The 115,343-nt window shown below is 57.8% G+C and carries 103 protein-coding genes and 6 pseudogenes (1 of these 109 only partly in view); 50 read left to right on the forward strand and 59 right to left on the reverse strand.

The features are described 5' to 3' along the window. Positions 1 to 153: 153 nt before the first annotated feature. The 4 genes from MUO32_RS23775 to MUO32_RS23790 all read right to left on the reverse strand — a co-directional run bounded on the left by MUO32_RS23775 (position 154) and on the right by MUO32_RS23790 (position 1,624). A complete protein-coding gene (locus MUO32_RS23775; RefSeq protein WP_257950856.1) occupies positions 154 to 357 on the reverse strand; it encodes a hypothetical protein in 204 nt (67 codons plus the stop codon). 259 nt (positions 358 to 616) lie between these two features. After that, positions 617 to 970, reverse strand: a complete 354-nt coding sequence (locus MUO32_RS23780; protein ID WP_257950857.1) for a hypothetical protein — start codon at positions 968 to 970, stop codon at positions 617 to 619. A 35-nt stretch (positions 971 to 1,005) separates the two neighbouring features. Beyond that, a complete protein-coding gene (locus tag MUO32_RS23785; protein WP_257950858.1) occupies positions 1,006 to 1,275 on the reverse strand; it encodes a hypothetical protein in 270 nt (89 codons plus the stop codon). A 190-nt stretch (positions 1,276 to 1,465) separates the two neighbouring features. Next, positions 1,466 to 1,624, reverse strand: a complete 159-nt coding sequence (locus MUO32_RS23790; RefSeq protein WP_257950859.1) for a hypothetical protein — start codon at positions 1,622 to 1,624, stop codon at positions 1,466 to 1,468. A gap of 1,434 nt (positions 1,625 to 3,058) precedes the next feature. On the opposite strand from MUO32_RS23790, the gene MUO32_RS23795 reads away from it, so the two are divergent. Continuing rightward, entirely contained in the window at positions 3,059 to 3,304 is a 246-nt protein-coding gene (locus MUO32_RS23795) for a hypothetical protein (protein WP_257950860.1), read from the forward strand. Here the strand turns inward: MUO32_RS23795 and MUO32_RS23800 are convergent. After that, positions 3,301 to 3,675 carry a putative metallopeptidase gene (locus MUO32_RS23800; protein WP_257950861.1) on the reverse strand — a complete coding sequence of 125 codons (375 nt, stop codon included), beginning with the start codon at positions 3,673 to 3,675 and terminating at the stop codon, positions 3,301 to 3,303. The two genes, MUO32_RS23795 and MUO32_RS23800, sit on opposite strands and share 4 nt — an antisense overlap. Positions 3,676 to 4,423: 748 nt before the next feature. On the opposite strand from MUO32_RS23800, the gene MUO32_RS23805 reads away from it, so the two are divergent. Continuing rightward, entirely contained in the window at positions 4,424 to 4,666 is a 243-nt protein-coding gene (locus MUO32_RS23805; protein WP_257950862.1) for a hypothetical protein, read from the forward strand. A 548-nt stretch (positions 4,667 to 5,214) separates the two neighbouring features. Here the strand turns inward: MUO32_RS23805 and MUO32_RS23810 are convergent. Beyond that, complete coding sequence (locus tag MUO32_RS23810) at positions 5,215 to 5,427, reverse strand: hypothetical protein (RefSeq protein WP_257950863.1); 213 nt, start codon at positions 5,425 to 5,427, stop codon at positions 5,215 to 5,217. A 298-nt stretch (positions 5,428 to 5,725) separates the two neighbouring features. On the opposite strand from MUO32_RS23810, the pseudogene MUO32_RS23815 reads away from it, so the two are divergent. Continuing rightward, positions 5,726 to 6,093, forward strand: a pseudogene (locus MUO32_RS23815) (transposase); the annotation flags it as partial. 269 nt (positions 6,094 to 6,362) lie between these two features. Here MUO32_RS23815 and MUO32_RS23820 read toward each other — a convergent pair. After that, positions 6,363 to 6,584 carry a hypothetical protein gene (locus tag MUO32_RS23820; protein WP_257950864.1) on the reverse strand — a complete coding sequence of 74 codons (222 nt, stop codon included), beginning with the start codon at positions 6,582 to 6,584 and terminating at the stop codon, positions 6,363 to 6,365. A 170-nt stretch (positions 6,585 to 6,754) separates the two neighbouring features. On the opposite strand from MUO32_RS23820, the gene MUO32_RS23825 reads away from it, so the two are divergent. From MUO32_RS23825 to MUO32_RS23835, 3 genes are all read left to right on the forward strand, one after another. Next, complete coding sequence (locus MUO32_RS23825) at positions 6,755 to 7,498, forward strand: helix-turn-helix transcriptional regulator (RefSeq protein ID WP_257950865.1); 744 nt, start codon at positions 6,755 to 6,757, stop codon at positions 7,496 to 7,498. 83 nt (positions 7,499 to 7,581) lie between these two features. Then, on the forward strand, positions 7,582 to 8,226 hold the full coding sequence (locus MUO32_RS23830; protein WP_257950866.1) for an acyl-homoserine-lactone synthase: 645 nt from the start codon (positions 7,582 to 7,584) through the stop codon (positions 8,224 to 8,226). Then, positions 8,219 to 8,389: a hypothetical protein gene (locus MUO32_RS23835; protein ID WP_257950867.1), complete on the forward strand. Its 171-nt coding sequence runs from the start codon at positions 8,219 to 8,221 to the stop codon at positions 8,387 to 8,389. Before MUO32_RS23830 ends, MUO32_RS23835 begins: the two co-directional genes overlap by 8 nt. A 571-nt stretch (positions 8,390 to 8,960) precedes the next feature. Here the strand turns inward: MUO32_RS23835 and MUO32_RS23840 are convergent. The 4 genes from MUO32_RS23840 to MUO32_RS23855 all read right to left on the reverse strand — a co-directional run bounded on the left by MUO32_RS23840 (position 8,961) and on the right by MUO32_RS23855 (position 15,408). After that, positions 8,961 to 9,173, reverse strand: coding sequence for a hypothetical protein (locus MUO32_RS23840; RefSeq protein WP_257950868.1), 213 nt, complete (start codon positions 9,171 to 9,173; stop codon positions 8,961 to 8,963). A 787-nt stretch (positions 9,174 to 9,960) separates the two neighbouring features. After that, the gene (locus tag MUO32_RS23845; protein WP_257950869.1) at positions 9,961 to 13,221 is read right to left on the reverse strand and encodes an error-prone DNA polymerase; all 3,261 of its coding nucleotides are present in this window, start codon (positions 13,219 to 13,221) and stop codon (positions 9,961 to 9,963) included. Next, positions 13,218 to 14,732 carry a DNA polymerase Y family protein gene (locus MUO32_RS23850; protein WP_257950870.1) on the reverse strand — a complete coding sequence of 505 codons (1,515 nt, stop codon included), beginning with the start codon at positions 14,730 to 14,732 and terminating at the stop codon, positions 13,218 to 13,220. Before MUO32_RS23850 ends, MUO32_RS23845 begins: the two co-directional genes overlap by 4 nt. Further along, on the reverse strand, positions 14,650 to 15,408 hold the full coding sequence (locus MUO32_RS23855; protein ID WP_257950871.1) for an ImuA family protein: 759 nt from the start codon (positions 15,406 to 15,408) through the stop codon (positions 14,650 to 14,652). Before MUO32_RS23855 ends, MUO32_RS23850 begins: the two co-directional genes overlap by 83 nt. A gap of 217 nt (positions 15,409 to 15,625) precedes the next feature. On the opposite strand from MUO32_RS23855, the gene MUO32_RS23860 reads away from it, so the two are divergent. From MUO32_RS23860 to MUO32_RS23875, 4 genes are all read left to right on the forward strand, one after another. Further along, positions 15,626 to 17,695: an ATP-dependent helicase gene (locus MUO32_RS23860; RefSeq protein ID WP_257950872.1), complete on the forward strand. Its 2,070-nt coding sequence runs from the start codon at positions 15,626 to 15,628 to the stop codon at positions 17,693 to 17,695. Between the two features lies 1 nt (position 17,696). Continuing rightward, positions 17,697 to 18,785, forward strand: a complete 1,089-nt coding sequence (gene dinB, locus MUO32_RS23865; RefSeq protein ID WP_257950873.1) for a DNA polymerase IV — start codon at positions 17,697 to 17,699, stop codon at positions 18,783 to 18,785. 107 nt (positions 18,786 to 18,892) lie between these two features. Then, positions 18,893 to 19,564 (forward strand): transcriptional regulator, encoded by a 672-nt coding sequence (locus tag MUO32_RS23870; protein WP_257950874.1) that lies wholly within the window; start codon positions 18,893 to 18,895, stop codon positions 19,562 to 19,564. 129 nt (positions 19,565 to 19,693) lie between these two features. Continuing rightward, positions 19,694 to 20,227, forward strand: coding sequence for a hypothetical protein (locus MUO32_RS23875; protein WP_257950875.1), 534 nt, complete (start codon positions 19,694 to 19,696; stop codon positions 20,225 to 20,227). A 421-nt stretch (positions 20,228 to 20,648) separates the two neighbouring features. Here MUO32_RS23875 and MUO32_RS23880 read toward each other — a convergent pair whose 3' ends face one another. Together MUO32_RS23880 and MUO32_RS23885 are read right to left on the reverse strand one after the other, a co-directional pair. Then, positions 20,649 to 22,001: a HAMP domain-containing sensor histidine kinase gene (locus tag MUO32_RS23880; protein WP_257950876.1), complete on the reverse strand. Its 1,353-nt coding sequence runs from the start codon at positions 21,999 to 22,001 to the stop codon at positions 20,649 to 20,651. Between the two features lie 14 nt (positions 22,002 to 22,015). Next, positions 22,016 to 22,678: a response regulator transcription factor gene (locus MUO32_RS23885; protein WP_257950877.1), complete on the reverse strand. Its 663-nt coding sequence runs from the start codon at positions 22,676 to 22,678 to the stop codon at positions 22,016 to 22,018. 134 nt (positions 22,679 to 22,812) lie between these two features. Between MUO32_RS23885 and MUO32_RS23890 the strand changes: the two genes are divergently transcribed. From MUO32_RS23890 to MUO32_RS23900, 3 genes are all read left to right on the forward strand, one after another. Next, positions 22,813 to 23,307: a hypothetical protein gene (locus MUO32_RS23890; RefSeq protein ID WP_257950878.1), complete on the forward strand. Its 495-nt coding sequence runs from the start codon at positions 22,813 to 22,815 to the stop codon at positions 23,305 to 23,307. A 132-nt stretch (positions 23,308 to 23,439) separates the two neighbouring features. After that, entirely contained in the window at positions 23,440 to 24,696 is a 1,257-nt protein-coding gene (locus MUO32_RS23895) for an MFS transporter (protein WP_257950879.1), read from the forward strand. Positions 24,697 to 24,725: 29 nt separating this feature from the next. Then, positions 24,726 to 25,961, forward strand: coding sequence for an arsenic transporter (locus tag MUO32_RS23900; RefSeq protein WP_257950880.1), 1,236 nt, complete (start codon positions 24,726 to 24,728; stop codon positions 25,959 to 25,961). A gap of 208 nt (positions 25,962 to 26,169) precedes the next feature. Here the strand turns inward: MUO32_RS23900 and MUO32_RS23905 are convergent, their stop codons facing one another. Beyond that, positions 26,170 to 26,793 (reverse strand): hypothetical protein, encoded by a 624-nt coding sequence (locus tag MUO32_RS23905; protein ID WP_257950881.1) that lies wholly within the window; start codon positions 26,791 to 26,793, stop codon positions 26,170 to 26,172. A gap of 275 nt (positions 26,794 to 27,068) precedes the next feature. On the opposite strand from MUO32_RS23905, the gene MUO32_RS23910 reads away from it, so the two are divergent. The 3 genes from MUO32_RS23910 (at position 27,069) to MUO32_RS23920 (ending at position 30,025) form a co-directional block, all read left to right on the forward strand. Next, entirely contained in the window at positions 27,069 to 28,079 is a 1,011-nt protein-coding gene (locus MUO32_RS23910) for an IS30 family transposase (RefSeq protein ID WP_257950882.1), read from the forward strand. Positions 28,080 to 28,414: 335 nt separating this feature from the next. Next, on the forward strand, positions 28,415 to 28,726 hold the full coding sequence (locus tag MUO32_RS23915; RefSeq protein ID WP_257950883.1) for a DUF736 domain-containing protein: 312 nt from the start codon (positions 28,415 to 28,417) through the stop codon (positions 28,724 to 28,726). 549 nt (positions 28,727 to 29,275) lie between these two features. Continuing rightward, positions 29,276 to 30,025 (forward strand): SDR family oxidoreductase, encoded by a 750-nt coding sequence (locus MUO32_RS23920; protein WP_257950884.1) that lies wholly within the window; start codon positions 29,276 to 29,278, stop codon positions 30,023 to 30,025. 273 nt (positions 30,026 to 30,298) lie between these two features. On the opposite strand, the gene MUO32_RS23925 is transcribed toward MUO32_RS23920, so the two are convergent. From MUO32_RS23925 to traC, 4 genes are all read right to left on the reverse strand, one after another. Next, positions 30,299 to 30,556, reverse strand: coding sequence for a WGR domain-containing protein (locus tag MUO32_RS23925; protein ID WP_257950885.1), 258 nt, complete (start codon positions 30,554 to 30,556; stop codon positions 30,299 to 30,301). Positions 30,557 to 30,817: 261 nt separating this feature from the next. Further along, entirely contained in the window at positions 30,818 to 32,725 is a 1,908-nt protein-coding gene (gene traG, locus MUO32_RS23930; protein ID WP_257950886.1) for a Ti-type conjugative transfer system protein TraG, read from the reverse strand. Next, positions 32,712 to 32,927 carry a type IV conjugative transfer system coupling protein TraD gene (gene traD / locus MUO32_RS23935; RefSeq protein WP_257950887.1) on the reverse strand — a complete coding sequence of 72 codons (216 nt, stop codon included), beginning with the start codon at positions 32,925 to 32,927 and terminating at the stop codon, positions 32,712 to 32,714. Before traD ends, traG begins: the two co-directional genes overlap by 14 nt. 4 nt (positions 32,928 to 32,931) lie before the next feature. Continuing rightward, positions 32,932 to 33,219 (reverse strand): conjugal transfer protein TraC, encoded by a 288-nt coding sequence (traC, locus tag MUO32_RS23940; RefSeq protein WP_257950888.1) that lies wholly within the window; start codon positions 33,217 to 33,219, stop codon positions 32,932 to 32,934. Positions 33,220 to 33,472: 253 nt separating this feature from the next. Here traC and traA point away from each other — a divergent pair, with 253 nt between their 5' ends. From traA to MUO32_RS23960, 4 genes are read left to right on the forward strand one after another with little or no spacing between them, the layout of a single operon-like run. Then, positions 33,473 to 36,781 carry a Ti-type conjugative transfer relaxase TraA gene (gene traA, locus MUO32_RS23945; protein WP_257950889.1) on the forward strand — a complete coding sequence of 1,103 codons (3,309 nt, stop codon included), beginning with the start codon at positions 33,473 to 33,475 and terminating at the stop codon, positions 36,779 to 36,781. Further along, positions 36,778 to 37,341 carry a conjugative transfer signal peptidase TraF gene (gene traF, locus MUO32_RS23950; protein ID WP_257950890.1) on the forward strand — a complete coding sequence of 188 codons (564 nt, stop codon included), beginning with the start codon at positions 36,778 to 36,780 and terminating at the stop codon, positions 37,339 to 37,341. The genes traA and traF overlap by 4 nt, the downstream gene beginning before the upstream one ends. Further along, positions 37,331 to 38,491, forward strand: coding sequence for a conjugal transfer protein TraB (locus tag MUO32_RS23955; RefSeq protein ID WP_257950891.1), 1,161 nt, complete (start codon positions 37,331 to 37,333; stop codon positions 38,489 to 38,491). Before traF ends, MUO32_RS23955 begins: the two co-directional genes overlap by 11 nt. Positions 38,492 to 38,504: 13 nt before the next feature. Next, a complete protein-coding gene (locus MUO32_RS23960) occupies positions 38,505 to 39,134 on the forward strand; it encodes a TraH family protein (RefSeq protein ID WP_257950892.1) in 630 nt (209 codons plus the stop codon). Between the two features lie 8 nt (positions 39,135 to 39,142). Here MUO32_RS23960 and MUO32_RS23965 read toward each other — a convergent pair whose 3' ends face one another. The 3 genes from MUO32_RS23965 to MUO32_RS23975 form a co-directional block, all read right to left on the reverse strand. After that, complete coding sequence (locus tag MUO32_RS23965; RefSeq protein WP_257950893.1) at positions 39,143 to 39,400, reverse strand: hypothetical protein; 258 nt, start codon at positions 39,398 to 39,400, stop codon at positions 39,143 to 39,145. 115 nt (positions 39,401 to 39,515) lie between these two features. After that, positions 39,516 to 40,148, reverse strand: coding sequence for a DUF433 domain-containing protein (locus tag MUO32_RS23970; RefSeq protein ID WP_257950894.1), 633 nt, complete (start codon positions 40,146 to 40,148; stop codon positions 39,516 to 39,518). Positions 40,149 to 40,244: 96 nt separating this feature from the next. Beyond that, positions 40,245 to 40,463, reverse strand: coding sequence for a helix-turn-helix domain-containing protein (locus MUO32_RS23975; RefSeq protein ID WP_257950895.1), 219 nt, complete (start codon positions 40,461 to 40,463; stop codon positions 40,245 to 40,247). Positions 40,464 to 40,559: 96 nt separating this feature from the next. Between MUO32_RS23975 and MUO32_RS23980 the strand changes: the two genes are divergently transcribed. After that, positions 40,560 to 40,841 (forward strand): transcriptional repressor TraM, encoded by a 282-nt coding sequence (locus tag MUO32_RS23980; protein ID WP_257950896.1) that lies wholly within the window; start codon positions 40,560 to 40,562, stop codon positions 40,839 to 40,841. Positions 40,842 to 40,844: 3 nt separating this feature from the next. Here the strand turns inward: MUO32_RS23980 and MUO32_RS23985 are convergent, their stop codons facing one another. From MUO32_RS23985 to MUO32_RS24025, 9 genes and pseudogenes are all read right to left on the reverse strand, one after another. After that, the gene (locus MUO32_RS23985) at positions 40,845 to 41,549 is read right to left on the reverse strand and encodes an autoinducer binding domain-containing protein (protein WP_308311333.1); all 705 of its coding nucleotides are present in this window, start codon (positions 41,547 to 41,549) and stop codon (positions 40,845 to 40,847) included. Between the two features lie 67 nt (positions 41,550 to 41,616). Next, positions 41,617 to 42,687, reverse strand: a complete 1,071-nt coding sequence (locus MUO32_RS23990; RefSeq protein ID WP_257950897.1) for a dipeptidase — start codon at positions 42,685 to 42,687, stop codon at positions 41,617 to 41,619. A 131-nt stretch (positions 42,688 to 42,818) separates the two neighbouring features. After that, positions 42,819 to 43,994 carry a serine hydrolase gene (locus MUO32_RS23995; protein WP_257950898.1) on the reverse strand — a complete coding sequence of 392 codons (1,176 nt, stop codon included), beginning with the start codon at positions 43,992 to 43,994 and terminating at the stop codon, positions 42,819 to 42,821. Positions 43,995 to 44,093: 99 nt separating this feature from the next. Next, positions 44,094 to 45,095: a porin gene (locus tag MUO32_RS24000; protein ID WP_257950899.1), complete on the reverse strand. Its 1,002-nt coding sequence runs from the start codon at positions 45,093 to 45,095 to the stop codon at positions 44,094 to 44,096. 62 nt (positions 45,096 to 45,157) lie between these two features. After that, positions 45,158 to 45,916, reverse strand: a complete 759-nt coding sequence (locus MUO32_RS24005; RefSeq protein WP_257950900.1) for an ABC transporter ATP-binding protein — start codon at positions 45,914 to 45,916, stop codon at positions 45,158 to 45,160. Beyond that, a complete protein-coding gene (locus MUO32_RS24010) occupies positions 45,913 to 46,782 on the reverse strand; it encodes an ABC transporter ATP-binding protein (protein ID WP_257950901.1) in 870 nt (289 codons plus the stop codon). The genes MUO32_RS24005 and MUO32_RS24010 overlap by 4 nt, the downstream gene beginning before the upstream one ends. A 16-nt stretch (positions 46,783 to 46,798) precedes the next feature. Further along, positions 46,799 to 47,725, reverse strand: a pseudogene (gene nikC, locus MUO32_RS24015) (nickel transporter permease). Positions 47,726 to 47,810: 85 nt separating this feature from the next. Beyond that, positions 47,811 to 48,851 (reverse strand): ABC transporter permease, encoded by a 1,041-nt coding sequence (locus MUO32_RS24020; protein WP_374708716.1) that lies wholly within the window; start codon positions 48,849 to 48,851, stop codon positions 47,811 to 47,813. 46 nt (positions 48,852 to 48,897) lie between these two features. Beyond that, positions 48,898 to 50,517: an ABC transporter substrate-binding protein gene (locus MUO32_RS24025; RefSeq protein WP_257950994.1), complete on the reverse strand. Its 1,620-nt coding sequence runs from the start codon at positions 50,515 to 50,517 to the stop codon at positions 48,898 to 48,900. A 307-nt stretch (positions 50,518 to 50,824) separates the two neighbouring features. Between MUO32_RS24025 and hisC the strand changes: the two genes are divergently transcribed. Together hisC and MUO32_RS24035 are read left to right on the forward strand one after the other, a co-directional pair. Continuing rightward, positions 50,825 to 51,955 (forward strand): histidinol-phosphate transaminase, encoded by a 1,131-nt coding sequence (hisC, locus tag MUO32_RS24030; RefSeq protein ID WP_257950902.1) that lies wholly within the window; start codon positions 50,825 to 50,827, stop codon positions 51,953 to 51,955. An 18-nt stretch (positions 51,956 to 51,973) separates the two neighbouring features. Next, positions 51,974 to 52,711, forward strand: a complete 738-nt coding sequence (locus MUO32_RS24035) for a TetR family transcriptional regulator (RefSeq protein ID WP_257950903.1) — start codon at positions 51,974 to 51,976, stop codon at positions 52,709 to 52,711. Between the two features lie 218 nt (positions 52,712 to 52,929). On the opposite strand, the gene MUO32_RS24040 is transcribed toward MUO32_RS24035, so the two are convergent. Beyond that, entirely contained in the window at positions 52,930 to 53,538 is a 609-nt protein-coding gene (locus MUO32_RS24040; RefSeq protein WP_257950904.1) for a J domain-containing protein, read from the reverse strand. Positions 53,539 to 53,750: 212 nt separating this feature from the next. On the opposite strand from MUO32_RS24040, the gene MUO32_RS24045 reads away from it, so the two are divergent. Continuing rightward, positions 53,751 to 55,241, forward strand: a complete 1,491-nt coding sequence (locus tag MUO32_RS24045; protein WP_257950905.1) for a phospholipase D-like domain-containing protein — start codon at positions 53,751 to 53,753, stop codon at positions 55,239 to 55,241. Between the two features lie 350 nt (positions 55,242 to 55,591). Here MUO32_RS24045 and trbI read toward each other — a convergent pair whose 3' ends face one another. From trbI to traI, 12 genes are read right to left on the reverse strand one after another with little or no spacing between them, the layout of a single operon-like run. Next, positions 55,592 to 56,884 carry an IncP-type conjugal transfer protein TrbI gene (gene trbI, locus MUO32_RS24050; RefSeq protein WP_257950906.1) on the reverse strand — a complete coding sequence of 431 codons (1,293 nt, stop codon included), beginning with the start codon at positions 56,882 to 56,884 and terminating at the stop codon, positions 55,592 to 55,594. 13 nt (positions 56,885 to 56,897) lie between these two features. After that, a complete protein-coding gene (gene trbH, locus MUO32_RS24055; protein WP_257950907.1) occupies positions 56,898 to 57,335 on the reverse strand; it encodes a conjugal transfer protein TrbH in 438 nt (145 codons plus the stop codon). A 3-nt stretch (positions 57,336 to 57,338) separates the two neighbouring features. Further along, positions 57,339 to 58,151: a P-type conjugative transfer protein TrbG gene (gene trbG / locus MUO32_RS24060; RefSeq protein ID WP_257950908.1), complete on the reverse strand. Its 813-nt coding sequence runs from the start codon at positions 58,149 to 58,151 to the stop codon at positions 57,339 to 57,341. A gap of 16 nt (positions 58,152 to 58,167) precedes the next feature. Further along, positions 58,168 to 58,830, reverse strand: coding sequence for a conjugal transfer protein TrbF (locus MUO32_RS24065; RefSeq protein ID WP_257950909.1), 663 nt, complete (start codon positions 58,828 to 58,830; stop codon positions 58,168 to 58,170). Positions 58,831 to 58,848: 18 nt separating this feature from the next. Continuing rightward, a complete protein-coding gene (gene trbL / locus MUO32_RS24070; protein WP_257950910.1) occupies positions 58,849 to 60,030 on the reverse strand; it encodes a P-type conjugative transfer protein TrbL in 1,182 nt (393 codons plus the stop codon). Then, the gene (trbK, locus tag MUO32_RS24075; RefSeq protein ID WP_257950911.1) at positions 60,024 to 60,224 is read right to left on the reverse strand and encodes an entry exclusion protein TrbK; all 201 of its coding nucleotides are present in this window, start codon (positions 60,222 to 60,224) and stop codon (positions 60,024 to 60,026) included. The genes trbL and trbK overlap by 7 nt, the downstream gene beginning before the upstream one ends. Next, positions 60,221 to 60,979 (reverse strand): P-type conjugative transfer protein TrbJ, encoded by a 759-nt coding sequence (gene trbJ, locus MUO32_RS24080; RefSeq protein WP_374708717.1) that lies wholly within the window; start codon positions 60,977 to 60,979, stop codon positions 60,221 to 60,223. Before trbJ ends, trbK begins: the two co-directional genes overlap by 4 nt. A 16-nt stretch (positions 60,980 to 60,995) precedes the next feature. Then, positions 60,996 to 63,452, reverse strand: coding sequence for a conjugal transfer protein TrbE (locus MUO32_RS24085; protein ID WP_257950913.1), 2,457 nt, complete (start codon positions 63,450 to 63,452; stop codon positions 60,996 to 60,998). A 10-nt stretch (positions 63,453 to 63,462) separates the two neighbouring features. Next, complete coding sequence (locus tag MUO32_RS24090; protein ID WP_257950914.1) at positions 63,463 to 63,762, reverse strand: conjugal transfer protein TrbD; 300 nt, start codon at positions 63,760 to 63,762, stop codon at positions 63,463 to 63,465. After that, positions 63,755 to 64,138, reverse strand: a complete 384-nt coding sequence (locus MUO32_RS24095; RefSeq protein ID WP_257950915.1) for a TrbC/VirB2 family protein — start codon at positions 64,136 to 64,138, stop codon at positions 63,755 to 63,757. Before MUO32_RS24095 ends, MUO32_RS24090 begins: the two co-directional genes overlap by 8 nt. After that, positions 64,128 to 65,105, reverse strand: a complete 978-nt coding sequence (trbB, locus tag MUO32_RS24100; protein WP_257950916.1) for a P-type conjugative transfer ATPase TrbB — start codon at positions 65,103 to 65,105, stop codon at positions 64,128 to 64,130. The genes MUO32_RS24095 and trbB overlap by 11 nt, the downstream gene beginning before the upstream one ends. 9 nt (positions 65,106 to 65,114) lie before the next feature. Further along, positions 65,115 to 65,738, reverse strand: a complete 624-nt coding sequence (traI, locus tag MUO32_RS24105) for an acyl-homoserine-lactone synthase TraI (RefSeq protein ID WP_257950917.1) — start codon at positions 65,736 to 65,738, stop codon at positions 65,115 to 65,117. Positions 65,739 to 66,124: 386 nt separating this feature from the next. Here traI and repA point away from each other — a divergent pair, with 386 nt between their 5' ends. The 3 genes from repA to repC all read left to right on the forward strand — a co-directional run bounded on the left by repA (position 66,125) and on the right by repC (position 69,727). Then, positions 66,125 to 67,339 carry a plasmid partitioning protein RepA gene (gene repA / locus MUO32_RS24110; RefSeq protein ID WP_257950918.1) on the forward strand — a complete coding sequence of 405 codons (1,215 nt, stop codon included), beginning with the start codon at positions 66,125 to 66,127 and terminating at the stop codon, positions 67,337 to 67,339. Beyond that, the gene (gene repB, locus MUO32_RS24115) at positions 67,336 to 68,361 is read left to right on the forward strand and encodes a plasmid partitioning protein RepB (protein ID WP_257950919.1); all 1,026 of its coding nucleotides are present in this window, start codon (positions 67,336 to 67,338) and stop codon (positions 68,359 to 68,361) included. Before repA ends, repB begins: the two co-directional genes overlap by 4 nt. A 154-nt stretch (positions 68,362 to 68,515) precedes the next feature. Next, positions 68,516 to 69,727 carry a plasmid replication protein RepC gene (gene repC, locus MUO32_RS24120; RefSeq protein ID WP_257950920.1) on the forward strand — a complete coding sequence of 404 codons (1,212 nt, stop codon included), beginning with the start codon at positions 68,516 to 68,518 and terminating at the stop codon, positions 69,725 to 69,727. 332 nt (positions 69,728 to 70,059) lie between these two features. Here repC and MUO32_RS24125 read toward each other — a convergent pair whose 3' ends face one another. After that, a complete protein-coding gene (locus tag MUO32_RS24125) occupies positions 70,060 to 70,266 on the reverse strand; it encodes a hypothetical protein (RefSeq protein WP_257950921.1) in 207 nt (68 codons plus the stop codon). 228 nt (positions 70,267 to 70,494) lie between these two features. Between MUO32_RS24125 and MUO32_RS24130 the strand changes: the two genes are divergently transcribed. Next, on the forward strand, positions 70,495 to 70,710 hold the full coding sequence (locus MUO32_RS24130) for a hypothetical protein (RefSeq protein ID WP_257950922.1): 216 nt from the start codon (positions 70,495 to 70,497) through the stop codon (positions 70,708 to 70,710). Positions 70,711 to 70,731: 21 nt separating this feature from the next. Here MUO32_RS24130 and MUO32_RS24135 read toward each other — a convergent pair whose 3' ends face one another. Then, positions 70,732 to 70,947: a hypothetical protein gene (locus MUO32_RS24135; RefSeq protein ID WP_257950923.1), complete on the reverse strand. Its 216-nt coding sequence runs from the start codon at positions 70,945 to 70,947 to the stop codon at positions 70,732 to 70,734. 1,217 nt (positions 70,948 to 72,164) lie between these two features. On the opposite strand from MUO32_RS24135, the gene MUO32_RS24140 reads away from it, so the two are divergent. Beyond that, positions 72,165 to 73,625 (forward strand): sensor histidine kinase, encoded by a 1,461-nt coding sequence (locus MUO32_RS24140; protein WP_257950924.1) that lies wholly within the window; start codon positions 72,165 to 72,167, stop codon positions 73,623 to 73,625. After that, entirely contained in the window at positions 73,626 to 73,994 is a 369-nt protein-coding gene (locus MUO32_RS24145; RefSeq protein ID WP_257950925.1) for a response regulator, read from the forward strand. A gap of 118 nt (positions 73,995 to 74,112) precedes the next feature. On the opposite strand, the gene MUO32_RS24150 is transcribed toward MUO32_RS24145, so the two are convergent. Continuing rightward, positions 74,113 to 75,258 carry a site-specific integrase gene (locus MUO32_RS24150; protein WP_257950926.1) on the reverse strand — a complete coding sequence of 382 codons (1,146 nt, stop codon included), beginning with the start codon at positions 75,256 to 75,258 and terminating at the stop codon, positions 74,113 to 74,115. A gap of 190 nt (positions 75,259 to 75,448) precedes the next feature. Between MUO32_RS24150 and MUO32_RS24155 the strand changes: the two genes are divergently transcribed. Next, entirely contained in the window at positions 75,449 to 76,603 is a 1,155-nt protein-coding gene (locus MUO32_RS24155; protein WP_257950927.1) for an RHE_PE00001 family protein, read from the forward strand. Between the two features lie 105 nt (positions 76,604 to 76,708). Here the strand turns inward: MUO32_RS24155 and MUO32_RS24160 are convergent, their stop codons facing one another. The 3 genes from MUO32_RS24160 to MUO32_RS24170 form a co-directional block, all read right to left on the reverse strand. Continuing rightward, the gene (locus MUO32_RS24160) at positions 76,709 to 78,631 is read right to left on the reverse strand and encodes a UvrD-helicase domain-containing protein (protein WP_257950928.1); all 1,923 of its coding nucleotides are present in this window, start codon (positions 78,629 to 78,631) and stop codon (positions 76,709 to 76,711) included. A gap of 93 nt (positions 78,632 to 78,724) precedes the next feature. Further along, on the reverse strand, positions 78,725 to 80,380 hold the full coding sequence (locus MUO32_RS24165) for an SH3 domain-containing protein (protein WP_257950929.1): 1,656 nt from the start codon (positions 80,378 to 80,380) through the stop codon (positions 78,725 to 78,727). A 291-nt stretch (positions 80,381 to 80,671) separates the two neighbouring features. Beyond that, positions 80,672 to 82,006: a response regulator gene (locus MUO32_RS24170; protein ID WP_257951001.1), complete on the reverse strand. Its 1,335-nt coding sequence runs from the start codon at positions 82,004 to 82,006 to the stop codon at positions 80,672 to 80,674. Here MUO32_RS24170 and MUO32_RS24175 point away from each other — a divergent pair. Next, complete coding sequence (locus MUO32_RS24175) at positions 81,959 to 82,093, forward strand: DUF1403 family protein (RefSeq protein ID WP_257950995.1); 135 nt, start codon at positions 81,959 to 81,961, stop codon at positions 82,091 to 82,093. The genes MUO32_RS24170 and MUO32_RS24175 overlap by 48 nt on opposite strands. Before the next feature lie 51 nt (positions 82,094 to 82,144). Here MUO32_RS24175 and MUO32_RS29420 read toward each other — a convergent pair whose 3' ends face one another. Further along, positions 82,145 to 82,294 (reverse strand): hypothetical protein, encoded by a 150-nt coding sequence (locus tag MUO32_RS29420; RefSeq protein ID WP_374708714.1) that lies wholly within the window; start codon positions 82,292 to 82,294, stop codon positions 82,145 to 82,147. Between MUO32_RS29420 and MUO32_RS24180 the strand changes: the two genes are divergently transcribed. After that, on the forward strand, positions 82,247 to 82,504 hold the full coding sequence (locus MUO32_RS24180) for a hypothetical protein (protein ID WP_374708718.1): 258 nt from the start codon (positions 82,247 to 82,249) through the stop codon (positions 82,502 to 82,504). The two genes, MUO32_RS29420 and MUO32_RS24180, sit on opposite strands and share 48 nt — an antisense overlap. 28 nt (positions 82,505 to 82,532) lie before the next feature. Here MUO32_RS24180 and MUO32_RS24185 read toward each other — a convergent pair whose 3' ends face one another. Further along, entirely contained in the window at positions 82,533 to 86,132 is a 3,600-nt protein-coding gene (locus MUO32_RS24185) for an ATP-binding protein (protein WP_257950930.1), read from the reverse strand. A gap of 274 nt (positions 86,133 to 86,406) precedes the next feature. On the opposite strand from MUO32_RS24185, the gene MUO32_RS24190 reads away from it, so the two are divergent. Further along, positions 86,407 to 89,250: a TrlF family AAA-like ATPase gene (locus MUO32_RS24190; protein ID WP_257950931.1), complete on the forward strand. Its 2,844-nt coding sequence runs from the start codon at positions 86,407 to 86,409 to the stop codon at positions 89,248 to 89,250. Positions 89,251 to 89,902: 652 nt separating this feature from the next. Here the strand turns inward: MUO32_RS24190 and MUO32_RS24195 are convergent. The 5 genes from MUO32_RS24195 to MUO32_RS24215 form a co-directional block, all read right to left on the reverse strand. Next, a complete protein-coding gene (locus MUO32_RS24195) occupies positions 89,903 to 90,976 on the reverse strand; it encodes a GSU2403 family nucleotidyltransferase fold protein (protein WP_257950932.1) in 1,074 nt (357 codons plus the stop codon). A gap of 213 nt (positions 90,977 to 91,189) precedes the next feature. Next, a complete protein-coding gene (gene rsgA / locus MUO32_RS24200; RefSeq protein WP_257950933.1) occupies positions 91,190 to 92,212 on the reverse strand; it encodes a ribosome small subunit-dependent GTPase A in 1,023 nt (340 codons plus the stop codon). Between the two features lie 646 nt (positions 92,213 to 92,858). Next, positions 92,859 to 93,707: a DUF3800 domain-containing protein gene (locus MUO32_RS24205; RefSeq protein ID WP_257950934.1), complete on the reverse strand. Its 849-nt coding sequence runs from the start codon at positions 93,705 to 93,707 to the stop codon at positions 92,859 to 92,861. A gap of 258 nt (positions 93,708 to 93,965) precedes the next feature. Beyond that, entirely contained in the window at positions 93,966 to 95,243 is a 1,278-nt protein-coding gene (fabF, locus tag MUO32_RS24210; protein WP_257950935.1) for a beta-ketoacyl-ACP synthase II, read from the reverse strand. Between the two features lie 45 nt (positions 95,244 to 95,288). Continuing rightward, on the reverse strand, positions 95,289 to 95,873 hold the full coding sequence (locus MUO32_RS24215; protein WP_257950936.1) for a TetR/AcrR family transcriptional regulator: 585 nt from the start codon (positions 95,871 to 95,873) through the stop codon (positions 95,289 to 95,291). Between the two features lie 97 nt (positions 95,874 to 95,970). Between MUO32_RS24215 and MUO32_RS24220 the strand changes: the two genes are divergently transcribed. The 4 genes and pseudogenes from MUO32_RS24220 to MUO32_RS24235 all read left to right on the forward strand — a co-directional run bounded on the left by MUO32_RS24220 (position 95,971) and on the right by MUO32_RS24235 (position 101,579). Then, on the forward strand, positions 95,971 to 97,077 hold the full coding sequence (locus MUO32_RS24220; protein ID WP_257950937.1) for an efflux RND transporter periplasmic adaptor subunit: 1,107 nt from the start codon (positions 95,971 to 95,973) through the stop codon (positions 97,075 to 97,077). Then, positions 97,077 to 100,190: an efflux RND transporter permease subunit gene (locus MUO32_RS24225; RefSeq protein ID WP_257950938.1), complete on the forward strand. Its 3,114-nt coding sequence runs from the start codon at positions 97,077 to 97,079 to the stop codon at positions 100,188 to 100,190. The genes MUO32_RS24220 and MUO32_RS24225 overlap by 1 nt, the downstream gene beginning before the upstream one ends. Positions 100,191 to 100,195: 5 nt before the next feature. Further along, positions 100,196 to 100,693 (forward strand): TetR/AcrR family transcriptional regulator, encoded by a 498-nt coding sequence (locus MUO32_RS24230; protein WP_257950939.1) that lies wholly within the window; start codon positions 100,196 to 100,198, stop codon positions 100,691 to 100,693. Then, positions 100,615 to 101,579, forward strand: a pseudogene (locus MUO32_RS24235) (IS481 family transposase). The gene MUO32_RS24230 and the pseudogene MUO32_RS24235 overlap by 79 nt, the downstream one beginning before the upstream one ends. 228 nt (positions 101,580 to 101,807) lie before the next feature. Here MUO32_RS24235 and MUO32_RS24240 read toward each other — a convergent pair. Then, positions 101,808 to 103,040: a benzoate/H(+) symporter BenE family transporter gene (locus MUO32_RS24240; protein ID WP_257950940.1), complete on the reverse strand. Its 1,233-nt coding sequence runs from the start codon at positions 103,038 to 103,040 to the stop codon at positions 101,808 to 101,810. A gap of 111 nt (positions 103,041 to 103,151) precedes the next feature. Between MUO32_RS24240 and MUO32_RS24245 the strand changes: the two genes are divergently transcribed. The 11 genes and pseudogenes from MUO32_RS24245 to MUO32_RS24295 all read left to right on the forward strand — a co-directional run bounded on the left by MUO32_RS24245 (position 103,152) and on the right by MUO32_RS24295 (position 110,668). Next, positions 103,152 to 104,642, forward strand: coding sequence for a PLP-dependent aminotransferase family protein (locus MUO32_RS24245; protein ID WP_257950941.1), 1,491 nt, complete (start codon positions 103,152 to 103,154; stop codon positions 104,640 to 104,642). A 155-nt stretch (positions 104,643 to 104,797) separates the two neighbouring features. After that, positions 104,798 to 104,971 (forward strand): annotated as a pseudogene (gene glyA, locus MUO32_RS29345) (serine hydroxymethyltransferase); the annotation flags it as partial. A 428-nt stretch (positions 104,972 to 105,399) separates the two neighbouring features. Further along, the gene (locus MUO32_RS24255) at positions 105,400 to 106,506 is read left to right on the forward strand and encodes a Fic family protein (protein WP_257950943.1); all 1,107 of its coding nucleotides are present in this window, start codon (positions 105,400 to 105,402) and stop codon (positions 106,504 to 106,506) included. 167 nt (positions 106,507 to 106,673) lie between these two features. After that, positions 106,674 to 106,982 carry a type II toxin-antitoxin system RelB/DinJ family antitoxin gene (locus MUO32_RS24260; RefSeq protein ID WP_257950944.1) on the forward strand — a complete coding sequence of 103 codons (309 nt, stop codon included), beginning with the start codon at positions 106,674 to 106,676 and terminating at the stop codon, positions 106,980 to 106,982. Beyond that, positions 106,979 to 107,134 (forward strand): annotated as a pseudogene (locus tag MUO32_RS24265) (type II toxin-antitoxin system RelE/ParE family toxin); the annotation flags it as partial. The gene MUO32_RS24260 and the pseudogene MUO32_RS24265, both read left to right, overlap by 4 nt. A 28-nt stretch (positions 107,135 to 107,162) precedes the next feature. Then, complete coding sequence (locus MUO32_RS24270; RefSeq protein WP_257950945.1) at positions 107,163 to 108,146, forward strand: 3'-5' exonuclease; 984 nt, start codon at positions 107,163 to 107,165, stop codon at positions 108,144 to 108,146. A gap of 166 nt (positions 108,147 to 108,312) precedes the next feature. Beyond that, entirely contained in the window at positions 108,313 to 108,459 is a 147-nt protein-coding gene (locus MUO32_RS24275; protein WP_003551724.1) for a DUF1127 domain-containing protein, read from the forward strand. 42 nt (positions 108,460 to 108,501) lie between these two features. Continuing rightward, complete coding sequence (locus MUO32_RS24280; protein ID WP_257950996.1) at positions 108,502 to 109,509, forward strand: NADP-dependent oxidoreductase; 1,008 nt, start codon at positions 108,502 to 108,504, stop codon at positions 109,507 to 109,509. Positions 109,510 to 109,536: 27 nt separating this feature from the next. After that, positions 109,537 to 109,725 (forward strand): annotated as a pseudogene (locus MUO32_RS24285) (ArsB/NhaD family transporter); the annotation flags it as partial. A gap of 202 nt (positions 109,726 to 109,927) precedes the next feature. Then, a complete protein-coding gene (locus MUO32_RS24290; protein WP_257950946.1) occupies positions 109,928 to 110,374 on the forward strand; it encodes a PRC-barrel domain-containing protein in 447 nt (148 codons plus the stop codon). Between the two features lie 90 nt (positions 110,375 to 110,464). After that, positions 110,465 to 110,668 carry a CsbD family protein gene (locus MUO32_RS24295; RefSeq protein ID WP_257950947.1) on the forward strand — a complete coding sequence of 68 codons (204 nt, stop codon included), beginning with the start codon at positions 110,465 to 110,467 and terminating at the stop codon, positions 110,666 to 110,668. Positions 110,669 to 110,758: 90 nt separating this feature from the next. Here MUO32_RS24295 and MUO32_RS24300 read toward each other — a convergent pair whose 3' ends face one another. Further along, a complete protein-coding gene (locus tag MUO32_RS24300) occupies positions 110,759 to 113,878 on the reverse strand; it encodes a response regulator (RefSeq protein WP_257950997.1) in 3,120 nt (1,039 codons plus the stop codon). Positions 113,879 to 114,042: 164 nt separating this feature from the next. On the opposite strand from MUO32_RS24300, the gene MUO32_RS24305 reads away from it, so the two are divergent. Then, positions 114,043 to 115,044: a sensor histidine kinase gene (locus tag MUO32_RS24305; RefSeq protein ID WP_257950948.1), complete on the forward strand. Its 1,002-nt coding sequence runs from the start codon at positions 114,043 to 114,045 to the stop codon at positions 115,042 to 115,044. A gap of 58 nt (positions 115,045 to 115,102) precedes the next feature. Here the strand turns inward: MUO32_RS24305 and MUO32_RS24310 are convergent, their stop codons facing one another. Continuing rightward, on the reverse strand, positions 115,103 to 115,343 hold the 3' end of the coding sequence (locus MUO32_RS24310) for an HWE histidine kinase domain-containing protein (RefSeq protein ID WP_257950949.1). The gene runs 377 nt beyond the window's last position; 241 of the gene's 618 nt are visible here — the last part of the coding sequence; its start codon lies off the right edge, out of view; it ends in the stop codon at positions 115,103 to 115,105.

Consider the following 115,343-nt stretch of genomic DNA (forward strand, 5'->3'; position numbering starts at 1 on the left):
ATCGCGCGCCTTAGTCCCGGATGCTTTTAGAGGGGCTTCAACGCCAACCAATTAGTTCGCCGGGCGCTGTCGTCAAGCGCGTACCATAAGAAAAACGCGGCTACGCTAAACAACAGCCGCGCCGCTCTTGGCGTCCCCCGTGGACGTGTCAAACTATCCCGCTTCGACCGGCAGATTGGCGTTGTTGTAAGCCGTGAAATCGATAAGCGGGAAGCCGAGCCGGATACGCTGGCCGTTCGCGAAGCTGGCTGCATGCTTGTGAAGGCGGAAGGGATGAAGAGTCTCGTCACCGTCACCGTCACCGATGACCGACCAATGTTGTTTGTCTGCAAAAAGCAAAACAGAGTTAAGTGACATAGCTTCACCTCCAGTACCGGGGCGAAAGCTATTGCACTCTCATGGTCGCGCCCGTTTCGTCGGCGACCGGTATTCAAACACTACGCGAATATTTACGGGTGTCTAATAAATTCGCTTTTGAAAAGGACTCGGCTCATTCCCGAACCAAGCCCTTCGCCGTTGCGAGAGGTGGGCACTCTCGCGTAACTGATTTAGCGCGAGCGAGACATCATTCAAGACGAAAGCCGATTGAAAGGCTGCGGCTTCCATCACGCTTCATCTATTCCGATAGAGTCCCGGCGTCGTCGTCTAAGCTCGCGTTGCTGATATGCTGACCAATCAGCGGAAGATCAAGCCGAATAAGCTGACCGTCCGCGAAGCTCGATCTGAAAAAGGTTTCGGATTTCGTTGTCGTTCTCGATGACGACGACAACCCAATGGTCGTCGGCGCGATATAGACGAAGGCCTTCTCGGCTGCGATGTGACGACCCTTGGCGCGCTCCTTCCAGACCTTGAATTTGGCGTGTTCTGCGACCAATGCAGTCGTGCCGTGCCGGTGGATCGTGATAGGCTTGCCGGTAAATACGGTGCCAGTCAGAACATCAAAGCTATCAAGGCTAAAGAGCCCTGCCATCGACGCGGATAAACCGCCGGGTCGAGAAACGAAGCCTAATCAACAACCACTTCTACGAGAATCTTCGATAGAAGCAGCTTGCGATAGGCGTCATCCGGGTCGTTCAACATCTCCAGCAGCGACACCAGATCGACGCGCACCAAGCATTCATAGATTGCCATTGCGCCAACCTCATGCTGGTTCAAAACCTCACGCATTTCACGGCGCTGCTCGACGGCGGCTTCTCTGCATTTTTCAATGCTTAGGGCGAAGAAAAGGGTGTCGTCGCTGCCCGGATGAACTTGATAGCCGTAAAGTGTTTGCATGCCGCGGCTCCTACTCTGCTACTATACGCGTGAGCCCCGGAAGTGGTTGCAATCTTGCAAAAATTTTTAGGCGGGAACCTTAGACAAACTCGGCGGTTGGAGGTCGTCACGACTAACGCCGTGACAGCAGCGAGGCGAGCGCTCAGCCCCCCAGCCCGGGAGCGCTCGCCTTCGTACGGTTAGTCGATGATCAGTGCTTGCGGTCTTCAAGCCAACCCAATTTCCTGCAATGCTCTTCCGCTGCGCGTACTGCTTCACGCTGACTAGAAAATGGACCACCAAGGTAGTGAGCTACGCCTCGGAACTCCACGAACACTCCCTTTTTGAGCACATCGTAGATGATCTGCATGCCCCTCTCGTACGCCATTCGACAACTCCCGCTCAACTGGAATTGCGTTTTCGCAATTCCACGACGGGTGTCAAACACTATTCCTGAGGGCGCTTATGCTGTGGCTCTCGTTCACTTAAGTAACCAGCGCCAATAAGCCAGCCGTTCACAATGCGCTCAAGCGCCTGATCACGAGTAAGGCCAATCTGCCTTGCATACGCTGACAAAGCCTTTTCAATAGCGTTAGTGAACCGCATCGCCATCCCTAAGTTGCTCTGCAACTATACGAGCTTCGTGCGTGATTGGATCACCTACGCCTTCGCCGTAGCTGGCGGCGGCTGGTTGGAGGAGGCGGGGTATCAGGGACGGCTCGGCAAGTACCGATATATGGCGACTGGCTTTGAGGCGTACGGGCAATGGGCGCATTCTTGATTATTCGGCATGCGGGCACGATGACAATTGAAAAAAAGGAACGCGACTTAGCGGAGCCGCGTTCCTTCTTACAGTCACAACTTGAGACAGGGGCACACGCGACTGCCTCCGAACATTAGCATTTACTGCTGCCCTAACAAGGATGTCGGCATAGTCATATTGGGCGACTTGAATCAAGTAATGATTAGTTTTCGATGACTATGACTGAAAATACGCCCTTGACGCATAGTGCGCAGTATTTGTCGCGTCCAGAAGAACAAACACGATTGAGTATATTCAAGTTCACTAAACTTGAACGAGAAGCACGGAACATTTACAGTCCAATTCATGAACTCATACGCCGGTGTTGTGGAGACATACGCCTTTTGGCTGAATGCAGCGCCATACGTCTTATCAGCTATGCCAATTGCAACCTGATTTGTGTCAACTATCGGATATCGATAGGCCGCAAAAACGAGAAGCGCGGTCGGGCGGCTGGATGCCGAAAAGCCGGGAACTAGGGACGGCGGCGTATAGCCCAAAAACCAAGCGCCATGGCGGCGATCCAAACGCCACCCACCACAACGACAAGCCAAATGAAGTGACTATCCGTTTCCATGTCGCGATTGTAGCGCGGGTGCGATGCAGTCTGAAAGACCCGTTTGGTGGACGGCGACCAATAAACCGCAGAGAATATCTTGTTTCGGCTTCAAAGCTAGAAAGATCCCAACCGAATTGAACGAATGTTCAACAGAAGGAACGCGGTTGCGTCCGGTCCCTACGCGATACGATAGGACGAGAGTTTCATATGCGCAGTTCTTAGCTTTGGCTGCCGCCAGTCGGGCGCGGTTAAACTATTTTATCCCGCCCGGACCGCTGCTTCCACTTGCTAGCGACCTTTAAGCGCGGCACTCGTCTGAATGCCGCAGCGACAATTGATGGGCTATCGAAACATATCAGCGCGTGAACGATAGGTCTTCGCCTCATCCAAGAGTTTCGCTCTCGGAATGGCCGTGTCAAAGTCAAGTCAAATGGAGGAAGCCGATGACCATCACCCCTGTGAAGTTCACCGTGAAAAAAGCCGTAGTGATTGAAGGGCATGAGGTCGGGGACGGAATCTATGTTGGGCAGAAACTCTCCGACACTGAGATCGAGCGATCAAGAGGCCGAAACGCTTCGTACTTCCTGCACTTCGCTCCACCGAGCATGGGCGGTGATCTCGCTATCGCGCAGCGCTACGATCTTGATGTGACCGATTACGTGCAAAAGGGTCAGATCGTCGTCACCTAGGCAACACGCAGATTGCAGGTTCCGCAAGCATGCTCAATGTGAGCTCGTGCAATCTCCGGCGGCCGACTGGCGGCGTCTACAAGCTCGCGCACGCCGGGGACATCTGCCCCGTAGCGACGAACGGCGCCGATGAATTGCTCTACGTTATGCCCACGACTTGTGAAGACCGGGCAGCCGGTCGTGCCGTTGAACTTCGGGGCACCAAATGAATCGACGGCCTGGGAAGCGTGGTAAAGGTCGTGCTCGACCAATGCCATGAACTCTGCATCGCCACAGGCGGCGCAGTATTTGGGATCGAGCGTGATTATGAAGTCCGGCAAGAAGCCGACCATTCCGTGATCTTCTGCTTGATGCGGGCCTTTGTCGGCCAAGTGAGCCTATTCGGGATTCGCAACCGGCGAGGCGCCACCCAGGAACGTGACCTGCAGCTACTCCGACATGTCGGGCGTGGGCGTGAATGGCGATCCGTCTTCCCAAAAAAACTTCCTCTTGATTGTGGGCGCTCAATCATTGTTTGCTTTTGGATTAGCGCTGCGTGAACTTTTCAAGCCGGGCATTTTTCAGGACTGGCATAGGCTACCCTTGGGAATATGGAATGGATACCGGGATGCGAGCAGCCTACCAGGCAGCCCTTAAATCGTTCGCCGAACAGTTTCGCGGTGACCGCCTTTATGATGTCGCTCGCTCTGAAAAACACCTTGCCGAGATCGTCCAACACTTCGGCTTGACGGACGAACCATTCGAGCAGGCCAGCTGCGTGCTTCGAGGTGACGCAATACGAGGTAAGCACCCCAGTGTGTTTGTCTTCGTTGGGAACGGGTTTCTTCCCTCGCCCTAGTCTTTGTGGTCGCCTGAAGAGTGAAACGCGCCGTTCTCTACCCTCCACCGAGGATACAGAGAGAAGCATCGGGTCGACTTAGCCATGCTAACCGGCCATTCTGGATTCGCTTGAACGAGAGGAGTCTTGCGTTATGGCTCGGCAGATAGCGTGGTTTTTTGCAATCGGAGTTTTCGCCTATGCCTGCTTTTGGATGACGTGGCAACTGTTTTGACCGAAGCTTCATCCTGTGCGGAACTAGCCAACCCACAACGACGTTCTGCCTGAAAAGGAGAGACGCCATGACAAAGCCCGACAGCAGCAAAACCGCCATGCCCACGCCGGTCGTTGAAGATCCGCATCCCGGTAGCATCTCGGACGGGACGCATCCCGCAGCGAGGGAACACAAGCAGCCGAAACCCACGAAGGGGAACGGCGAAGGCGATCCGGTTGCAGCTGCAGGTAGCAAACCCAACCTTAAAGACGGGAAAACGGAGGTAGCCGAAGCGCCAAGACTCCCCAATAAGGGCGCATACGGATCTTAATGAGAAGCTGGACCTAAGCCCGGCTTTCGCTTCAAACATGCAGGGTCGTTAGCCCACTTGACCATCGGAAAGACTGAGAGGCCGTGGATGGCGTAGCTACCACTGGTTGATGGGGGTGCTATGGATGTCACGCCCATATCACGCAGCGAGCGCCAGCCTGTCACGACTCCCTAGCGGAACACCTCGCGGGGGAGATTGATTGGAAAGATGGCGATGGTATCGATGGCGTCATTGATGCCGTAGAGCAAGCGGCGGGATCGAATACGTCCTTTCCGCTGGGTGAAGGGCTAGCCGGCGTCAATTCTGTCGGGAGCCATTTCTATGAATTGGATCTCGACAGCCAAAAGCGCGTCAATTACCGCGAGGATCTGGGTGGCGTTGCCCTAAGGGCCGCAGGCGATCGCGAGTTGAACAGGTCGTTAAGAGATGACTTGGTCGTTAAGCGCGTTCGGCATCCCAGGGCCGATCTTCCGCTCGCTAATCGCTCTCACCAGAAATGAGAAACCCCTAGGGTGACGGATCGGGGGGCACGGCTTCTCAGGAGCAGACTAACTTTTGGTCGACGTTGTCTCTTCGAGATTGCTGATAACCTCGGCCTGTTCTTCGTCAGTGAGACCCGCGACGTTTTTCTTCCAGAAGGCCGAGGCTTCAGCGGGCTCATCTTCCCACATGCGGGTTGAGATGATGTTGTCGTCGATCTTGGCTATCCGTTTCCCGCCAAGCCTCTGATATTTCCTCGCGATGTCCGCCGATTTCGTCATAGCAACCTCCTCTGCTTCGAGGGGGAACGAGTGGCCGATGCAGAGGTTCCTCAAGAATACGCTCGTGGAACAAAGGAAGATAATCGAGAACTCTTTCAGCATCGGCCCTTTGTGTAAGGGCGCGGGTGCCCACGTGGCCCTCACCAGGAGAAGCATGACGGACGATTTCTCGATTCAACAGGCCGGCGATATAGAAGCCAAAGTTGTGAGACATCTGCTGATCCGCGTGCCATAAGCAGACCAAGACGGAATTGAGCATTTGCAAATCGCCGACTGAGCGTTCCGTGTGACAGAGGTGTTCACTAGCAACTCGATCCTACAATGGATGGATCTGACCAGTGGAATGGCACTACACGCACCGGGAAAACCGATCATGAACGCCTTCATCGAAAGCTTCAATGGGCGGCTGCGAGACGAGTTCCCGAACGAAACCCTCTTCTCGTCACTGACCCATGCTCGATCAGCGCTTTCAAATTGCCGCATCGATTACAAAGATCATCGACCACACTCTGCACTCGGCAGGATGACACCTAACGAGTTCGCTCAGACAATTAACCTGCGAGGTGATGCGGCGCTGCGCAGCCGGAATGGCTCCGCACCGCAACCCGCCAGGACCGCCCCGAATACCGCAACCCAAACCGCTGGAGCGAACTCAAAACTGGATAAAACTTGGGGGCACGGTCAGACTGCGTAAAGGCGAAGTACGCAGTCTTGCTCGTCTTTCGCCCTGGTTATATCCTCCCGGGGGGAGGAGGATCGATATCGACTAAAAAATCCCAGAAGAATCATCCCGATAAATTCACCACCGACGGTGGGCCCACCCTCGTCGTGAGGCTGACCACGTGATGTTTCGCACAGCGGCATTCTGGGGCTTTCTGGGAATACTGCTCCTAGCTGCGGTGGCTGCAGTCGTAGGTCCTCTGGCGCGACTTCTATTAGGTGTCTGACAGCCCGCCGCTGTTTCTCTCGCTTGGTTCGAGTTCCCGCTGCCCTTTGTTTTGCCGCAGCATTGCCTCAAGGTCGTCAATCCTCAGCAAATCGGGGTTCCGCGCAACAAGGAGCCTAATGATGCTCAAGGTATCCTGCACAGGAGTTCCACGCATCATTTCGCGGCGAACAATGTCACGTAGTTCGTTGTGCCCGATTTCATCTGACATGTGACAGCCTCACGTTGAGGCACCTGTATTAATATTTCCCCCCAAGATTGCCAAGTCTTTGTCGAGGATTCTATCGCAAATTGCCCCAAGCGGAGGGGATCAGGCTTGCCCTACCTTGACAGCCGCCATTTCTGAGTGGAACGATTGCCACCATAACGGGCGCCAGCACCATGAAGCACAACGCGATTTCCGAGGGTCTCGATAAGACGCTGTCCTTCCTGTCCGAAATAAAGCAAATCAACACGCTTCCCGAGCTCACGACCGCAGCGGCCCGCGCTACCGCAGAATATGGTGTCAAACGTATCCTGGCCGGTTACATCCCGCGATCCGGGATGCTTCCCAACGACCAGTTGCGCCACGTCCTCCTGGCAGATTGGCCGGAACAATGGGCTGATATCTATTTTCACAACGGATTTCTTTTCCACGATCCGACAATCCGCCGTGTGCTGAACGCATCTCCGACATTTTCGTGGTCGGAGCTTTCGAAGGCCCCGGATGTTGTTCGCAACGAGAGGCTCGTCATGGATCGAGCTAAAGATTTTCATTTGGGCAATGGTTGCACCGTGCCGTTGGTGGCGCTCGATGGTCGCAAGGTTGGCTTTTCGTTCGCCGGCGCCGAAATTGATGATGCACCAGACGCCAAAGGAGTAATGACCCTTATCGCTACGTTCGCCTTTGGTCGCGCGATTGAACTTCAGACCAATGCTGCTAGGGCCTCAGCGCATCTCACGCCCCGCGAACGCGAAGTGATTGCTTGGATATCTGCTGGAAAAACCGATTGGGAAATCAGCAAAATCCTCGGCGTTTCCGAAGCCGCTATTGCAAAACATATTTTCAATGTCCGCATGAAACTAGGAGCGATGAATCGAGCTCACGCTGTCGCGGAAGCCTTTCGGGCCGGGCTTATCACCTAACCATGTCAAGGTAGTCTTTTCCCCACTGCAATAGCCTTGCCGAGCTATCCAATCTTGCTCCGTTGGCAATCGGGGGATGCACTATGATTGAAATCGTAACGATGAGGCACGCGGCGGAAATGGAAGAGGCTTATAACCTCCGCCATGAGGTTTTTGTCGAAGAGAAGGGTTGGGGCGATTTGGCACGACCCGACAGGCGAGAAATCGATCAGTTCGACAACGCGGACGCCGTCCATATGATTTGCAAGAGAGATGGAAAAGTGGTCGGTTATCAACGTATGCTGCCGACCACGAAGCCTCATCTTCTTTCAACGGTGCTGTCGACACTCTGTGAGGTCGATAGGCCGATCGGCCCTCACATTTGGGAATGGACGCGATACTGCGTATCCAAGTCCCACCGAGAACGTGGCCGCAAGCTCAGCCCTGTAGCAAACGAGTTGCTTTCCGGGATCGTGGAATGGGGGTTGGCTACGGGCGTTGACCGCATCGTTATCGAGATGGAGCCCATCTGGCTCCTGCGTTTAGTGCAGTTGAACTTCATGGTAACGCCCCTCGGAATCCCACGTCAAATTGATGAAGAGGACGTCGTCGCGGTCATCGCTAAGTTCGACCGGCGTACGCTTGAGATGCTGCAACTCATGCGAGGCAACACAGACCAAGTCTTGGTGACACCCGACCGTGTTACCCAAACGGGAAGGGACCATCTCTGGGAGGCGCATCATGCCTGAGGATGACTCTATCGACGCAAATACGCTTGAATTGGTTCGAGCGAGCCTGAAAACCGCGCACGGCCTAGCACAAAAAGGCCGTCTCAAGTTTCTTGTCTATCTCATAGCTATTGCGATGATGGAACTCAGCGATATCGAACGCAGCAACCCGACACAAGCTTAGTCGCAATTAACCGCGCACCAGAGCATCTTGGCATGCAACTCGGCCCGCCATACCTGGCGGGCTCTTTCGTGTTGCCGTCAAGTCGCTATCCACCGACTCAAAGCGGCAGACTTCGGAAGGCTTGCGATGCGTCCAAGGCGTTGACACTAGCTCTGGCAGAGGGGTTTCGCGCAGGTAGCCTATCGGCAAAACACCAGAGCCTCTACGAACTTTCGGCGATGCAGGTTTTATTGATACTCGCTGGGGTTTCCCGCGGGAGCTCGAATTCGAACGGCTTCTGCAACTTGTCGATAAGTTCCCTCCGATTGACTTACTCAAAGAAGTAGAGAACTCTTTACGGAATTCATACGAGGCACCTCTTCGATGGCAAGTCGCACAAAGCATGAGGCCAAGCTTAGGCTATCTATGGGAGTTGCGCGCACGGCAATGCGCGACGGAAAGTCGCCGATCGAGGCGCTTCAAGAGATGCGCGACCACTTTGCTCTGATGCGTAGACTAGATAATTCGGATCATGATTTCGGTGCCGAGAACGATCGAAGCTCGGAACAGTTGTGCGGGGAAGTTACGATTACTACGCGATCGTAGTTTGCCCCATGGCTTTGATAGCCTCTTTTCTGTCCAGGTCACTGGAACAGATGACCGCCATCTCGATGAAGTACGTTAGTTCGATATCTCGGTCGCGCGCCTGTAGGGCGAGTTCTCGCAGCATCTGGGTCAGGTAACCGTCACCGCTCGCTTTTCTTACGACGACTGGATTGGCGCGCAACTCTGTCTTTCTGATCATGTTATTCCCCCCAGGAGAAAATGGGAAAGCCTGCAACTTGAACGATACTACAGACAAAAGTTTGATCAATGCCAATTAATGATTGATGAATTTTTACACCAATATTGCGAAGCCCTCATATCCGGAGCAATCTCAGGTGTAAATTGACATAGTAAATATTGATGTTCGCGGACGAAAATGAAGCAAAAGCTGGGCTGTATGGGCCTGCCGTGGCGGTGCCATAGAAAGAATGGGCAGACGCAATCACTCAATCGAGCCAGAAGGTCCGATCCCAAACCGGTATGCTGCCTGCCACCTGCACTATGATCGCTCGAGCGCGCCGAAAGACCGCCGGCGGGACTCTTCCCTGGATGACTACGGCTTGCGGTTCAAACCGGATATCGATCCGGTGGTGTGAGCAAAGCTCATCATATGCTACCGCGGCCTTGATGGAAGCACGCAACCCGTACTCCTGCGCGCCAAAGCCGCCTCCAAGAGATGCATGAAACATCTCACCCTCCCATGTTTTCGAACATTCTTGAAAACGGAAATGGTAACGTGATGTTCCGATTGCGGAATCAAAAACCAGTGGAATCTTATGGGATTCGGCCCGCAATATTTTAGGGGAGATACCAAAAGGATCCGGCCCGTTTCCAAGCCGAGTTCTTACTCACCCCCGGATGGCACACTCTCACTCTGAAGTGTCTCAGGCGACTCCGCTATTAACTTTGACATAGCGTCGGTCAACCATGCCCGCGACCAACAAGTTTGTAGACGCGTCCACAAAGAAACTGGCGGCAATTGTATTCTAGTGAAAGTTCCTGCTTTTCACCTTCAAACGGTCGATTAACAGATCGGGCACATAGATATCACGCGATGGGGCAGCCGCCTTAGGTCGCTCCCTCGAGTCCGGCGCGCCGTTTCCTCGCGCGAACTCGTCCCCTCGTCCATGCGGTAGCGGAAACTGTTCGTCTCGTTCACCGAGCTTACCGAGGTCGTCGGAGAGGTCGAACATCTGTTGTGCGACCAGATGCACGACGTCTCCTTCCCGTTGGATCTTGCCGTTAATCGCCACCATCGAGGCCGATAACACAAGCCGGCGCTGCCGCTCGAACACCTTTGGCCAGATCACGGCATTGACGATGCCAGTCTCATCTTCCAGCGTCATGAACGTGACGCCCTTGGCCGAACCAGGCCGCTGGCGAACGAGGACCAGACCGCCCGTCATCAGCCAGCGGCCGTCCCGTGACGAGTTGGCCTCAGCGCAGGTTACCATGCGCTTTTGTCGGAGGTCCTCACGAAGAAACGCGACCGGATGCTCACGGAGCGTAAGCCCGACATGGGAGTAGTCCTCAACAACTTCGTGCCCGGTTCGCATCCACGGCAAGGCAACTTCAGGTTCCAGGGCTTCGGCAATCTGCCGTGCCTCACGCTCGGCGGCCGCCGTCCAAAGCGCGAGCGGCTTATCGCGAAGCGCCTTGATCGCCCATAAGGCATCCCGTCGCTGGAGCTGAAGCGAGGCAAGGAACGCGTCTGCCTCCGCAAGCTCGACAAGCGCCGCCAGCGGCGCACCAGAGCGGCGCCATAGATCATCGGCAGAAGCAAACGGCTCATCGGTACGCGCAGCCACAATTCGGGCCGCATCCGCCATCGATAAGCCTTTCACCATGCGCATGCCCAGACGGACTGCCTTCTCGGCGCTTTCGCCGACATCCTCGAGTGTGCAGTCCCACCGCGAGGCGTTCACGCAGACCGGGCGCACCTCGACGCCGTGATCGCGCGCGTCGCGCACGATCTGTGCCGGGGCATAGAAACCCATTGGCTGCGAGTTGAGGAGCGCTGCACAGAAGGCATCGGGATGATGGCATTTCACCCAACTGGAGGCGTAGGCAATAAGGGCGAAGCTGGCGGCATGGCTTTCCGGGAAGCCATAGGATCCGAACCCTTCGAGCTGACTAAAGGTGCGCTCGGCGAACTCTTCCGTGTAGCCGTTCTTCACCATGCCCGCGACCAGCTTGTCCTTGAACCTGGAAACGCCGCCTGAGAATTTGAAAGTCGCCATCGATTTCCTGAGCTGGTCGGCCTCCCCGCCAGTGAACCCGGCACAGACCATCGCCACCTTCATCGCGCTCTCCTGAAACAGCGGAATGCCGAGCGTCTTCGAGAGCACCGCCTCCAACTCCGGCGTCGGGTACTCGACCGGCTCCTTTCCTTCGCGCCGGCGCAGATAGGGATGCACCATGTCTCCCTGGATTGGTCCCGGCCGGACGATTGCGACCTGAATGACGAGATCATAAAACGTGCGTGGCTTCAGCCGCGGTAGCATCGACATCTGCGCTCGGCTTTCGATCTGGAAGGTGCCGAGCGTGTCGGCTTTTCGGATCATCGCGTAGGTGCGCGAATCTTCTGCCGGGATCGAAGCAAGATCCCAGGCCTCGCCCTTGTGCTCGGCCATCAGCGCAAACGCCTTGGCCATACAGGTCAACATGCCCAAGGCCAACACATCGACCTTCATGAATTTCAGCGACTCGATATCGTCCTTGTCCCATTCGATGACCTGGCGGTCATCCATGCGCGCCGGTTCGATCGGCACGAGATCGTCGAGCCGATCCTGTGTTAGAACGAAGCCACCCGGATGCTGCCCGAGATGGCGCGGCGCCCCCATCAGCTGCTGCGCCAGTTCCAATGTCAGTTTGAGGCGATAGTCCGCCGCGTTCAGGTTATTCTCCTTCAACTGGCGCTCCGAAACGCCTTCAGACCAGCCCCAGACGCCCGATGACAGCTGACCGATCATGTCCTCCGGCAGACCGAGTGCCTTGCCGACGTCGCGCAGCGCGCCCTTGGCGCGGTAGCGGGTTACTGTCGCACACAGGGCAGACCTGCTTCTGCCATAGGTCTCGTAGATCCACTGGATCACTTCCTCGCGCCGCTCGTGCTCGAAGTCGACGTCGATATCGGGTGGCTCGTCCCGCTCCTGGCTGATGAAGCGTTCGAATAGCAGGTCGTTGGTCTCTGGATCGATGGAGGTTACGCCGAGGCAATAGCAGACGGCCGAGTTCGCGGCCGAGCCCCGACCCTGGCAGAGAATGCCTTTCGACCGCGCGAAGCGCACGATGGAATACACCGTCAGGAAATATGGCGCGTAGTTCATCGCCCGGATCAGCGCCAACTCATCGTTCAGGGATCTGCGGACCTTGTCCGGCACCCCCTCGGGGTAGCGGTTGGCAGCCCCTTCCCAGGTGAACTTGACCAGCGATTGCTGTGGATCGAGACCGGGAACAATCGCCTCCTCCGGATACTGATACTGTAGCTCAGCAATATCGAACTTGCAGCGCTCGACGATCTCTCGTGTGCGGGCGAGCGCTTCCGGATACTCGCTCAAGAGCCGATGCATTTCATCTGGCGCCTTTAGATAGCGATCGGCATGACGCTCACGGTCGAAGCCTACATCATCGATGGTCGCGCGCGTCCGGATGCAGGTCACGACGTCCTGCAGCTGCCTGCGGCCCGGCTCGTGGAACAGAACGTCATTGGTGACGACGGTCTTCACCTTGTAGTGGACCGCCATTGCTGTGATGCCATGAAGGCGCACCCGGTCATTCGGCCGGCGCCGAAGGCACAGGCTGACGTAGGCGCGGTCACCGAAGAGTTCCGCCATTTTTCGGAGCTGCACGCCACAGGCTTCATCAGCTTCGTCGGGCACCAGGACACCGATCATGCCAGCGGCGTGCGTGGCGACATCGGCAAAATCGATCAGGCAATTTCCTTTGCCTCCGCGGCTCTTGCCGAGGGACAGCAACCGAGTCAGTCGCGAGTAAGCCGACCGGTCCATGGGGTAAACAAGGATCGACATGCCGTCGGTCAGATCGAGCCGGCAGCCGATCACCAACCGAACGCCAGAGGTCTTGGCCGCTTCCCAGGCGCGAACGATGCCGGCGAGGCTGTTGCGGTCGACGATGCCAAGCGCCGCGATGCCGAGCTCGGCCGCAGTTGCAAACAGGTCGTCTGCGCTGGAGGCGCCGCGCAGGAATGAGAAATGCGTGGTGACCTGAAGCTCAGCGTATCTCATCCGAATACCCCATGAAGGAACCAAAGGTGCGAGCCGGTCTCCGGATCGATGCCGTCGCCGGCGCGATAGACCCAGTAGCGTTCGCCAAGCTCATCCTCGACGGTGAAATAGTCGCGCACTGCCTGAAACTCACGTGGTCGTCGCCACCACTCCCCGAAGATCCGTTCTGGTCCGTCAGCACGTACCACCTTGCGCCGCCTGCCACGCCAGGTGAAGACGGCCGGCGGCTGGTCCGGCAGCAAAGCAATGACCTCGATGCGTTCCGGGTTTGCGAGGAGCCGCGTCGGGCGCGGCCATTTGGCAGCCCAGGCCTCGCCGATGTCAGGTGCCGTCGCCGCAATGCGCCTGACCGAACGCTCAGGCACGTCAGAAGCGACGGGCGCGACCCGGAAGAGCCGGTGGCCACGATTGCCGAGAATGTCGACCAACGGGGCGATGTCGGTGACGTCCTCCTCGATGAGCGCGGACGCGACCTGACGCTCCTCGAGCGGCTCGGCAAAAACGGCGACGAGCACCATCTTCTCGATGCCAAAGCCCGGCTCGATAGTCTCGATGCGATCGCACAGCAGTTTCGACAAGCGCGCCGGATCGCGAACCGGTTTGGCAAGTCCCGCGCGAAGATGCTGGCGCGTGTTGTCGACGCGATGGATGACGAGGTCGCAGCGCCGCGCGCCAAGACCATCTTCCGCAAGGCGGGTCGAAAGCTGGCCGACCAGTCGGCGAACATATTTGGTGATGGTCTCTGGAGCACCGATCGGTTCGGCAAAGTTCTTCGCAACCTCGATCAGTTCCGGTGTGCGGATTGGTTCGATCGGCTCGGCGACACGACCAAACATCTGGTCCAGCCGGCGTGCGGGTTCCGGCCCGTACCGCAGGGCCAGCGGAGCACGCGGCATGGCCGAGAGCTGTCCGACGGTATCGATGCCAAGCACGCGCAGGCTCTTTATGATCTCTCCAGGTAACCGCAACGCCATGATCGGCAAGTCGATGACCGCCTTCGAGACATCACCGACCGGCACGATGGTCGTCTCTGCCGCCAGGAGACGGGCGAGCGCGTGAGCGGCCCCCCAGCTATCAGCTATGGCCGCCCGCGCCGTCAGCCCATGCCCGCGCAGGCGGTTGACCAGGCCTGACAGGAGAACGCCTTCGCCGCCCTGAAGGTGATCGGCGCCTTCCGTGTCCATGACCAGGCCATCGGCGCCATCGATCGCAACGACGGGGCTGTATTGCCGTAGCGCCCAGAGCGCCAGGCGTTCAAGTGCGGCTGCATCCTCTCCCGGCGCCGCATCGATCATCAGGAGATCAGCGACCATGGCCTGCGCCTTGCTGGCCGGCATGCCAACGCGAAGGCCAAGCTTCAGGGCGGCTGGATCAGCGGCAGAGACCCAGCGTTTCGAGCCGCTGCGGGAAATCACCACGAGCGGCTTGTCAGCCGGCAAGGCTTCCGAAGCGCGCCGCCTGATCCGGTCGACCGGTAGAAAGGGGAAGTAGACAGATACGACCCTTGGCATCGGGGGCTCCAATTTCAAACTCGGCGCACGCACCCGCCTTTACGCGCATCAGCTCTGCCAGCCAGCGCGCCCTCCCGACGCCCGCCACTGGCAATCTTTCCGACGGCAGGGTGCTGATGCGCCACCGCGTCGTCGAGGCCGTCGGCTGTCCATAGTCCGAGGCCTCGTTCTGTCGTCGCCACCGCCGAAGCACGATGCCCATGGCACCGGTCTTTTCCGCTGCCAGCTGCAGGCGCCGCGAGGCGTTCATCGGCAGGCGAACCAGTTCCCCAACCACAGCGGCAAGGCCGCCGAATGAGAGCCCCTCCTCCATCGCTGAAAGCGCCTCTTCCTCCCTGTCGCTTTCGCACCAGACGACGCGATCAGGATGGAGGCCCGCTTGCGAGATCGCGGGGAAAAAGAGATCGGGGCGCGTCATGCACCAGAGAACCTTGCCGCGCGTACGGGCAGCGATGCCCGCCACGAAGAGCGCGGCCGCTGCTCCATCGACCGTCCCTCCGCCGCCGCCGGCGATCTCGTGCAGCGCGCCAAAGGCAAGCCCTCCGCCCGGCAGCGCCTTGTCCATCTCCGGGACGGCGAACGGCAGGACGGTTTTGGCGCGTGCCGCTCCGCCTTCGAGCCGGCCGATACGCTCACGAAGGTCGGCAAGCACAGGATTGACAGCGGGCTTTGACACGGCGGAAAGGTCGCTCCTTCAGGGGTTTTCAGCAGCGGGGTAAGCTGATATGTTCCTTTTTTGTTCCTGACGCCCAATCGAGTCAATCCACCCGAAACGGCGTTCCCGACCATGACGGTCACCTCAGACCAACCTCGCGCTGCGATTCCGCAAGGCCGATCAAGGAGATGGGAAAGGAAAGCGGACAGGAATTTTTTCTTAGGAAAATTTGGGGCAGATGACGGCAGCCTATTTGGAAAAACTGAACGACCGCCAGCGTGAGGCGGTCGAGCATGGCATTGGTCTGCCGGATGGAGCGATCGGCGGTCCCCTATTGATCATCGCTGGCGCTGGCTCCGGAAAGACCAACACGCTGGCCCACCGCGTCGGCCATCTGATCGTCAATGGCGCGGATCCACGCCGCATCCTGCTGATGACCTTTTCCCGCCGAGCGGCTTCCGAGATGGGACGTCGCGTTCAACGCATCTGCCGCCAGGTGTTCGGGGACAACGCTGCAGTCATGACGGACGCCATGGCCTGGACCGGCACCTTCCATGGCATCGGCGCGCGGCTCCTGCGCATGTATGCCGAGCAGATCGGCCTCAACATCGACTTCACCATCCACGACCGGGAAGACAGCGCCGACCTGATGAACCTCGTTCGCCATGAGCTGGGTTTCTCCAAGATGGAAACCCGGTTCCCGACCAAGGGCACTTGCCTTGCGATCTATTCGCGCGTGGTCAATTCCGAAAGCTCGATCAACGAGATTCTGAAGACGGCCTATCCCTATGTGCTCGGTTGGGAGGAGCAGCTGAAGCAGCTTTTCTCCGGCTATGTAGAGGCAAAGCAGGCGCAGAACGTGCTCGATTACGACGACCTGCTACTCTACTGGTCGCAGGTCATGTCCGACCCGGAGCTTGCCGACGATATCGGCGGCCGGTTCGATCATGTACTTGTCGACGAATACCAGGATACCAACCGCCTGCAGGCCTCAATCCTCATGGGCCTCAAGCCCGGCGGCCGCGGCCTGACCGTCGTTGGCGACGACGCGCAGTCGATATATTCCTTCCGCGCGGCGACGGTGCGCAACATCCTCGATTTCCCAAAAGAATTCTCCCCGAAGCCGGCGGACGTGATCACGCTCGACCGCAATTATCGCTCGACGCAGCCGATCCTCGCCGCCGCGAACGGCGTGATCGATCTAGCCCGTGAGCGCTTTACTAAGAACCTCTGGACGGACCGGGAATCCGAGCAACGGCCAATGCTCGTCACCGTGAAGGACGAGACGGAGCAGGCCAACTACATCGTTGAGCAAGTGCTGGCGAACCGCGAGACCGGGATGACGTTGAAGCAGCAGGCCGTGCTCTTCCGGACGTCGAGCCATAGCGGTGTGCTGGAAGTCGAGTTGACCCGCCGGAATATCCCGTTCGTGAAGTTCGGCGGCCTGAAATTCCTCGACAGCGCACATGTGAAGGATTTGCTGGCGACCCTTCGCTTTGCCCAGAACCCGCGCGACCGCGTCGCCGGCTTCCGCCTTCTTCAGATGCTGCCCGGCATCGGTCCCCAGACAGCCGGCAAGATCCTTGATGCCATCGCTGCGGATCCCGAGCCGCTCCAGTCGCTTGCGGAAATCCCGCCGCCGCCCAAGACCGGCGAAGATTGGCCCGCCTTCATCAACCTGCTTACGGCCCTTCGCAAGGCCGAGGGCGGATGGCCCGGAGAAATCGGCCTCGCGCGTCATTGGTACGAACCGCATCTCGATCGCATCCACGAAGATGCAGATACCCGAAAGGCTGACCTTCTCCAGCTTGAGCAGATCGCCGGCGGCTATCCAAGCCGCGAGCGCTTCCTCACCGAGCTGACGCTTGACCCACCGGACGCCACCAGCGACCAGGCCGGCGTGCCCTTGCTGGACGAGGACTACCTGATCCTCTCGACGATCCATTCCGCCAAGGGCCAGGAATGGCGGGCCGTGTTCATGCTCAATGTCGTAGACGGTTGCATTCCCTCGGATCTCGGCGCCGGCACCACCGCGGAACTCGAAGAGGAGCGCCGCCTGCTCTATGTCGGCATGACACGAGCGCGAGACAACCTGAGCCTCGTCACACCGCAGCGCTTCTTTACGCACGGGCAGAACGCCCAGGGCGATCGCCATGTCTATGCGTCGCGGACTCGTTTCATTCCAGCGACGCTCCTGCAGTTCTTCGAGGCAACGAGCTGGCCAAAGGTATCGGCGGTCGCCAGCGAGCGCAGCGCACGGCAGATCCGCATCGATGTCGGTGCGCGCATGCGGTCGATGTGGAAGTGAGATGAGCGAGGTCGCCGTCCCACAGACGAGGAAGATCATCCATGTCGACATGGATGCCTTTTATGCATCGGTCGAACAGCGCGACAATCCGGAGCTGCGCGGTAAACCTGTCGCCGTCGGCGGTTCGGCCGCGCGTGGCGTTGTCGCTGCGGCAAGCTATGAGGCGCGCGCCTTCGGCGTTCGATCGGCTCTCCCCTCGGTCACGGCGAAACGGCGTTGCCCGGACCTGATCTTTGTTCCGCCTCGCTTCGACGTCTACCAAGCGGTTTCAGGCCAAATCCGGGAGATTTTTGCGGAGTACACCGACCTTATCGAGCCGCTATCACTCGACGAAGCGTATCTCGACGTCACGCACAACAAGCAGGACATTCCCGTTGCAACCGACATCGCCACCCTGATCCGTGCGCGCATCAAGGAGGTCACCAGCCTCAACGCCTCGGCCGGCATCTCCTATTGCAAGTTCCTGGCCAAGATGGCGTCGGACCTCAACAAGCCCAACGGCCAGGCGGTGATCACACCAAAGAATGGACCGGCCTTCGTCGAAGCACTCGCGGTGAAGAAGTTCCACGGCGTAGGGCCGGCGACCGCCGCGAAAATGGAGCGACTTGGCATTGTGACCGGGGCTGATCTCAAGTCGAAATCGCTCGCCTTCTTGCAGGAGCATTTCGGCAAATCCGGTGCTTGGTACTACAACATCTCGCGAGGCGTCGATCACCGGGCCGTCCAGCCGGATCGGCCGAGAAAATCCATCGGCGCCGAGGACACTTTCATGGTCGACATCGTCGATCTTGGCGCTGCCCGAGCCGAGATCACGCCGCTTGCCGCCAAGGTCTGGCGCCACTGTGAGGGAAAGGGTCTCCACGGGCGGACCGTGACGCTGAAGGTCAAATATGCCGACTTCCAGATCATCACCCGCAGCAAAACGACCACTTCGCCTATCAGCACCTTCAATGACCTTGAAGTCATATGCCAATCGCTTCTTGAGCCCTTGTTCCCGCCGACCAAAGGAATCCGTCTCCTCGGCATCACACTCTCATCCTTCGTCGATGACGAGGGTGCCGAAGCAGACCAGCTTACGCTCCGGATCTAGATCCCGCCGGATCGACGGTGCTCTGGACCATCGGCGCCGTTAACGCTATTTGTCTACCGCGATGCTGAACAGGTCGCTGAAGATGATCCAGTATCTAGGGCCTGAGATTGAAAAAAGTCCAACGCGGTTTTTCTATCGAGTACAAGTCCGGCCGACGAAAGCCAGAAGCCAAATCGAATTCGATCTGGGGAAACATGGACCTCAAGTCGATTGCGCGTGATGTTGAGGACGCGACCATGACACGTCCGTGGTCGCTACCGCAGCATGTGAGAACAGATGATGAAATGTCTTCGCCCGAGACAAATGCGCCCGAACCTTTGTTGACACCGTCGTTTGGGCATCCGACAACTTCGCAGGCTACACAGGAGATCATCATGGCCGACGAGATCGATACAAAATCAAATGCTGATGTGGCGACCGCTGTGGAAACGCCTATCGTGCCCAAGAAGCAGCGCAAGCCTCGCGCCAAGAAAGTAGCACTTGAAACCGCCCCGTCTGAGGTCGCGACGGAAGCCGGTGTCGTGTCGAGCCGTATAGCTGGAAAGCAAAAGCCCGGCCGCAAGCCCAGGTCTGTCGAAACCGAGGGCGGTGTGAAACGAGCGCCCATAAAACGTGGTCCGAAGACGGCAAAGACGACGACGGTTGCACCCCCGACGCCGATCGACGAGATGGCCGACCTTCTTGAGCTGGAAGCAGAAAACCAGAAACTCCGTAAGTTGCTAGCTGAAAAGCTTCGTGCAGAAAATGCCGACCTGCGGAAGCGGCTAAATCTCGGTTGAACCGAACATGCGGCCAGTCATACGCCGCAATGTTTTTGCTATCGAAAAAAGCAGAGTTGGTGGTAGTTTTGACTGCCGCCAAAATTCACCTTATAGTTTGCGTGCGGGATAAATCCCGAGGTCGAATCGATGGCGTCTCCATGGAAATTTCTGGCGCGACTGGTGTCTCCTCGACGCGAGCATGACCTGGAAAGCAAACCGACTTCCAATGATAAGCCGGAGGTTTCGGCTATCTCTGATCCGGCGGGCGCGCCAGTAGTCGGGGGTTCGGGCCATGCCGATGAACGGACAGAAGAGCTATCACGTGTTCATCAATCCGATGCGTCTTCTATAAAGCTTCAGCTATCGGAAGAGACCGGAAGCAATATTCTTGGAACGGTAGATCTCGAAAGCTCCGAGCCTGTCAGCACCGTTGATGCAGGCCAATCCAATGCCGACAACATTGCATCCGACGCTCGTACGCGCGTGCGAGGTGTACCAACGAGGCAGAATCACCGCGGCAAAGGGGCTGATAAAGCGGCAGGTGCGCAGATTGCACCAGTCGTGCCCGACGAAGTGGTAGGGTTGGATGTAGAGATCAGAGCCCTTCGAGCGCAACTATCGCACAAACTGCGACTTCAGAATACTCAGCTAAAGAAGATGCTGATGCGGTTTGAAAGTTGACCGAGTGAATACGGTTCTACGTACCGGCCCAGCGGCTCCAAGTAGATCAATTCGATCTCGATCTCTCAGTTTTTTTGCCGAACAATGACCCTGAAACCTTTGTCTTTATACGTGAGGGTCGATCCATCGTCAGGCGTGCCGGTGAAGCGTGCTTCGTATTTCAGTCCTCACTGCGGTCATCGTCGTCTTGGTCGTGAGCCAAAGCGGAGCGACAATGGTTGGTGGTTGCTATGGTGTCGGAAAATCTCATATCAGCCAGTTGCGTCAATGGCTTAAGCAGTTGCCAGAGAGGCGCCAAAACCGTTGTTGAGCGCAGTCGCGTAGCGAGGTTTGCAATCGACGAGCCCAAATCCGCTATCTCAAACTATCGCCAGCCAGGATGCACAGCTGTGCTCTCACCCACGCGGCTGCCGTTTGCGAACTATGTCTGGCCCGGCGAAGCAGTCGGCAATGTAATATCGACTTTCAAGCCTAGCTCCACTGGATTGATGGAAATGCTCCCGCCATAAAGTCCGAGGAGTTCTTTTGATATGCTCAAGCCAAACCCATCGCCGGGGACGGTCTCGTCAAGGCGAAGACCTGGCCTGAATACCTCGTCAATTCTTGAAGACGGCATTCCTGGGCCATCGTCGCGAATGCTGATCGTCGTGACCTGGCCTTTGATCTCCCCATAAATTCCGATCTTGCGAACGGCCCATTTAAAGGCGTTTTCCAGAATGTTGCCAAAAATTTCATCAAAGTCGTCCGCTGCGCAACCGACGACAATTGAAGAACCGACATCGAAGTCGACAGAGAGCTGCTTATCCGCGTAGATCCGCTGCAGCGCCAGGAGCAGGTCGTCAAGGCGCGGCTTTACCTTGGATGCTGAGTGAACGACATCGCCGGCGCTCGCTCTTCGACCATCGGCGAGGTGATGTCGAATACGCCGGTCTATCCGCTTGGTCAGCCGTCTCAAGCTTCCGTCAGGATCGTTCCGATCGTCGAGAGCAAGCATCATGCTGGCAATTGGCGTCTTCAGACCGTGCGCCATGTTTGCGAAATGCACACGCGTGTCGACAAGACGCTGCGCATTTTGGTCGATGAGCCGATTGATTTCCAGCGCCACAGGTTGAAGCTCCGTTACGCCGGGCTCTTGCAGTTTCGACCGATGGCCCGTCAACACCGATGCGATATCCACCGTCAGTCGGCGAAGCGGCTGAAGGCCATATCGAACCTGCAGGATAGTGCCCACGATAAGGCTTCCGCCAAGCAGCGCCATGACCGGGAGAAGCCACATCAGTGATTTCAAAGCCGGGGTTGTCAGAGCAGACTTGGGTGCGGTGGCGGTGATCGTGACGATCCTGTTTCCGACCGTCGCCTCCATCGTCCGCGTATGCAAAGCCTGCCCGCGCACCTCTACCGGCCCACCGGGCCGGACAATCTCCCCGAGCAGTTGGCGCCATTCGAAAGCGTGACCCGGCGTCTCAATCGTTCCGCCCGACAGAGATCGGGACACAAGTTGAACGCTCTCTCCGGAAACCTGCCAGTACCAGCCGGATCCGTGCCGATCGAAAGGCGGCCCATTAAGTTGCACGGAAAGAGTAACCGCGCCATCCGGGCCAGATGTGAGCGCGCTCCGCAGCGCCTGGATCTGCGTATCGAGGCGCTGATCGATCTGCTCACGGACAACCCCTGCGACGATCAGCCAGAGGACGACCGAGGCGAAGGTGACGGCGGCTGCAGCGAATATGGCGGAAAAGGCAATCAATCGCCCGGATATCGTCGAACGCTGCAAGAGTTTTCCTATCCTCATGATGCCGCCGTCACCATGTAACCACGACCCCGCACTGTCTCGATATATTCGGGGCCGATCTTGCGGCGTAGCCGCGCAATGATAACTTCGATCGAGTTTGAATCCACCTCTGCGTCGCCGTCGTAGACCCTCTCCGTCAGTTCACGCCTGTCGACCACGACTTCCTTTCGTAGGATCAGGCAGGACAGGACGCGCCATTCGAGCGCCGTGAGCTTCAGGGGCATACCGTCATACTCAAACGTGCCAAGCTGTGCGTCGAACGTCAGCGGGCCGCAGGTAACCCGCGCGCTTGCATGCCCGTTGGCGCGCCTTACAAGCGCGCGAATGCGCAGGATTAGTTCCTCGACCTTGAATGGCTTTGTCAGGAAATCGTCGGCGCCGGCCTTGAAGCTCGCCACCTTCTCGGGCCAGCCATCGCGTGCCGTAAGGATCAGGACCGGGAAGGATCGATTTGCCTCCCGCCATGACTTCAGGACCGAAACACCATCGATCTTCGGCAGTCCGAGATCAAGGACCGCAGCGTCGAAGATTTCCGTCAGACCGGCATGTTGGGCGTCCTCGCCATTGCGCGCGATATCAACCACAAAGCTTTCCATCCGGAGACTTGCTGCGAGGCGGCTTGAGAGATCGCTATCGTCCTCGACGAGAAGTACGCGCATTTAAAAGTCCGATCTGGCTTGAGATAGGCAACGTTTATGAGTTCGCGGCTTAACTCAAGCTGAACCGAATGGTTCAGGCTGTTGGCGGAGAAGGGGGCGTAAAACCGTACCCTCTGAAACCTAAGGAGACTTCGATGTCCATTTCCGATAACGCCAACACTTTGCATCACACCGACGCGCATCAACCCCCGCTGCCCCCGCGTGGACGCAAGCATGCCGCCGCATTCGGTCTGGCCGCCCTTGGACTCGTCGTTGGTGTGGTGGGTGGTGCCGGTGCAATGAAACTGGCAAGCCCGAGCATCGAGATGGCGCCCATGAGGCCAGTCGTGATTTCTGCGATGGCGGGCAACAGCCTCGTCACGATCAAAGGCAAGGTTGCCGAGATCTTTGGCAACAAGTTCGTGATCCAGGACGACACCGGCCGCGCGCTCGTTGAAACCGGCCCGGAAGGCGAGGGCGGGAAGCTTGTTGCTTCGAACGAAACCGTTACGGTACAAGGCCGATTCGATGATGGCTTCCTGCATGGCAGCTACATCGTTCATGAGGACGGGCGCACCGAGTCGCTCGGTCCCGCGAGCAAACCACCGCATCGTGGGCCGCTCGAAATGCTCAAGCACCTCAAGCTGTAACCAAGCGAATAAAGCTGTGGATATGCGATGAAGTTGACGGCGGGATAAGAGCATCGAACACGCCGCTCCCACCCGCCGTTTACGGCGGCCATAGAAGCATTTCCAGACGTGCTCATTCTTTCGGAGGCCGGCATGCAGCGATCTCAACATACCCATCTTGCCGGCCGTTCGCTTGTTGCACTCGCCGCTTTGAACTTCTTTCTCGCCGACGCCCGCGACGGGCTCGGGCCGTTTCTCGATGGCTTTCTCGCCACTCATGGATGGTCTCCGATGACCTTGGGGATGCTGGCGACGATCGGCGGCGTTCTCGGGATGGTTGCGATGCCCCTGTTCGGTGCCTGGGTCGATTCATCTCGCCACAAGCGTGCCCTGATCGTGATGCCAGTCGTGCTGGTTACGGGAGCAGCACTGTGGACATTGTTTGCGCCCAACAACTGGTCCGTCTTCGGTGGACAATCCGTGACAGCCGTAGTCGGTGCGGTCGTCGGGCCCGCCCTGATGGGCCTGACGCTTGGACTTGTCGGCGAGAAAGCATTCTCCCGCCAAGTCTCTCGAAACGAGTTCTGGAACCATGTTGGCAATGTTGTCTCGTTGGTGGGCATCTATTTCGTCACTCTTGCCTTCGGGATCGACGGTGTCGTTGGTCTGATGATCGTGACTGCGATAGCAGCGATATTTGCTGTCGCAGCGATCGATCCCGACAAGATCGATCACAAGGTCGCGCGGGGGCTGGGACACGATAACGGCGCGCCAGGACCGTCAGGTTTTTCCGTGCTTGCCGGGAGCAGGGGCCTTATCCTCTTGGCCGTCACCCTCATGATATTTCATTTCGGCAACGCTCCGATGAGCCGGCTGATCGCTCAGGACTTTTCGATACAACTCGGCACGCCGTTCAGGACGACGGCTATCATCACCGGCATTTCTCAGGTTGCGATGATCGTCATGGCGCTGGCAGCGCCGTTCCTTATCCGGCGCTTTGGTCTTGCCACGATCTTTGTCATCGCTTTGGTCGCTCTGCCGATCCGCGGTGCGATCGCCGGAGCATTCGATGGCTTTATGTCCATCTATCCTGTTCAGATCCTCGACGGCGTCGGTGCAGGGCTGATTGGCATCGCCACGCCAATTGCAGCTGAGAGGATCCTGTCTGGAACAGGCCGCTTCAACGTGGGGCTTGCTGCGGTCATGACGGTTCAGGGTGTCGGCGCATCGTTCAGCAACGTCGTCGCGGGATGGCTGACCAACTTTGGGGGCTATGGCCTGGCCTACTGGGTGCATGGCGGCTTCGCAGTATTGGCACTTGCAGCGTTCGCCGCCGGACACAAAAGCATTGCTCCGTCGTCAAAGGGTGATGACGCAGCCGCCACCCCCTCGGCGGTCGCGGTGAACTAATGACATCGCAGACCCATGGAGAGGTGAGCATGATCTTGACCTGGGTGATTTCGGCACTGACGGTGCTCGGCGTCGTAGCACGCCCGTTTCGGTGGCCGGAGGCAGTCTGGGCGGTAAGCGGTGCGCTGCTGCTGATTGCCGTCGGTTCGATAGGCTATGCCGATGCATGGTCCGGTGTTGCCAAGGGCTTCGATGTATATCTTTTCCTGATCGGCATGATGATGCTGTCGGAGCTTGCCCGTCAGCAAGGGCTGTTTGATTGGCTCGCGTCCGTCGCGACCTCCCATGCGAACGGGTCGCCGAGGCGCTTGTTCGTCCTGATCTATGCCGTCGGTATTGTGACGACCGTATTCCTGTCCAACGACGCAACGGCCGTCGTGCTGACGCCAGCGGTATACGCCGCTTGCCGGGCCGCAAGGGTCAAAGACCCGCTGCCCTATCTTCTGATTTGCGCCTTCATCGCCAACGCAGCCAGTGTCGTTTTGCCGATATCCAACCCGGCAAATCTCGTTATCTTCAGCAACGGAACAATGCCATCGCTGACACATTGGCTATCGATGTTCGCTCTTCCCTCGGCCACGGCGATTGTCGTGACCTTCATCGCCCTTTACTGGAGTCAGCGCTCGGCACTCGCAGCCGACACGATTGTCGCAGCTGAATCCGCGGCCCTCGGAAGCAGCGCGCGTCTTACCGGGATTGCGTTGGTGGTGACTGCGATCGTCATGGTTGGATCCTCCGTGCTTGGCTGGGATCTTGGACCACCCACCTTCGCCGCAGGTCTTTTGTCGACAACCCTTGTCCTTCTGATTGAACGCAAGGGGCCGCAGATGCTCCTGCGAGATATCTCCTGGAGCGTCTTGCCACTTGTCGCCGGGCTATTCGTCCTCGTCGAGGCACTGGAGACGTCCGGGCTGGTAGAATGGCTGGCATCTCTGTTGACGAGTGTCACTTTGGCGTTTCCGGCATCAGGGCCAGTTGCCGTGGGAGCGCTCGTCGCGCTCGTTACGAACCTCGTCAACAATCTACCTGCCGGGTTGGTTGCCGGCGGCGTGGTCCATAGCGCTCAAGGCAGCGACACGATGGCTGGGGCCGTTCTCATCGGGATCGATCTCGGGCCAAACCTCTCGATCACGGGCTCACTTGCCACAATCCTATGGCTTAACGCACTTCGCCGGGAAGGGATTGAAATGACGGCCTGGGCGTTTATGAAGCTGGGCGCCATCGTCATGACGCCTGCGTTACTCGCTTCGCTGCTTGTCTTATAAGCGCGCCTCAAGTTGGAGAGCCGGACTTTCATAGGTCTGCCGACGGATTTTCGCGTCTTTGTCACAACATCCGCAGTGACGGGGCGGCAGTTGTCCGCCTCCTTTCAAGACCTAACTCTCATACCGTTGCGGGCCGGTCAAAAGGGCAAGTGCCCCTTGGCTCGTACTTGGCATGGTGGCGCCCTGCGCGCCAACAATCACCTGTCAATCAATGAAGCAGTCCGTCAGCGTCGAAATCCTCCCAGTCTGGAAGGCCCGATGCGGGATCGTTTGTGCCACTGTCCGCCTTTTTCGACCGCTTGCTTTTCTTCGACGGCCGCGCCAGCTTCGCCTGATACGTGGCATTCCTCTTCTCCGCCCTCGCTTCGGCATCCTCCACCCGCCACTCATCGACAGCTCCACGATTGAGGAGCTCGTCGACGACTGACGGTTCGAAGACATGGAAGGTGATCTGACGAGCCCGCCCGGCCAGCCTGACTGTCCTCGTCCCGGCGCTAGGTAGGCGCCCGTCCGCAAGCCAGCGATGGCGCTCGCTGGTCTTCATGCCGAGAATGTCTTGAATCTCGCGCGGGATGACAGGTAAGAATTGGGCGTCATCCAGCGTTTGCGTGACCACAGATACCGCGGCGTTAAAAGCGGATCTTTCATCGGTCGGCATCACGAGAACGAGATCAACTCCTTCGAGCGAGATCGTTTTCTTCGAGATAGCGGGCAGACGCGCCTGTATCTCCTGCAGTATGCCCTTCGCGCGAACGGACGATCCCATCGTGGCATCGGGCGTTAGGGTCCACCTTCTCATCAGCATGACGTCGTTCTTTTCGTGTTTTGGCATGTCGCCTAGATGGTGCGCCCGGCATTGATGGTCAATGCACTGCCTTTCGCCCGCTGGTCGATCCCTTTCACATGCCACTGCGGAATACCCGGAACAGGAAGGGCCACCTTCAACTTGTATCGCTCAAAACCGCTGCCGGTTCACGGCAGCGCCGAAAGATCGAACGTGGTTCCATAAGGTATCTTATGTGATTTTTGTATGTAGCCGGGTGGGTTCAAGGATGAAGTGCGACTTGCGAATGATGCCAATGGGTTATCAGTCGCAAGGACGCTGTCATGAAACGCACCTACTCCCATCTTGATTTGAACGAACGCCGCAGGATCGCCCGCTGGCGCCACGCCGGCCTGAGTATCGATATCATCGCGGAGAAACTTGGACGTCATCGCTCGACGATCTTCCGCGAGGTTCGGCGAAACGACTATATCGACAAGGAATGGCCTGATCTCAGCGGCTATCATTGCACGACGGCGCATGACATGGCGTGTGAGCGTCGTGCCAAGTTGAGGAAGCTTGCCCGCTTCTCGCATGTCCGCCAGTCCGTCATTGAGCGGATCGTGCACGGCTGGTCGCCGCAACAGATCGCCGGTCGGATGCGGCTGGAGCGCCATCCGATCTCGGTCAGCCACGAGACGATCTACAAGTTCGCCTATTCGCCGGATGGTCACGCGATCAAGCTCTGGAAACATCTGCCGGAACATCGGGCTCGACGCCGGGCGCGGCATGCGAGGCGCCGGCATGGCCAGCGTTTCAGCCCGGACCTCAACATCCTGCGCCGCCCGGATGTGGTTGCCGATCGCAGGCAGTTCGGACATTGGGAATGCGACCTGATCCAGTTCCGCCAGAAGTTCGGCAAGGCGAACGTGACGTCGTTGGTCGAGCGGGTCAGTCGTTTCGCCGTTCTCTTTCGCAACAACGACCGGCAATCCCGCCCGATCATGGAGCGTCTCATCAGCGTGCTGCAGGCCCTGCCCCATCGCGCGCGCCGGTCGATCACCTTCGATCGTGGCACAGAGTTCACCGACTGGCCCTACCTCCAGGCCGGCATCGGCTCCGCGACGTGGTTCTGCGACCCGCAATCACCCTGGCAGAAGGGCACCGTCGAGAACACGAACGGACGGGCCAGGAAATGGCTTTCGAGGGATATCGATCCGCTCTCGATCAGCGAACAGGACCTGAAGGAAATCTGCGACCGGCTGAACACGACGCCACGCAAGTGCCTCGGCTACAAGACACCGGCCGAGGTCTTCCGCCAGAAGCTGCTCGCGCAGATGCGATCGGGAGGATAGGATCAACGAGCCCGCAAGTCGCGCCTTGGCTTGAGCTCACAGTGCGGATCGCCAGGGTCGTTTCCTTCTGCTCAATCACCGTGGCTCCATGTGCGGGCTCGATGGGGCAGGTCTGACCGGAGACCGGCTTCGCCTCGACCTCTATCCCGCAACGGCGCTGCGAAACTTTCATCCCCTGACGGCTCCGCCGCCATTCCTCGCGAGACAAGAAAGTGTCTTCGCGCCGCCCTCCACGTTGTTCCGGCCCTACGGGTGCGGTCCGGTCGTCACCGGCCTTTGCGACTGCCATCGAGGCCGCAATAGAGCGACCCGAAACAGCAACAAGGAATACGACAATGGCTACCATCGGCACCTTCACCTCCACCGAGAACGGCTTCACCGGCCAGGTCCGCACCCTCGCCCTCAACGTCAAGGCTCGCATCGCCCGCATCGAGAACCCCTCCGACAAGGGCCCGCAGTTCCGCATCTTCGCAGGAGCCGTCGAATTGGGCGCAGCCTGGCAGAAGCGCTCCAACGAGAGCGACCGCGACTACCTCTCGGTCAAGCTCGACGATCCGAGTTTCCCCGCTCCCATCTATGCGACGCTCTCCGAGGTCGAAGGTGAAAATGGCTACCAGCTGATCTGGTCCCGCCCAAACCGCGACTAAGATCGATAGGCTCCCCCCGAAAGGGCGGGGCCTCGCTCTTCTCCAGGATCAAGCTAGAGACAGGCATCCAGCCCGTCTCCGGCTTTTTGGGTGCCGCACGAGAGGGGATGTTAGCTGAGAGAGGCCAAGTTTGCCGTGACGGGCGCACAGCCCCAAGGACTTGGCGGTGCCCCCAAATGATGCGCGTTACGGCTCCTCCGCCGGCCGCTCGCGCGGGAGACACGCGCTCCATGACCCACGCGCTCGCAACGGCTGCGGAGTCAGTGCCAACAACGGGTATCAGTCTGGGACGGTTGACGCCCTGCACTATGTCAGCTACCTCTCGTGTCACAGCGATAAATGCGCTGTCGTAGGCGTTACCGTCATCCAACGCGTCCTTTGTCGAGAGGGTCCCAGCAGGGAAATCTCGGGAATGAAGGCGCGGTGAACTCACTTCCTTCCACGGTATCTTGGCGGCTGGCATCAACCCGGCGTGTGAAGAACTGTATCGGTCGGACAACGATGCCGTGGCCTTTCCTGCAACGTCTAGGAAAGACACCCACAATGCAAATGACTGACAACACCATCCTTATCACCGGCGGCACAAGCGGGATCGGACGGAAGCTCGCGGAAGCATTTCACGACCGGGGAAACCGGGTTATCGTGACAGGGCGGCGACGCGACCTGCTTACCGATATCTGCGAACACCGCCCCGACATCGTAGGACTTCACCTTGATCTTACGGACCCCGGGTCCATCGCCGCTGCCGCCAAGGATATTCGCGATCGATTCCCGGAGCTGAATGTTTTGATTGCAAATGCCGGGATTTCCCGTAGCGAAGACGTAACATCCCCTGACTGGAATGCATCGACAGGCGAAGAAATTGTGCAGACCAACATCTTGGGCGTCATACGAGCGGTCGCTGCCTTCTTGCCGGCCTTGAAGACGCAGAGAGCTGCTGCCATCATAGCGACAAGCTCCGCGCTTGCCTTCGTGCCACGAGCGGAATTCCCTGCTTACTGTGCAAGCAAGGCTTTTCTGCACACATGGCTCATCTCACTACGTCACCAGTTGCGCGGTGTACCTTTGGAGGTTTTGGAACTATCGCCGCCGTACGTCCAGACCGAGCTGACTGGCTTCGCCCAAGCGAAGGACCCTCGTGCGATGCCTTTGGCCTCATATGTGGATGAGGTGATGGCGATGCTGGAGAGGAACCAACATCCGGGCGGAGAGCTTGTCCTCCCGCGCGATCAGCCGCGTCGGTGGGCCGAGCGCGACGGTACCTATGAAAGCTTGTTTGCCATCATGAACCCGGCCTGACAACGACGGCCGCCTGCTGCAGCGGCCGTGGAACGCTTCAGCGTTTCATGGCCGCTTAGGTCGGAAGCGGTACTTGTGTGTTTAATGGTGCCTATTTGCGGACCGCCTTTGAGGTCAACGAGCGTGGAACTGACATGGCAGCAAGGATCGCATTTCTCACGCGGAATTGCTACGCTTCTGCAATATATGGCGAACATCACTTCTAATTTTTAGAGGTTTTAGTGGAACGTTTCTTTGATGAACCTTCCTTTAGTTTTTAAGCAGCGCGCGATGCTAAGGGTTTTTCGATCCGATTGTCCGATATCCGCGTCGGCGTTTCTGTCTGATAAGAGCGAGGAAGAGTTGGACCGCGTCCTGCTCTCGCTCGAAATTATGAACCTTGGCTTGCCCGCTTGTCCCAATGCGTCCCCACCGACGCATCAGGCATGCCTCACCGAACAGGTTCGGTTCGATCGACAGCGCGTAAAAGCGTGCCATGTTTTTTTGGGCATCCGTGCGTTCGACATAGAGGTGATAGGGTTGAGCGATCATGCACCCAGAATCGCGCGAACCGTTTCCGGCGTCCAACGAGACTTTTGAATCGATCGCCGGGGATCGATTCAGTTTTGTGAAGAATTGACCGTGCCCAGGTGTGGCATCAATCTTCGTGGTACGCCTCTAACTACTGACGTAAACGAGGCCTGCAAGTGGTCTTCGCCGAAACCGGTGATGATCCTCCCAGAGGCAAATCAGATTGAGCGCTCGCTAGGTCAGACTGATCCCCTCTCAAACGACTGTCTGATTGAGACGCGGTCAATGAAACTTGTTTCGCCCGACGCAGTTTTTCATATCTTTGCGCCGGAACCAGATTGCGCGTCCGCATCGGAGTGGCGGATTGCCGGCGGTGAAGACGATCTGCTCGTCGGCGCGCATTCGAAGAACCTCATGCGGCTGGATCAGCGGTCTAGCAGCCAGCTGCTTCGAGCGTGTCCGTGACGACCCACGCGCCTGATAGCTACGGCTGACCTGGTCGATCTCGACCGTCGTCATACCGCAGCGGCGGGATATGTAATCCGCCGTCTCCGGATCATTGATCGCTGCAAACGAAATCCAGCTGGCGCTCTCGAACCATTTGCTGGACGCATCTCGCCCGCCATAGTTTTCCCGCAGTTGGCCGATGGACTGATAGATCATTGTCAGCGTAATGCCATACTTCCGGCCGGCATCGCGGGCGGTCTCCAGGATTCGCATGTAGCCAAGCCTTGCCACCTCATCGAGCAGGAAAAGGGCGCGGCCTTCGATGGCGCCATCCCGATTGTAAATAGCGTTCAGGAATGAGCCGATGATGACGCGCGCCAGTCCGGCATGGGTCTCCAAGGTCTTCAGGTCGATATTGATGAAGACGTCGGTCTTCCCGGATGCAATATCGTCCGTGGAGAATGCCGCCCCGGATACAAGTGCGGCATAGTTCTGGTACGATAGCCAGTGCGTTTCCTTGATCGCATTGGCATAGACGCCGCTGAAGGTTTCCGGCGTCATGTTCACGAAGGCCGCGACGTTCTCCTTGACGAATTCAGACTCGGAATTGTCGTAGATGTCCTGCAACCGCTGGCGCAGCTTCGGCTCCGGCTCCGACAGATTTGCCCGGACCTGACGGAGCGTCTGCTGCTCTGCCGGCGTGTGTCCGGAAAGGCAGACATCGGCAACTACGGCGGTTAGAAGCTGAAGGCCGGACGCGCGGAAGAAGTCATCGCGGACACCGCTGGCGCGCCCGCTTTCGCTCATGATCCATGACGCGACAGATGCAATGTCTTCTTCTTTGGTGCCGCCGAACTTGCCGATCCAGTCGAGCGCGTTGAAGCCCGTCTTCGATTGACGCGGATCGAGAATGCAGATCCTGCGCCCCGCTCCTTCTCGATGCTGCGACACCATCGGCGCCACTTCATTCGAAGGGTCGAGGACGATCAACGATCCGCCCCATTTCAGTGCGGTTGGGATCGTCACCGATGTTGTCTTGAAGCCGCCGGAGCCGGCAAAGACGATGCCATGGGACGAACCGAAGGAGCCGTCGAAGCAGAGGAGTGGGGCCTTGCCGCCGTCGCCCCAGCTCTCCTTGTCATCCGTGCGGAACCCGCTCGCGGCTGAGCTATCGCGATCGACGCGGTAGCGCTCCCCGACAACGATGCCGCCAGCCTCGCCGAACAGCCGTTCGGCCTCGCTCAACTTCATCCAGTCGGCCTCTCCGTGAAGAGCCCGTTTGCCGACAATCCGCCTGGGCTCGGGTCGGACGAAAGCCGCATTCCCGATCACCGTAACACGAAGGGCAAAGCAACCGACCATCAGCACACCAGCTGCGCCGATTATCGTGGCTGGATCTAGATAGGTGAAAATCGAGTTGCCCGCAGGCACTTTGTCCGCGAATGCAGCCAGACGCGATGTCTCGCGCGCTCCCGCAACCAGAATGGTGCCAACACATCCAGTGACCACGCTCCAGCCGACAAACTGGATGCTCGCCGATCCTGCCGAGGTGAAAAGCCAGATCAGGCCAACTGCGGCGGCGGCGATGTAGGGTATGGCGATGCCGATCCTGCCGAACATCAGGCGTTGCGCCTCGGTCCTCCCCAGGGGCGCAAGCGATTGGTCGATCCCGGTCAAAACGATAGCGATGGCGATCATCAATGCGACCGGCACGGTGATGAGAAGAACTCTACTCGCTGTCATTGCCGAAGGCCTCCGCACCGATCGCAATCAGTCGCGCTCGCTCGCTGGCATCCGTCTTGAGACGCTCGGCTAGCTCGATCAGCGCACCCAGCAGCATCGCTCGTTTTTCGAACCTCAGACCCGCTTTCACGATCAGGCCCCCGAGCTCAATCTTTTCGCGTGTGTCCTTCTTGCGAGCGTCCGATGTCGTCGTCCTCGCCATGCGCTCAAGCCTCACTAGGGCTGCCCGGAGTCTCGCTAGGCGAGTTCGCCGAGGTTTGCCCGGCGCCAGAACCTCCCCTCTCCTTCCCGCTCGATCCGCTTTTGCCTCCGCGAAACCGCTTCGTCACATCCTCAAACGCCGCCTGAAGGTCGGCGTCGTCAATCTCGATCTCCGCAAGCCCGGCCTTCAAGGCAATGCGTCCGATCCGCTCGGCATCGCGGGTTTCCGCTGCCTTGAGCTGCTCCTGCATCTTGGCGATGTCATTCCTGATCTGCCGCGTTGATTTGCGCATTTCGCGTCTCCTTCGTCTGAAAATCGATGCCGACAGGTAGAGGTTTTCAGACGGGAGTGCGGAACGCACTACTGTGAATCCTACAATCGCCAAGGGCGATGCTTTTGTGAATGATCCCATCCGTTCCGAAGGAGCGGATCCGAAGGGCGCAATTATACGTCGCTGATGCGACGCTCTCCTTTAGCCCCCCGGCGGGGCCATCCGCTCACCGCGAACACATTGAATTCGTTCGATCAAAGGAGCTTTTTCCGCAATGGCCGTCCCGCATTTTTCAGTCAGCATTGTTGCCCGCGGTTCTGGCCGCAGCGCGGTGCTGTCGGCGGCCTACCGGCATTGCGCCAAGATGGAGTATGAGCGGGAAGCGCGGACGATCGACTACACCCGCAAGCAGGGATTGCTGCACGAGGAGTTCGTGATCCCTGCCGACGCGCCGGGATGGCTCCGGTCGATGATCGCCGACCGCTCGGTGTCCGGAGCTTCGGAAGTCTTCTGGAACCGGGTGGAGGAGTTCGAGAAGCGATCGGATGCGCAGCTCGCCAAGGACGTCACAATAGCGCTCCCGATCGAACTCTCGGCCGAGCAAAACATCGACCTGGTCCGGGATTTCGTGGCGCAGCTTATCACGTCACAGGGGATAGTTGCCGACTGGGTTTTCCATGACGCACCGGGCAATCCGCATGTCCATCTGATGACCACGTTGCGACCGCTGACCGAGGATGGGTTCGGCTCGAAGAAGATGGCTGTCACGGAACCCGACGGCAATGTGCTGCGCAACGATAGCGGCAAGATCGTCTATCAGCTTTGGGCAGGCGGGCTCGATGACTTCAATGCGTTTCGGGACGGCTGGTTTGCCTGCCAGAACCGACATCTGTCGCTCGCCGGTCTCGACATCAGGATCGATGGCCGGTCCTTCGAAAAGCAGGGCATCGAACTGACGCCGACCATTCATCTCGGCGTCGGCACGAAGGCGATCGAAAGGAAGTCGGAGGGGGCCGAGGAAAAGGCTGCGCTCGAGCGGCTGGAGCTGCAGCAAGAGGGGCGCGCGGAGAATGCCCACAGGATCCAGCGTAGTCCGGAGGTTGTGCTCGACCTGATCACGCGAGAAAAATGCGTGTTCGACGAACGCGATGTCGCGAAGATCCTGCATCGCTATATCGACGATACGGGTCTCTTTCAAAGCTTGATGGCGCGCATTCTGCAGAGTCCCGAAACCCTGCGGCTTGATCGAGAGCGGTTGGATTTCGTGACCGGGGTACGGGCGCCGGCAAAATACACGTCACGCGAGCTGATGAGGCTCGAAGCCGAGATGGCCAACCGGGCTATCTGGCTCTCCCAGCGCTCGTCGCATCGTGTCCGCAAGCCCGTGCTCGAGGCGACGTTTGCGCGTCATGAGCGGTTGTCAGACGAGCAGCGCGCCGCAATCGAGCATGTCGCTGGCATTGAGCGCATCGCCGCCGTAATCGGCCGCGCCGGCGCGGGCAAGACGACGATGATGAAAGCCGCGCGCGAGGCTTGGGAAGCCGCTGGCTATCGGGTCGTTGGTGGCGCGCTTGCCGGCAAGGCAGCGGAAGGCTTGGAAAAGGAAGCCGGTGTTGTCTCGCGTACGCTGTCGTCTTGGGAACTCCGCTGGAGCCAAGGGCGCGGGGCGCTCGACGACAAGACGGTCTTCGTTCTGGACGAGGCCGGCATGGTGTCATCGCGACAGATGGCCTTGTTCGTCGAAGCCGTCACGAAGGCCGGCGCCAAACTCGTACTTGTCGGTGATCCGGAACAGCTTCAGCCGATCGAGGCCGGCGCCGCGTTCCGGGCAATCGCCGATCGCATCGGCTATGCAGAGCTTGAGACAATCTATCGCCAGCGCGAGCACTGGATGCGCGACGCATCGCTCGATCTGGCGCGCGGCAATGTCGGCAAAGCGGTCGCAGCCTATCAATCTAATGGCAAGATGATCGGCTCCGAGCTCAAGGCCGATGCCGTCACCAACCTCATCGCCCACTGGAGTCGCGACTACGATCCCGCGAAGTCGACGCTGATCCTCGCCCATCTGCGCCGCGACGTCCGAATGCTGAACGAGATGGCACGCGCCAAGCTCGTCGCGCGCGGCGTTATCGATCAGGGTTCCGTTTTCAAGACCGCCGATGGCGTCAGAAGCTTCGCAGCCGGCGATCAGATCGTATTCCTCAAGAACGAGGGCTCAATCGGCGTCAAGAATGGCATGCTGGCCAAGGTTCTCGAGGCCTCTGCAGGCAGGCTCGTCGCCGAGATTGGCGATGGGGAACATCGTCGCCAGGTTTCGGTCGAGCAGCGCTTCTACAACAATGTCGATCACGGCTACGCCACTACGGTGCACAAGAGCCAGGGCGCGACCGTCGACCGCGTCAAGGTGCTCGCCTCCCTCTCTCTCGATCGTAACCTGACCTATGTAGCGATGACCCGTCACCGCGAGGATCTCAGCGTCTATTACGGCAGCCGATCCTTCGCGAAGGCTGGTGGTCTGGTCGAGATGCTGTCGCGCAAGAATTCCAAGGAAACCACGCTCGATTATGCCGGCGGCAGCATCTACCGCCAAGCGCTCCGCTTTGCCGAAGCGCGCGGGCTTCACATCGTCAACGTCGCCAGAACCGTCGCGCGTGACCGTCTTGAATGGACGGTGCGGCAGAAACAGAAGCTCATCGATCTCGCCGGCCGGCTCGCGGCCATCGGCGCCAGGCTCGGCTTCGCAACGTCCACGGCTAGAACAGTTCCCAACGAAGCAAAGGAGGCCAGGCCAATGGTTGCCGGTATTAACACCTTCCCGAAGTCGATCGACCAAGCAGTCGAGGACAAGCTCGCGGCCGATCCCGCACTCAAGAAGCAATGGGAAGAAGTCTCTATGCGCTTCCACCATGTCTACGCGCAGCCTGAAGCAGCATTCAAGGCAGCGAATGTCGATGCGATGCTGAGCGATCGGGCGACCGCGGCGAAGACGATTTCGAGGATCGCTACGGAGCCGGGGGCCTTTGGCGCACTCAAGGGCAAGATCGGTGTCTTTGCGAGCCGTGCCGACAAATCGGACCGCGATCGAGCGCTCAAGAATGTGACGCCGCTTGCCGACAGCATTAGCCATTATCTGCGCCAGCGCTGCGATGCCGAACGGCGAAATCACGCCGAGGAGCTGGCAGTGCGCAGGCAGGTTGTGCTCGAGATCCCTGCTCTCTCGTCCAATGCGAAAAGCGTGCTGGAGCGGGTGCGTGACGCCATCGACCGAAACGACCTGCCCGCGGGTCTTGAGTACGCGCTTGCCGACAGGATGGTGAAGGCTGAACTCGAAGGTTTCGCCAAGGCAGTCACAGAGCGCTTCGGGGAAAGAACCTTCCTGCCCCTCGCCGCGAAGGACACCAAAGGCGAAGCATTCCAACGGGTCACGTCGGACATGAACGCCATGCAAAGGAGCGAAGTGCAGCAGGCCTGGAACACGATGCGGACCGTGCAACAGCTGTCGGCCCATGAGCGTACCATAACGGCACTCAAAGCAGCCGAGGCCAGGCGCCAGACGAAGAGCCAGGGATTGACCCTGAAATGACGGTTTCGATCGAAAGCGTTGCGCCGTATCGCCGCCGCCGCGCAGCGGTGTCGCTGCTGGGCGCCGCAGCAGTCGTGATGTTCACTGGGATCGTCGGTCTTGGCGTCGCGGGCTTCCGGGTCAATCTCACCCCGAGCGAACCCTTGGGTCTTTGGCAGATTCAGCAGCTGGATCGCCCGATACAGGTTAGCGATCTCGTGTTCGTCTGCCCACCGGTCTCGGACATCATGCTCAACGCGCGAGCGCGGGGCTATCTTCGCCATGGACTTTGCGCCGGTGGCCTCGCTCCGCTGATCAAAACAGTGGCTGCGATATCAGGCCAGCGCATCGAAGTGAGCGATCTCGTTCGCATTGATGGACATTCGCTTCCGCACGCGAAGCTCATGCAGAGAGACGGTCAGGGGCGGCGAATGCTGCCGTATGGCGGGGGCATCATTCCACCAGGTGCGGTCTACCTGCATTCCGATTTTCGGGGGTCGTTTGACTCTCGGTACTTCGGACCGCTTTCGACCAAGAACGTGCTCGGATTGGCGCGGGAGGTCTGGACCTATGCGCCCTGATCGTCTTCGCGCGCCGGCGCTCATTGCGGTATCGGCCGCAATCGGTTGGCTTGGATGGAGCGGCAACATCCTGTCCCTTCCGATCACTGCCCTGTTCCCCGTCACCTGGTCGTTGTCAGGAAAGCGCTGGCATGCGGCGGCGGTATCAGCGGCGTATTTCCTGGCTGCTTCGCGTGGTCTGCCGCAAGGTGTGGCGAACTTCTATTCCTATGACATCTGGCCCGGTCTCCTGTTGTGGCTGATCGCCTCGGCCGGCTTCGTCATCGTGCATTCCGCCCTCTGGGCCGAACGGCTCGGCTACCGAAAAGCGCTCCGCTTCCTGATCGCGTGTGTTCTGATGGCAATCCCGCCGTTCGGGATTACCGGATGGGCGCATCCGATCACGGCCGCCGGCGTCTTGTTTCCGGCTTGGGGCTGGTGGGGACTCGCGGCGATGGCAGCCGGCCTGGTTGTGATGACAACACGCCGATGGCCGGCTGCAGCCATTGCCATGACTGGCTTCTGGCTCTGGTCCGCCGCTAAGTGGACGGAACCGACACTACCTGCGTCGTGGAGCGGTGTCGACTTAGAAAGGGGCTCGTCTCTCGGCCGCGACACGAGCCTCGATCGGCACAAGGCGTTGATCGGGATCGTTCGTCGTAAAGTGCCGGGAGATATCGCTGTCCTGCCGGAGAGCGCCCTCGGTTTCTGGACGCCGACCCTTGCGCGGCTGTGGCAAACGGCGCTCGCTGGCACCAAGACCACAGTGATCGCCGGCGCCACGCTTATCGACGCGGACGGTTACGACAATGTGCTCGTTTCAATCAGCGCCGAGGGCAATACCATCCTTTATCGCGAGCGGATGCCGGTTCCGGGTTCGATGTGGCAGCCGTGGAATAGCCTGCTCGGAGAGGGTGGCGGCGCACGGGCACATCTTTTCGCAAATCCTTCGGTCGATGTCGCGGGCTCCAGGATTGCCCCGCTGATTTGTTACGAACATCTCATCGTCTGGCCGGTTCTCCAGTCCATGCTGCATGATCCCGGCGTCATCGTTGCCGTGGGCAACGGCTGGTGGACGACGGGAACCTCAATCATCGACATCCAACAGGCAAGCGCCCGGGCCTGGGGGCGCCTCTTCGGCAAACCTGTCATTTTCTCCTTCAATACCTGACTGGACAGTCCTCATGCTTGACGTAGCGCTTATCGAAAAATGTGCCGATCCATCCCTGACGCCCGCTATCGTCGAGCAGTTCGTGGCGGCGGCCGGCTCGGACGATCCATTGGCTATCACCGTGAAGTCCGGCGGACGGTTGGTTCTCATTCCGAAACCGCAATCGCCGGAAGCGGCGCTCGATATCGTGCGCGAGCATTTCGGGAAGGCGAGCGTTCGGGTCGGTCTCACGCAATATCCTGCAGGTGTCGGTATGACCGATATTGCTCAGCTTGACGCTGCGCTCGTCGAGCCCTGCGAGAACCTCAAGCGCGGCACGGCGCTATTTGCCAAGGTCGCCCGTATCGTGACGAAATGGTACGGCAGCCCGACGAGCAAGGAGGTCACGCCGCAAATGTTCGAGGACGCCGTCTACGCATGGCGCACTGGCGAGTTCGAGGGCACGAAGGTTTTCCAAGCCGAGGATCCTGGCGGTGCGACCTTCCTGCGCGGAAGGCCCTTGCGGAAAGTTCAAAATGACGAGAAATCTGAGGAAGTTGAGACGATGACAGCGGAAGAATACCCTGCGCAGCCGGCTGCCGCGGCAACAGATGCCGACGCGGCCGAGATGCGCATAGACCTGTCGAGGATCGGCGGCCGGTAGGCAGTCGATCACCCTACTGGAAGTGAATATCGGCTTACTACCGCTTCCTCCCCATCGACGCTGATTTTGATCACTTCGTTGAGAAATTCCTCACCTTCCATGAGTTCGCGAAGGACCAGATCGAACAGCTCCCGCTGCAATGCAGGGGTAACGAACGGTACAATGATTACCAACCCCGCGTGTAGCTGTTCCCTGCCGCAAAGTTTTCGGAAGTCGCGGGCATTGTATGTGACGAACGTATAGTCCTGCGCAATAATGCGCGGCATGAGGTCCCAGTCGGCTGGCCGCTCCATCCGAGCCAGTTTACATGAAATCCATCGTGGCCATTTTCGCGAGCGACGGCCACGAGAAATGTGTGAAGGCATTCATCGATAAGAAATTTCACGAAAATGAGCGGGCGCGCTTTGCTTCTGGTCTTGTTCCGAGGGTAAGCCGCTTGGTGGACGTGGCCGTGATCCCGAAATCGGAGAGCTTGCGGGGCCGACCCCTTGCCGGATGGGCCGCGGCCCAGATTTCTGCCAGCTCAACCATGCGGGGGGTAAGCGCCGGATACCCATCGACGATCTCCTGTATGCTCGCCCCCTGGCTCCGCATCGCTGCAATAGCTCTTACAGGGATTCGCGTTGACTTGAAGACAGGTTCTCCACTCATAACGCCCTTGGTGCTTTCGACAATGGCCTTTGCCTCGTGCAATGCTTCAGCCCGGGCCGCCAGTTGTTCCCTCGCCCGTGCGACATCGACAATCAAGTAGTCATCCGCACGGACCGTATCAGCGTGCGGGTTTTCGTCGATCGTGTCGAACAGGCGTTTGCGTCGTTCAGCTGAGAGAATCGAGCCGACGCCATACCAGAGTTTCAAGCGAAGGAGATCGTCATCGGATAATACGCGACCTTCACCGCCAACGGAACCGGCAGATATGACGCGCTTGTCGATGGCATTGTGGACAGCCTTGACGGCGATTTCGCTCAAGGCTGCGGCCTCGGTAGGTGTGTAAGCTCGAGCAGCAGCTGCCATAATTATTCTCCTTGTGGAGAAGGTATAATGCATCCTTGCTCTACGGTAAAGTCTGCTACCCCTGAACTCAGGTGCTCTTTCGCTTTGGAACCCTAGCTACTCCTTCCCATCTGGTGCGACCAGCTCGACATGGCTAACCCCGAGAGCCTGAGCAATCTCAAACAGCGTTACGACGCTAGGATTGCGATTCCCGCGTTCTAGGCCACTAATATATTGCTGACTCACGCCCGAGAGTTCGGCCACCTGTTCCTGCGTTAGGCCTCGCTCCCGACGCAGGCGGACAAGATTGCGGCCGACTAGTGTGCGCATGTTCATGCGCAGAAAATCGAACTTTACTGCACCAAAGTTTATCAACTATATTATGTAAATTGTCGTGAAGCACGAGGGTTCGGCTATGCCGGATGACCATGAATGGTGAAGTTGACCGAACCTGATGATCTGAGGGCGCTCGACACAGCAGCTTTGGAAAAGTTGGCAGTCTCCGCGATTGTCGAGCATCGAAGAAAAATGGCTTCGGACCAAATTGTCTACGAGGAGTGGACGCGTGTCAGCGACGACATCCATACGCCGTACGCGGTCGTAAACGTGCTGCAACAGGAATACGCTGAACGCCAGCGATCTCTCTGCGAGCATCAAAAATTTGTCTCTTCGATACTCGATGAACTCGGCTATATACCGACGCTCGGGAGCTAGGAGTTAAAGCCAGCTCCTGTCTTTCGCAATAGCGATTAGATGGGGAACGGTGCTAGCCGCCGCTTTCCTTCGCGCCTTATCTAGGTGGTCTTGAACCGACCGCGCACTTATCCCCAATATGTCTGCGATCTGTGGGCCGTTTCGCCCTCGCGCCGCCCATTCAACGCAAAGTAATTCCCTTGGAGAAAGCGTTTGTCGTGGCCCTATGTCTACGCGAGTAGAACGGGCCAACGATCGATAGTGGACGGATAACAAAGCCTGAATAGCTTTCGCGCCATGCTGGGAAAAAGTAGTTCCGATTTCGCGTCGCGGTGACGCTAGGGTCAACATTAGCATTGAAGCGAAACTACCCTCCACGGCAATCGTAATACCGGATCTGATGCCGTGGGAGATCGCTTCATTACGAAAGTCCCTCATCTCTCGATCGTCGGTAGATTTCCAATGATCCGCGGACCAGGCGAATGGATCCCGGCGGAGGCGAGCCTCCCGCACCACGGGATCGATACGGACGAGATGTCGTTCCAGGTAGACTTTTTTCCAAGGTTCGGGATACGAGCTTAGTGTTCTTACGTGCATTCCTTCTTTCTGCAGATAGGCAAACCGCTCAAATCCAATACTTCCCGCAAAATCACGGAGCGCCCCGATCATCATCTCATGACCTCTCGCAGAGTCGAGTTTATCGATAAGGCAGCGGAACGCTTCGTCCATAGTAAACCTCTAAAGTTCGGGCGCGGCATTGACGCGAAAGTACCGTTCCCGCCCATGCGGATGCCGGCTATCCTATTGTTCTCTCGATCACGGAGAGCCAGTTCCTCCACGCGATTTTCTCGATGAGATCTTCGCCGTAGCCATGGTCCCGGAAAACGTTGAGAAGCCGTTGGAGCCCGGATGCGTCTCCGATCAATTCCGGTACGGTGGCGCCATCAAAGTCAGAACCTATCCCGACGCCGTCTTCACCAAGTTCGAGGATCAACGCATCCATATGCCGGAGCAAGACCTCGGCATCGGGAACACTCAAATCGTCCGGCGCGGAGCGGAGAAACGTTGTTTCGAAGTTCAATCCCACCAGCCCCCTGGTGTCACGGATCGCACCAAGTTGCCAATCGGTGAGGTTCCTCGCATGCGGGCAAATGCGATGCACATTCGAATGAGTGGCGATCAACGGCGCATCACTGAGTGCGGCAACGTCGCGAAACCCGCGCTCATTAAGGTGAGACAGATCAATGAGGATTTTTTTGTCATTGCAGGCCCGCACCAGGTCGTTCCCTGCATCGGTTAGGCCTGGCCCGGTGTCCGGCGAAGACGGGTAGCGGAAGGGCACACCATGCCCGAAAATGTTCGGCCGGCTCCAAACCGGTCCGATTGAACGCAGTCCTAAGCCGTAGAGGGTTTCGAGGAATCTCAGGTCGCGATCAATCGCCTCTGCCCCTTCGATATGGAAAACGGCAGCGATCGTATTGCGATCCCTCGCAGCTCGTATGTCGGCCGCAGACCGGCACAGAGCGATCGCTCCGGCACGGTCGAGCTCGAACAAAATGGACGCCATGGCGACGGTGGTCCTATGTGCATCATCCATCGAAAGCGCCGCTGGTAACGGTTCATCGATCGCGAAGACCGACGCAGCGTTTTCAATGAGTGCCTCTGTCGGAATGTCTGCAGACGGTGCGAACACCGCAAACATGCCGCCGGCGAACCCTCCCTGCTTTGCGCGCGGCAGATCAATATGCCAGTCATTCGGGGAGCCCTCGGTGAAGAGGGATACCTTGTCGGCCTCATCGGCGTAGTGGAGCTTGTATAGAATGTCGTTGTGTCCATCGAAGATGGGCACGAGATTTCTTTCGGCCATGTGAAATCTACTTATCTACGCCCGTGACGGGTGGTGGGCGATGCTCGAATGGGATGGAGCATTCCGGTAGCTAGGACCGCGTGTCTGAGTAGGCCGCTAGCTACCGTCTTTGCAGGAGATTGGATCAGCGCCTAACCGGCCAGCTTCGCGCCAGCCAGTAAGTCCTCGGTTATTGCGGCGCGGAATGCGCTTGTCTCGTCGGTTCCATCGATATTCATGAGCACGATCACCGCTTGGCTATTATCACCTGTCAGAGCCACCATGTTAGAGGCTCCGTTGTCGCTCCCGGTGTGTCCAACGACCTTGCGCTTGCTTGTTTCCTCCTCGGTCCAGCCTAGGCCCTGATAGGGATAGATCTTCCGGTCAACTTGCCGGCGGAGCATCTCCCGGGCGGCGGCTTTTGAAAGGATGGGCGTTCCCTCGCGCTGTAGCCCGAGCATAGCGTGTATCGCCTTTGCCAGATCAGTCACCGAGCAACGAAGCATTCCTGCGGGCACGTCAGGATATCCTTCCTGAGGAAGTTCGACATATTCGCCGTTTTCAATTCTATAGGGCTTGGCAAGAACGTTTGGAGCAAACTCGCGGAGATACCAATGCGCATTAGTGATGCGAAGCGGGGTGAGGATGTTCTCTGCAACATAGCCCGCAAAGTCCTGCTTGCTGATCGCTTCAACGAGGTAACCCGCCAAGGCAGCCCCGACATTGCTGTAGTCCCACTTGGTGCCTGGCTTGGCCTTCAGGAAAGACGTCTTTGGCGAATAAGCGCTGCCGCCCTTCACCAGATAGCTCTTCATGAAATTTGAGAGGCTCCCCACGGGGTCACCCTCGACGGAGTATTCCCCATACCCTTCGTCAGATATGCTGGAGGTATGCGTAATCAACTGGTGAGCAGTGATCGCTAGGCGCGGATGGTTCGGATTTTTCACTGGGAAGTCGATGAATTTGTTTATGTCCGTATGCAGGTCGTAACCGCGGCGCTCAAATAGTTGAACGAGGGCAGAGGCCGTAAACAGCTTGCTGACTGATGCGAGGTGGATCGGCGTCTGCGGGACCATTTTTCTATTTGCTTTAAGATCGGCAAAGCCGAACGATGAAGCATAGTGGACAGCGTTGCTCTTCGAGGTGATCGCAAAAGATGCTCCAACCACTTTGGCAGCTTCCATCCGTGCTGGGACACTCGCCTCGAACTCACGGCGCCAGCGCTCAAACGCACCGACCTTCTCTTCGGTCCCGGACGCAAAAGCCATAGTCGGCATGAACATTCCTGCAACTCCAATTTTGATCAGCTCTCGTCTCGTGGAATACATTGCTTTTCTCCTTTTGGGTTTGTTTACAGGGTTTTCGGTCACGGACCGTGGTGAACCGTCATCTCGGACGATGCTCGCTCGATGGACACAGCGGGCTCGCTAGAATTCGCGTTCGATACTAAGTAGGCCGCCGATCGCACTGTCGCGTACCCCCTCGTCCGTAGGCAGGGACGTGAATGCAAGTTCAGTGCTGATAAGAAGCGAAGGAAGAAGTACGTAATCGAAGCTGGCAGCGATCGCGTACTTTCCCGTGTCGGTGTAGGCAGCTTGACTGTTCAGAACCAGCTCCTCAGACAGATCCAGCGAGAAGCCAGCCCATGCAGCGAACCGACCTTCCCAGGTTCCGAAGTAGCCTGGCTCGTTGTGGCCGGAGCGGTACCCGACCATTGCAAACGTGGAAAATGAATCGGTGATTTCGAGATCGAGCCGAACCTTCGCGGCGACGTGCTCGCGGACGGAGTCATAGCCCATCACTGATCCTATCTGGATTCTCTCCGCACCAAGACGAATGCCAGCCACGGCATGAGGAACGCCTCCGTGGACTAGAAAGTCAAAATCGTCTCGGGTTTCGCCCTGTTCGACGCCCACCATTGCTGACCAAAGTTCGTCGAAACTCGTCGTGTAGCTGATCAAATTGGTGAATGACGGTCCGTAGGCGATCACGTCATCGCTCAGGACTGCGCCGGCCGAATTGAGCCACAAGTCAAATTGGGAGCTGGTGGCGCCAACAAGAAGACCGTTGAGCTCCAGGACGGCCTCGGAGAGGGTCACCCCACCACCTTCGTCTGACGCTTCGTCGAGGTCGATCGACAGAACGGATCTAAGCGCACCGAGATCCGTCTCGGATGCCGTGCTGAAATCGATACTGGCGCTTGACGCCGGCACCACTCGGCCGAGCGGTTCACTGGAATAGACGTCCTCGCCGACGGATAGGTCAAAGGTCAAGCTGCCGCTGATTTTCAGACACGTTTCGCTTCCAGGGAGAACGAAATACCCTTCCCCCCACGTGTCGCACACTTTCAGATACTTCCCGTCGTCTGCATTTGCCTGAAACCCGGCGCAGCAGGATGCAATCATGCAATATGCGAGTAGGCGTCGCATCGTCGTATCCTTACCGTTGTTGAGTAAGCCCACCATTGAGGGCGTGACATGAAGGCGCCGCGCTATCGGGCGAAGCCCTCGCTGGCTTTCAGAAGGTCTTGGGTGTAGCCGTTGTGAGCCTCGCCGGCGGCGAGCTCGTCCGCAGCCAGCTCCTCCACCGCGCAACCGTTCTGCATGATCATGAGACGGTCGCACATGTGATGGATCACAGCGAGGTCGTGGCTGACCATGAGGTAGGTGAGGTTGCGCTCACGCCTTACCTCGTTCAAAAGGTTCAAAACTTCTGCTTGGACGGACGCGTCTAGCGCTGAGGTTGGTTCATCGAGCAGCAGAATTTTTGGCTCAAGGATTAGGGCGCGGGCAATCGCCACGCGTTGGCGCTGCCCACCGGAGAGTTGGTGCGCATGGCGAAAGCGGAAACCACCGCCGAGCCCAACATCGTCCAGGGCTTTCCTGATGCGTCTTTCACCATCCGCAAGACCGTGTATCGCAAGCGGTTCCTGAAGGAGCCGGTCCACGGTCTGTCGCGGATGCAATGACCCGTAGGGGTCCTGGAACACCATCTGGACGTCGCGATAGAACGCCTTAGGCCGACGACGGGGCAAAGGTTTTCCAGCGATTGTCACGACGCCCTTGTCAGTCGGGACTGCACCCATGATCGCGCGTAGTAGCGTCGATTTGCCGGAGCCCGATTCTCCAACGAGACCATAGGATCCGCCAGACGCGATGGTCATGCTTATATTTTTAACCGCGTGAAACTGATTGAAGAAGACGTTCACTCGATCGAGGGTGAGAATTTTCCCGTTTGCACCGATGTTCATTCTGCCCACTCCGCTTTCCGGTCCAGTACTGACAAGGGCGTTTGCCTGCCGCCGATTTTTGGCAGGCAATTGAGAAGGCCCTGGGTATAAGGATGTTGGGCATGCGCGAGATCCGAAGCTGCAAGCTCCTCGACAACGCGGCCAGCGTACATAACGATGATGCGGTCGCAGAAAGCGGAGACAAGCCGAAGATCGTGGGAGATAAAAATCAAACCCATTCCGCGGTTTGACACCAATTCATCCAGGATCTTCAGCACCTCCAACCGAACTGTGACGTCAAGCGCCGACGTCGGTTCGTCGGCGATCATCAGTTCGGGATCGGCAATGAGCATCATCGCAATCATTGCGCGTTGCCCCATTCCGCCCGACACCTCATGGGGATACAGATCGAAAACACGGTGTGGGTCACGAATCTTGACGGCCGCGAGCATATCCATCGCTCTCTCGCGCCCTTCTTTTACCCCAACGTTTTTATGTGTTCGCAAGGTCTCGACGATCTGCCAACCTATGCTCATGACGGGGTTAAGTGAGTATTTTGGATCCTGCAAGATCATGGCGATGCGGCCGCCGCGGAGTCTGCGTCGCTCCCGTTCTGGCGCCGCTAGGAGATCAATATCAGCAAATCTAAGCGCCTGCGCTGAGACGCGTGCATGCGGCGGGGTTAGTCCCATTACGGCCCGACCGGTTTGCGATTTGCCCGAGCCGGACTCGCCGACGATTGCCACCCGTTCGCGGCCGATAGAAAGGGTGACACCCCGTACGACCTCGGTGAAGCCCGTCCGCGTGGGATAGGATACCCTTAGATTTTCGACCTGCAGAAGGCTGCAAGGCGCGGCTTCGCCCGCTGGCAGTTTTAGCGTTTCCATTGGTATGACTCCGGATTTATTGACCGCTGCGTCGCGGATCGAGAGCATCGCGTAGCCCGTCGCCGAGCAGGTTGAATCCGAGGCTCACAATGACGATTGCAAGGCCTGGGGCTGCCGCCACCCACCACTGGTCGAGGATAAACCTGCGCCCGGATGCAATCATCGCGCCCCATTCGGGCAGCGGTGGCTATGCGCCAAGGCCCACGAAACCGAGCCCAGCTGCCGTGAGGATGATCCCGGCCATGTCGAGCGTCACGCGCACGATCAGGGAGGACGTGCAGATCGGAACGATATGGCGCAGAACCACGCGAGAGGGTGATGCCCCCATAAGCTCCACAGCTCCGATGTAGTCAGCGTTTCGAACAGTCAGCGTCTCGGCACGTGCGATGCGGGCATAGGCGGGCCAGGATGTAATAGCGATTGCCAGCACGGCATTCTCAATTCCGGGCCCGAGAGACGCGACGAAAGCTAGGGCCAGGATGAGCTGAGGAAACGCGAGAAAGACGTCTGTGATACGCATTAAGATCGCATCGACCCACCCCCCGAGATAACCAGCCGTCGTGCCGACGAGAAGTCCGACCGGTGCGGCTATGATCGCAACGAGGACAACGACGAAGAGGGTCAGACGCGAACCATAAACAATGCGCGAGAATATATCGCGCCCGAGATCATCCGTCCCGAACCAGTGTTGTAGCGAAGGCGGCTGGAGCCGTGCGCCGCTCAAATCGCCGATCAACGGGGAGTGCGTAGCGAGTAAATCGGCAAAAGCCGCGGCAATCAGCAACGAGATGATGATTGAGAGGCCCACCATCGCCAGTCTGTTGCTTTGGAAGCGCAGCCATGTGCTGTAGACGTGGCCCAGTCGTGCCTGCCACCGGGATGACGGCTTTTCTGAAGATAGCCATTCGCGTCGCGAGATTGTCGATCGGTCAACGATAGTCATCGTGTGCTCCGTAGGAAATGGCCGAAGATTTTCGCATTCTGGATCTGGCGATCCGAACGATACGGCTGTGACGAGAAATGTGGGCTCATTGTACCCTCGTCCTCGGGTCGAGCAGTCGGTAGAGAAGATCGGCAATAAGATTGAGCGCGATAAAGACGGAGCCGATCAGCACCGTGCCGCCGAGGACGGCATTCATGTCCGCATTTTGTAGCGAGTTGGTGATATAGAGGCCGATACCTGGCCAGGAAAACACCGTCTCGGTTAGTACGGAGCCTTCGAGGAGGTTCGCATAGGAAAGCGCGATGACGGTCACGAGTGGAACCGCAGCATTCCTGAGCGCGTGGCACCACACAACGCGCGCTTCTGACAAGCCGTTCGCGCGGGCCGACACTATGTACTCCTGGCTTAGCTCGTTCAGCATGAACGAACGTGTCATGCGGCTGATATAGGCAAGCGAGAAGTAACCGAGTAGCAGTGCGGGTAGGACGATGTGGTGGACGACACTTGAGAAGATGTCCCATTCGCCCTGGAGCGCGGAATCCAACAACAGGAGCCCGGTGGTTGGCGTGAACGCGTACTCGTAGGTAATATCAATTCTGCCGGGATAGCCAACCCACTGGAGCTTCACGTAAAAGAGAACCAGCAGCAGCAGACCCATCCAGAATATCGGAACCGAATATCCTACAAGCCCGAAGATCCGCACAACCTGGTCTATCCAGCTCCCGCGTTTGACAGCCGCAAGCACGCCAAGTGGGATGCCCACGCACGAACCGATCAACGTGCCGAGCGTTGCCAATTCGAGTGTGGCTGGGAAAAAGCGGCGCAGATCCTCCATGACCGGATTTGTGGTTAGCACCGATCGGCCGAAGTCACCTTGCAGGACACCCTTTATGTAGATGTAAAACTGCTCGATCAGTGGGAGGTCGAGCCCCATCTCCCGTCGCGTGCGCTCAACGACTGCGGCAGGCGCGCGGTCTCCGAGGACGGCAAGCACGGGATCGACGGGAATGATCCGCCCTATGAAAAACGTTACAGCCAACAGGCCGAGATACGTGGTGATCACGACCAATAAGAAGCGGGCAAATTGAGCAATGATTGCCAACGTCCGAGCCCCGGTGCGGCTCAGCGTCTGTCGGCTTTCGGAAATGTTCGGAGGTTGCAGTATCACCTGCCTACTCCTTCGCAACGTTGCCGACGAAATTCGTGTCGAAGCTCGGTCCAAGTTTCAGGCCGCGCACATTCTTACGGACACCCGCTACCTCAATCTGCTGAAAAAGCAGAATGAAGGGGCTGGTCTCTAGGACTGTGCGCTGGATGTCTTCGTACATCGCCCTGCGCTTGGCGCCGTCTGTTTCCATCAACGCTGCGTCTGTCTTCGCTGTTAGTTCCGAAACATCCCAAGCATTGCGCCAGGCAAGCGTGCTGTTTTTGCTTCGATCAGAATTGTCGGTGTTCGAGGCAAAGGCCTGAGCATTGGAGTTGGGATCAAAATAGTCCTGCCCCCACTGGCCGATATAAATGTCGTGGTTTCGCGCTCGATATTTCGTCAGCGTCTGCTTGTCATCGCCCGGTATGATTTCGATGGTTATGCCGGCCGCGGCAGCCGTTTGCTGTATCGACTCCGCGATACCTGTGACAGGTTGCGCGTTTCGCACATCCATTGTGACAGAAAACCCGTCCTTCAGGCCGGCCTTCTCCAGAAGCGCCTTGGCTTTTGCGACGTCCAGTTTGAATGGCCTGTCGTTCAATTCGCCGAGCACGCCGGCCGGGAGAAACGTTTGGTGGACGCGCCCGACACCCTTGATCAGGGTTTGGCCGATTGCGTCGTAGTCTACCAGATACTTGAACGCTTGCCGTACTTCCGGCGTGGCCAGGCGTTGGTTGTTCTGATTGAGCCCGATGTAGAAAACCGTGCCTTTCGGCGCCTCAACCAGATCAACCAATTCGCTCGTGGCCATAGCTTCGAGATCGTTGGGTTCGAGGTTTCGCGCGACGTCGATATCGCCAGACTCCAGCGACAGTCGCTGCGCGGCGCTCTCTTTCATGTGTCTATATACGACACGAGCAAGCTTGGCCTTGCTGCCGTGATAACCTTCATTGCGGTCTATTACGACGGCTTCGTTCGCTCGCCACTCGCGGAGCTTGAATACTCCAGAACCGGCCGAGTGGGTTTTAAGCCAATCGTTGCCGAAGTCACTGTCCCATTTGTAATCTGTGCTGGGGACAACCGGGATAACGTGATCGACAACTAACTTTTTGTCGACCACGGCAGACGAGGATGAAGCCAGGCAGTTGAGCACAAAGCTCGGTGCATACGGCCGATCAACCGTGAGAACGAAGGTATCGGATCCTTCCGCTCTGGCTTTCTCCGTGACGTTGTCACCGGTAATACCGAATTGGCCGAGAATGAAGGCCGGGGCTTTATCGAGCTTGATGACGCGCTCGAAGGACCACGCCACATCCTCTGCAGTGACTGGATTGCCGGACGCAAATGTTAGCCTTGGTTTTAGCTTGAAGGTATAGACTAGACCATCGTCAGAGATCGTCCAGCTCTGAGCGAGATCACCTCGTACCTTCGATGTGTCAGACACATCGAACCGGACCAAGAGATCGTAGATGTTCGCGCTGATTTCGGCGGTTGACAGCTCAAACGCTTCAGCAGGATCCATCGTTATGATCTCGTCCAGGGCATAACCCTGCACCAGGGTGTCAATGGGTGTGGCGGCCATCGCCATCGGCGCGGTCGCCAGAATGCCAGCCAGCGCCGTCGCCACGAGCCATTTGCGTTGCATCATGATGGTTTTGCTGAGTTTCATTTTGGTCCTCCCATATGTCGGCTTGGAGCCGATTTTTATCTTCGATTCCCGTTGCGAGGTCTTTGCCAACAGATTGCTCGCTCGGCGCCAGGGGCTGGGCCGAGTGCGGTGTGGGCATCGCTGGTGTTCCTCCTGCCACCGTTAATTGTTCGGTGGACAATAAAATGATATGTATATACCTATCGTCATGTCAACCGGCTTTTTTGCCGGGTGCCCAACCACACTCGAAACTCATGAGCTTTTGGCTACCGAAGCGGTGTGTCCAAAGCGGTTAGGATGAAATATGGCCGAGAACAATTTGAAAGCTGAAGAGGCAAACGGCCCAAGTGCAAGGCCGGCTCTAAGCAGGCTTCCACCCTACAACGCCGGCGTTCCGGCCGCTGTCGCGCGTCGGATAAGCGGTAAGGAGGAGGTCATTTGCCTGGGAAGCAACGAAAACCCTTATGGAACCTCGCCGTCGGTCGGGGCGGCTCTTTGGGGCCTCGTTCCCTCGCGTTATAGCGATTCGACTTGCGCAGCACTCCGTGAAGCTATCTCCGACCGATTAGGTGTGGCAGCGGAAAGGATCGTATGCGGCAATGGCTCCGAGGAACTGATCGCTGCGCTCTGCCGTGCGTATCTGGAGCCAGCTGATCACGTCCTAACAGTGTCGCCTTGCTTTGGCTTGCATGAGATCGAGCCAATGGCCGCGGGAGTTCAGGTCATCAAAGTTGCGATGACTGAAGATCTCGATTTCGACGTCGAGGGGCTTATCGCAGCGCTTGCCAAAGTTCCCAAGATTTTCTTCATCTCATCCCCGTCAAATCCCGTCGGTCAAGCCCTATCTGGGCAGGCCCTTTCGCGCCTCGCCGACGCCATTCAGCCAGGTACGATCTTTGTGTTGGATGAAGCCTACGCTGAGTTTGTCGCAAAAGGCTTGCCAGATGGATTGGCCATTCTGAACCATCGTTCTGACCTGCACTGGGCGGTCCTTCGAACGTTCTCGAAGGCATACGGTTTGGCTGGATTGCGCGTCGGCTATGCAATTACATCACATCCCGGCTTGGCTCGGACAATTCGAGCTACATTGACACCCTTCAACGTAAATGCCGTCGCGCAGACGGCGGCGGTCGCGGCCTTGCGTGACACCGCTTGGATGATCGAAGCGACTACGAGGTTACGGTACGACAGGGATATCTTAGCCGACCGCATACGCCGGCTCGGGTTGAGAGTGATACCGTCGCAAGCAAACTTCCTGTTCATCGCCTTGCCAATGAATGCCGCAACGGTAGCCGGGGTCTTGCTTCAGAAGGGTATTGTCGTCAAACCTTGGATGGAGACGGGTTACACCAACTTCATACGGGTGACGATTGGAACGGCAGAACAGAATGAGCACTTCGCTCGGGAGCTCGAAGGCGCGGTCAATCTCCGCTAGCAGCTTTCGGACGCAGCTTTGACCGATGACGCGCCAATAAAACGACGCCGCGTGGGGCGAGCCGCCGCAGTTGGCCTCACGCGTGAGCGCGTTGTCGACGCGGCGATCGCCCTCATAGATGAAGAAGGTTTGGCAGGTTTTTCTGTGCGCGCCCTTGCTCGTCGACTGAACGTGTTCCCAGCCGCCCTGTACTGGCATGCTGGCGGTAGCAAGACCGACCTTTTTGCCGAAATATCCGGCGCTCTTATCGCTGGTCTCATGGCTCATGATGATCTTGCTCGGGACTGGCGCGATACAATCCGCACCCTGTTTAAGCGGTTCCGCTCGCGTATTCACGAGCATCCAAATGCGGCCCCACTGCTCGGTCCTAATATCAGATCCAATGGGGCACCAAACGCTCCCTGGGTGGAGATCGTTCTCACGGCTCTCGCCCAAGCTGGTTTTAAGAACGAAGCTCTCGTCAATGCCTTCAACGCGGTGGTTGGGGCTTTGGAAGGTTTCGTCACCATCGAGCTAGCCGCGGACGAGGCGAGTGCGGATTCAGAATGGGTCACGACGTTTGATGCCGATCTCGACGCATTGGACGCGGCTGCGTTTCCTCTGACCAAGCAATACCTGCCTCGTATGTACAATCAGTCGTTTGTTATGCGCTGGAAAAGCGGGAACTCGGCTCCGCTCGACAATGGGTACGACTTTCTGATCGAAACGTTAATCTACGGACTGGAGATGCAGGTCCAAAGGTCATCAAGCCATTAGCTGTGTTTCCGTAGAGGATTTGCCTCACAATAGGTGCAGAATGCTAACCCCAATCGAAATTTTCATCGCATGAAGTCGAAACTCCGTACCGATCTTGCTTCCAGGCACATTCCGCCGTTCGGTTACGAACACCGTCTTAGCGCTGCCGTGAAGAAATTGGCCGATAGAGCTTCCCTCTGATCGAGAAAATGACACGACATCATACGGTGGGACTAAACCTAGCAGAAGCCATTAAGTTTGAGAATCTTGTACGCCTCTATTGTGGCCTGCAGGCATTCCTCGGACGTCCGATCGCCCTGATTGACGTCAGGGTGATGCATTTTGAGCCGTTGCTTATAACGGGTTCTGATCTCATCCGGCCTCGCTTCCCATGTCAAACCCAGCGTTTCGAATGCCCTTGCTTCCAGAACTTTGAGTTTTCGCAATTGGGAAACGACTCTTGCGGCTTGGCTTCTTGCCGCATTTTTGCGTGTATTCAACGTCTTTGCCGTGCCGGATCGCGTCGTTGAAGGAAGCGGGATTTCCGTTGCCTCGTGTACGAGCGTGCCCCAGGTAGGTCGACTGCCTTTCGCAGCTTCTTTCTGATAGCGTGCAACCACTGGATCAGATAGCTTCGGAGCGAAGTTGTAACCCTTGATGTATTCTCTCAAGTGTCCTTCACAGAACAATAGATACAAGCCCTCGGCATCGGCTCCGACTGGAGCGCGATGGCTCCCATCTCGATCGCATCCGTCCCATTGACATCGCGGGCCGTTCTTTTCGCGAAGAAGCGACGGTTTGCTACGCGTTGAGCGCAGGCCGACGAAGATTTTTGAATCAGAAGTCATTGCGGTTTATAAGGGCGACCTGCACTGCTCAGCAAGATGTCGGGCCAATGATAGAGTGATAAAACCCTTGCCCTCTGGTTGGGCTATTCAAATTGCACCTTCAAACTCTGGGATCAAACACCTAGCCATCCTTGAAAATGTGAATGGTCGGCTTCCTGGAGTAGCCCGCATCAATTCACTGAGGTAATAGTTTTCGTTCCGGGGAGGAACGGATGACTGAACAGCCGCTTTTGAGGCCGTCTGAAAATTGTTGGCGGGTGGAGCGCGCTAACGAGTTCGCGATCTTAATCGACGCGGACATCTATTTCTCGGCCGCGCGGTTGGCGATGAAAGCCGCGAAGCGCTCGATCTATCTCGTTGGCTGGGATTTCAACGCGCGGGTGGCGCTTGGCCATCCCGATGTCCAGGATGAAGCGCCCAAGGGTGTGGGCGACTTTCTCCTGTGGCTGGCCAAGCGCAACCCCGATCTGGAAATCCGCCTGTTGCTATGGAACCCAGCCCTGCTTTCGAGCTGGCTCAAGGTCGCGAACGTACCCTATTTGCTGCGGTGGAAACTGAACCGTCAGATTACAGTCAAGCTGGACGGCAACCATCCAGTTGGTAGCTCCCACCATCAAAAAATACTGGTCATCGATGACAGTCTGGCTTTCTGTGGCGGGATCGATGTAACGACCGACAGATGGGATACCCGGGCGCATCTCGACGACGCCCCGAAACGGAGACGCCCTGACGGCACTACTTATGGACCTTGGCACGATGCTTCGAGCTATTGCATCGGCCCAGCGGCGCGCGCGCTAGGCGATCTATGCCGGGAACGGTGGCAACTGGCTGGTGGCGAAAAGCTCGAACCCGTCGAGCAGCACGCCGATTTTCCTCGCGTTGAGGGAGCCATCGCCTTTGGCGAGGTCGATCTTGCTATATCTCGCACGAGTCCGGCCTATGATGATCGTGAGAAAATAACCGAAATCGAACGGCTGTACGTAGATATGGTCATGTCCGCGCAAAAGGTCGTCTACGCTGAGAGCCAGTATTTTGCCTCGCGCGCTGTTGCGCAGGCGATTGCGAGAAGGCTAGCGGAACCGGATGGTCCCGAATTCGTACTTATCAATCCGGTGAAAGCTGACGATTGGCTCGGGTCTCTCGCCATGGATTCCGCGCGCGCAAGGCTTAGAGAATCCCTGCGCCGCCACGATCTGCACAACAGACTGCGCATCTATCATCCGGTCACTGCGAGAGGCGAACCGATCTACGTCCATTCCAAACTGATGATCGTAGATAATGAGCGGATGCGGGTTGGCTCGTCGAATTTCAACAATCGTTCTATGCGATTTGACAACGAGTGCGATGTCGCGTTCGAGGCGCTTGGTTCCGAGGCACTAAGAGCGAAGCTGGAAAATTTGCGAAATGACCTCTTGGGCGAGCATCTTGGCGTCGCCGTCAGTTCTTTTCGCGACGTTGTGGAGCGCGAGGGATCGGTCATCGCGGCGGTGGAAGCGCTCCGGCATTCGGCGGGTCCGGGAGAACGAGCGTCCAAACGTACCTTGATCCCTTACGAGACGCCAGCGTTGGCTGACCTAACTCAGTGGCTGGCTGACAATGAAATCCTTGACCCCGAGGGCCCCGAACAAATCTTCGAAGCGATCGAGAGGCGAGGTCTGTTCCGCGGGCGGCTCAAGATGCCCTTGCGGAAGTCAGGCACCTGAACCGTCTCGGGAGACACAGCGCGGAGCATTGGTGGCCACGCATGATGATGTCATGGCAATCGTTGATCCGCATTCGATCTGGGAGCAAGCCGCTCGGCCTCATCGAGAATTTCGGCGGGGTTGTTTTGCCCAGCGCGACGCTGATCCGCTTTGTTTCCGCGAGACAGGAATACGGTGAGAAGTTTCCAGCGCAACCTTACCATCGCGTTTCAACTCCCATATTTCAGAAAGCTTAAGTTACCCACTGGGCAGTTGAGACGAACACGTGTCAGCGGTCGAGAAAAGTCGCATTTACGAGGACGATCGGTCGAGGAATGGCCACCTGCCTTTCGATCATGACGGTTATAGGCCTACTGGCTCTGCTCCGAGGGAAAGACGATGTCCTGATCGACGAGCACGTTGAACTTGTAACCCGGCCTAATCTTAAGCGTCGGCTGGACATTGAGGTTTCTCGAGACCGTTTGCTCGGCCACTCGGCCGAATGACTCGGCAAAGTTTCTTCGCGCCGCGTCGGACGCGGTGCCCTGCGCTGCGAGACTTGAGCTCTGTGGCATCGACATGTCGATGCCAGTTCCAATCAGCGCGACAAGTGCCGCGGATCCGAACATTCTCCACAAGTGACGATCAATCTTGTCCTCGAACCCGCCATTGCCCTGGGAGTCGGTGCCGGCCATACCATCAATCTGCAGTGTCGAACCGTTCGGGAAGATAAGGTCGGTCCATACGACGAGAACCCGCCCCTGACCGAAGGCGACCTTGGAATCGTATCGACCGAACAGTTTGGCACCTTGCGGTATCAAGAGGCGATAACCAGTGGCGCTGTCGAAGACATCCTGACTGACCTGTGCCGTAATCCGTCCTGGAAGGTCGGAATTTAGGCCTGTAATGAGTGTAGCAGGGATAACGGAGCCGCGCTTCAGCTCATAGAGCGACATCTGAGGCACGACCCGGTTTGCCAGGTAGCCCAGATCTTTGATGTCCTGATTGAAGAAGTCTTCCTTGGTCGTCTGGCTATTGGGATCGACGTTCTGCCCGAGAAGCCCTGATTTCATGGCAGTCGAGTAGAGGTCGGATGCGCTATTGGCCGTGACGTTGCCTGGCAGGTTCCGGTCATCGGCAACCTTCGTGTTCGCAGCCACATCCGACACGTCGACCTTGAGCGGCGAATCGAAGGCGGTTGCTCTTGCCTGCAATCGCACCATTCGCTGGCGCTGCGCTTCGCGAATGTATTGTTCGTCCTGCTCCCTTTTCAGTCGTGCCTTCCATTCCTCCTCTGGTTCGAGCCGTGACCGACGGTCCTCATCCGATTCTTGTCTTTCGACAGCGGGTTCTTGCTTTTGTTCTTTGTGGACGACGACAGGTGTCGGCTGGAAGACCTCCTGCTTCTCCGGTTCGCCGATGATCCCGTCGGTCACACCTCGCTTCAGCTGGTCACCGAAATTCGTCGCCGGCGTGCTGGAAGCACTGTCGAGGTCGCTCTTCCGATTGAATGAAAGGCCACGCCACGAGAGGCCGATGACTACCACGCCAAAAAACAGCATGACAATTGCGATGGCGATGATGATCGGTAGCCGATTGAGCCTACGCATCCCCTGCTGGCCATCAGACCCTGTTGAATTACCAAGTTGGAGCGATTGGACCATAGGTTTCGCCTCCTCAGTTTCGCTGCATAACGGAAAGTGGGCTGGACGGCGTGGCGCCGGCGCCGGTTACGCGGTAGGTTCGCCCGAGCGCGACTGCTGGCGTTCCGAGGTGAGCAAGGAGTTGCCCGTCGAAGCTATCCAGGGAATAGGAAATCTCGACCGGCTTCTGATCTTTCGCCACCTTTCCATCAGTGATGACGGTGTAGCCCCAACCCTTCAGCGCCGCCTCGAGGGCCGTCGCAAATTCGGTTTTGTCATTGTCCATCTTGATGGACGTCGTGCCGGCCGGTCCGATCTGCTCCGCAAGGCGGCTTGCCATATCGCCGGCAATTGCGCTTGCGGCGGGGCCTGTGAGCGCGACCGGAGTGGAGGTGGTGGTCAGGGCCACATCTTTGCTCTGGCAACCAGAGGTTAGCGCGGCCGTGAGAACGAGTAGAATAAGCGTTCGCATGGGTCACCCTCCCCGCCGGATGGTAATCTTCTGTTGGCGCCAGCCGACACCAGAAATAAGGATTGCCTTGTCGACCGCATAATCGACGATCATCATGTCGTTCTTCATTCGATAATTGACGATGCGATTTTGTCCGCCGCTCACGACGAAGAGGACCGGTGCATCCTGGCCAGATATCCATTTCGAGAATTGAATGTAGGTTTTGACACCGTCGGAATAGATCCGCTCCGGTTTCCACGATGCGTTCCCGCTGACCGTGTAGGAGAAGTTCAACTTGTCTGGCGCGGTCCCTGGAATTCCAACTGTCTCAAGCCTGGCTTTGATGTCGGTGAGCTTGGTCGATGTATCCTCCGGATATTCGAACCCGACACGGGCCATGTATTGGCTAGGGTGGGACTTCAACTGAATATGGTAGGTTCGGCGGGACGTGGTGACGACCATCGAGGTTACAAGGCCGGATTCCGACGGCTTGACGATGAGATGAATCGCTTGCCCTCCCGTCGCGCCTGAAGTCGCCGGTTCCACCTTCCAGCGGACGGTATCGCCAACAAGCACGTCGCGAACGATTTCGCCGCCCTGCAGTTCGATATCGCAGACCTGCAGCGGTGAGCAAACCACGGAAGGCTGCGTTTCGCCAAACAGGAAGATGACCTTGCCATCTGGCCCAGTCGTGACCAGGCCAGGTGTACCTCGCCATTTACGCGAGATGTTCGTTCCCTTAACCTCGTTTGACGTCATGCTCTGCGCAATCGCGGCGTCCGCGAGGACGAGTCCGGCCATGCAGCCGACGGCCGCGATCAATCCATTTCTGTGCATATGTATTCTCCTGCCCTTAGAGCTGTGCGGTCCAGTCGAAATCCTGGACATAGAGACCGATCGGGTTGAGGCGGATGATCGCCTCGTCCTGCGGGGCCGACAGCGCGACGGTCGCAATGCCGCGAAACCGGCGGGTGCCGATTTCCTTGCCCTTGCGATCGCGCTCATATTCCGTCCAGTCGATCTGATAGGTCTGGTTAGAGAGCGCCACGATGTTGTTGACCTCGATGGCGACCGTCGATGTCTTCGCCCGCTCGAAAGGCGAATTTCCCCGAAACCACGCGTTGATCTTCTGCGTCGAAGGATCTGAGGCCCGCAGCAGCGCATAGGTGCGGTCGATATATTGTTTTTGAACCACGGCATCAGGTGTGATAGACTTGAGGCTCGTGATGAAATTTCCGAGCGTCGCCCGGACTACTCGCGCATCGGCATACTCGATCTGCTGCGGAAATCCGACTGCGACGGAGCTTCCGAGCTTGTCTACCTCGACGATGTAGGGAACCAACGTGACTTGGGTGCTCAGGTACATGGCGTAGCTGAAACCGATCACAGCCATGGTCAGGCCGATGATCCCGACAATTCGCCACGCCCGGGCGGCCTGAACATAGGATCCGTATCTTTCCGTCCACTCTTGCCGCGCGGCAAGGTACGGGCTCTCAGGGGCGCGGTTCGCGGCCATTCGGGCTTCCTTATTGATTTACAGTTTGTCGTTTCGTTCTGGAGGGGTTGGTTTGCCGCTTTGGCCGCCCCGGCTGCCATCGAGCTTCGCGTTGGCAAGCCCGAGCAGGGAACCGGCATAAGCACCCGGCGAGCCGATCGCCTTTTCTTTCGCGGCCGACCCGGCCGCTTTCGCGCTGGACCCGATTGCTGCTCCGATACCCCGCAGCGCAGCGCCCGCAGTCGACGACCCACCCGCTCGTGCAGATTGTGCTGCCGCAGCGCCGGCCCCGACAGCCCCCGCTGTAAGCGTTGCAGCACCCGCCGCGAACGACGCGGCCTGGCCACCATGGCGAATGGTTTCCATACCACCGGTGACGGAAGCGCCTTGGACCACACCCTGAATGATGTTCGGCACGTACATCGCAATGATGAAGACCACGACGGAGATGCCGGCAATCGCAAGCGTCGCGATGAACTGGTCTGACTCGGCGGTCGGCGCCTGGGCGAGGCCCAGCAGAACCTCCGAACCGATCTTCGCGATCATGACCAATGCCATGAGCTTCATGCCAACGCCGAAGGAATACACCAGGTAACGGACTGCGAAATCCTTCGTATAGGACGATCCGCCGAGACCGAGCATGATCATGCCGGCTAGCAGGCCGACATACATTTCGACCATGACAGAGACGAAGATGGCTGCGACCAGCGATAAGCAGATCACGACGATGCCCATGGCAAGGACGGCCGCAATCGCGAGTGCGTTGTCTTCAAACACCCCGAACTTGGCTTGCTCCGACATTTGCGACGCCACGCGAATTCCGGCGTCGAACACTTCGGCAGGAGACGCCGATCCTCCGCCGGCGCCGATCTGGAACAGGCTGTCGACCACTGCCCGCGCAACGGTCGGCCCCTGATTCAGGACGAAGGCGAAGAAGCCGATGAACATGATCCGCCGCACAAGTTCAGCGAACCAGCTGTCGAGAGAGGCCGCCTGGATGGCCAGCCAGACAGCGGCGATGCCAACCTCGATCGCCGCGAGGATCCAGAACAGGGACCTCGCGGCATTCATGATGGTGGTTTCCCATCCCTTCGCGGCTGTCGAGACTTGGTTTTCGAGTTCCGTCAGGACTTGACCTTGCTGCGCGAAAGCCGGCCCGGCCAAGAGAATGAAAAGAAAACCGACGGTAACGAATGCGCCGTTGACCCTGAACCTTACCATCTGGGGCGCATCTCCTGTCCTTCCTTGATCGGTGGCAACTCCTTCGATGTGCCAAAGAATTTCTCTCGAACTGCCTTCTGCTCCTCAGACATGATCGGTCTGGCGCTGTCCGTTTTGACGAAGAGTACGGTTGCCGCCGCCGTAGCGGCGGCAACGACCGTGATGGCAACGATGATGACGAGAGGGCGGCTCACCAGCGTGGCTCCATCTTTTGTCCCGTCGGAACCGTCCGGACTTTGGAATTAAAGAACTTCTCTCGGCGAGCCTGGGCAAGATCCTTGTCCGTCTGCTCGGTCTGAAGCCAGGTCCCCATCATCGTCATCTGCTGCGAAACCAGACCGCGGAGCTTTTGCATCTGGCTAACCTGCTGCGCGGCAATCTGATGGCCGACCTGCAGTGCTTTCATCTGCCCGTCTGCGGCCTCCGACATTCCGCGGAGCGAGGACATCGTGACCTCTTCGCTGTCGAACTGGTCCGCCGTCAGGCTGGAGGCTTTGAGAGTGCCGGCGATCGTATCCCGGTTCGTATCGGACCAGCTTTGATAGCTCGACGAAAAGCTGTCGGCATCCGGAAGATTCGTCTTGAGATCTGCGTAGCTTTGAAACCGCTGCTTCAGGACATCGTCTGCGTTCGCCATCGAGAAGGAAATGCTCTGGCCCTGCTCGACGATATCTCGGAGTCGATTCAGATCAGCTTCAACCTGTCCCCAGACATGGTCGGGGAGCTGCGCGGTGTTCTGCAGCATGTTTTCGTAGATTTTCAACTGGTTCTGGATTTGCTCCGCCAGCTGGCCGATCTGAGTGATCTGGTTATCGACCTGGATTCCTGAGCTCTTCATGAGGTCGATGAGCTGTGCATTGTTGGCCAGCTGCGTCCATTCGGTCGCAGCGCCGGTGGCCGAACCCGCAAAAGCAACGGCGGCATTCCCGGACACCAGGCTGCTCGCCATCAGGACGGCAAACAATCTACGCGAAATTAGATTGCGATACGGCATCGTGAACTCCTCTCGATTCAAGCCATTTGATCGGCCAGGTTTGGCCATGCTCGGCCTTCAGCGCGCGAATACGCTTCAGGTCCTCTTTTCCAGAGGCGCCGACAAAACTGAGTGCGATCGGCCCGAGCGACATGTCGAACAGCCGCCGGCCGTCGGGCGTGGCGACGTAATATTCTCGCTTCGGAATCGCGCTCGACACGATCTCGATCTGGCGCTCGTTGAAGCCGATCCGCTCGTAAAACTCCCGCGTGCCCGGTTCGCGGGCAGCTCCATTCGGCAGGCAGATCTTCGTCGGGCAGGACTCTTTGAGGACATCAATGATCCCGGACCGTTCCGCGTCGGAGATCGACTGCGTTGCCAGCACGACGGCACAATTAGCCTTGCGCAGGACCTTGAGCCATTCCCGGATCTTGCTCCGGAAAACAGGATGCCCGAGCATCAACCACGCCTCGTCAAGCAAGATCAGGCTGGGAGAACCGTCCAACCGCTTTTCGATGCGGCGAAAGAGATAGGTCAGTACCGGGACAAGATTGCGCTCGCCGAGGTTCATCAGATGCTCGATCTCGAAGCACTGGAACGCGCGCAGCGTGAGGCCATCCTCCTCAGCATCGAGCAGCTGGCCCATGGGCCCATCGACGGTGTAGTGATGGAGGGCATCCTTGATTTCACGCATCTGGACACCGCTGACGAAATCCGAAAGCGATCGGCCGTGCGCATTCGCCATCAAACCGACCTGCCGAGAGATCGCGTTGCGATGGTCCGGTGTGATCGTCACCCCCTGCAGGGCGACAAGCATCTCGATCCATTCGGTCGCCCAGGCCCGGTCGCCATCCGCCGCCAGATCGAAGAGCGGGCAGAACGACAATGCCCTCCCCTGCTCTTCGTGATCGCCGGCGATCTCATAGTGGTCACCGCCGGCGGCCAGAGTTAGCGGAAGGAGTGAATTGCCTTTGTCGAAGGCGAAAATCTGGGCAAACTCGTAGCGTCTGAATTGTGCAGCAATTAGAGCGAGAAGAGTTGACTTACCGGAACCGGTTGGCCCGAAGATAAGCGTGTGGCCAACATCGTCGACATGAAGGTTCAAGCGGAAAGGGGTGGAACCGCTCGCGACTTGCATCAGCGGTGGGGAGTTTGCGGGATAGAACGGGCATGGCGCGACCGGGCTGCCGGACCAAACCGAGTTGAGCGGGATCAGGTCCGCAAGGTTGCTGGTGTTGATCAGCGGCTCTCGGATGTTGGCATACCAGTTTCCCGGCAGGCTGCCAAGAAACGCATCGGTCGCGTTGAGCGTCTCGATCCGGGCGCCGAAACCCTCCGCCTGGACGAGGCGTCGGATCGCTTCCGCCTTCTCCTGCAGCGCCTTTCGGTCCTTGTCGAAGAGGATGACGACAGGTGTGTAATATCCATATGCCACGAGCTGCGATGATGCCTGGGCGATCGCATCTTCGGTTTCGGCCACCATGGTCATGGCGTCCTGATCAACGGAACGGCTCTGTGTCTGGAACAGCTGGTCAAAGAAGGGGCGGACCTTCTGCTGCCACTTCTTGCGCGTCCGCTCGAGTTTTTGCCGAGCTTCCTCCGCATCCATGAATATAAAGCGAGACGACCACCGATAGGTCAAAGGCATCAGGTCGAGGCTATTGAGGATGCCCGGCCAGCTTTCGGCTGGCAGGCCATCGATCGCAACGACACCGAGGAACCGGCTTTCCACCTTCGGTGTCAACCCATGCTCAAGTTCGGCCGTGGCAATCCAGTCCAAATACATCGGTACATTGGGCAGCCGGATCGGATGGTTTTCGCCGGTGATGCAGAAGCGGACGAACTGCAACAACTCGTCGTATCTGGCCGTCCGCTCCCCTCCCCGTTCACTGACCTCTCTGGTCGCCATCCGGATGATGGAGACCGTGCTCGCCAGATACTGCTCGATCTCGCGGATTGCGTTCTTGAACACGAAGAGCACGGTGTCAGCGTAGGATTTCTTACGGCTTTCCTCGTCCGAATAGATGTACTTGCTGAGCGCCGTCTTCTTGGACTCGAGAGGGCGATAGGTCAAAACCAGGGCGTGTTTGCTTTCAAAATGCCCCTGCTCCCGTCCGAAGTGCGCGCGGCGTTCCGCATCGATCGCCCGGGTCACAGGATCCGGAAAATGGCAACGATCTTCTGTCGGGTAGTCGATCGTCGGCACACGAACCGCCTCGACCTGGATCATCCACCCGCTGCCGAGGCGCGAGAGAATGGCGTTGATCTGTCGGGAGAGCTCATTGCGCTCGACATCGGTTGCGCTCTCGGAATCGGGACCGGCGAAGTACCAGCCAGCCATCAGGCTGCCGTCCTTCAGGAGGAGAACGCCATTGTCCACCAATCCGGCGTAGGGGACGAGGTCCGCGAATGACGGCCCCGTAGCTCGAAAGCGTTTCAGCGGTGCCATCACCGTCTCCTCAATATTTTCGCCAAGGTGATGTGGTCGGTTTGTAGTAGGGCTTGAAGGAAATGTGCCGCACATAGACTTTCCGCATCAGCGGGTCAGCCTTCGTCATCGTCCGGAGAACTCCAATGATTACGATCCAAACGGCCATGCCGAAAAGTGCGGAGTAGATCGTCAGAACGACGAAGATCAGAATGACTGCGGCCAGACCTGTGATCAGGACAAGTTCCCGATCCGCGCCCATGAGGAGGTTCGGCCTGGAGAGTGCGCGATGAATCCGGTGTCGGTGTAGTCCGGATAGGTAGTCAGCCATTTCTCCCCTCCCCTGCCCCGATTGGGCGGAGAGTGGAGATCAAATGCTGAGACACGCCTATCGAGGCTCCGGTCGCGCCGAACAGGCCAACGATTGTTGTGGCGCCGAGGAGGATGCCTGCGACAAGAACCACATATACAAGCCGTCGCGCGAAATCGTTGAGTTCGCCGCCGAAGATCAACATGCCGCCGGCGATCGCGACCGCAGCAAGCGCGATGTAGCCCGCCACCGGTCCAGTGATCGACTCCTGGATTTTCTCGAGCGGACCCTCCCACGGAAGGCTGCCGCCCGAGCTTGCTACGGCCTGCATGAAAGACGTGAGGATGATTGGCACGGCGACGATAGCAACAACTAACGGTCTATTTTTACTCAACATGGCGCGCTTCCTGATCTTCTATGAGTTGGTCGGATTGGATTTGGTATTCGCCCTTGGCAAAGCGCTCGACGTGGATCACGTCGCGAACTCGCCTACCTCGCGGGGTGCGCTCGATTGAAACGATCAGATCGACTGCCTCGCCGATGACCTCATGCATGGGTTGTGGGCTTGCTTCGGCTGTCAGTTGCTCAAGCCGCCGCAGCGCGGATCTCGCGGTGTTCGAGTGAATGGTCGCTACGCCACCAGGGTGGCCGGTGTTCCAGGCCTTAAGCAGTGTGAGGGCTGCACCGTCGCGGACTTCGCCGACGACGATGCGATCGGGACGAAGACGTATCGTGCTCTTAAGCAAACGCGCCATGTCGACAGCGTCACTGGTGCGGAGAACCACAGCGTTCTCGGCCGCGCACTGGATTTCTGCAGTATCCTCGAGGATAACCAGCCGATCCTTTGGCACGCCTTTCACGATTCCGTCGATGACGGCATTAGCGAGTGTTGTCTTGCCTGATCCCGTCCCGCCCGAAATGATGATGTTCAAGCGTGAAGCAATCGCGCTCCTAATCGTCCCCGCCTGAAACTCCGTCATGACGCCGCTTCTTACGTATTCATCCAGGGGAATAAGACGCGATGCGCGACGACGGATCGTGAAGGCCGGGCGCGCGACGATCGGGGGGAGCAGACCTTCGAACCGATGTCCGCCGGCCGGTAGTTCACCGGAGATGATCGGGTGATCCGTGTCGACCTCGGATTTAAGGGCGTGCGCAACGGTGCCAATAACCATTTCTGCCGCGGCGGGTGACATTTCGCCCGCCGGCGCCACACCCTGGCCGAGCCGCTCGATGAAGAGCTTGCCGTCGGGATTGAGCATGATTTCGACGACACTGCTGTCATCAAGCGCGATGCAAAGCTGATCGCCGAGCGCCTCCTGAAGTTTACGCACAAGTCGGGAATGGGATCGAAGCTGCGTCACATGTTTCTCCTACGCAGCCTGATCAAAGGGGGGTGTTATGAGCGAGCGATAGTGCTCCGGTCTGAGCCGCTCGAATGTGGCTTGGTTTGCCTGCAGGATACCGGCAACGGCCGTCGTCACGCCGATTTTCTGCGGGGATGCCAAGCGCTGCAGCGGCCAACCAACACGAGATAGGATCCGCTCAAACCGCAAATCCGTAACTGTGACGATCTCGCTATAGCCGTTAGCTATCGACCATTCGATGATGCCGGCCAACATCGAGAGGGTAATTTCATGGATTGCGGTTTGGCCCCTGCCCTCGCATTGGGTGTCGACGCAGAACCGAGAGCTTTCAATCAGACCGGCATGGGAGTGTAGCTTCCCTCCGGGAAGAAGTGAGGGAAAGATATCCTGAACCATGGTTGGGCCGTTTGACGGTAGCAGCCTTGCGCATCCCGCGACGCGGTCGTTATCGAGAACCGCGAGAACATACGTGGGGCCCAAAGCATCGAAGCGATCGATCTCGATCCCATCCTTGACAATGACCTCCCAACCCAACCTGTCAGAGAATACCTCCGCTCGAAGCTTGTGCTGCTTCCAGAGCAGCTGCCTTTCGCGGGCGTTTTGTGGGGTCGAGATCGCAGCTAACCGCATGAAATTCTCCGTCGTTGAGTGACGACGGGGAAATCAGCACAGTTCGGATGCGAGTGTCAGTTGTAGAATCCTACATGCTCTGGCAAGTGAGTCGCGGAGGGCGGACGTCGGTCCTCCCGGACGCTTTTCATTTTCGACGAGATCGCCAGCCTCGAATTTGTTGGATCCACAGTAAAGCAGCAATGAACCTGTGGCCGCAGTAACTTGGCTAAGTTATAGGAGATAAACGGGAAATTCGGATTGCTCCGCGTTTCGAGCGTTTCCCCGTTAACCTTTTGTTAACCTAAAATCTCTTGCTCAAAATTCAGAATCGGCTCTAATGGCTAGCGGCGAAACTTTAGAGGTTTCGCGAAAAATACCGCCACTTGCAGGAAATGGGTTTTGAGATGGCGAAGACCGCCGCAAAAACAGCATCAGTCGTCGAAGGATTGACTGCATTGATGGAGCGTCATGCCGACGCCCTCTCGAGCCAGCTTCAGGCACATCATCTCAAGGTTTTTCCGCCGACATCCGAAAAAGGCATTCGCTCTTTTGCGCCGTCAGAAGCGTCAAAGCTGCTTGGGATCGGTGAGTCCTATCTCAGGCAGACTGCTTCGGAAATGCCAGAATTACATGTCAGCATGAGCCCCGGCGGTCGACGCACGTTCACGATAGAAGATATACATTCAATCCGTAAGCATCTGGACCAGATCGGCCGCGGGAACCGACGCTACCTACCCCATCGTCGCGTGGGTGAGCAGCTTCAAGTTATTTCGGTAATGAATTTCAAAGGCGGCTCGGGCAAAACGACGACAGCTGCGCATCTCGCGCAATACCTGGCGATGCGTGGCTACCGTGTTCTGGCGATCGACCTCGATCCCCAGGCCAGCCTATCTGCCCTATTCGGTAGTCAGCCGGAAACCGACGTTGGTCCGAATGAAACACTCTACGGTGCCATCAGGTATGATGAAGAACAGGTTCCGATCGAGCAGGTTGTCCGAGGCACGTACATTCCGGATCTCCATCTGATTCCTGGCAATCTTGAACTGATGGAGTTCGAGCACGACACGCCACGCGCGCTGATGAAGCGCAAGGAGGGCGACACGCTTTTTTACGGTCGGATCAGTCAGGTCATTGAAGACATCGCTGAAAATTACGATGTTGTCGTTATCGATTGCCCTCCTCAGCTTGGCTATCTCACGCTTTCCGCGCTGACGGCCGCGACGTCGATCCTCGTGACCGTCCATCCGCAGATGTTGGATGTCATGTCGATGAACCAGTTCCTGGCGATGACATCGAATTTGCTGCGAGAAATCGAGAATGCAGGCGCCCAATTCAAGTTTAACTGGATGCGCTACCTCATCACGCGGTTTGAACCGAGCGATGGCCCACAGAACCAGATGGTCGGTTACCTGCGTTCGATCTTCGGCGAAAACGTCCTTAATTTCCCAATGCTCAAAACGACGGCGGTTTCGGACGCCGGTCTGACGAATCAAACCCTCTTCGAGGTTGAACGGGGTCAGTTCACGCGCTCGACCTATGATAGGGCCCTGGAAGCCATGAACGCAGTCAATGACGAGATCGAAACTCTGATTAAAAGAGCATGGGGTAGAACCACATGAGTCGAAAGCACCTCCTTGACATCTCCATGGACGCGCCCGACGCAACAACAACGGCTGAACAGAGGGCGGCCAAGACTCGTGCCATGCCGCTTCTGGGCGTGGCGAGAAAAGAGCGCGATCCGGCCACGAAGCTGACCGCGAACATCGGCAACGCATTGCGCGAGCAGAATGACCGTCTTGGGCGTGCCGAGGAAATTGAACGGCGCCTAGCTGAAGGTCGGGTCGTAATCGAGCTGGATGCATCATCGATCGAGCCGTCATTCGTCCAGGACCGCATGCAAGGTGACATCGATGGACTTCGTGCTTCAATTCGCGAGCAAGGACAGCAGGTTCCGATTCTGGTGAGGCCGCATCCGGCCCAGCCGGCCAGATATCAGGTTGCCTTCGGGCACCGCAGGCTAAGGGCCGTCTCAGAATTGGGATTGCCGGTCAGGGCGGTCGTTCGCGATTTAACCGACGAGCAACTGGTCGTCGCACAAGGTCAGGAGAACAACGAGCGCGAAGACCTCACTTTCATCGAGAAAGCGCGCTTCGCCCACAAGCTCAACAAGCAGTTCTCACGTGATATCGTCATCGCGGCCATGTCAGTGGACAAAAGCAACTTGTCGAAGATGATTCAACTCGTCGATGCCCTTCCCCCGGAACTGATTGATGCTATCGGCCCTGCTACGGGCATTGGACGACCGAGTTGGCAGCAACTGGCAGAACTGCTGGAAAAGGCCCCATCTTCCTCCGACCCAGTCAAGTTCGCCGCCTCGAACGAGATTCAGACGCTTCCCTCGGCGGATCGGTTCAAGGCGGTGGTTGATCACCTGAAGCCGCGTCGCATCGCGCGCGGACTGCCCGATGTTATGTCAACCCCTAATGGCGACAGACTCGCGCAGGTGACGCAGAGCAAGAGCAAGGTGGAAATTACGATCGACAGGAAAGCGACGCCCGATTTCGTGGCTTTCGTGCTCGAGCGTTTGCCCGCGCTTTACCAAGAGCATCGCGCAAAGCATCAACGGAAACAGGGAGAGTAATCCGCAAAAGAAAAGAGCTCCCTCAACGTCGCCGTCGCGGAAGCCCTTCTGTCTCTCTAGCAAGAACAGAATCGCATTTCCTCGAATCCTCGTCAAGAGTTTTGGCGCCGTTTTGGTGAGCAAATTTCCTTTGCCTGCTGAAGGGTGAGAGACAATGCAATCGGGAAATGTGGCGACGCCGTTCGGGCGTCGGCCGATGTCGCTTGCGCTCGCGCGGCGCCAAGCGGCGATGGCCGAGATCAAGCAAGGAAAGACCGTCGATAAGTGGAAAGTCTTCAGAGACGCTTCCGCCGCTATGGGACTTTTAGGAATTCAGTCGAATAGCCTTGCTGTTCTCGACGCGCTTTTGAGCTTCTTTCCTGACACCGAGTTGCGTCAGGACGCACAATTGATCGTTTTCCCATCGAACGCACAACTAGCGCTTCGGGCGCATGCGATGGCGGGCGCGACGTTGCGCAGGCACATTGCTATACTCGTGGAGGCTGGACTGATCGTCCGTAAGGATAGCGCCAACGGTAAGCGTTACGCCCGCAAGGGCCAGGATGGTCAGATCGAGAACGCTTTCGGCTTCGACTTGTCACCGCTCTTGGCACGCTCGGAAGAGTTGGCGCTATTGGCGCAGCGGGTCATGGCAGATAGAGCTGCATTGCGACAGGCAAAAGAAAACCTGACCATTTGCCGACGCGACGTCCGCAAACTCATCACGGCTGCGATGGAAGAAGGTGTCGATGGCGATTGGCAGACTATTGAGGATATCTATGTGGGGACCGTGAGCAGGATTCCGCGGGTTTCGACCCTCACCTCCCTCACGGCAATTCTCGAGGAAATGCAGATGCTTCGCGACGAAGTCCTTAATCGGTTGGAAATTCTGCAAAATTCACAGAATCACAGCACCAATGCCGCTCATAACGAGCAGCACATACATAATTCAAAACCCGAATCCTTAAATGAACTTGAACCTCGCTCACGAAAAGAGCAGGGGGCAAACCCGAGCTCTAGTCAGCAGCCTACGTATGAGCAGCAGAGGCCGTTTCCGTTAGGATTAGTGCTCAAGGCATGCCCGACAATCATCGATTACGCGCTGGGCGGCGTACGGAGCTGGCGCGATCTGATGTCGGCTGCTGTGGTTGTTCGATCTACGCTCGGCGTGAGCCCTTCCGCCTATCAGGAAGCGTGTGAGGCCCTTGGACCAGAGAATGCGGCCGTAGCGATCGCATGCATCCTGGAGAGGGCGAATTTCATCAACTCTGCAGGAGGTTACTTACGTGATCTGACGCGCCGAAGCGAGCGCGGGGAATTCTCGCTTGGTCCGATGGTGATGGCATTATTTAAGGCTAATGGGCAGCGCCACCTTAAGGTCGGGTAGATAAATCGACAGATATTTACTGGCTTGCGGGCTGGAACAGGAAATTTTCGTGTAGTCAGCTGACCACCCACATAACGCTTTGAAAAATCATCATATTTTGAAATGGTGATTTTGGCGGTTCGCGTTGGGGCAATTGAGGCACGGATTCATTTGGTTATGCGTTTCATCACAAGGTCTACTTTTCGACCCGCCATCGCCGCCGGTCGTGCCGCCCGAACAGGCTGCACTGCCAAAAATGCACAGGACGAACAGCGCCAGCAGATCCTCCGGCAAGCCGAGCAGGAACGCCAGCGCGGCAATGACCGGGATGGCTCTGAGCGATAGACCCCGCTTTACTCTTGCGTCAGGCCGTCGAAAACTTCCAGCAGGGCGTCGACGATGGCCTGGCCAAGGGCGTTGGCTGCGGCAGCGATCTGCTCGTCACCCTGGTCGCGCGCCGCAAGGCAAAGATTGCCGCCTTCCTCTGAAACGATCGCCTTTGCCCGCTCGATTGCCCATTGTACAAGATCGCTGCGATTTTCGATCGTGACCGTTTCCATTGTGGTGACCTCGTTTAGGTTTCTTGGATGCGCTGCGATAGGGTTTGGTGAGTGCATTGAGTTTTGCGTATGCGCTTGTCTCAAGCGTCTCTTTACGTTCCCTAACGGTCTGAGACGATGGGTACCATGGCGATGGGCAGAAGACTGTCGTAACCAATGATCTTAAGCCGCTATCGCGGCTGATTTCCATTCCAACAGCTGCTGCCAACGCGTCGCCATGGGGCCGGAATGCCCGCCCTCGTTGTTAAATGTGTAATCCTGATCCGTTGGACGCCGATCAATCTCGCCTCGGCGCTGCAATGCGAGCTTTCCTGGATTGAGGCCATGGAGGCCGGAAACGGGCCGATTCCAGATGAACTCGCAGCGTGGCTCGAGGCCCTTGCTGACGTTCACTCGCAATTGCCGCCGCTTCGAAGCTTTCGCGGACGGCGGTCAGAAGTGTAGCACCGCGCATGGGAGGTGTTGCTACCAGTCCATATCCGGATCGATGAGGTAGCCGGGGATATTGGCGTCGGCTTTGCCAGCAGCCTGGAACAAGGCCACGCAGCGGCCACGTTCGTGCTCGATCGCTTCAACGATCATCTTGACCGGATCCTTCTGGCCGCAGGCCAGATGCCGGGCCGCAATTGACCAGGCGGTCCGCTCGGTACTTGAACGAAATAGGCGAGTTTCGGGAACCAAACGCTTCTCCTCGGCAACATGGGCCGGGACAATGGCAAGCTTACCTTGCGTCAGCGTTTCCCGAAGGTATCGTCATGCAGTCGCTGAAGCGGAAAGGGGAAGGAGGGACGAGGGTTGTGGTGTGATGTTGCCGTGGCCATGTGGCGTGTATGTTCCGTCATCCTGGAACGGCGGATGAAACCGAGCGCTTCCAAATTTCTGCTCTGCGATTAGAGCTGAATTTCCAAACAGATCGCGCAAAACACGCCCATCTGCCGACACTTGGTTGAACAGGCAGTCGACGTGCGTAGGGGACGGATGTTCATGTTCCCTTACCTGGCTCGCTATTCGGGCCGGGGTAACCGTTATCCGCACGCCCACGCCAGATAGGAACTGCGGAAGAAAACATCCTGCTGCAATGAGATCCTGTCGAACCTCCGTCCTCGGCTCAGTGGCGATTGCCAGCCGAAACGCGTTCACGATGGTGGACCTAGAAAGCGATAGCTCTGTATCGTCGAAGATGTCGTCGCCAAGCCTCTCACGCTTATGAAATCACGCATGACCGCTACAATCTCATAAACGGCAGCCGACACGTCTGTATCGGACAATTCGGCCGTTTGGGTCCTGTCCCGGAGAATTTCGTTGCAGGTCGTCGCTAGAAATTTGCGATAACGGGGTCGGAATGGCCAAGCGAACGGCAGACGCGAGCATCCACGGATTGAGGAGATGATGCTCTCCGTCCAGCAGTCATGCCTCGGGCGCTAGCTGATAACGCGCGATGTCTATCTGACCGGGTTCTGTTCCAGAGTTCGGCCTATGATTGACCACCAAACTCATACGGTCCGGGATATTCTTATTCTGCGGTAAACTCTTCGGTGACGCCCCGCTGCCGAAAGTAAGCCTGTATCAGTTTTCTTTATTTGCTGTGCGCGACAAGAGGGCTGAAACGGGACGTCGGTGGCTATCGACGGGCAGCATGGATGCTTGTTTGGCCGAGAGCTGCCATGCGATCGCATGACCTCCAGCCAGAAAGCTCAAGTTGAACCGTGCATACGTCCAATCCGGAGGGCTCAAACGCTGCAGACGCAATCCAGAAACCGCGTCAGCAGAGGGCCGAAGTAAGTCTCGGAACGGAAGGAACCGATGGCGGACTTTGGTATTTTGGAAAGCAAGACGAATGACCTAGAAACCAGTCCGTCGCCCGCTATCTATTTGCCTATCAATTTATGGGTATCCTCATGACCGTCACCAATCCCGATTGCGGGAAACTCTTCCGCGATCGGGATTGGTCAATGACCCCGCTTGGTCCGCGTGAAGACTGGAGCGTCGAACTCAAGACGCTGACCAACGTGATGCTGGGGTCGCTCCAGCCCATGCTCATCGTCTGGGGACCTTCTCAAACTACCTTTTACAATGACGGCTATGCGCAAATGTGCGGGAACCGGCATCCTGCCGCCTTCGGCAGACCTTTCCGCGATCTGTGGCATGACATTTGGGACCAGGTCGACTCTATAATAAGTGCTGCCTATGCGGGTCACGGTACGGCTATGGATGACATCGAATTCACGATGCATCGAAAAGGCTACGCTGAGGAAACCCACTTCGCGTTTTCCTATACCCCTGTTCGCGATCCCTGGGGGACGGTGCTCGGGATGTTTTGCGCCTGTACCGAGATTACGGCTCAGGTTGCGATGGCGAGAAAGGAGCGGACGCAACGCGAGCGCTTTATGCAGGTGTTCGAGTTGAGCCCCGGCGGCATTGCCATGCTCGTCGGCCCGGACCATGTTTTCGACTACGCCAACGAGGAATACTACACCCTCATCGGGGTTGGCCGCGATATCATCGGCAAGTCCGTGGCCGAGGCTGTAGTCGAAGTTGTTCGGCAAGGCTTCATCGGCATCCTCGATACCGTTTATAGAACAGGCGAGCCCTTCATTGCGAGAAGTCTCCCGGTCGAGCTCAACCGTGGTCCCGAGGGCGAAAAACAACGCCGCCTTCTCGATCTCGTCTATCAACCGATGCGTGACGATATCGGGCAGGTAACAGGTATTCTGGTGCAGGCAAGGGACGTTACCCAGCTCCGGGCCGACGAGGAAAGGCAGGCCGTCTTGTCGCATGAGCTCGGTCATCGGCTAAAGAACCAACTCGCCATGGTGCAGGCGATTGCTTCGCAGACGTTGCGAAGCTCCCAGGACATATCAACGGCGAGGCGGCGCCTTTCCGAACGCATTACCGTTCTGAGCGAGGCGCATGACCTCATTCTCGAGGGCGGCAGAGGCGTATCGTCTGTCCGGCAACTCGTCGCGCAGATGACGGCACTCCACGACGATCTGCACAATCCCCGCTTCCGTGTCTCAGGCCCCGACCTGAAAATAGGTTCGAGACCATCGCTTTCACTTTCGTTGATCCTGCATGAATTGGCCACAAACGCGCTGAAGCACGGCTCTCTGTCGGCGTCGTCCGGCAGGGTTGACCTTTCCTGGCGTGTCGCGGGCGAAAAGCGCGACCGTTTCGAGATGGTGTGGGTGGAGAAAGGGGGGCCGTCGGTATCAGCGCCAGAAACAAGAGGGTCGGGAACGCGGTTGATCTCCGCCGGTTTAAATGGCGCTGCCGATAGCTTGGTTGAGATTGAATTTGATTGCTCGGGAGTTCGGTGTCGTATCGTCGGCGATCTCGAAAGCTTCCAGAAGGAGCATTGAATGGCAGCGCGCTCCATACTTGTCGTGGAAGACGACGGCCTCATCAGAATGGACCTCGTCGACACGCTCTTGGACGGTGGATTCGAAGTGATCGACGCTGCAAACGCTGATCAGGCCCTCGCCCTCCTCGAAAAGCACCCTATGGTCGGAGCCATCCTCACCGATATCGACATGCCCGGCTCAATGAACGGACTTGGCTTGGCTAAAATCGCGTCGGAACGTTGGCCCGATTGCCGGATTATCGTGATCTCCGGTCGCTATAACCCCAACCAGGGGGCAATGCCCGAAGGATCCCTCTTCCTGTCCAAACCGATATCGGTAGAGGGTTTGGCAGCGGCTCTTCAAGAGATGCGCATCACTCCGCGATGATTGACCAACACATGTTTCTCGCCGCGTTTAAATAGCGCGAGTTCGCCTTGCCGCCGGTTGTCGGTTCTAGCGGCAAGAAAGGATGCCTAAGGTCCCAATTCCTTGGAGGAAGATCCTCTTAACCTAGCATGCTGGCAGCTCGCCCGGTCCGACGTGTAGCGCTGTTATAGTAGCTGGACGCCTGCTGAACCGAGCGATGACGGGACTGCTCCATCGCTTCAGGCAGGGGAACACCGCGGTTCGCCGCCTCGGTCAGATACCCTGATCGTAGCCCATGCGCCGAGTAGTCTCCTGGCTCTAGTCCTGCCATCGCGACGCGCTGCTTGATGATCGCGTTGATCGACTGCGGATCGAGCGTCCGGCGTGAGACCGTTCCCCATCGACCGATCGCCCGAAACACGCTGCCACTCTCGATCTTCGCCGCCGCGATCCACGCATTGAGCGCCTCCACGGGGCGACCGGTGAGATAGACGATCTCGTCCTCCTCGCCACTCGTCGTCTTCGTCCGGCCGAGATGGATGGCGAGTGAGGGGAGGGGAGGGCCATCGGGCACCACAATCGGCGGTTCGACGGAAAGTTGCTCTCGGCGAAGGCCGGCGATTTCGCTGCGCCGGCGACCACCCGAGGCGAAGGCGACCATCAGCAGCGCCCTGTCGCGCAGATCGCGCAGGCTGCCGGAGGCGCAAGTCACCAGCAGGCTGGCCAGCACATCGCTCGTGACCGCCTTGGCACTTTTGCGACGCCGCGGCCGCGGCACGGCGCGAACGGCAAGACGAATGGCGGATTTCAGGGCAGGGGAGGCGAAGGCGCCGTCCAGGCCGCGCCAATGTGTCAGGGTCGACCAGTTGGCCAGCCGGCGGCGTACGGTCGCTGGGGCGTGCGGACCGACGGCTCTGAGAAACCCTTGTTGGCGCAGGTTCTCGTCGACCTCGGAAGGCATGCCGTGATCGGGATCGCTTTTGCGCCGTTGCGGATCCCACAGATGATGGGCAACGAATTTTAGGAGCAGCGCTTCGGGCACCGGCCAGGGTAGGGATTTTCCCGTTGCCGCCAGCGCCCAGGCCTGCAGATAGGCGAGATCAGACGTCAGTGCCCGAAGGGTATTGTCGCCCATGCCCTGGTTGACGAGATGGCGCAGCGTCTCGACATCCTGATCGCTCAACAGCTCGGCCAGTTCGTCGCGGCGCTCGATCGGGAGGACGGCGGCGATCGTGTCGAGTTCCTCGGCGCGCCGTTCGATGGCGGATTTTTGCACGGGCGGCATTTTGGCTCCAAAAACGGGCGGTTCTGGCGTGTTTCAGGCCGGTAGCGAAGGCCACTTTCGGCGATTTGCGGCGCGAAATCAATCTACCATCGATAACCTATACTTATCGATGGTATATAATCGAACCTGCAATCATACCCAGTGAGGAACTATAACTTATAGATAGAGTTCCTTTAGTAAATCATTTACATTGATTTCAATGTCTTATGATCTCGCGAAATTACCCATCCAGAGCCTGCTCAAGCCCGTTTTCGAGGCGGGAATCGCGCTCGCCCGGCTCGACGAGCGCATCGCCCGTTCCGAGGTCGGAAACGGCTTTCTCGAACGCCAAAATTTCGCCGATGCCTGTGCCTCGCTGTGGATCGACGGCGAGCTCGTCCATCTCGAGGACCTCGTCCTGCACGACGCCAGCCATGACATCCGCACCCCGACCCACGAACTGACCATCGCCCGCGATGTCCTGCGCACCCGCCGGCGGATCGCCGCGCAGCCGCCAGGCTGGGCGCTCAGCCCCGACGGCCTCCGCAGCCTGCGCCGGCACAATGTCGTTGCCGGGCAGGCGTGGCCTGCAGCATCTCTGGGCGACGGCGCCGTCGAGAGCGAAGCCCCCGCGTTGGATGCCGATCTGGCTGGAGAAGGGGAGGGGGAGCACATCGATGACGGTGCCAGCGCGCTCGACGCCGAGCTGGCCGCCATCGATGCGGTGTTGGCGCGCTCGGAAGCGGTGTTGAAGGAGGTGGCCGCGCCGACAGGTCGGTCTCGGGATCGTGACCCACTCGTCTACGATTCTGACTGGGACGAGGATGTGCGGCTCGACGAATGGCGCGGCGTGTTGCGACAGGCTGAAAATCTGCCGCCGGTGCTGCAGGCGATCGTCGCCCTCGATGCCTGGAACAAGCTCGAGGTGTTGCAGCACGCCCCGTGGCTCGGGCGGCATCTCGCGGCCTCGATCCTGGGCCAGGCCGGCGTCACCACAGGCGTGCATCTCGCCGCCATCAATCTCGGCCTGAGAACCATTCCCGTCGACCGGCGTCGGCATCGGAGCCGCGAGATCCGATTGCTGGCTATTGCCGACGGACTGATCGCGGCGGGCGAGATCGGGCTGAAAGAGCATGACCGGCTGGCACTCGCGCGAAAAATGATGGAGCGGAAGCTGCAGGGGAGGCGGGTCTCGTCAAAACTCCCCGAGCTCGTCAATCTCGTGATTTCGACGCCGCTCGTTCATGCCGGGACGGTCGCTAAAACGCTTGGGGTCACGCCGCAGGCGGCGCGACGGATTGTTGGCGAGCTCGGGCTGCGGGAGATGACGGGGAGGGGGAGGTTTCGGGCGTGGGGTATCGTCTAACAAGCCCTTGCTACTGTGGATTTCTTCTTGAGCTTGGGCACGCTGGGAGGAGACTACGGTGGGCGGAGGGGTGCCAACATCATCGCCTAACGATTGATGTTGAAGCTAACGCCTAAACAGCCATGCGAGCAACCCTTTTCGGACAGGCACAGCGGTTGGGCGTGGTGGATCGGCGCTGCGAACCTCTGGGTTTACGCGCCGTGGTTGTTCAGGCTTGGCTGAGTCTGTATGCGCCGACACCTGCTTCTCCATTGAAGAAGGTTGATGTCTCTGCTGAGGTACTTCGACCCTCTCGCGCTGCGGCGTGATTCCGCGTTCGATGAACTCGGTGATCGGGTCGGGAATCTCTAGCTGCTCCTTTGCCCTCGTTAGGGCAACATACAGCAGACGAAGCTCGGACGGATCGGGTCCTGCCTTGTTTTCCCCGGACGGGCTGCTCCTCAGGAAGTCATCCATGAGCCGGACACTTTTCCATTCCCGCCCCTTCGACTTGTGAGCTGTGGAAATAACGAGATCCGCACCGTCAGCTTCCACCGTGCGGCTCAACGCCCACATGAGCTGCTTCTCCCCCCTGGTTTCCACTAGGTTCACGAACGTGACTAGATGCGCGCCTTCATCCGTCCGGGCAAGCTCCACCACTTCCGCCCAGTTCTTGAAACCAAAGAATGCCGGGCAGCTTGTCGGCTCGCCTTCTTTCAGGAGCTGGACCCCTCGGAGCATCTCCATCAGCTCACTCTTGTCGCCGACAAGATGGGGCCGCTTGCCCGCATCCAATGCTTCGATCACAGCGGTGATCGTCGTGGCATTTGTCCTTGCGAGGATAGCGTCAGGAGTTCCACCTCCGATCCGGCTCCCGATGGCCGGGTTGCCGCGCACTGGGCGCGTCTCCCCCAGTCTGACCCGCATCTTGGTCGCCAGCTCAGCGATGGCATCCCCAAACCGGAAAGATGTCGTGAGGTAGGTACTGGCATCAGTTTCGATCGCTTCCATCGCGTTCACTGCGCCGCGCCACTCGTAGATCTGCTGGTACTTGTCTCCGACATAGACAAGTTGCGCCCGTTGCCTTTGCAAGACGTCGAGCACGACTGGATTGGTATCCTGCGCCTCATCCAACATGATGTAATCGGCCGCGATGATCGGGCGCGAAAGACCCCAAAGCTTCAAATATCCGTCATGGCCCAAGGGAAGGGGATCGCGTTCGGACAGCATTCTCCCCCAGACCTTGCGCGCCCCGTCGAGTGCGAATTGCGTGACCTCCGCCAGAACTTCATCGGGAGCGACCCGAAGCGCTCCGATCGTGGGAACGTGCTGAGGACCTATTTCGTCGTCGGCACTCTGGGCGTAGCGCCGGATAGTCTCGATGTACAGGTAGCCCTGGGAGTCCGCGTTAACAGTGTACTTGTCGGCGAAACGGCGGCGCTTCAAATCGAATACCTCTACGAGAAGCTTCGCAGTGCACCTGTTCGTCATCTTGCCGATGTCGGACTTGTATCCGGCCGGGGCAGCACGGAACGCCAGACTGTGCGATGTGGAGCAATCAACCGTGTCCGCGAACTTTTCCTTCGCATCACCGACAATGTTCCGATTGAACGCGATGTATTGTCCCTTCGCACCTGTGGCGTTCGAAAGAAGTTGGAGTGTGGACGTCTTTCCCGTCCCGGCGAATGCGTTGATCTTCAGAGAACTTCCCGCAAGGAACGCGTGGAGTACCACCTTCTGCTCGTCGGTCGGCTTGAACTTCGACTTCGCGCGGGCGCTTGGCTTGGAGTGAGCCGCTCCATTTTTCCTTCCGGCACTTTTAGTAGCCTTCGAGTGACTCGCGGCCTGGAAAAAATCCTCTTGTCGGGCAGGAATCTTCGTTATCGCCCTTTCGACCTTTGCTTTGAGCCCCGGGGTTTTGGAGTTCTTGTTTCTAAAGCCAAGCTCATGGTCGAGAAGCTTGAGATATTCCGCGTCCTTTTCGCGTTCGGCTTTTCGGAAGATACCTTCCAGCTCAACAAATGACATCGAAATGAACGGACGCTGCACGATTGCGGTACTCTACCTAATAAGGTGATGGAATATCAGCCAACAGATCTGGCTGCACAAGAAGCATGGTCTGGTTTATGCGTGGGTATACGGTCATGGCTCGACCATGGTGGAATTTGCCATCCACCCCAAGGTGTTTCCTCCGACGCGAACACGGCTCCATCCGGCATCAACCTCCAGAACGGTAACCTCAATCCCTTTCGGAACGACCGTAAGCACCGGAAATGACGTGCCGGCACCTTCTCGCAGGTTCACCGCCGTCTTCGTGATGCGTATAGTGGCGTTGCCTGACTTCTGGGAGGCAGTGGTCTCCGTCGGATCGAGGGTGGTGGTTTCCGAGGCTGGGACCGCCACTGGTGTTTCCACGGCAATCGTGGTCTCCGGGCTGGGGTCGACCTTGGAGTCAGTGGTGAGAGTGTCCTTCTTCTCCCCGGCGGACAACCTATTGGAATTTTCTGCGACCAATACAGGCGGAAGCCCAGTATCTGCCTTCTTGTTGTCGGGCCGGAATATAACCGCCAGAACCGGAAGCCAGATTACCATGGCGAGGAGCGCCAATGAAGCGACTTTCCAGGATTCGCGCTTCCGCTCCGTGGCGGGCATTGGGACTACGGCGGCGATATCGTTTGCAGAGGGCGGGGGCAATGCGGGTGAGGTTCGCCCGCGTGGAAGTTTGCCGAGCATCCGGCAACCTTCGACAAAGGCAGCGGCAACTCCGGTACGGGAGAATTCTAGAAGCTCGTTTACACCGCTATTGCTCGTGAAGTGCATCGCCTCGTAGAGGCAGATCGGGATTTGGCGGTTATTTTTAAAGCGGCGATCAGGACCACCAGACTTGTTTGGATGCGCCCAGGTGTGATCGACGACCCTCGCGTCGCTCGGCACGCGCTCGGTCTCGATAAATCGTGAATCCTGCCAGCGGACATTCAGGTCGGTGTAATTGACGGCGCCAACCCGGCTGCCATCCTGCACGAGGACGATGTCAGGCATGAAGAACAAGATCTGCTTGCCCACATGCAACGCGGGCGGGGTTAGGTTGCTCTTGATCACGGCCGGAAGCTTATATGCGAGCGTGGTCGCCTTCCGGTTGACCAGATGGGAGGCACCGGCGTTGCGTTTCCAGGCCGTCAGGCTCTGAACTGCGCCACCCGCTTCGATGTGCCATTTGGCGGCGCATCCGCTCAGGCCGTCAAAACCTGCGGCAAGCCTGTTGTATGCGGTCTCCGCATCTCCTTCGAGATCATAATAGAGCACCGTTGTCCGGCGATAGGAATCGAACCAGTTGCCAATCGCATATCCCGGTAGGGCGAAGATGCAGAGAAACAGGCCAGGCCCGCCCGTCGCCATCCCGGCCAGTACCCCGATCACAATAGCGGTCCAGGCAAGTGCTGCAGACATGCGGGTCTGTGCGGCCTTCGAGTTTATCTCGCTAAGCAGCTCCGAGAAGGCCTCGTCCTGCATATGCATAACATCGCCGGAATCGATCTCGATCATCGCGACGTCGTTGTTGTCGAAAGTGGCCTGAGGTGACGGTGATCGCTGCTGAGGGACTGCCGATGGTCGGCCCCGCCCGGCATTGCCGAGCGTTGCCCGGTAATAAAGCCCGCCGCGGCCTGCATAGATATAGTGGCCACGCGGGCCGCTCCCAACTCGCAATCCTTTCACGCCGACCGAAACGCCCACTCCACCCTTGGAAAAATTGAAGCGAAACGGGCCTGCCGATACCGATTTACGAATGTAGAATGGCAAATGTGCCCCCACCCCAAGTCGCTCTCGTCTCCCAAACTGCCATAAGAGAGAGTGTGTGGCCGACTATCGTGCAAGATGTTGTATCAGGCAAGCGTGCAATCGATAGGGGTGGTAATATGTGCCTTGGAAATCGGCAGAATTGCCTTGTGACAGACTTGAAGATGGTGGAGGGGACCTACTGCGCTAGCTCATTGAGAGGTGTCTTATCACCCCTTTGGAATCGTGCGTGCGGTCTACCGTCTCAGCTCATCGCTCACTAAGTTCGCGTGATAGTGCGAGGGCGGCTCAGATCTATCCTTGAGGCTTTTGCCGATCTCGCGAGGCCCGCTCGGACAGGGTTCTGTCGTAGCTCTGCTTGACAATAGTGGCCAGGGTCTGGAGATCGTACGGCTTGACCACTAGGTGCGTCGGCTCTGGCTTCGGTCCGGAAAGAAGCTTCTCCGGGTAAGCCGTGATGAAGATCACTGATGCATCCGAGAAGGACACGATCCGGTTCGCGGCGCCGAGGCCGGAACTTCCATCGGCAAGTACGATCTCCGCGGTTATCAGGTCGGGTTTCAAGCGTGCAGCGAGATCGACTGCGTCCTGTTCTGTTCGAGCAACGCCACCGACAAGAAATCCCTGCTGGTCAAGGAAGTGGGAAAGGTCTTCCGCAGTCCTCGGCTCGCTCTCGACCACCAGTGCTACAGGCCGAAGCTTCTGCAGGGCTGAGAGCTGCCTGCCCAGTTCCCTGTTTACGGAGGTCAGCTTTGCGATGTCAGATGCGCGCGCGCGGTTCTCATTCTCGATCCTGTCGAACTCTCCACGTTCCACTTTTGGTGAGGAAGGCATTCTGCCCAGCGCTTCAGGCAACTCCTTCTCCCAGCGCCTCCGCTTGCGGTCGAAGTGGTCGTTGTCATGCCCTTCAATGCTCACGACCTCCAGGACTGTTTTGCGCACGGCTTGCAGCATTTCGGCATTCGTAATTTCCCAACCCTGCCGAAGGCCGAGGGTTCTGGTCACTTCGCTGAAGGCTACAGGAGGGACAACGATGGGCAACGGTGTCAAGGACTTCACCCAGGTCGCTCCGACTTCCATCAGACAGAAGGCGCTGTCCATGTAGGACGGTGTCATGAGCAGGATGACCAATTTGGGTTCCTGGATCTGATCCCGCATGTCGACGTTGAAGTCGTGGGTCAGCGGAACTCCGTAACCCGGCAGGCTGGAGCAGAAGATCGATCTCGGCGGTACGCCGATGGCATCGACGAGCAGATCAACCACCATTTCCGCAAGATGTCGGTCGGCTACAGCGTGGCTGACGAATATGTCCCGCATCAATTGGTTCCCAAGGACTCCGAGTGCGCTATCAGAGGCAAGAAGCGCGGAGGTTTCAAGTCTAATCGATAATCCTAGCAAACTGACGGGCAGATCACCGCGGCCGTAGACCACGCCGGCGATGCGCTGCAATCCGGCCGGCCGGCGCCGGTCGCTGCCGTGGAACTTGTCACAGCCATGCATTCCGTGCGGCCGGATGCCTAGCCGCTCGCCTATATGCTGGCCGATCTGCTGATCGCCGCGCTGCTGAAATGGAGTTTTGCCGTGCCGGTGCTGATGGCCGAGCGCTACGGGTCGGCCTTCAATACGCACCGGGGCAGGGGCCGCGTGCGCCCGGGGGATCCGGCCTTTGCCCGAGCCCTCTGCCTTGCCTTGGTCGAGGAAGCAAGCGCGGCCTAGCGCACCGCCTTTGACATCGCCCGCCGCGCCGAGACGCTAGGCGCCGCGGCGTCAAAGGTTCGCACGAAGGGCGCCGGCGCTATCCGACTTCGAGGCCATGGTGCTGATGGCCATGCGTATTTCCAGCCGATCACCCGCGGCGACCTGTCGAAAATCTTCGGCAAGGAGGTCAGCCGCGATACGATACCCAGCCTGCGCCATGCCAACTTCTTCGCCTCCGGTCCACGCAGCCCGACGTCGGGCACTCTATGCACCTATGTCACGACGAAGCACTTCCTGTCGGCCTTCGGCATGCAGACGTTGCGCCATCTGCCAGATGTCGAGGCATTGAAGGATGCGGGGTTGCTCAGCCGGCAGGGCCTTCATACCGAGCAACTCCCTAGCGAGGTCGGCGACGAGGAAGCGCAGTAAAAGCTGCCTCCGCGAAAACGACTTGCGGTTATCCTTCGGAGGAGTGGTCCTTCCTAAATGTGTTGATCCGAATGCCGCCGAAGATCGCTGGCGCGAATGAAGATATAAGGCGTCGTTCAACTAGCCAGGTGGCGAGGGCCTCATTCACTGGATTGCTGTCGATCTTCGGATATCTTCCATACTCGGCGATGTCGCGATAGGGAGAAGGAAAATTCTGTAGAATTTCGCGCACCTCTGTCGTTGAAAGCACGCTGTGCAACTTGTTGAGAAGCGAGATTTGCAGTTCTTCCGGGCGAGAGTTCAGAATGATCGCTCGAACATATTCCGGTTTATTGTCCTTCGCTTCAATTACTGAACGATCAAGAATCGGCCCGATGGCCGACGCAAGAGACGGGCTGCTGACGATGAGGTCGGGTTCAATGTCTGCAACCACGATCATCTTTTGCGGGTCGCTAATCCCGGAGTTCAGCAACCTCTCGCGGATCGCGATGTCGATGGGGATCTCGGTGCGTTTTGCGAGGTAGTCCCCGAAGTTGTGCTCTATGAAAAGCGCCTTCAGACCCTCGTCCTCAATCTCGCCGACGTTTTCAGCGGAGAATTCGACTTTGCGCTCTCTGATCAGAATCTCGATTTTTGTCGCTCCAACTTTTTGAAGAGCTTTGAACGGTCTCGGTAGCTTCCTGACGTATGAGCGATAGGCGTCGTCTGGCAATACGTCGTTCGCGATGAGGTACTTCCGTAGAGGGTAGGCGGCGTCGCCATCAGGAACAGTGTTTTGAGACAGCTCGGCTCTCACGTCGTGATCTTGGAGGTAGGCCATCAGCACCTCGGGTTTGTAGCCCTTGCCGGAAAGGTAAGCCAAGCAGTTTTCCCAGGAGTTGACGATCTTCTTCTCGAGAAATAGCGCCGAATGAAACTCAGTTGGTACGCCGTCGAGAGAAGACAAAACGGCTGTCTGCATGGTGAGAAATGCCGCGCGTTGCTCCACTGCCACGTCATCTCGATTCAGCACCTCAAATATAGCTGAGGCATCTTCTCCCGTGTTTCTTTCGAGCTTGAGCAGGACGTTGCGGATATAAATCTCGAAGGCGGAATCAAGCCGCTTCAAAAGCGGAGCGTAAGCGGCTTCACGCAGACAGGAAAAGTTTCGGCTTCTTAGATCGTCGAGCTTCGGGTACCTGACCACTTGCTCCATGATCTGTGCGACGTTGCCGACAGTGATCCGATAAAGTCCCCCCGATGCCACGTGCTCAAGTACGCTTTTAAATCCAACGAGGGTTGAGATGTCCTCGATTTGAACCCCAAGAGCGCTTAGAATGTCTAGGTCGAACGAGATGCCTTCGTCGAGAATCCTACTCAGCTGCTGCGCAACGAACCGTGCCATAGCGACGCTACCAGGGGATCCCTTCGTCAGCGCGCCGTTTGGTGCGTATGCAAGAATTCGGGCCGCGTGCGAAACCGCCGAGGCTCCCTTCAAGGCGAGAACAGGGAAAGCGGGTGATTTGCGGATCAGCCTCGCGGTCAGCTCATCTACATGCGCCCCGCGCTCGTAGTAGCTTGAAAAGAAGTCTTCGCACCCCGGAACGTCAGTCAGAATAAACTCTATGGCGCTATTGGCTTGGGACGAATATTCTTCGGCGTTTTCCATGAGGAAATCGATCAAGAAGCGGTTGAGTACGTAGGTCCGTCCGAAGTCCTCCTCGCGCATCGAGGCAATAACTTCAGGGATATTGTCTAGCTGGAAATCAGGATCGGGTGTTGTGAAACTGCGGATCTGTATTAGGAACTTATTATCGTTGAGCGACAGTCGACCACCATGAAACAGGGAAGTGTACTGATAATAAGTGTCATCGAGATAACCTTCCAAGATTAGGAATTTCAGGAGGTCACGGCTTTCACCGACGTCGGCGAAGACCTGATCGATTAGAGCAGCATTGTCTCTTACAACTTCGTTGAACTTCCGGGTTCGCAATGAGGCGAGACGGGCCTTTAGTTCCTGAGACCTCTTTGCCGCCGCCTCCCTGTAATCCGAAGACTTCTGCTCGATTAGCGATTTACGGTGCGCGAAGGTCCGGGTCGAGTCGACTTTGGCCTCAACCCCACGAAGCTCGATATCCGTTCTATAACCATTCACGTTCCGCGCTTTAATTGAACCGGACGAGAGAATCGCCTCAAAGTCGGGATCACGCGAGAGCTGAAGCAATGCGATTTGGCCGCTTGGGGTCTCAAAATGCGTATATTGAATCGGAACGAGTTCGATTATTGCCAGAGCGTAGATCCCATGCAGCTCATTGATGTCCCTGATGGAATGGTCATCGCTACGAGCGAGCTCAGCTTGTATTGCGCCAAGCTCAGAACGGATTTTCTCCGCCGCACTCTCCACGAATTCGTCATATCGCTTTAGGACGTTCGAGAGCGCACCTTCCTGTCGATGCAGCGCGGCAAAGTCCTTGGGTATCACGTTTTTGTAGATGAGAATTGCAAGGAGCTTGTTCGGGTCTAGCGCTCCATCTCCCTCAGCCCGTAAGTTTGACGCGTAGATCGTGTACTCATTGAAAATATTTCCGATAAGTCTCAGATCAGCGAGGTATCGTGATACTTCGCGAATGAAGCGTCTGTCGAGCCGCGCATCGAGATCGATTCGCTGGGAATGTTCCAGCACCTTGTCGATTGAGTTGGAGTGGTTGATTATCGGTATAACGGGAACGATGAACTCGAAAAACTTGGTCCTGTCTGTGTTGAGGAATATGTCGTCACGTAAAGCATAGAGAAACCGAATCCGACGGTGTACGTCTGCGTTCTCGTTCACAAGCGCGTTGATTTCTCTCAAGGTGACGAAAATGTCTGGTGTATCAAACCGGTCGAGATCTTCTATCACCACGAGATCGTAGTCCGTAGACTGAAAGAAATAGATGATTTCATCAAGATGCTTATTGAGGATCGAGCCTTCGTCGGCGGCATTTGGCGCTATCTCAATGTCCTTGAGCGAGATGCTTTTCAGCGAGAGACCAAGACTTTTGAGATAAATGCTGTGAACTGCGCGCCAGAAAAATGCCGATGCGAGTATAAACGCGGAAATATTGAACCAGTTCGACCAATCAAACGGCTTGAAGAATTTTGCTGATAGAATATCAGCTTGGCTGGTGACAACATGTAAGGCGGCGGCAATCCCGAGGCAGGCAGCCAGGGAGCTTATCGGTGACCATTTGCTTGGGGCTTGAATGCGCTTAAAGCGGGACAGCGGCAACTTGTCGGAGTCTGCCCCATAAAGGATCTGTTGGAGAATACTCCTTTCAATCTCTTGTTTGCTAACCTTCACTCCAGGTACTTCGCCTTCCGGGATGAATGAGGCTAGCGAAAGCTTGAGATGTCTCCTCGGGTATGTGAGCAGAAACGATTTTATGACGCTGCTTTTGCCCGAGCCGTAAGGCCCGGTAAGCGCGATGTTGAACACCTCCTCGTTGTTCGTTGCGAACGTCAATGCCCGACGATAGATTCCGCTTTCGTCCGCGTTGCTGGTTGGCGCAAGATCAACGAATCCGGTCTCGTGTGATTGCGGATCGGACTTCCGGGAAAAGAAATTCCAGATCAAAGAAAATGGGTTCAAAGCGTTACGTCCGTTGCTCATTCCGGAATGTCAAAGCTCGCGAGTGCAGCAGCTATTTTGGGACGTTATATATTTTTCACATGGTTGCAACTTATCGGTAAGTCGTGCCCTTCCGATATCCCGCATAGTTTGAGCACTGGGATATGTCCAGCGACGCGGCACGTCGTCATATCAGCGGAGATCCACCTCACCGACAGATCTCGCTCATGCGCGGCGAGACCAAATATTTGGTCCGAATTTTTTCCTTGGCAGGTTGGAATGCGGCGCTACTGTTCAGGCCAATGGGAGGACCAAAATGCATCAACTCGGACATCACCCCGGTACCGTCTGGCAACGTAGCGATCTCCAAATGCACACGCCCCGAGATGGGAAATGGATCGGGAATGAGATTGAATCCGACGATACAGCAGAGCTTCTATCAATGCGCTCAGCGTGGGCGAGAAAGCTGATCGAACACTGCCTTAGTGCAGAGCCCCCGGTCACCGCGATTGCCATCACGGATCATCACGACTACTGCATTGCCGAGGTGGTCCGTCTTGAGGCCCAGGGTTCTGGACTGACTGTTTATGTGGGCGTCGAGGTAACGTGCAGCGATAACGCACAATGCCTAATCGTGTTTGACCCTGCCACGAGTACAGACATAATCGGAAAGGTTCTGGCTGCTCTGCCCGGTGTCCCTCCCCATGCGGACCATCATTCTCGCGGCCCATCAATAGCTCACGCAAATCTCAGCGTCGCTCAACTGGCCGAAATGCTCGAGAAGAATCCGCTGTTTCAAGGTCAGTATCTGTTGCTCCCTCATTTTGGCGATGGGAATGCGCACAAGACGCTTAACGTCCCCAGCACTGGACCCCGATTTGCGGCTCTGACATGCGAGGGTGTATATGTCGAAAAGCCCTACTCCGATCTGGAATCCGGAACCCTAGAAAAGCTCAAGGGAGCTGTCGCTGAGTGGGGAAGACGTCGGCGCGGCGTGGTCGTCACAGGCGACAACAGGAATGACAACTTTGAGCGCGTGGCTGCTCATCCTTGCTGGCTCAAGTTAGGGGAACCAACGATCGAAGCCCTTCGGCAGGCCCTGTTGGCCGACGAAGCGCGGATTGCTTACGCACTGCCTCGGGAGCCGTCCGAGCGCATCATCGCATTGCGTGTTCAATCCGCACTCACCGGAGAAGCTCCGCTTGATATCACTTTCAATGCAGGCTTCAACGCGCTTGTTGGCGGACGTGGCACGGGAAAAAGCGCTATTCTTGAATATCTCAGGTTTGGACTTGCGCGGACAGATGCTGACATTCCTCGTGCTGACGGGGGCACTGAGAACAGCCGAGGCGATGCGCTGATCTCGCAGACTTTAATTGGCGGGTTTGTCGAAATCGAGCTGGAACGCGAGGGTGTTGCGGAGACATGGCGACGGGAGCTAACCACCCGAGACTTTATCCAATGCACTGACAAACAGGGCGTGATTACACGGCTGACTCTTGACGCGGCAAGGGAGCGATTCCGAGCCCGAGCATTTCGCCAGAAGGGATTGTCGTCGCTCACCACTGATCAGGCGAATGCATCAGATCAGGTTACCGGAATAGCAGCGGCAGAAGCGCTAGCACGCAGGCGCGAGGTTGATCGATCAATAGGAAATGCGAAAAGGACGGTTGCCACCGCTCTTCAGCAGCTTGTCTCCCATTGGCAAGCGACTCTCGAAATAAATCAGGCCGCAGCAAGAGTTGCCGACCTAGCCCAGCGAGTTCAATCGCTGAACACGCTGCTCGCTCAAGGCGGAGTGTCGGACGAGCACCTGCATGTCATTGAGACGGCAGGTATCCATGCGAGGGTAAATGGGTTTTTGGAGACAGTGTCTGATGCGCTTTTGTCAGAACAACAGGACATTCCAAGCAGCTCGCGCCTGGAAGTGACAATTCCTGAAACAATCTCTGAAGTGGAGTTCCCTCACATCCATAGTCTCGCGAAGGCTGTAGACAAAACCAAGGCTGAAATTGCAGCCGCTTACGACACTGCGCGGAAATCACTGGAGGAGCTGCGGACGGCCCTACACGTCGTGAGGGATCAGCAAGATGGACTGGACGTCCAGCTGGCAACACGGCTCTTGGACGCGAACGAAGCGCAGACTTCCCACCGGACGCTCATTGATGACAGCAAGCGTTTGGGCATTGAACTAGGGGAGGCTGAACAGGGACTGAGACGGGCTACCGCTAGGACACAGGATACGAAGGCCTATGAAGTTGCGTTTAGGAAGGCGCAGTTGGATATCATTGAGTTGCTGAACAACCGCCGCCAAGTGCTGGCCGATGCTGCGGGGCAGGTGGCAGGAAAGTCGAGCGGCCTATTAAAGGCAAGGCTTGGGAAGGATAAAGCCCCGACAGAGTATGTGAGCGCCCTGCGTCGCCTCACGGAAGGCGCATACATTTCGGACGCTGAGCAGAAATGCAGCGACTGGGTTAAAGCTGCACTTGCGGCTGACGAGCTCGCTTGGACAAAGATCAGCGCCGAGCTTCTGGCTATTTACAGTCTAAAGATTGCTGCAGGTTCACCGACGGAGCCCGGGAACGACATTGTAACCCGCCTGCGCAATGTGTTTTTCAGCGGCGCGGGGGTGACGGACAGACAGGCAGGCCGTATCTATCTCAATCTCTCGGACAGTACATTGGCGGATGTCATTTCAGCGGTTCCGCAGGACCGCATTGTTATGACCTATGTTGACGAGAGTGGACGGGAGATGCCCTTTGGGCAGGCTTCGCCGGGACAGCAAGCGTCAGCGCTTCTGGAACTTCTGCTTCGACAATCGGCTGGAACGCTCGTTATTGATCAGCCGGAAGACGATTTGGACAACAGGGTGATCATGAAGATCGTTTCGTTGGTCCGGTCATCAAAATCCAACCGGCAGCTGGTCTTCACGACCCATAACCCGAATATCGTTGTGAACGGGGACGCAGATAAAGTCATAGCGTTGAAAACGCGGGAGGCACAGGCCGGAGGCAAGTATGATGGCCCTGTGGTTAGCCTGCAGGTGGACGGCGCTATCGAAACCGCAGAGATCAGGAAATACATTACCCATCTGATCGAAGGTGGCCGCGAAGCGTTCGATCTTCGCAGCCGTAAATATGGATATGAGGCTGAAAGGTAGGGTGAGTGTTGAATATCGCCGGGATTTGACCCGGTTTGTTGGGTTATCGTAACCCACGCGTAGCTATAAAATTGCTTTTAATTCCAAACTTTTGAGTCGCTTCAGCAGGGGCAAGGCCAGTTGAAAAACCGGGTCAAATCCGACCGATCTTCAACAATGGGTGCTCCCGGCGCCCCTCTTTTCTATTGATTGGACTAGTGCTGACTCGACCTCTTGAAAGGAAGACTATGCCTGCCTTCAGGCTCAAACCTACCGTGCTCTCTGAGCGACATCGAGGGCTCAAAAAAAATGCATCACCGCGCGAAGTGACGACGATTCAATAAGATCGCAGAACCAGTGTAGGGATCGACGGTTCGAGTCCTTTCAAGAGCACATTGTGATCTTTGCACGAGCTATGACGGGATATCAGCATCGAGAGTGTCAGAATCTTGCTGCCGCTATCGGTCTTGAAGTCAGCCGGATTGCATCCGCCATGTAGTTGCAAAGCCGATTATTTGAGTTGGTACTCCGGGTTAGAGCGATATCCAGAGCTCGATCAAGGGAAGTTCTTCGGTTTGTGCAAGCACCTCAACTTTGCGATCGAAGGGACGCGCCGGGTTTCTATTCGCGGGGCCGTCGAAGTCAGTAGGCTTGGATTTCCGAAGCCATCTCCCTAGACCCTGCCGACTTCGTCGGATTTCACCCCGAGGGCGTTCGCCAAAGCCTCCTTTCCCGTGTCAGGCATCATCTTGAGCCCGAACTGGATGCCATCCTGCCACGCCGGGCCGCGATCCCATGCTTCATTATAGGCATCGGCAAGCAGATAGCCTTGCTTCGTCGTTTGTAGCGCCTCACAGAGCAGCGAGGCTTGCAGGAGGTCCTTGTCCCGCTTCGCACGTCCGAGGCCATCGCTGCGCCGTCTTGAGGCCACGATGAGCTTATGTACAGCGTACCTTTCGGGAGCAGGAACGTGCACGCTCACGCCCTCCCTATGCAGCAGCACGGTCCTGACAGGCTCGTAGATGAGGTAATCCAAGAACCGGAGGTTCTCCGCCGACGCGCCACCGAGGGCAGGCATGGGGGAGGGCTTGCCCGTGTGTTCGTCCGATCCCCGGTTACCTGTCAGGAACTCGACGCGGTAGGCGACTGAGTTTATAAAGGCGGCCACCTTTGCCTTGTCGGCTTGGTGCGGGACCGCCCGGAATGTCGAATCGACCGATTGCAGGACTTCGAGGATCGGCGGAAGGCTGTCCTCGACACCCGCTGAGATCGCGAAGTCCTGCGCAAAGTCCGCATCGCCCGTCTGGATGGCGGTATTAGGGAGTCGGACGCCGAGCAGGCCCGAATAGCAGCTAAAGGCCACAGAGCCGATCAGGACCGCACGGAGACGGAAGAGGCCAGCGTCCGCGAGGGCTTTCGTAACCTCGCCCGCAAAACGATCAGGGGAGGCCATGCCGCCGCTACGGAGGAGCATACCGACGAGCCGCCGACGCTCGCGGATGTCATCCTTGACTTCCTTGTGGGCTTTCACTCGAGCGGAGATGTCGGCATCATCCTCGGGGCCGACATAACTGCGCTTGTCCTTGCCTCCGGGAGTGGGGAGATCGAAATACCAATAATTGCGGCCCTTGACCGGGACTGTCACGAAACGTCCCATAAGGGGAAAGTCGGCTTGGAACTGAGCGTCGAATGTTCGCTGCGCGAGTTCCGCGAACGCCGTGCGATAAATCAGGTCGACTTGTTTCATCGCCCACGCCTTCCGTTATAATGAATGGGAGAAAACATTATAACTCGCTCGCTCTTTGTCAATCGATTACTCAAAATTCCCGGCAAAAGTTGCCGTTATAATGTTTCGGCGACAAAATTATAACGGCATGAGAACGTGGCCTTCCCAGTGGCCGGTTAAATGGAAGGCGTTCAACGGGTCGACAGTTCGATTCCTTTCAAGGCGAGCTGACCTTCAATATTTCTGCTTTCGAACAATTTTGTTGCCGCGAGGGCCGCTGATGGTCGGTGTTCTATCCCGGTTCTCAAAAACAAGGCTTCGCCACCGTTCAACGCGGTCGGCGGCCAAAGTGCCGCTTTTGACAGAAGCCTGAACTGCGCAGCCCGGTTCATGCACATGGGTACAATCTCGAAATCGGCAAAGCGGCGCCAGTTCCACGATGTCGGCATAAAGCGTGTCGATGCCATCGGTGACATCGCTGACGTAGAGCGTCCTAATTCCTGGCGTATCGATAACCCAACCGCCACCGGGAATGGCATGCAGGGATCGCGCGGTCGTGGTGTGACGGCCTTGCGCATCATGTTCGCGAATACTGCCGGTTTTCTGCTCCGAGCCATAGGCAGGACCGGTCAGCGTGTTCACCAGCGTCGACTTTCCGACCCCGGATGATCCAACAAGGGCGATCGTTTGGCCAGCACCGCACCAGCGACGCAGAAGAAGGCTTACATCGGTGGAGCGTCCATTCAGTGCAATGACAGGCAGGTCACGCTGTAGAGCCTCGGCCTGCGTCTGGAAAAGGCCAACGTCGTCAGCGGTGTCAGCCTTTGTCAGCACGACGACCGGGTTGCTTCCTGCCTGGTTGGCCATGACGAGATAACGTTCCAGCCGGTCAGTGTTGAAATCGGCATTGCACGATGTCACGATCAACAGTGTATCGACGTTGGCAGCAACGAGTTGCTGGCCACGTCCGACCTCCGGACGTCTCTGAAAAACGGTTTTTCGATCGAACCGGCGAACAAACATGTCAGACGACGGATCGGCTAGTACCCAGTCGCCTACCGCAAAATCCGCCGTGTTGGCATTGGCTGAAAGTTCCAGCTCGACTGGCCCTGCAACACCGATTGCCTCGATGCGTGCCCGGTGGACTGATGCGACACGCCGTGGCACGAGGCCTTCCTCGGCAGGCTTGATCTGATCTGCGAAGAAATCAGACCAACCAAGCAACTCCAGGGATGTGGGAAGAGGTGCGTTTGTCAAATTCCGCTTCGCATTCACTGAGGGAGCTTACTGATGGTTTTCACAGGCCTTCTACCTAGCCGCAGTGCCGTTCTCGCTTTGGCAAAGAGTTCGCGTAAGCAGCAGCCTCGCCGGAATAGGGGAAAGGCTCCCCCAAGTGACTGTCGCCGTCGGAAACCTGGAAGGCAGGCCCATCGATCTCGATGATCTTATACCCATTCACGTATTCAAACTTTTGCGTTTTCCAACCCATAAATGCTCTCCAGCTTCGGTCCAATGTTTCCAAACCTGAAGATGATGTCCGACTGTCATTCTCAGCATGCTATTGCTCTAACATGTATTCGCACAAAAGACGAATTCGTCGCCGCCGGTTCGGTCCCGCTCAAGGCGGAGGCGACTAACGCATTTCGGCGTGTCGCCAATGAACTAGAATAGGTCACCCGCTTCGTACACGGCGGCGTGGTACGCTTGGTCCCGGCGATGAATTTGCCCACGGCGGCGGCGGGCCGGATTCACGCGACAGGCCAAAGCCGATCGTTCCGCGGGACATGTTCACGCCCGATCTTCATATCGATACGTTGAAGGTGAAGAGCCGGAATCTTCACTGAAAAATGCTCAAACCGGGCGTGTCGAGGGAGTGCATGCAGCTCAAAAACCGCTTTGATCCTCAGGCGTAGAGACTTGGGATGCGGCGGCAATAGTTTTCGGCGTTGGCTTCGGAAAAGGGTGAGCTGGAACTGGAAGCGAAGCGAGGCGCGCCTCTGTCTCCGGCGAAACGTGACAGCGCAGACCTGAGACTGGCCCGATGCCATACCGGGCAAAGTAAGGCCTTATGAGGTCGTAGCCACATGAGGTCGTAGCCACGCTGGTCGCCTGACTGAAAGTGACGGAAAATCCAGTAGGCGATCAAATCCGCCATCTGAATCAGGCGCGATGCCTTCGAACCCAGAAAAAGCGGGACTTCAGCAAAGTTGCGAAGTTGGCCGTTGGCATGCCCCACGTGCTTAAACACATGAGAGAGGGTTTGGATTTTCTCCTCATAGTTGCTCTTGTCAAGGATGACCAAGCCGCGCTGGGGGTTCTTTTTCTTATAAAGCGTCTTCAGATAGTCATCAAAACACGAAGCCACCTCTTCGAAGCTCCGAGCCAGAATATCGTTCGGAGAGAAGAGCTTCTTTTCTATGACGCAGGCATAGACCTTCAACTGCAATTGCTTGTCTGCCAGTAGCGACAAGATATCGACGACGGCTTGAACTCTGTCGCTGGGAGGCACACCTTTCCAGGTACCGTTGCCCGAACGCATTGGGTTTCCATGGAACTCGATTTCTCGAGGATTGGTTGAGCTGAAGCGCGCCGCTACAGGATCTATCTGGGCTTCCAGCCAATGCGTTTGGCGCTCGAATATGCTAAAGCCTGCAAGGACAAAGAAGTCGGAGCTTGGATCATGCGAGTGACCAGACTCGTCGAGATATAGTAGATGCAACGAATCCCCCTGAAACGAAAAAGCGGACCGCATGCGGTCCGCTCCAATTCGGTAAGCCGAGTGAAACAATCGTTCAACGCACCGACGGATCAGCGCTCTCGACTATGCTCAATATATATCGGTTACGCGTCGGCTTTTCAAGAGGCGGCTCCGCATGGCTCACAATCGCGAACGTCCAGCATTCGCGGCCTCAGGTCGTCTGTGTACCGCCTCCTGCAGTTATGGGCATCGACTCTGACCTGATGACCGGAGCGAAAAGAAGGCAGCATCAGGTATCGTTTACGCTTGAGGTCATGCCGCTTTTGCCGGCCAGCGCCTGAACAGTGCGCTTGCGTTGACGCCGCCAAATCCAAAGCCATTGGTGATCGCGTAATCCAGGGCGACGGGCAGCGCTTGGTTTGCGACGAAGGCTATGCCGTCACCTGCGGGATCGGGGGCATTGAGATTCAACGTTGGTGGCGCGATCTGGTCCTGGAGTGCCATGATCGTGAAGATGGCCTCGAGCCCACCGGCGGCGCCCAAAAGATGGCCGGTCGCTGATTTCGTACCGCTGACAGCGAGATCAGATCGCGTCCCGAATACAGTCTTGATTGCTTCTATCTCGCCGCGGTCCCCGACAGAGGTGGAGGTCGCATGCGCATTAAGATGCCGGATCACATCGGGTGAGATGCCGGCCTGCTGGATGGCGATCTGCATCGCTCTCGCAGCGCCCGACCCGTCCTCAGGCCCGGACGTGATGTGATGGGCATCGGCCGTCGTGCCGTACCCAACAAGCTCCGCCAGAGGTTCGGCGCCGCGTGCAATCGCGTGGCTTAAGGCCTCTATCACCAAGACACCGGCACCTTCGCCCATCACGAAGCCGTCGCGCAGCATATCGAAAGGCCGTGAGGCAAGCTGTGGGGTGTCGTTAAATCCTGAAGAGAGAGACCTGGCCGCTGCGAACCCACCCAGGCTGACGGTGTTGATGCAGGCTTCGGTTCCGCCACAGACGGCGATGTCGGCCTCCCCAGCCCGGATCATGCGCGCTGCGTCGCCGATAGCTTGGACGCCAGCCGCGCATGCCGTAACCGGTGCGCCAAGCGGGCCCTTGAAGCCATGGCGGATCGATACCTCACCCGCCGCAAGATTGACAAGGAACGACGGGATGGTAAAGGGCGAAAGCCGGCGCGGCCCCTTATTGTCAACGGTCCTGACCGCTTCGGTTATCGCAGGAAATCCGCCAATCCCTGAAGCAATGATCGTCGCCGTCCGCAGGCGCTGTTCTTCGGAGCCGGGCTTCCAGCGCGCCTGCGCGATCGCCTGATCGGCCGCGGCGAGCGCGAACAGAATGAAGCGATCGACCCTTCGTTGATCCTTGGGCGCAAAGACGGTGTCGGGGTCGAACCCGGCTTCGGAGTCTTCCTCAATCGAGGGCACAGCACCACCCACCTTGGCGGGAAGGTCACCGACGACGTCATCCGACAGACGCTGGATACCTGATTTTCCCGAGACGAGCCTTGTCCAGGAGCTGGAAACAGTGGCACCGAGCGGACTAACCGCTCCCATGCCGGTAACGACGATGCGACGCATGATAACTCCAAACTGATGGATTGGTGGAGGAGGGAATGGCGCGCCCTAATCGTCGGTGATGGGGGCCACCCGACGGACTTCGTTTGTTGCCGCTTCGAGTACACGGTTGGACATGTCTTCATCAATCATGATCCGTGACAGCGTGACCGCGCCGACCAGAAGTGACAGAACAACCATCGCTTTCTCGTCGGCAGGAATTTCACCATCACCCGGCATCAATTCCTCCAGCACCTGCAGATGCGCTTTGATTCCGTCTTCGAACGGCGCACGGATCTCGGGGCTCTGGCGAGCGGCATCCGCGCCGAGCGCAACAAGAGGGCAGCCATCGCCCTTTTCTCCCCGATGGCCGGCGGACAGGTAAAACTCGACGACAGCCCGAAGAGGATCTGCGCTGGATGCAGCGACGGACGACCATCTGCGGGTGGCACTCTCCATGGCGCGCCTTGAAGCCAGCGCAGCAAGATCGTCTTTCGATTCGAACTGCTTGTAGAAGCCGCCCTGCGTGAGGCCGGCACCTTTCATCAAATCCTTCAGGCCAATGCCGTCAAAGCCACGTTCGCGAAAGAGCCGGCTAGCGGCATTGATAACGGCTTCCCGATTGGCTTCCGCCTGGACTCGGCTGACTCTCATCTCCGTCTCCCTTTAGATTTCGTTTGACATCTATATCTGTTTTAGAGTTAGAGTGCAATCTAATTCGAAATCATTGATCGTCAACAAGGGTCAGCGCATGAAAACGAAACTTCTCCTCTCGGCTGCGGTGCTGGCCAGCGTTGGCATTGCGGCGGCCGCCTTCGTCCTGTGGCCTGCCGAAAAAGTCGCAGCAGCCTCTGATCCCCGCAACGCCGCTCCTCTTGTCAGCATCGCCACGGCAAAAGACCCCGACACGCTCTCACGAAGCTTCACCGGCACCATCGCGGCACGGGTTCAAAGCGACCTTGGCTTCCGCGTCCCTGGCAAAATCGTCGCGCGGCTGGTTAAGACGGGCGACGAGGTACGCGTCGGGCAGCCCTTGATGCGGATTGACCAGACGGATCTGCGTCTCGCGTTGATCGCCAAGCGCAACGCGGTCGTGGCCGCACAGGCAACATTCTTGCAAGCCCAGAATGACGAGAAGCGTTTTTCCGCTCTCGTCAAAGCGTTGGCTGCGTCCACCCAGCAATATGAGCGCTCAAAGGCAGCGCTCGATACTGCCAAGGCACAGCTTGCGGCGCTTCAGGCCGAAGCGGAAGTGGCCGAAAACGAGGCGCAGTATGCGCTCCTGCTGGCCGATGCCGATGGGACGATCGTCGAGACGCTCGGCGAACCCGGGCAGGTCGTGGCGGCAGGGCAGACGGTTGTAAGGCTTGCCAAGGCAGGCGCGCGCGAAGCCTTGGTGTCGATGCCGGAAAATCAAAGGCCCGCCGCGGGCGCGTCCGCCGTGGCTACGCTCTATGGGCAAGCCACGGAAGAAAGAGCGCTCCTTCGGCAGATGTCAGCTGCCGCCGATCCGCAGACACGCACTTATGAAACGCGTTGGGTGCTGGAGGGCGCGGCTGGAGGCGCCGCGTTGGGCGCGACGGTGACGATCCGCATCTCAAACAACGATGCGCAATCGCATGCCCAAGTGCCTGTCGGCGCACTTCTGGACGACGGGACCCGCACCGGCGTCTGGGTGATCGACACAAAAGCGTCGAGTGTCCACTTCCGTGACGTAAAAATCGAGCGGCTGGGTGAAGAAAACGCGATCGTCTCCGGCGTGAAGAGCGGTGAAGCGGTCGTCGCACTCGGGGCGCATCTTCTGACCAACGGCGCAACCGTCCGAATTTTGAACGGTAAAGCAGAGGGGGCGAACTAATGATGCTGAATCTCTCGGCCCTTGCCGTCCGCGAGCGAGCTGTCACCCTGTTCTTCATCGTGCTTCTGGCTGCGGCCGGTATCTACGCCTTCGTTAAGCTGGGGCGCGCCGAGGATCCATCGTTCACCATCAAGACCTTGACCGTCACAGCCGTCTGGCCGGGCGCCACCGCTCGCGAGATGCAGGATCTCGTCGCCGAACCGCTCGAGAAACGCATTCAGGAACTCACCTGGTATGACCGCGTCGAAACGATGACGCGTCCGGGTTACGCCTACCTGACCGTGACCCTCAAAGACAGCACGCCGCCAAGCGCCGTTGAAGAGGAATTCTATCAGGCACGAAAGAAGCTGGGGGACGAGACGCGGAACCTTCCGCCCGGTGTGTTCGGGCCATTCGTCAACGACGAATACTCTGATGTCAGTTTCGGTCTTTACGCCCTGAAAGCCAAGGGTATGCCGATGCGCGACCTCGTGCGCCAGGCGGAAACGATCCGCCAGGACCTGCTGCACGTTCCCGGTATCAAGAAGATCAACATTCTCGGCGAACGGCCGGAGCAGATTTTTGTCGAGTTCTCCTTTTCTAAACTCGCGACGCTCGGCATTTCCGCGCAAGACATTGCATCCGCGCTTCAGAAGCAGAACACCGTCACCCCGGCAGGCTCGATCGACACACGCGGACCTCAGGTCTTCATTCGTTTCGACGGCGCCTACGACAATATCCAATCGATCGCCGATACCCCGATTGTCGCCGGCGGCCGTACCCTCAGGCTGTCGGATTTCGCCGAAATTCGCCGCGGCTACCAGGATCCGGCAACGTACATCATTCGCCATGAGGGCGAGCCGGCAATCATGCTGGGTGCCGTCATGCAGCAGGGTTGGAATGGTCTCGAACTGGGCAAAGCTCTTGAGGCGCGTTCCGCCGAAATCGCACAGAAACTGCCGCTCGGCATGACACTTGCGAAAGTCAGCGATCAGGCCGTCAACATCGATGCAGCGGTCGGCGAGTTCATGCTCAAGTTTGCCATGGCGCTTGGCGTCGTGCTCTTCGTGAGCCTTGTCGCTCTGGGCTGGCGCGTCGGCATCGTCGTGGCGCTCGCCGTCCCGCTGACGCTCGCCGTCGTCTTTCTCATCATGCTCGAGACGGGACGGTTCTTCGATCGCATCACGCTCGGAGCGCTGATCCTGGCACTCGGCCTGCTGGTCGACGATGCCATTATCGCGATCGAAGTGATGGTGGTGAAGATGGAAGAAGGCATGGACCGCATAAAGGCTGCAGCCTATGCTTGGAGCCATACCGCAGCACCTATGCTTTCAGGCACTCTTGTGACGATCGTCGGCCTGATGCCGGTAGGCTTTGCCAAATCCGCTGCGGGCGAATACGCTGGAAACATCTTCTGGGTGGTCGGCTTTGCCTTGATCGTATCCTGGATCGTCGCGGTGATCTTCACGCCCTATCTCGGTGTGAAAATGCTCCCCGACATCAAACCGGTCAGCGGTGGTCATGCGGCCATCTACGGGACGCCCAACTACGAGCGGCTGCGTTCGGCTATCAAGTTCGCCGTGCGCCACAAATTCGTGACCTGCTCCGTTGTCGTCATCGTCATGGCCATCTCCGTCGTTGGAATGGGCGGTGTAAAACAGCAGTTCTTTCCGACATCGGACCGTCCCGAGGTTTTGGTCGAAGTGCGTCTGCCGGAAGGCACGAGCATCGAAACCACGACGGCCACCGTAGCCAAGGTCGAACGCTGGCTCCAGGAGCAGCCCGAAACTAAGATCGTCACTAGCTATATCGGACAAGGTGCGCCGCGCTTCTTCTTTGCCATGTCACCCGAACTGCCGGATCCGGCCTTCGCCAAGATCGTCGCACTCACGCCGGATGCCGAAGGGCGTGAAGCGCTCAAGCATCGCCTGCGCGCCGCCATATCCGATGGTCTTGCGCCTGAAGCCTTCGTCCGTGTCACACAACTCGTCTTCGGACCGTTTACACCGTTTCCCGTCGAGTTCCGTGTGATGGGACCTGATCCGGACAAGCTTTATCAGATCTCTGAAGAAGCCATGTCTATCATGAAGACGGTTCCGGATGTCCGCCAGGTCAATCGTGACTGGGGCAATCGTACTCCCGTGCTGCGTTTCGTCCCGGATCAAGAACGCCTCAACCTTATCGGGCTTTCTCCGGCCGAGGCCGCACAGCAGCTGCAGCTTCTGTTGACAGGGGTTCCGATTACGCAGGTTCGCGAGAACATTCGCAACGTGCCTGTGGTTGCTCGCAGCGCCGGAGAAAACCGCCTCGATCCTTCGAGGCTTGCTGATTTCTCTCTCATGAGCAGGGACGGAAGGGCAATTCCGCTCGACCAGATCGGCCACTCCGAAATTCGCTTTGAGGAGCCGATCATGAAGCGTCGTGATCGCACACCGGTCATCACCGTCCGGTCGGATATAAACGAAGCGACGCAGCCGCCTGAGGTCTCTCAAGCGGTGATGGAGGCCCTGCAGCCGCTGATCGCATCGCTGCCTTTCGGCTATCGCATCGAAATGGGCGGCAACATCGAAGAATCACTCAAGGCGAACGTTGCACTTGTCCAGGTGTTTCCGCTGATGATCGCCGCGATGCTGATTGTTATCATCCTTCAGGTGCGCAGCCTCTCTACAATGACCATGGTGATGCTCACGGCACCGCTCGGCCTCGCCGGTGTTGTGCCGGCTTTGCTCCTCTTCAATCAGCCATTCGGCTTCAATGCCATTCTCGGATTGATCGGACTTGCCGGTATCCTCATGCGCAACACCCTAATTCTGACCGAGCAGATCAAAGAAAACCAGGCGGCCGGTCTCGACGACTATCACGCAGTAATCGAAGCGACAGTTCAAAGGACAAGGCCCGTTATCCTGACCGCACTTGCAGCTGTCCTCGCCTTCATCCCGCTGACGCACTCGGTCTTCTGGGGGTCCATGGCCTACACGCTGATCGGCGGTACTGCCGTCGGCACGCTGATGATCCTGCTGTTCCTCCCTGCGCTCTATGCGGCCTGGTTCAGGATCAAGCCGACGGAAGACATAGCGCATCCGGTCCATGCGAACGACGAGCCGGAACTGCCACTGAAAATGGCGGCGGAGTGATGCCGATGATTTTGGATACAAGTTCCGCTGCAAGGTCTCTCCGAAGGGCGACTGATGAGCGGTTGCTGGAGACGGAAACGTCCGTCTCCGACCGGGAACGTATCGTGGATGTTGGCGAAAGGCTCATTCGCCATTTCGGTCATCGCAAGACGACGGTGGCCGACATCGCCTCGGATCTGCGAACAAGCCGAGCCAACCTCTACCGCTTCTTCCCGACGAAGGACGCAATCGATCAGGATGTGTGCGCTCGGGTGGTCGACAGGGCACTCGAAGCCGTGCGTGTGGTCGCGACCGGTGAGGAAACAGCAGTTGCCCGTCTCGCCACGTTGGTCGAACAACTGCACCGGCAAACAGTGGTACGGGCGAAGTGTTTGATCCCGGATTTTGATGGTGCAATGCTTTCGCCTGAATGGAGGGATGCGCTATGGGCCAGATTCACCACGGGAGCGCCACGACGACAGCGGCGGTCCGTCGAGCGATACAACATAGTCAAGAGAGTCTGAGGGCTCTGGCGCAGCGCTACGGGATCAACCAGAAGACTGTCGCGAAGTGGAAGAAGCGCACTTCGGTCGCCGATCTGCCGACCGGGCTAACTGAACCGAAGTCGACGGTTCTGTCGGCCGAAGATGAAGCAATCACCGTCGCCTTCCGACGCCATACGCTGCTACCGCTCGATGACTGCCTCTACGCTTTACAGGCGAGGATGGCGCATTTGACGCGCTCGTCTCTGCATCGATGCCTTCAGCGTCACGGCATCAGTCGATTGACGGAGATCGAGGGCGACAAAGAGCCGAAGAAAAGGTTCAAGTCCTACCCTATCGGCTTCTTCCATATCGACATTGCCGAGGTTCAGACCGCAGAGGGCAAGCTCTACCTGTTCGTGGCCATTGATCGGACAAGCAAATTCGCGTCGTGCAACTGGTGGAGAGCGCTAACAGGGTGACAGCTTCGGCTTTCCTCGTTGCCCTGATCGCCACCGTTCCCCACAAAATTCACACGATCCTGACCGACAACGGCATCCAGTTCCGCTTTCCACCGCGCTACGCCAATGGCCCGACAGCCCGCTACATCACGCATATGTTCGCCATGCGCTGCCGGGAGAACGGCATCGAGCACCGCTTCACCAAGATCAATCATCCCTGGACCAATGGGCAGGTGGAACGGATGAACCGGACCATGAAGGACGCCACCGTCAAACGCTATTACTACGACAGCCGCGAACAGCTCGAACGCCACCTCCAGGACTTTATCTCAGCCTACAATTTCGGCAGGCGTCTGAAGACCCTGAAGGGGCTCACCCTATACGAGTTCATCTGCAGACGCTGGACTTCAGAGCAGGAGCGATTCATCCTCGATCCAATCCACCAAATGCCGGGACTGAACACCTAGTGGAGACTTCGTTGCAATACGGGCTCGGTGATGGACGAGCCTGGCCCGCATATCGGTGTTCAGCGGCGCTGAACGTTCCTGCCCTCCAGCAAGACGAGCCTCCGGAATAAAGCCGCGCGGTTCGGTCTCGATCCGATAGAGTTCAACGCAGGACGGCGGCGCTGTTGCCGACCTGCCCATGCACGACCTGGCTCTGGATCGAGGTCGTCGTGGGCATTGTCCCGCCTGTCACTTCGCGGCTCCCTCGCTGACGGTCAGGTCGGTGCGCGCGCGGCGCGGCAGACGACCGTTGAGGACGAGATAGGCAACGAGGCCGATCAGCAGTCCCCAGAACGCCCCGCCGATGCCGAGCAGTTTGATGTTGGCGGCCGACGCGAGGAAGGTGATGAGCGCTGCCTCGCGGGAGGTTGAGTCGGCCATGGCTCCGGCAAGGCTGCCGCCGATGGTGCCAAGGAGCGCGAGACCGGCGAGCGTGGTGATGAAGGTCGCCGGAAACGCCATGAAGACGGCGGCCAGTGTCACGCCGAACACACCGACCAGGACATAGAAGCAACCTGCCGCGATGCCGGCGATCCAACGCTTCGACGGGTCCTCATGCGCTTCCTTGCCCGTGGCGATCGCGGCCGTGATCGCCGCGATGTTGAAGGCATGGGAGCCGAATGGGGCCATGATGAGCGAGCCGAGCCCCGTCACGGTCACGATGGGATTGGCGCTGGTCTTGAACCCATCGTTCCGCAGGACCAGCATTCCCGGCATATATTGGCCGGTCAGCGTTATCAGAAACAGCGGCAGAGCGACCGAGAGGAGCGCGTTCAGCGAGAATGCCGGCATTGTGAAGACCGGCGCTGCAAATTCCAGCTTCAGGCCGGACAGACCAACGCGACCTTCCGTCAGCAGGAAGGCCAGCCCGAGAACCAGAATGCCGACCACGGCGTACCGGGCGGAGAACCGTTTCAACGCGACGTAGGCGACGATCAGCGAGCCGACCAGGAACGGATCGACGCTCGCACCGCCGAAGGCCCCGATGCCGAATTGCAGCAGAATGCCAGCCAGCAAGCCCGAGGCAATACCTGGCGGGATAAGGCGGATGACCCTCTCGAAATAGCCGGAAAGCCCAAGCGCGACGAAAGCCGCCGCCGAGATCATGTAGGCGCCGACCGCCTCTGCATAGGGCGTCGTCGCAAACGCGGTGACCAGAAACGCCGCCGCCGGCGTTGACCATGCCGTAATGATTGGTTCGCGATAGCGCATGCTCAGGAATAGTCCCGTCAATCCTACGCCGATAGAAACTGACCAGACCCAGGATGCCGTGAGTTCCGGGCTTAGCCCTGCGATCTTCGCCGCCTGAAAGACCAGAATGAAAGTGCCGCCATAGTTGACGATGACGGAGATCAGGCCCGCGATAACTGGGTGTGGCAGATCGTTGAGGCGGATGGGTGAACGCGAGGAACGGGACGACATAATCCTGAGAAGTCTCCAGTAGATAGGGTGCGCGGCAAACAAGGCGCATTGACATTTAGCCAGTTAATGGCCTGATGAGCCCATCCACTTTCCTCATTAGGTCCAGACCATTTGTTCAAGCATTCCCAACTCGAATCCGTGAAAGCATGGGTTGTCCATCCGGCCCATGCGGCGATGCCGCTTCACGCACGGATTCAGCGCGCGATCCGCCAACTGATCGTCGACGGCGCACTCGGGCCGGGCAAGCCGCTGCCGGCCTCACGCGCGCTCGCCAAATCGCTGGGGGTGTCGCGCGATACGATCGAAGCTTCCTATGCCCAGCTTCACGCCGAAGGCTTCATCGACCGCCGGGTCGGCAGCGGCAGCTTCGTTTCGGAGATCACAGAGTTCACGCCCGGTCGCCGTCTGACCCCGCGGGACACGCTCTTGCGCAACCATCCCCCCAACCTCAGCAAGCGGGGAGCCGCCATTTCCCGCAGCGGCGGCGTTCGCGAGGTGCTTTCACCGCGGCCGTTCGCCCATGGCGTGCCGGAAACGCGCACGTTTCCGCTTCAGCTCTGGGAACGTCTGGAACGGCAGGTTCGCAAAGAGGTAGGCGCGCAGACTCTGCTTCATGGCGATCCGCAGGGAACCGAGCCGCTTCGCCGCGCCATTGCCGACTATGTGAACCTCGAACGCGGCGCACGCGCCACGGCTGACCGGGTATTGGTGCTGACCAGTTCGCAGCAGGCCATGTCGCTGTGCGCGAACATGCTGCTCGATCCCGGGGATCGGATATTCATAGAAGATCCGGCCTATTATGGTGCGCGCAAGGCTTTCGATGCGGCGGGTCTGGACTGCGTTCCGATTCGTGTCGACCGACAGGGGCTCATCATCGAGCAGATCATGGCTGAGCCGCACATGGCTAAGGCGGTCTTCCTGACACCCTCCCATCAGTTCCCGACCGGCTCGACGCTGGCGCTGGATCGCCGCCTGGCGCTGATCGAATGGGCCGCACGGAATCGGGCGTGGATCATCGAAGACGACTATGACAGTGAATTCCATTACACAGGCAAGCCAATGGCCTGCGTGCAAGGTCTCGATCCGCACGACCGAACAATCTACATCGGCACCTTCAGCAAATCGCTCTTTCCGGGTTTGCGGATTGGCTACGTCGTGCTGCCGCCCCAACTCGTGAAGCCGATGACCGTTGCGCGCACGTTGCTGGATGGCCATACGGCCCCCATGGCGCAGCTGACGCTGGCCCGCTTCATGGAAGGCGGACATTTCGGCGCGTATGTTCGTGCCATGCGCGGCATCTATGCGCAGCGGCTTGACGTGCTGGTTTGTCTCGTCCGCAAGCATCTATCGAATTTTGTCGAGCCGCATGTTCCTGTTGGCGGGCTGCAAATGGCCTGTGTGTTGACCTGTGATCTCTCAGAGCGCATTACCATCGAAGCGGCACGACGGGTTGGGGTCGAGCTTCTCGGCTTGTCGGCGCTGCACGCTGCCGGCGATGCGAAGGCCGGCTTCCTGATGGGCTTTGCCCCCTACACACCTCTCGAAATCGAGGCGGCGGTCAAGAAGCTGGCGAATGCGCTTCGGGCAGTGATCAAACCATAAACTGGCCCGGTTCTGCTGCCGGCCCAATGGTCTGGCTGGCTTGTTAAAAGTGGAAGGGAACAGCAGATCAAGCGCATGATAGGGGCTGACGGACAATGCCGCGCGAAACCTGCGTGGAGAAGAACCAAGCGTTCAGCATTTGAGGGAGATCAGCAATGGGCATATCGAGAGCACCGCACGTGGTTCAAACGATCGAAAACTTAGGCGTAAGCGCAGTCGGTTTGTTGGTCGCCGATGATGCCGTTGCCGTTGCGATCGCCAATGAGAAGGCCCGCCAGTGCGATTCCATCGAAATGATCGTCTCGGAGAACTTCGTGAGCCAGGCGGTTCGATCTCATCGAAATCGGCCTCGCGGCGCGAGACTATCTGATGGGCAATCGGTTCACGGTGGCGGACGGGTCAGTTCTCAGTGGCAATCAACAATCAAGCTGACCAGGTAAGGTCGTATATTCTCTAGTACCCGCCTGGATGCGATGGGAGCGATGCGTAGCTCGCAGAATTCAGATATCTTTCGCTGGAAATGACGTGATGAAATGTCGTTTTTGGTCATGCTCATTCCGTTTCTCTCGGCGCCAATGCCGAGGGCGAGCGGGAATATGAGGCGAGCTTTAACAAAATATGTTCAAGGTAGGTTGGCGGTCTTTTGATCGCTGCTGCTTAGACCAAAAGATACAGATGGGGTGCTGAGCGATAGATGGACTTGCAATAGCTCATTTATGGCAATATCCATGAGCTATAGAAAGGCTGGCTATAGCTCATGAAATGGAACTGGCAGAATGCCGACTGGCCAAATTTCAGGTACGACGCTGTAAGTCTGGTACCGTTGGAGCAAAAATTCCTGCAGTCCGCCGGCGAGGTCATTGGTGCCGTTCGGCATTTCAACGAGGATGACAGCAACCAACTTCGCATTGAGTTGCTAAGCGACGAAGCGGTTAAGACCTCAGAGATCGAGGGTGAGTTTCTGGACCGCGTAAGTGTCCAGTCATCACTCCGCCGGCAGTTCGGGCTCGACGCCGATGATAGACAGGTTCGTCCCCAAGAGCGGGGGATCGCCGAGATGATGGCGGATGTCTATCGAAACTGGCAGGTGTCGCTGCAGCATGAGGGATTGTTCCACTGGCACTCAATGTTGATGGCCGGAAATCGATACATTGAAACGATTGGTGCTTACCGCAAGCATGAAGACGCCATGCAGATCGTGTCAGGTCGATTGGATAAGCCCACAATCCATTTCGAGGCTCCTCCGTCTCGTCAGGCTGCCATTGAGATGGAGACCTTCATCACATGGTTCAATCAATCCAGGCCAAGTGGACAGACGCCACTTCAAGCTTTGACGCGTGCAGCGGTAGGCCATCTTTACTTTGAAAGCATCCATCCGTTCGAGGATGGCAACGGTCGAATTGGGCGCGCGCTCGCCGAAAAATCCCTGGCACAAAACATTGGGCAACCAAGCCTCATTTCCCTCGCCTTTACGATCGAGAAGAGCCGGAAGTCCTACTATTCCGAGCTTGAGCGGCACCAACGCACGCTTGATATCACCGATTGGGTTATTTTCTTTTCAGAGACGATCCTGGATGCTCAACGCGCAACGCTTGAGCGCATAGATTTCTTCGTTCAGAAAGCAAAATTCTACGACCGTTTTAGAGATCGCCTGAACGAGCGGCAGGAAAAGGTGGTCGCGCGCATCTTCAAGGAAGGTACAGCAGGCTTCAAGGGCGGCCTAAGTGCAGAAAACTACATCTCGATCACAAACACATCACGCGCAACAGCGACACGCGATCTGCAGCAGCTCGTGGAGATTGGTGTCCTCATGCGTACGGGTGAACGTCGGCATACCCGTTACTCGCTGTCGTTGCAGAAATAAATCTGCTGCCAAAGCCATGAATTTCACTAACGTCATTATTTAGGTGAACGGCTGTTCGATTCCTCTCAAGAGCTTAATAATCACATGGCGGCGCGAAAATGGTTTGAGTTTCACTCTGGAGTTCGTCATGCAATTGCATTACTATATCCTTAGATGTGGAGATAGCTATGGCTGCAAACGCTCTTGTCCAAACACGCATTGATTCCGACGTTCGGGATCGTGCCTCCGCCGTGCTTGAGAGCATGGGACTTACGGTATCTGATGCGGTCCGTATTCTGCTTACCCGTACAGCCAACGAGGGTGCGCTGCCACTTGAACTCCTTTCGGGAAGCGAAGCGCACGATGCTTGGTTTCGCGCGAGAGTGCTCGAAGCGCTGAACGATACTCTACCAGATGTGTCCGATGAAGAAGTCGATTCGCATTTTGCGCAACGTCGAGCAGCGGCGCGCCGCAAATCTGGTGCATCCAAATCGTGAAGCTCACTTGGTCTGCGTTTGCATTATCGGATCGCGACGGCATTTTCACATATATCGAGGCGGTTAACCCTTCAGCCGCCATCTTGATTGACGAACGGATCGTGGGCGCCACTCGTCGCCTGATCGATTTTCCCGCGAGCGGGCGCGTTGGGAACCGGCGGCAGGATGATGACAGCAAGAATGGCAGAACAATTCGATATGTTTTCGGAAGAGGTTTCGCGCGACCGGGTGGTCAAGCGTGACATTTCCAAACACGCCAAGCCGGAACAACCTACCGTCTCCATGAGTGAAGAGGAGATGGTCCAGCATCTTTCACTGACGGGCCGCTACCGCATCCTCACGAAACTTGCGCCGCGGACGATTGCGCCATTCCCGCGTCCGGAATACCCGCTCAAGGGCGTCATTCTCGATACCGAGACCACCGGCCTTAATGCTCGCGAGGATGAGATCATCGAGATTGGCGTGATCGCTTTCACCTTCGATGGGACAGGAAGCATCGGTGACGTGACCGGCATCTATGGTGGACTGCAACAGCCGAGCGTTTCCATTCCCTCCGAAATCACCAGGCTCACCGGGATCACTGACGACATGGTCGCCGGGCAAACGATCGACATGGCGGCGCTAGAAGCGCTGATTGAACCGGCTGATCTGCTGATTGCCCACAATGCCGGTTTCGACCGGCCATTCTGCGAGGCGTTTTCTAATCTGTTCTCGGGTAAGGCCTGGGCTTGCTCCAACTCCGAGATCGCCTGGGCTTCCCGCGGATATGAAGGCACCAAGCTTGGATATTTGATCGGGCAAGCGGGATATTTTCATGAGGGTCATCGTGCGGTCGATGATTGTTTCGCTCTCTTGGAAGTTCTCGCCCGGCAAGATGATGGATCTTCGTTCTCCGCTTTTGCCGAACTCTATGAAGCAAGCCAGAGGTCGCGTGTCCGGATTTTTGCCGAGAACAGCCCCTTCGATATGAAGGACCACCTGAAGACGCGAGGCTATCGCTGGTCCAACGGCAGCGACGGCCGTCCCAAATCCTGGTGGATCGAGGTTGGGGAAGAAGCGCTCGATGATGAACTCCGCTATCTCAGGGTCGAAATCTACCGCTATCCAGACGCTGATCCACCCATCAAACGCCTCACCGCTTTCGACCGGTTCAGAGCCTTATAGCCCCCTTATCTCATCTCTGATTGGACCTATGCTTTGAGCGCATGGCCGACCTGAGGCCTTTTATCTTATCGATGAGCGTCCAAGAGCCTATATTCCAATCATCGAAACGACGTTGGAACCGAAGCAAGGTTGCTGGCGTCAAGAGACCTCACGAAAGGGGATCATCATGAACGTAGCACGCTCCTTCAATAACTGGCGCAAGTACCGTCAGACCGTTACCGAACTTGGCCGCATGAGCTCCCGCGAACTGCAGGATCTCGGCATCAATCGCGCCGACATCCACAGCGTTGCTCGCCAGTCGGTCGCTCGCTAAGCGACTTGTTCCTGCCCGTCCTGAATGACGCTACGCCCGCTGATGACGCGGGCGTTTTTGTGTCTGGCCACCTTAAAGAGGGGCCCGCGGCGTCTGGCCGACATGCCCGATCCTCAGATCGGTGCCAATGATGTTCTGGTTCGCATCGAGGCCACGGCGATCAACCTTCTCGATTCCAAGGTCCGCGACGGCGAATTTAAGCTGTTCCTACCCTATCGCCCGCCCTTCATTCTCGGTCACGATCTGGCCGGAACGGTCCTGCGCGTCGGCGCCAATGTCCGACAGTTCAAGGCAGGCGACAAGGTCTATGGCCGCCCGCGCGATCACAGGGCCGGCACCTTTGCAGAGATGATTGCGGTTAATGCCGCAGACCTCGCGCTGAAACCGGCCAACCTTTCCATGGAGCAGGCTGCATCGATCCCGCTGGTCGGACTGACCGCCTGGCAGGCGCTGGTCGAGGTGGGCAAGGTCAAGCCCGGCCAGAAAGTGTTCATTCAGGCCGGCTCCGGCGGTGTAGGCACCTTCGCCATCCAGCTTGCCAAACATCTCGGTGCGACCGTGGCCACCACCACCAGTGCGGAGAATGTCGAGCTGGTCAAGAGCCTCGGCGCCGATGTGGTCATCGACTACAAGGCACAGGACTTCGAGCAGGTTCTCTCCAGATACGATCTGGTGCTGAACAGCCAGGATGCCAAGACGCTGGCTAAGTCTGTGATCGTTCTGAAACCGGGCGGCAAGCTGATCTCGATCTCCGGCCCGCCGGACGGCCCGTTCGCCAAGTCGCTGAAGCTGAACCTCTTCTTTCGCTTCGTGATGCGCATGCTCAGCCAGAGCATTCTGAAAAAGGCAAAGAGCCGGGGTATCGACTATTCCTTCTTGTTCATGCGCGCCGAAGGGCAGCAACTCGCCCAGATCGCCAAGCTGATCGACGCCGACGCCATCCGTCCGGTCGTGGACAAGGTGTTTCCGTTTGCACAGACGCCAGACGCCTTGGCCTATGTCGAAACCGGACGCGCCAAGGGTAAGGTCGTGGTCAAGGTTGCAGATTAAGGCTGCCGCCAAGATTGCGAATTATGAGGCGCAGTGCTGATCGGCGTCGATCTTAGCCCTAGCCTCTCCGTCACCGGGTCGCTCGCGACAATTCTCTGGCTAAGTGCGCTACGCCGCGAGGGTTTGCATATCGGCGCCTGGGCCTTCCTGAAGATCGGCTTCATGGTGATGGGACCGGCGCTCGCTGCATCACTGGCTATTTTAGCGTTGCAATAGCGGATGTAAAAGTCGGTGGCCGACTGAGCAAGTCTTGCTAGTCGGCGCGCAAGGCGGATCGCTGACATGCTCAGCGACTTGTAGATTCCGGCGTCCCGTCATTCGATTAAGTTAATGATTTCAAAGAACTTCGGAACAATGTTGGTTTTCGCCTATTGTAGACGGCTTGCGATGTCGCAAGCAGTTATACAGGAGTCAACGCATGAAACTTTCCATCATTGCCGCCGCCTTCTCGATTGTCGCAGTCTCGGGCCTCGCCCATGCCCAGGAAACTGTTGCCACGGGAACGGACGCCATTCTGGCGGGGCCAGGGATCACGATGGGAAAAGCGGCAACCATGCCGCTGAAGTACGTTGAGATTAAAGACACCGATCTGGTCACCTCAAAGCTTGTTGGCGTCGATATCTACAACAAGCAGGATGAGAACATCGGCGAAATTTCCGACATCGTAGTCGGCGACGGCAAATCCGTAATCGGTGTCGTCGCAAGCGTCGGTGGTTTTCTTGGCCTCGGCACCAGCTATGTGGTGATCGACCCCGCGTCCTTGGCTTTGGCAGACGACGACGGAACCTGGAAGGCCTACGTCGATACAAACAAGGATGATCTCTCGAAGGCGCCGAAGTTCGATTACGACAAGATCAACAAGTAAAACCGGGCTGTCGCGCGGATGTTGAAGGCGAGGCCGGAACCATCTGCGAGGAAACCCATTTACTCCACATAACAACCAAAGGAGACCCCAATGGACTGGAACCGTGTTGAAGGTAACTGGAAGCAGGTCAAGGGCAAGATCAAGGAACAGTGGGGAAAGCTCACTGACGATGATCTAGATGTGATCGCCGGCAAGCGTGATCAGCTCGAAGGAAAGATCCAGGAGCGCTACGGTTACGCCAAGGATCAGACGAACAAGGATATCGACGACTGGTATGGCCGTCAGACCTGGTAATTTTAAACCCCGCTTCGGCGGGGTTTTCAATTCTAGCAGTATACGCGCAAAAATGCTGCCGGCTTGACGTCACTTAAAGTCGGCAGCTTTTCATTCTAAAGACGTCGCTTCTGCAAGCACGGCTGTCAACTGGTCCAATGTAAACGGTTTGGGCAATTGAAGCGCATCCGCTATGCCGGAGGCAGACTTTGCATTGTTGTCGCCACTGGCAAAGACGATGCGCGTTTCGGGCCAACTCTTTATTACTCTCTGCGCAAGGTCGATTCCTGAAATACCGGGCAGCCCTACATCGGTGAGCAGGACATCGACTTTCTCCATTCCCAGTATCGAAAGTGCGCTCTCGGCCGAGCCCGCCTCGTGGACCAGATACCCAAGCTCACCCACCATATCGACTGTCGACATCAGTATCAGTGGCTCGTCTTCCACAACGAGCACGCTCATCGCTTTGCTCTTAATCGGTTGTTGGCTCTGGGCGGGCTCCTGCTCGTGGCGTTCTAGCCGCTCAACGGCGATCTGGTGTTGCTGGGCATTGCTCAGGACGTGACGAACCTTGCGCGCAAGCGCTTCGCGCGTGTACGGCTTGGACAGAAGCTCGACGCCGGCGTCTAGCCTGCCACCATGCACGATTGAGTTTTCCGTGTAACCTGACGTGTAGAGCACCGCCATCCCCGGGAACAGCGCCTTTGCCTTTCTGGCAAGCTCTGTGCTTCGCATGGGGCCGGGCATCACAACGTCGGTGAACAGCAGGTCGATTTGCATACCGCTTTTGACGATTGCAAAGGCCGATTGCGCGTCGTGTGCTTTTAGAACTCTGTATCCAAGGTCGCTCAAGAGCGCCACGGATGTTTCGCGAACGCCGTCATCGTCTTCGACAACGAGCACCGTCTCCGTACCCCCCTTCGCCGGCATGGCGTTGACGTCCATCAGACTGTCCTCGACCTGCATCGTACGTGGCATATAGAGCTTCATCGTCGTGCCGTGGCCGACTTCGCTGTAGATCTTCAGGTGGCCGCCGGACTGCTTGAGAAAGCCGTAGACCATAGAAAGGCCGAGGCCGGTGCCCTTGCCGTCTGTCTTGGTGCTAAAGAAAGGTTCGAGCACATGCTCGATGATTTCGGGTGATATACCCGACCCCGTATCGGTCACGGCGACGAGAACGTACTGGCCGGGCCGTACGTCCTCATGCAAGCGGGCGTAATCGTCATCGAGAACCGAATTTGCAGTCTCGATCGTCAACCGGCCGCGGCCATTCATCGCGTCTCGAGCGTTGATCGCCAGGTTCAGGATGGCATTCTCCAACTGGCTGGGATCGATCACCGTGTTCCAGAGGCCGCCAGAGACAATGGTTTCAAGTTCGATCTCTTCGCCAAGCGCGCGGCGCAGCATATCGTCCATGTTCTGGACCAGCTTGCGGACGTTGATGACCTTGGGCTCAAGAGGCTGCCGGCGCCCGAACGCCAAGAGCTGCGACGCCAGTTTGGCACCACGCTCAACGCCCGCGAGAGCGTTTTCGAGGCGTTGTGCAGCGCGAGGGTTTCCGTCGATATCCTTCGACAGAAGCTGAAGATTTCCGCTGACGACCTGGAGAAGATTGTTGAAGTCATGCGCGACGCCGCCGGTCAGATTACCCAGCGCCTCCATCTTCTGCGCATGCCTCAACGCGATCTGGGCGTTTTCACGCTCCACCGTTTCCTTCTCGAGATCCAGAAGAGCGTTTCTCAGTTCTTGGGTGCGCTGCTCCACCCTCTGTTCAAGGGTATGATTGAGGCTGTGGAGCTCAGCCTCTGCGCGTTTCTGGTGCGTAACGTCAAAGCCGTCGACGAAGATACCCGTGACGGTCCCTTCGTGATCGAAAATGGGTTGGTAGATCAGATTGATAAAGCGTTGATCCGGGTCCTTTTCGTCATCACGCTGCAGCGACACGGGGAGGTAACGGCCGATATAGGGCTTGCCCGACCGGTAGACGCCATCGAGCAATTCGAAGAAGCCTTGTCCGGCCACCTCTGGAAGCGCTTCGCGGACACTGAGGCCCACGAGCTGCCTATGCCCGACCAGTTGGAGGTAGGCGTCGTTGACGAGCTCGAATACGTGTTCGGGCCCGCTCATGATACACATGAAACTTGGCGCTTGCTGAAACAAGCCCCGCATGCGGTCCCGTTCTGCGGTGCGAAGCTCAACCTCCGAGGAAAGCTGGCGATTGAGCTGCTCAAGGGCAACGGCCGCCCGCTCTCGCAATTTGGCAGCCTCCGCCAGTGCCTCCGCTCGCCGCCGTTCCGTTTCGAACGACTCAGCGCTCGCCAGACGTGAGGTTATCTGGCCCGCGATCAGCTTTAGGAAGTCAAGGTACTCGTCATTGAGCGCTCGGTGAGGATTGAGCCCGCTGATCAATATTCCTTTCGGCTTGTCACTGCCCTGTCCGATCAAGGGAATTATCGCGGCCCGAGATGGAGCGTTCGGCCATGGTCCGGATGGGACGTCCTGGGTCGCCGATAGGTCTACCAGCGCGACAGCCTGTTTCGACCAGGCGCTGTCGAGGCTCCAGATGCCCACGCCACGCTCGATTTCGGCGGGCATAAGACCATGGTCGTTAGCAGTACCGCAGATCCACTCCCGCCTCGCGTCGCCTTTATCGTCGAAGATATAGAGAGCGCTAAAGGGTAAGTCCTGCAGGTTCGCATTCAGCGCTGCGTAAGAAGCGCTAAAGACCTCACGCTCAGTGCTTGCCGCCGCAAGTCCAGAGGCAAGAGCCCGCATCGTCGACATGCGGCGTTCACTGATGACCCTCTCGGTCTCCTCGGTGACGGCGCAAAAAACGCCTTCGACTTTGCCACCGTCTCCAATGAGCGGACTATACGAGAAGGTGTGGTAGGTCTCCTCGGCGTAGCCATCGCGCTCGAGCAACAAAAGAAGCGCTCTGTCCCAGGTTGCGTGGCCCGTTTCGTAAACCGTTGCCAGACGTCCTTTGATATCGTCCCATATTTCTGACCACAGTACTTTCGTCGGCACGGCAAGAGCGTTTGGGTGCTTGTTGCCAAGGGTTGGTCGATAGGCATCATTGTAGAAAAACGCGATGTCCGGCCCCCACCCGAGCCACATTTCAAACTTCGACGTCAATAAAAGCCGGACTGCCACCTTCAGTGCTTCGGGCCATTCGTCGGGTTGACCAAGGGAAGTGTTTCCCCAGTCATGGTGGCGCATCATACGCGCCATCTCACCGTCGCCGACGAAAATATCCTGAAATTGGTCCGAAACTTGTAGGTTCATGACACTTCCATTGGAATATCGCAGAGCCCACATAGGCCATTGATAACGCTTGTCCAGCCCGCTAGTTCTGGATCGAGGTGAGTTTTTGCTTGTGGTGGAAGAGATTTGGGATGAGCCAAGCGAAATCGCAGCCGGAGTGGAGTGCCGAAGAGCTTAGGAGGGCTGTCAAGTCGGCAGGCGTCGCGCTGTGGACCTGGATTGTCGACGACGATACGTTCGTTATGGACGCCAAGGCCTATGAGCTATGGGATATTCCCGTCGAGGAGGACCTGACTTTCGAGCACCTCTCTGCGAAGGTCCATCCCGCCGACCGCGATCGGGTCAGGGCGGCGTTCGTCGCGACCCGCGCAGTCGACGGGCCTTTCGAAATTGATTTTCGTATCTTGACCGATGCGTCGGATGTCAGGTGGGTGTCCGCGCGTGGCCAGGGCAACGATGGCGATGTCGAAACGAAGAAAATGACCGGCATTTTTCTTGACGTAACGGGTCGCAAGCAGGCGGAGGAGGGACATGAACTGCTCGCTGGCGAGATGAGCCATCGCGTGAAGAATCTACTGGCCCTTGCGGCAGGTCTGACGACGCTTACCTCCCGCTCGACCGAGACGAAGGAGGACATGGCCAAGCAGCTGACGCAGCGGCTGACGGCTCTCGGCCGTGCCCATGAACTGGTCCGCCCGCTTCCCGACGGTCAGGGAAGCGCTGCTTTGCTGGGTGACCTTTTCACCGTGCTGCTCGCACCCTATGATGACGTTGGCGCTTTTGCCGGGCGCATCCGCGTGGCGGTTCCAAGACTGGGACTAGGGGAGAAGGCGGCGACGAGCCTTGCGCTCGTCATTCATGAGCTGGCGACGAATTCGCTTAAATACGGCGCATTGTCAAATGACACAGGGTTGCTCGACATTTCCGGGTCGATGGTCGAAGACAATGTCGAGATCGTCTGGAACGAGCACGGCGGCAAGGGCGTGCGTGCGCCGGATCTGACGGAAGGCTACGGAAGCAAGTTACTGCAGCGCACAGTTTGCGGCCAACTCGGCGGGTCGATCGATCACGACTGGGGCGAGGGTGGCCTCGTGGTAACGCTCAGGATGAAGGAAAGCCATCTTGCCGCATGAGAAGCGAGGTCGTGGATTCCTGCCGGGACCAATATAAGTCGCTCCGTATATGTAGGCGCTACCGCTGAAGCATGGATGCAGGGATGTCGAGGGTAACCACCAGGCCATCGACCATGAAGTTTCGCTCGATCTTTCCCATGAGCTGTGCTTCGACGGTCCTTGAGACCATTCTGGTTCCAAATCCCTTTCTGGACGGCGCGTTCGTTAGCGGTGTCCCGCCAACTTCTCGCCAGACGATGTGGAAGGTGTCGCCCTCGCATCGGCACTTCAGATCGATATAGCCATCGACGGTCGCCAGC

The organism is Shinella sp. CPCC 101442, assembly GCF_024704725.1.
GTDB lineage: Bacteria > Pseudomonadota > Alphaproteobacteria > Rhizobiales > Rhizobiaceae > Shinella.

Coding starts and splice junctions, on each gene's coding strand:
- MUO32_RS23775 (WP_257950856.1), bottom strand. CDS start 357: ATGTCACTTAACTCTGTTTTGCTTTTTGCAGACAAACAACATTGGTCG.
- MUO32_RS23780 (WP_257950857.1), bottom strand. CDS start 970: ATGGCAGGGCTCTTTAGCCTTGATAGCTTTGATGTTCTGACTGGCACC.
- MUO32_RS23785 (WP_257950858.1), bottom strand. CDS start 1,275: ATGCAAACACTTTACGGCTATCAAGTTCATCCGGGCAGCGACGACACC.
- MUO32_RS23790 (WP_257950859.1), bottom strand. CDS start 1,624: ATGCAGATCATCTACGATGTGCTCAAAAAGGGAGTGTTCGTGGAGTTC.
- MUO32_RS23795 (WP_257950860.1), top strand. CDS start 3,059: ATGACCATCACCCCTGTGAAGTTCACCGTGAAAAAAGCCGTAGTGATT.
- MUO32_RS23805 (WP_257950862.1), top strand. CDS start 4,424: ATGACAAAGCCCGACAGCAGCAAAACCGCCATGCCCACGCCGGTCGTT.
- MUO32_RS23810 (WP_257950863.1), bottom strand. CDS start 5,427: ATGACGAAATCGGCGGACATCGCGAGGAAATATCAGAGGCTTGGCGGG.
- MUO32_RS23820 (WP_257950864.1), bottom strand. CDS start 6,584: ATGTCAGATGAAATCGGGCACAACGAACTACGTGACATTGTTCGCCGC.
- MUO32_RS23825 (WP_257950865.1), top strand. CDS start 6,755: ATGAAGCACAACGCGATTTCCGAGGGTCTCGATAAGACGCTGTCCTTC.
- MUO32_RS23830 (WP_257950866.1), top strand. CDS start 7,582: ATGATTGAAATCGTAACGATGAGGCACGCGGCGGAAATGGAAGAGGCT.
- MUO32_RS23835 (WP_257950867.1), top strand. CDS start 8,219: ATGCCTGAGGATGACTCTATCGACGCAAATACGCTTGAATTGGTTCGA.
- MUO32_RS23840 (WP_257950868.1), bottom strand. CDS start 9,173: ATGATCAGAAAGACAGAGTTGCGCGCCAATCCAGTCGTCGTAAGAAAA.
- MUO32_RS23845 (WP_257950869.1), bottom strand. CDS start 13,221: ATGAGATACGCTGAGCTTCAGGTCACCACGCATTTCTCATTCCTGCGC.
- MUO32_RS23850 (WP_257950870.1), bottom strand. CDS start 14,732: ATGCCAAGGGTCGTATCTGTCTACTTCCCCTTTCTACCGGTCGACCGG.
- MUO32_RS23860 (WP_257950872.1), top strand. CDS start 15,626: ATGACGGCAGCCTATTTGGAAAAACTGAACGACCGCCAGCGTGAGGCG.
- dinB (WP_257950873.1), top strand. CDS start 17,697: ATGAGCGAGGTCGCCGTCCCACAGACGAGGAAGATCATCCATGTCGAC.
- MUO32_RS23875 (WP_257950875.1), top strand. CDS start 19,694: ATGGCGTCTCCATGGAAATTTCTGGCGCGACTGGTGTCTCCTCGACGC.
- MUO32_RS23885 (WP_257950877.1), bottom strand. CDS start 22,678: ATGCGCGTACTTCTCGTCGAGGACGATAGCGATCTCTCAAGCCGCCTC.
- MUO32_RS23890 (WP_257950878.1), top strand. CDS start 22,813: ATGTCCATTTCCGATAACGCCAACACTTTGCATCACACCGACGCGCAT.
- MUO32_RS23895 (WP_257950879.1), top strand. CDS start 23,440: ATGCAGCGATCTCAACATACCCATCTTGCCGGCCGTTCGCTTGTTGCA.
- MUO32_RS23900 (WP_257950880.1), top strand. CDS start 24,726: ATGATCTTGACCTGGGTGATTTCGGCACTGACGGTGCTCGGCGTCGTA.
- MUO32_RS23905 (WP_257950881.1), bottom strand. CDS start 26,793: ATGCCAAAACACGAAAAGAACGACGTCATGCTGATGAGAAGGTGGACC.
- MUO32_RS23910 (WP_257950882.1), top strand. CDS start 27,069: ATGAAACGCACCTACTCCCATCTTGATTTGAACGAACGCCGCAGGATC.
- MUO32_RS23915 (WP_257950883.1), top strand. CDS start 28,415: ATGGCTACCATCGGCACCTTCACCTCCACCGAGAACGGCTTCACCGGC.
- MUO32_RS23920 (WP_257950884.1), top strand. CDS start 29,276: ATGACTGACAACACCATCCTTATCACCGGCGGCACAAGCGGGATCGGA.
- MUO32_RS23925 (WP_257950885.1), bottom strand. CDS start 30,556: ATGATCGCTCAACCCTATCACCTCTATGTCGAACGCACGGATGCCCAA.
- traG (WP_257950886.1), bottom strand. CDS start 32,725: ATGACAGCGAGTAGAGTTCTTCTCATCACCGTGCCGGTCGCATTGATG.
- traD (WP_257950887.1), bottom strand. CDS start 32,927: ATGGCGAGGACGACGACATCGGACGCTCGCAAGAAGGACACACGCGAA.
- traC (WP_257950888.1), bottom strand. CDS start 33,219: ATGCGCAAATCAACGCGGCAGATCAGGAATGACATCGCCAAGATGCAG.
- traA (WP_257950889.1), top strand. CDS start 33,473: ATGGCCGTCCCGCATTTTTCAGTCAGCATTGTTGCCCGCGGTTCTGGC.
- traF (WP_257950890.1), top strand. CDS start 36,778: ATGACGGTTTCGATCGAAAGCGTTGCGCCGTATCGCCGCCGCCGCGCA.
- MUO32_RS23955 (WP_257950891.1), top strand. CDS start 37,331: ATGCGCCCTGATCGTCTTCGCGCGCCGGCGCTCATTGCGGTATCGGCC.
- MUO32_RS23960 (WP_257950892.1), top strand. CDS start 38,505: ATGCTTGACGTAGCGCTTATCGAAAAATGTGCCGATCCATCCCTGACG.
- MUO32_RS23965 (WP_257950893.1), bottom strand. CDS start 39,400: ATGCCGCGCATTATTGCGCAGGACTATACGTTCGTCACATACAATGCC.
- MUO32_RS23970 (WP_257950894.1), bottom strand. CDS start 40,148: ATGGCAGCTGCTGCTCGAGCTTACACACCTACCGAGGCCGCAGCCTTG.
- MUO32_RS23975 (WP_257950895.1), bottom strand. CDS start 40,463: ATGAACATGCGCACACTAGTCGGCCGCAATCTTGTCCGCCTGCGTCGG.
- MUO32_RS23980 (WP_257950896.1), top strand. CDS start 40,560: ATGGTGAAGTTGACCGAACCTGATGATCTGAGGGCGCTCGACACAGCA.
- MUO32_RS23985 (WP_308311333.1), bottom strand. CDS start 41,549: ATGGACGAAGCGTTCCGCTGCCTTATCGATAAACTCGACTCTGCGAGA.
- MUO32_RS23990 (WP_257950897.1), bottom strand. CDS start 42,687: ATGGCCGAAAGAAATCTCGTGCCCATCTTCGATGGACACAACGACATT.
- MUO32_RS23995 (WP_257950898.1), bottom strand. CDS start 43,994: ATGTATTCCACGAGACGAGAGCTGATCAAAATTGGAGTTGCAGGAATG.
- MUO32_RS24000 (WP_257950899.1), bottom strand. CDS start 45,095: ATGCGACGCCTACTCGCATATTGCATGATTGCATCCTGCTGCGCCGGG.
- MUO32_RS24005 (WP_257950900.1), bottom strand. CDS start 45,916: ATGAACATCGGTGCAAACGGGAAAATTCTCACCCTCGATCGAGTGAAC.
- MUO32_RS24010 (WP_257950901.1), bottom strand. CDS start 46,782: ATGGAAACGCTAAAACTGCCAGCGGGCGAAGCCGCGCCTTGCAGCCTT.
- MUO32_RS24025 (WP_257950994.1), bottom strand. CDS start 50,517: ATGCAACGCAAATGGCTCGTGGCGACGGCGCTGGCTGGCATTCTGGCG.
- hisC (WP_257950902.1), top strand. CDS start 50,825: ATGGCCGAGAACAATTTGAAAGCTGAAGAGGCAAACGGCCCAAGTGCA.
- MUO32_RS24040 (WP_257950904.1), bottom strand. CDS start 53,538: ATGACTTCTGATTCAAAAATCTTCGTCGGCCTGCGCTCAACGCGTAGC.
- MUO32_RS24045 (WP_257950905.1), top strand. CDS start 53,751: ATGACTGAACAGCCGCTTTTGAGGCCGTCTGAAAATTGTTGGCGGGTG.
- trbI (WP_257950906.1), bottom strand. CDS start 56,884: ATGGTCCAATCGCTCCAACTTGGTAATTCAACAGGGTCTGATGGCCAG.
- trbH (WP_257950907.1), bottom strand. CDS start 57,335: ATGCGAACGCTTATTCTACTCGTTCTCACGGCCGCGCTAACCTCTGGT.
- trbG (WP_257950908.1), bottom strand. CDS start 58,151: ATGCACAGAAATGGATTGATCGCGGCCGTCGGCTGCATGGCCGGACTC.
- MUO32_RS24065 (WP_257950909.1), bottom strand. CDS start 58,830: ATGGCCGCGAACCGCGCCCCTGAGAGCCCGTACCTTGCCGCGCGGCAA.
- trbL (WP_257950910.1), bottom strand. CDS start 60,030: ATGGTAAGGTTCAGGGTCAACGGCGCATTCGTTACCGTCGGTTTTCTT.
- trbJ (WP_374708717.1), bottom strand. CDS start 60,979: ATGGCGAGCAGCCTGGTGTCCGGGAATGCCGCCGTTGCTTTTGCGGGT.
- MUO32_RS24085 (WP_257950913.1), bottom strand. CDS start 63,452: ATGGCACCGCTGAAACGCTTTCGAGCTACGGGGCCGTCATTCGCGGAC.
- MUO32_RS24090 (WP_257950914.1), bottom strand. CDS start 63,762: ATGGCTGACTACCTATCCGGACTACACCGACACCGGATTCATCGCGCA.
- MUO32_RS24095 (WP_257950915.1), bottom strand. CDS start 64,138: ATGTTGAGTAAAAATAGACCGTTAGTTGTTGCTATCGTCGCCGTGCCA.
- traI (WP_257950917.1), bottom strand. CDS start 65,738: ATGCGGTTAGCTGCGATCTCGACCCCACAAAACGCCCGCGAAAGGCAG.
- repA (WP_257950918.1), top strand. CDS start 66,125: ATGGCGAAGACCGCCGCAAAAACAGCATCAGTCGTCGAAGGATTGACT.
- repB (WP_257950919.1), top strand. CDS start 67,336: ATGAGTCGAAAGCACCTCCTTGACATCTCCATGGACGCGCCCGACGCA.
- repC (WP_257950920.1), top strand. CDS start 68,516: ATGCAATCGGGAAATGTGGCGACGCCGTTCGGGCGTCGGCCGATGTCG.
- MUO32_RS24125 (WP_257950921.1), bottom strand. CDS start 70,266: ATGGAAACGGTCACGATCGAAAATCGCAGCGATCTTGTACAATGGGCA.
- MUO32_RS24130 (WP_257950922.1), top strand. CDS start 70,495: ATGCCCGCCCTCGTTGTTAAATGTGTAATCCTGATCCGTTGGACGCCG.
- MUO32_RS24140 (WP_257950924.1), top strand. CDS start 72,165: ATGACCGTCACCAATCCCGATTGCGGGAAACTCTTCCGCGATCGGGAT.
- MUO32_RS24145 (WP_257950925.1), top strand. CDS start 73,626: ATGGCAGCGCGCTCCATACTTGTCGTGGAAGACGACGGCCTCATCAGA.
- MUO32_RS24150 (WP_257950926.1), bottom strand. CDS start 75,258: ATGCCGCCCGTGCAAAAATCCGCCATCGAACGGCGCGCCGAGGAACTC.
- MUO32_RS29420 (WP_374708714.1), bottom strand. CDS start 82,294: ATGGCGCAGGCTGGGTATCGTATCGCGGCTGACCTCCTTGCCGAAGAT.
- MUO32_RS24185 (WP_257950930.1), bottom strand. CDS start 86,132: ATGAGCAACGGACGTAACGCTTTGAACCCATTTTCTTTGATCTGGAAT.
- MUO32_RS24190 (WP_257950931.1), top strand. CDS start 86,407: ATGCATCAACTCGGACATCACCCCGGTACCGTCTGGCAACGTAGCGAT.
- MUO32_RS24195 (WP_257950932.1), bottom strand. CDS start 90,976: ATGAAACAAGTCGACCTGATTTATCGCACGGCGTTCGCGGAACTCGCG.
- MUO32_RS24205 (WP_257950934.1), bottom strand. CDS start 93,707: ATGCGGTCCGCTTTTTCGTTTCAGGGGGATTCGTTGCATCTACTATAT.
- fabF (WP_257950935.1), bottom strand. CDS start 95,243: ATGCGTCGCATCGTCGTTACCGGCATGGGAGCGGTTAGTCCGCTCGGT.
- MUO32_RS24215 (WP_257950936.1), bottom strand. CDS start 95,873: ATGAGAGTCAGCCGAGTCCAGGCGGAAGCCAATCGGGAAGCCGTTATC.
- MUO32_RS24220 (WP_257950937.1), top strand. CDS start 95,971: ATGAAAACGAAACTTCTCCTCTCGGCTGCGGTGCTGGCCAGCGTTGGC.
- MUO32_RS24225 (WP_257950938.1), top strand. CDS start 97,077: ATGATGCTGAATCTCTCGGCCCTTGCCGTCCGCGAGCGAGCTGTCACC.
- MUO32_RS24230 (WP_257950939.1), top strand. CDS start 100,196: ATGATTTTGGATACAAGTTCCGCTGCAAGGTCTCTCCGAAGGGCGACT.
- MUO32_RS24240 (WP_257950940.1), bottom strand. CDS start 103,040: ATGTCGTCCCGTTCCTCGCGTTCACCCATCCGCCTCAACGATCTGCCA.
- MUO32_RS24255 (WP_257950943.1), top strand. CDS start 105,400: ATGAAATGGAACTGGCAGAATGCCGACTGGCCAAATTTCAGGTACGAC.
- MUO32_RS24260 (WP_257950944.1), top strand. CDS start 106,674: ATGGCTGCAAACGCTCTTGTCCAAACACGCATTGATTCCGACGTTCGG.
- MUO32_RS24270 (WP_257950945.1), top strand. CDS start 107,163: ATGGCAGAACAATTCGATATGTTTTCGGAAGAGGTTTCGCGCGACCGG.
- MUO32_RS24275 (WP_003551724.1), top strand. CDS start 108,313: ATGAACGTAGCACGCTCCTTCAATAACTGGCGCAAGTACCGTCAGACC.
- MUO32_RS24280 (WP_257950996.1), top strand. CDS start 108,502: ATGACGCGGGCGTTTTTGTGTCTGGCCACCTTAAAGAGGGGCCCGCGG.
- MUO32_RS24290 (WP_257950946.1), top strand. CDS start 109,928: ATGAAACTTTCCATCATTGCCGCCGCCTTCTCGATTGTCGCAGTCTCG.
- MUO32_RS24295 (WP_257950947.1), top strand. CDS start 110,465: ATGGACTGGAACCGTGTTGAAGGTAACTGGAAGCAGGTCAAGGGCAAG.
- MUO32_RS24300 (WP_257950997.1), bottom strand. CDS start 113,878: ATGGCGCGTATGATGCGCCACCATGACTGGGGAAACACTTCCCTTGGT.
- MUO32_RS24305 (WP_257950948.1), top strand. CDS start 114,043: ATGAGCCAAGCGAAATCGCAGCCGGAGTGGAGTGCCGAAGAGCTTAGG.